Here is a 113,132-nt window from a genome sequence, read left to right as displayed (position 1 = left end):
GACCGATGACGTTGCTGATCTCCCCGATCGCGTCCACCGCACCGGCGGTGTCGGCCTGGATCGCTTCCACCCGGCGGGAGATGTCCTCCGTGGCCCGGGCGGTCTCCTGCGCCAGCTCCTTCACCTCACTGGCCACCACCGCGAAGCCCTTGCCCGCCTCACCGGCACGCGCGGCCTCGATCGTGGCGTTCAGCGCCAGCAGGTTCGTCTGCTCGGCGATCCCGTTGATCAGCTTCACCACCGTGGCGATCTCCTGCGAGGAGTCACCCAGCTTGCCGACCGTCCGCGTGGTGTTCTCCGCGACGTTCACCGCCTGCCCGGCCACCCGCGACGCCTCGCTGGCGTTCTGCGAGATCTCCCGGATCGCGGCCTCCATCTGCTGCGACCCGGTCGACACCGTGTCCACGCTGGAGGCGACCTCACCGGCCGAGGCCACCACGACGTCGGCCTGACCGGCCGCCGTCCGGGCGTTCTGCGCCATCGACTCGGCACCGGCGTTCAGCTGCAGCGACGCCGTGGCCAGCCGCCCGGCCGAGTCGTTGACCAGGCTCAGCACGCCACTGAGCGCGTCCAGCGTCTCGTCCAGCGACTCCGCGACCTGGCCGAGCTCGGCACCGCCGGTGGCGCCGGCGCGCACCCGCAGGTCACCGGCGGTCACCTGGGCGAGCACCTCCCGGATCCGGTCCACCGGCCGGGTGACGCTGCGTGCGACCAGCACGGCCAGCGCGACGGAGATCGCGAAGCCGATCGCCACGCCGAGGAGCGTCAGGGTGCGGGCGGCGGCGTACGCGTCGCGGGCCTCCTGCACGGTGGCCTCGGTGGCGGCGATCTGCGCGTCGCTGGCCGCCGCGAGTGCATCGATGGCGTTGGTCTCGGCCTCGATCAGCGTGGGCAGCACGGACATCGGGTCGCCCCCGGACGCGGCGATCTCGCCCATCTGGGCGCTGGCGTCGTCGTAGAGCGCGATCGCGGTCTGGAAGTCCTGGAACGCGGCCTCGGTGGCGGGCCGGAGGGCCACCTCGTCCAGGCCGGCGCGCAGCCCGTCCAGCGTCTCCCGGATGGCCACCGTCTGCTCCTCCAGGGACTGCACGATCTCCGGGGAGAGGCCCGCACCCGTGGACCGGGAGATGGTCGCCTGGTACTGCCAGTAGGTGGAACGGAGCAGCAGGATGTCGCGGAGCGGGACGGCGCCCTCCTCGTAGACCACCTCCGCCTGGTGGCTGAGCGCGGACATCCGCGAGATGCCGAGGCCGCCGACGACGAGCGTCATCAGCGCGACGGTCAGGAAGGCCGCGAGCAACCTGCCGCGCAGCCCGATCCGGGCCAGCGGGTTGCCTGCACGCTCGTCCGTCGGGTCGGGGACGTGCGTCGCGGAGTCGTGGGTCGTCGGGTCCATGGCGTGCCTCTCGTCGCGCGGGCGCACGAGCGCGCCCCTCGCCCATGGGATCGGCACCATGGGCGACCGACTCGACCGGAGATCCGATAACGAAACGAATCGGTCGCCCGGTGGACGGTCAGGCGCGCAGGGAGGCCAGCAGCGTCGCGACGCCCTCGGCGTCGTTCGAATCGGTCACGTCGGTGGCCGCCGCGAGCACGTCCGGGTGGGCGTGCGCCATCGCCACGGCGCGGCCGCCACCCTCGCGCACCCAGTCGAAGGCGGCCAGGTCGTTGGGCATGTCGCCGAAGTAGACGACGTCGGCCGGCGTCAGCCCCCGTTCGGCGGCGAGCCGGGCCAGACCGGTGGCCTTCGTGATCCCGACGGCGGAGATCTCGGCCATCGCGTCGGACGAGGAGTACGTGACCGTGGCGGTGTCCCCCACGACCTCGGCGACCAGGGCGACGAACTCCTCGCGGCCCATCCGCTCGTGCCGGGCCAGCAGCTTGGCCACCGGCTGGGCGACCATCTCGGCCAGCGTGGCCACCGCGACGCCGGGGGCGTCCCGGTCCCAGCGCGGCCGGTAGATCGGCTCGTGCCGGAACTGGTCGCCGTACTCCACCGCGAACCAGGTGTCCGGCTGGTGCTCGCGCAGCTTCCCGGTGACCTGCTGGAGCACCTCCGGCTGGACCGGGTGCTCCTCCAGCACCCGGAACTCCCCCAGGTCCAGCAGCACCGCGCCGTTGCAGCAGATCGCGGTGCCGCCGCCCAGGCGGTCCCGCACCCCGAGCATCCAGCGGGGCGGGCGGCCGGTGGCCAGCACCAGCGGGACGCCCTCATCGGCCCAGCGGTGCAGCTCGGCCAGGGTGGCGTCGCTGATCGTCTCGTCGCTGCGCAGCAGCGTGCCGTCCAGGTCGCTGACGATGAGCTTCGGCCGCCAGTCAGACATCGGTGCCCTCCAGGGCGAGCAGGGCCTCGAGGTAGCGGGCGACGCCGTCGGCGTCGTGGCCGCTGGTCCGGTCACCGGCGGCGGCCCGGACGGTCAGGTGGGCGTTGGCCATCGCGACCGCCCGGCCCCCGGCAGCGGTGACCGCCTGGAACATCGGGAGGTCGTTGGGCATGTCGCCGAACACCAGCACGTCACCGAAGCCGATGCCCAGCTCGGCCAGGGCGACGGCCAGCCCGGTGGCCTTGGTGACCCCCGGCGGCAGCACCTCGATGAAGCCCAGCCCGGCGTGGGTCAGCTCGGCGTCGGCCGGGTCGACCACCGAGCGGGCCAGCGCGACCAACTGGTCCTCAGCCAGCCGCGGGGAGCGGAGGAACACCTTGAGCACCGCCCCGACCGGCAGCACCTCGTGCCGGGGCAGCAGGTGGGCCGGCTCCGGGTAGGGCCAGTCGAAGCCGTGCTGCACCCGCAGCGGGCGCAGCGCCTCGGCCTGCTCGGCGGCGTCCTCCACGGCCACGATCAGCTCACCGGCGACGTCCTCGATCGCGGCGATGACCTCGGTGGCGACCTCGCGGGTCATCCCGACGGTGCGCAGCACCTCGTCGGCGGCGCCGTCGGAGCCGAACCGGACGACGTAGCCGCCCTGAGCCAGGACGGCGATCCCCTGGCCGCCCAGCGCGGCGCGGACGCTCTCCAGCAGGCGGGGGCCGCGGCCCGTGGCCCCGACGACCGGGATGCCCGCGGCGCGGCAGGCGGCGACCGCGGCGGCGGTGCGCCCGCTGACCTCGCCGTCCGAGTCGAGCAGGGTGCCGTCCATGTCGCTGACCACCAGCCGCGGCCGCCAGCTGCCCAGCCGTGCCCCGAGGTCGCCGAGGTCGACCAGCTCCTGTGCGCGGCCGGCCGCGGCCGGCGCGGTGAGGCCACCACCGCCGGGCTGGTCCCCGGTCATGCGGGGAGGCCCGGTGCGGCGACCGCGGCCAGCGACATGCCGGGGGTGAGGACGGCGTGCCCGCCCAGCCAGGGGCGCAGTGCGGCGGGCACGTGCACCGAACCGTCGGCCTGCTGGTGCACCTCGAGCAGGCAGGCGATGGTGCGGGCGATCGCGCACAGGGTGCCGTTGAGGGTGGCGGCCGGCTGCGGCTTCCCGTCGGCGTCCCGGTGCCGGATCTGCAGCCGGCGGGACTGGAAGGTGGTGCAGTCCGAGGTGCTGGTCAGCTCGCGGTAGGCGCCCTGGCTGGGGAACCATGCCTCGATGTCGAACTTGCGGGCGGCGCTGGTGCCCAGGTCACCGGCGGCGATGTCGACCACCCGGTAGGGCAGCTCGAGGAGCTGGAGGAACTCCTCCTCCCACTGCAGCAGGCGGCGGTGCTCGGCCTCGGCCTCCTCCGGCGCGCAGAAGCTGAACATCTCGACCTTGTCGAACCAGTGCACGCGGATGATGCCGCGGGTGTCCTTGCCGTAGGAGCCGGCCTCGCGGCGGAAGCAGGACGACCAGCCGGCGTAGCGGCGGGGCCCGGCGGAGAGGTCGAGCACCTCCCTGGCGTGCATCCCGGCGAGCGCCACCTCCGAGGTGCCGACCAGGTAGAGGTCGTCGCGCTCGACCCGGTAGATCTCCTCGTCGTGCTCGCCGGTGAAGCCGGTGCCCTCCATCGCCTCGGGCTTGACCAGGGCCGGGGCGATGACGGGGATGAAGCCCGCGGCGACGGCGCGGGTGATCGCCAGCTGGGCGAGGGCGAACTCCAGCAGCGCGCCCGGGCCGGTCAGGAAGTAGAAGCGGGCGCCGGAGACCTTGGCGCCGCGCTCCATGTCGATGGCGCCGAGGGCCTCACCGATCTGCAGGTGGTCGCGCACCTCGAAGTCGTAGACGGGCACCTCGCCCACGGTGCGGATCTCGACCGCGTCGTCCTCACCGCCCGGGGGCACGTCGGGGTGGACGACGTTGGGGATCCGCAGGTGCAGCGCGTGCAGCGCCGCGTCGGCGGTGCGCTCGGCCTCCTCGGCCTCCTTCACCTGGGCGGCCAGCGCCTTCGCCTTCTCCAGGACGGCGGGACGCTCCTCCGGGCTGGCCTTCTTGACCGCCTGGGACGCCGCCTTCTGCTCCCCGCGCAGGTCGTCGGCGGCCTTCACGGCGGCCCGGCGCTCGGCGTCCGCGGCCAGCAGGGCGTCGACCCGGGACTCGTCGGCACCCCGGGCACGCTGACTGGCGCGGACGAGGTCGGGGTTCTCGCGGACGAGGCGCAGGTCGATCACGCCCTGATCGTAGGTGCCGGGGCCCGCGGCGACGGACCACCCGAGGGACACTGGGGGCATGCGGTTCCTCGGTGACACCCGCCCGGCCCACGACCTGACCTACGCCGACGTCTTCATGGTGCCGGCGCACTCGACGGTCGGTTCCCGGCTGGAGGTCGACCTGACCACCCCGGACCGGGTGGGGACGACGATCCCGATCGTCGTCGCCAACATGACCGCGATCTCCGGACGGCGGATGGCCGAGACCGTGGCCCGGCGCGGTGGCCTCGCCGTCCTGCCGCAGGACATCCCGGTCGACGTCGTCGGCGAGGTCGTGTCCTGGGTGAAGCACCGGCACCCGGTCTACGACACCCCGATCACGCTCTCCCCCACCTCCACCGTGGGCGAGGCGCTGTCGCTGCTGACCAAGCGGGCGCACGGCATCGTCGTGGTGGTCGAGGCCGGTGCCCCGGTCGGGATCGTCACCGACGGCCAGTGCCAGGGCGTCGACCGGTTCACCCAGCTGGCCGAGGTGATGACCCGCGACCCGCTGACCATCCCGGCCGGCACCGACCTGCCCAAGGTCTTCGACGTCCTGTCCGGGGAGCGGGTGAGCGCGGCCCCGGTGGTCGAGGGTGACCGGCTGGTCGGCGTCATCACCCGCAAGGGCGCGCTGCGCTCGGCGATCTACACCCCGGCCACCGGGCCCGACGGCCAGCTGCTCACCTCCGCGGCGGTCGGCATCAACGGCGACGTCGCCGGCAAGGCGAGCGCCCTGCTCGCGGCCGGGGCCGACGTCCTCGTGGTCGACACCGCGCACGGGCACCAGGAGAAGGCCATCGAGGCGGTGGCCGCGGTGCGCTCGGTGGCCGGGTCCGTCCCGGTCGTCGCCGGCAACGTGGTGACCGCGCAGGGCACCCGCGACCTGATCGAGGCCGGGGCGGACGTCGTCAAGGTCGGCGTCGGCCCGGGCGCCATGTGCACCACCCGGATGATGACCGGCGTCGGCCGCCCCCAGTTCTCCGCGGTCGAGGAGTGTGCCGCCGCCGCCCGCGAGCTCGGCAAGCACGTCTGGGCCGACGGCGGCGTGCGGCACCCCCGCGACATCGCCCTCGCGCTGGCCGCCGGCGCGGCGAACGTGATGGTCGGCTCCTGGTTCGCCGGCACCTACGAGAGCGCCGGCGACCTGTACGAGGACGGCACCGGCCGCCGGTACAAGGAGAGCTTCGGGATGGCCTCGGCCCGCGCGGTGAGGGCCCGGACGTCGACGCAGAGCGGCTTCGACCGGGCCCGCGCCGGGCTGTTCGAGGAGGGGATCAGCTCCTCGCGGATGTACCTGGACCCGGCCCGGCCCGGCGTCGAGGACCTCATCGACCAGGTCGTGGCCGGCGTCCGTTCGTCGTGCACCTACGCCGGGGCGCGCACGGTCGACGAGCTGCACGAGCGTGCGGTGCTGGGCGTGCAGAGCGCAGCGGGTTACGAGGAGGGCCGCCCGCTGCCGACCAGCTGGTGACCCGGCGCTGATGGACGCGATCCCGCTCCCCCGCTTCGAGGAGCTCGTCGCCGACGCCCTGGACGAGGTGCCCGAGGAGCTGATGGCGCTGCTGGACAACGTCGTCGTGCTGGTGGAGGACCGGAACCCCGAGGAGCCGAGCCTGCTGGGCGTCTACGAGGGGTACGCGCTGACCGAGCGCGGCTGGGACCACTCGGGCGCCCTGCCGGACCGGATCATGATCTACCGCGCGGCGATCTGCGACATCTGCGAGGACGAGGAACAGGTGGCCGAGGAGGTCACGATCACCGTCGTCCACGAGATCGCCCATCACTTCGGCATCGACGAGGAGAAGCTGCACGCCCTCGGCTGGGGCTGATGAAGGACCTCGTTGCCCCCCGTCCCTCGCGAGCTCGGGCCGGGCCCCTGCAACGAGGCCGGCAGGTAGCGTTGGCGAGCGTGCCTGAGGACGACGCGAACGCCGGCGGGTTGCCGATCAAGATGCTGCACGACCGGCTGCTGGTCTCCCTCCGCAAGGAGGACGGCGACCGCCGGTCCAGCGGCGGCATCCTCATCCCGGCCACGGCCCAGGTCGCCAAGCGGCTGGTCTGGGGCGAGGCGAAGGGCATCGGCCCGAACGTGCGGCAGATCAAGGTCGGCGACCGGGTGCTGTTCTCCCCCGAGGACCAGCACGAGGTCGAGGTGCACGGCGAGGACCTGGTCATCCTGCGCGAGCGCGACGTGCACGCCGTCGCCGCCGAGCGGATCGAGGAGTCGACCGGCCTCTACCTCTGAGGGAGGACCGCCTCGCTCCGCACCCCTCGCTCGCTCGGGGCGCGCCCCTGCGACGGGGCCTCGGGCAGCGTCCCGGCCAGCAGCTCGTCGCTCCGCAGCTGGTCGACCAGGTCCTCGGACAGCTCGTCCTCGCAGTCCAGGCCGCGGGCGATCAGGGCGCGGTAGGTCTCGATCTTGGCCTGGACGACCGCCAGGTCGTCCCGCAGCTCGGCCAGCCGCTCCTCGATCGCCGCGCACTGCCGCTCCAGCAGCGCCATCCGCTCCGGGTGGTGGGCCAGCTCGCCGCCGCCGAGCTCGATGAACCGCCGCACCTCGGCCACCGGCATCCCGGTGCGCCGCAGCGCCTGGACGAGCCGGATGAACCGCAGGGCGCCCGGCGGATAGCGCCGTCGTCCGTCGGCGGTGCGCTCCACGAGCGGGAGCAGCCCCTCGCGCTCGTACCAGCGCAGCGTGTCGATGCTCAGCCCGGTCTCCTCGGAGACCTGCCGGATGCCCAGCGCCGGAGCTGTTCCCACGTCCATGACGTCGAGGTTAGGAGCCAGCACCCTCACCTGTCCGCCGTCTGGACGGCGCCCCGCTGGACGACGCCGGCCATGGCGAGCACCGTCCGCCGCCGGGACAGCAGCCGGATCCCGGTGGCCGCCACCGAGTTGAGCCGGCCGACCGCCACGCTGGGCGGCGGGTTGCGCCGGTCGAGCGCCCGCAGAGCGGTGTCGACCACCTGGCCCGGGGCCTGCCGTCCCCGCCCACCGTCGGCCGCGTCGTCGCCCACGACGTCGAAGAACTCCGTGTCGGTGGCGCCGGGCGACAGCGCCAGCACGCGCAGCCCGCTGGCCAGCGACTCCTGCCACAGCGCCTCGGTGAAGCTGAGCACGAACGCCTTGCTCGCCGCGTAGACCGCCATCTCCGGGCTCGGGGCGTAGGCGGCCATGCTCGCCACGTTGACCAGCACGCCGCTGCCCGCCGCCCGGAGGCGGTCGATGAACGCGCGGCTCACGTCCACCAGCGCGGTCACGTCGACGGCGATCATCTCGGCCAGCCGGTCGGCGTCCTCCTGGACGAAGGGGCCGTACGTGCCGAAGCCTGCGCAGTTGACCACGCTGGTGACCGGCAGCCCGCGGCGGTCGACCTCCGCCGCGAGCGCCCGCCCGGCCGCCGGCCGGGCCAGGTCGAGCGGGACGGCGCTCACCGTCACTCCGTGGGTCGCGGTCAGCTCGGCGGCCAGGCTCTCCAGCCGGTCGGCGCGACGGGCGACCAGCACCAGGTGCGAGCCCCGGGCGGCCAGTTGGCGGGCGAACTCGGCGCCGATGCCCGCGCTGGCGCCGGTGACCAGCGTCGTCTGCCCGCGCCAGTCCACCCCGCTCACGAGGCCACCGCCAGCACGAAGCGGTACCGGACGTCGCCCCGGGCCAGCCGCGTGAACGCCGTGTTCACCTCGTCGAACGGCAGCACCTCGACGTCGGCGGTGAGCCCGTGCTCGCCGCAGAAGTCGAGCATCGCCTGGGTCTCGGCGGTACCGCCGGAGCCGGAGACGGAGAGGCTGCGGCCGAGCAGGCTCATCGGCGAGACCGTGTAGCTCTCCGGCAGGCCGAGGACGCACAGCGTGCCGTCGAGGCGGAGCGTGCCGAGGTAGGGGCCGAGGTCGTGGGCGCCGGCGGCGGTGTCCAGCACGAAGTCCAGCCGCCCGGCGACCGCGGCCATCGCCGCGGCGTCGGTGGACAGGACGACGTCGTGCGCGCCGAGCGCCCGGGCGTCGTCCGCCTTGGCCGCCGAGGTGGTGAACACGGTGACCCGGGCGCCGAGCGCGACGGCGAACTTGACCGCCAGGTGGCCCAGCCCGCCGAGGCCGACGACGCCGACCTGCGTGCCCGGCCCGACGCCGGCGCGGCTGAGCGGCGACCAGGTGGTGACCCCGGCGCACATCAGCGGCGCGACCGCGGCGGGGTCGAGCCCGGCGGGAAGCGCGTAGACGAAGGCGTCGCGGACGACGTACTCGGTGGAGTACGCGCCCTGGGTGGGCGTGCCGTCGCGCAGGTCCCGGCCGCCGTAGGTGGTGGCGGGGAACTGCCGGCAGTAGGGCTCCCGGTGGGCCAGGCAGTTGTCGCACTCCCCACAGGAGTCGACGATGTTGCCCACGGCGACCGCGTCGCCGACCCGGAAGCGGGTGACCTCCGCCCCGACCGCGGTCACCTCGCCGGTGAACTCATGGCCGGGCACCAGCGGCGGGTCACCGGCCGACAGCGCCTCGACCGCGTGCAGGTCGCTGTGGCAGACGCCGACGTGGGTGACCCGGACGGCGACGTCGTCGGGCCGCAGGTCGCGGCGGGTGAACTCGATCGGCCGCAGCGGCTCGTGCGGGCCGGAGGCGGCGAACCCGGTGACTGCTCTCATGCCGGGGACGCTAGGAGCTGGAGTGCACTCCAGCGCAAGCCTCGCTCGCCGAATCGATGTGACGGAACGGTCCTCCACCGGGGTGTGCATCTGGTATGGGGAGGAGCACACTGTGTGATCATGGGCAGTGCTGCGGGACGGTCAGACCGCCGTCCCGGCGCGCACCCGGGCCACCCACTCCTCCGCTGCGGCGAAGGCCTGGTCGCCCACCCGTTCCTCCACCGGCTTGCCCGGCTGCTCGTCGGCCCGGGCGTAGGAGCCGAGGAAGCGCACCTCCGCACAGCGCCGGTGCAGCGCGGCCAGCGCGTCGCTCACCCGGCGGTCGGACACGTGCCCCTCGACGTCGATGGAGAACGAGTACACGCCGAGCCGCTCGCGGGTGGGCCGGGACTCGATGCGCGCGAGGCTGATGCCCCGCACCGCGAACTCGGCCAGCAGGTCCAGCAGCGCGCCGGTGCGGTCGTGCACCACGGCGGTGATCGTCGTCTTGTCCGCCCCGGTCGGGGCCGGCAGACCGCCGGGCGGCTCCACCAGCACGAAGCGGGTCACCGCGCCCGGGTGGTCGGCCAGGTCGGTGACGAGGGCGTCGAGGCCGTAGCGGTCGGCGGCGATCGCCGCGCAGACCGCGGCGTCGAACTCCCCCTCGGCGACCCGGCGGGCGGCGTCGGCCGTGGAGGCGGCCGGGACGACGTCGGCCCCCGGCAGGAACTCGGCGATCCGGCCGCGGCACTGGGCCAGCGCGTGCGGGTGGCTGGCCACGGTGCGCACGTCGGCGGCGTCGCTCCCCGGCCGGACGGCGAGCACGAAGGCCACCTCGAGGAAGACCTCGCGGGTGATGACCAGCGGGTCGCCGGTGACCAGCCCGTCCATCGTGGCCGGCACGGAGCCCTCGACGGAGTTCTCCAGCGGCACCAGGGCGGCGGCGCACTCCCCGGTCCGCACGGCCGTCAGCGCGGCCGCCACGCTGGCCTCCGGTCGGGTGCCGACCACTCCCAGCGCCCCGGTGACCGTGCCGAGCGCGGCCTCGGCGAAGGTACCCTCGGGTCCCAGATAGGCGAACTCCGTCGGGGCTGTGCTGCGTGGTGCAGTCGGCATCCGGCGAGGGTAGTGCGGCCGTACCGGACACCGACTCCCGTCGGGTCCCCGGTACGGGGGGAGCTGCTTCGTCACCGGCCGGACACGCGCATCTCGCGTGCCCCGACAGCTGAGTGGAGGGACGCGTGAACCCAGGGCTCCCCGCCGACGAGCGGCTGCAGACCGCCCGCTGGCGGCTGCTGACCGCCAGCGCCGCCGAGGACGCCCGGGTGTTCGCCGACGAGTTCGCCCGGGCCGCGGACGACCTGGCCACCACCGGCGACCCCTGCTGGGACGCGTGGTCGGCCGCCTTCACCGCCCGCGCAGCGCTCTTCGACGCCGACCTGGACGGCGCGGCGGACGCCGTCGGCGCGGCCCGGGCCGCGCTCGCGGAGTGCCTCCCGTCCGCCGAGCACGCCTTGACGCTGGCCTACCTGGCACACCTGGAGGTGGCCGCCGACCGGTTCGACGCGGCGATGCACCTGGCCGTGGACGCCAGCCTGCTCGCCGACCAGCTGGCCGGGGAAGAGCCCAGCCGGCCCCTGCACCAGGCCCACCACTGGCTGTCCCTGGCGCTGACCCGACTGGACCTCGAGGAGCTCGCCGTGGCCCAGTCGCTGCGGGGCGCCCGGGTCGCCGCGGCCCTCCCCGACCTCGGTGACCAGTGGCAGCTGCTCCGGCTGTGCGCCCAGCAGCACGCCGAGCTGGCCCAGACGGTCCACCGGCGCGGCCAGCTCGACCGCTCCCAGCAGCTGGCCCAGGCCGCGCTGGAGTGCGCGACCACCGCTCGCGCGCTGCCCTGGGACCCGAGCGACACCGACGCCGACCTGCTCGACGTCGTCCAGGCCTGGGCCCTGACCCTGGCCGGCCGGCTCGACGACGCGCTCCCACCGCTGCGCCGGGTGCGCCGGCACCTGTCGGCCGGGGAGGGCGGGCTGTGGCTGGCCGGGTACACCGACCTCGTGCTGGGCAGGCTGCTGACCCGGCTGTGCGCCCTGGAGCCCGGCGCGCACGGCGAGGAGGCCATCGACCTGCTGGTCACCGCCTCCGGGGCCTTCGCCGCGGTGAACGACCGCCGGCGGTACCGCCAGTGCCTGCTGGAACTGGGGCAGGCCACCGCGGCGATGGGCTCCACCGCCGAGGCGCTGCACTGGCTGGAGGCCTACCGGGCAGAGACCGGCCGGGCGCACCGGCGCGGGCGCGAGCTCTGGGCGGAGATGTTCGTGCGCCGCAGCCGGTTGCGCGAGGCCGAGCGGCAGAACGCCGTACTGCGCCGGCACGCCCTCGAGGACGCCCTGACCGGCCTGGGCAACCGGCGCAGCGCCGAGCGGCGGCTGACCGCCCTGCGGCTGGACGGCGAGCCGGTGTCGCTGGCCGTCGTGGACGTCGACGGCTTCAAGTCCGTCAACGACCAGAACTCGCACCTGCACGGCGACGCGGTGCTGCGCCGGGTCGCCGAGCTGCTCCGCCAGCACAGCCGCACCGGCGACGAGGTCTTCCGCTGGGCCGGCGACGAGTTCGTGGTCGTGCTGCCGAACACCACCGAGGCGCAGGCCGTGGTCGCGACGGAACGGCTGCGCAGCGCCGTCGCCTGCGCCGAGTGGGCCCACCTGCAGATGCCCGCCCCGGTGACCGTCAGCATCGGCGTCGCCACCACGGGGCCGGCCGGCGCGCCGGGGCCGAGGTCCTGGCGGGAGCTGTTCGACCGGGCCGACCTGAACCTGTTCGGCGCCAAGCGCGGCGGCCGCAACCGGGTGCGGGCCTCCGGCGGGGGGCAGCACGCGCCCGCGCCCGCCGCACGGCCCGGCGGGCTGCCAGCCGACGCCTCGGTCGACGACCTGGTGGCCGAGGTCCTCGGCACGACCCCCCGGCGACCGGGCTGGGCCTTCGACGACGGCACCGAGGTCGCCTCGTGAGGCTGCGCCGCATCCGTGGTCCAGAGGGGCCGATGGGGCAGGAGGGGCCGGCCGACGCGCCGGTGCGTGACACGCCGCCGACGCCGGGGCACAGTGCCCTGGTGCCACCCGGTCTCCTGCACCAGCAGGTGAGCTCAGCTCTGGCGAACTGGCAGCTCGACACGGCCGAGACGCTGCTGGGCGAGATCGACGGCGAGCTGCCCCCCGCCCCGGCCGACGACCGCCCGGCGCCGCCGCTCGCCTCGCTGGCCCGCGCCTGGGCCGACACGCTCCGGGCCGAGCTCCTGGTCCGACGCCTGCGCCGGGCCGGCTACTCCCTGCTGGGCGACCCCCTGGTCGAGGGCGGCCCCGAGCAGGAGGGCCCGCTGGACCTGCACGGCCCGGTCGGCGCCCCGGGCGAGGCCGTGGACCGCGACAGCCGGTCGGAGTCGGCCATGCACGCGGCCCTGGCCATCTCCCTGGTTCGCTCGGCACGCGCGGCCTTCGACGCCCAGGACGACGACCTGCAGCGCGCCGCCGGCCTGGCCCGGCACGCCCGGATCGAGCTGCTGTCCCGCCGGGTCGACGCGGCGATGGACGAGGCGGTCGAGGCAGCCAGCCTGCTGGACCCGGCCCTGCCGCCGAGCCCGCTGCTGGTGCACACGCTGAGCTCCCTGGCCGCCGTGCTGGCCGACCTGGAGCTGATGCCGCTGGCCCTGGACTACCAGCGCCGGGCCGCCGACGTCACCGCCGAGGCGATCGGCGCGGCCGGCACCGACTCCGAGGCGGGCTCCGTCGACGCGCTCGCCGGGGAGGCCGCGACCCGGCTGGCCGCGCTGTGCGCCGAGGTCGGCGAGGGCCTGCTCGACGACGGCGGCGCCGACGCCGCGGCACCGCACTTCGCCGAGGCCCGCGACCTCGCCGTCCGGGCGCTGGGCCAGCTGCCCCCCGGCCTCCCCGGGATGCTGGACGCGCAGGTGGTGCACGGCTGGGCGTTGGTCGGCCTGGGCGAGCACGCCGCCGCCCGGTCCCTGCTGACCCGCGTCGTCAGTGCGGCGGCGAGCGTGGAGGACCGCGCCCTCCTGGCCTCCGCCGAGCTGGGCCTGGGCCGCGCGCTGCGCCGCTCGGGCGACCCCCGGGCCGCCGACGACCACCTGGCCACCGCACTGGCCAACGCGACCGAGCACGGGCTGCCGCGGTTGCGCCGGGCCGCGCTGCGCGAGCTGTGCACGCTGCACGCCGAGCTGGACGACGCCGCCCGGGCCCTGCCCTACCTGCAGGCCTACCTCGCCGACGAGCTGGACCGGGTCGACGAGCGGCGCACCCGCTGGGTCGAGCTGTTCGGCCGGCGCAAGAGCCTGCTGGAGACCGAGCGGGCCGCCGGTCAGCTGCGCCGCCAGGCCTACGAGGACCCGCTCACCCACCTGCCCAACCGCCGGTACGCGGAGGCCCGGCTCGACGGGCTGCTGTCGACCGGGGCGGTGCCCGCACTGGCCGTGGTCGACATCGACCGGTTCAAGGCGATCAACGACGCCGCCGGGCACCCGACCGGCGACGCCGTGCTGCGCGCGGTCGGCCAGCTGCTGGTCGACGGCTGCCGGGACACCGACGAGGTGTGCCGCTGGGCCGGCGACGAGTTCGTCATCCTGCTGCCGGACACGACGTCCGAGCAGGCCGAGCGGGCCATGGAGCGCATCCGCCGGTCGATCGCCGCGCACGACTGGTCGGCCCTCGGGGTGGAGGTGCCGGTGCGGATCAGCGTCGGCATCGCGCAGGCGGCCCGCGGCGACGACCGGCGCACGCTGTTCGCCGCGGCCGACGGAGTGCTCTACGACGCCAAGCGGGCCGGGCGGGACCGGGTCGTCCGGCTGTCCGGGGTCACCCAGACCCGGGCTGCCGACGCGGCCCCGACGACCATCGACGGTCAGGTCGCCGAGGCACCGCCGGCGATAGACCCGTCCCCGGCAGCGGACGACGCGGGCCCGGTCGAGGCCACCGAGCACGTCCCGGCGTCGCCTCCCGTCCGCGACGTCACCGCCTCCCCGCTGCCCGAGGAGCAGGACGAGCAGCCGGAGGACGCCACCGGCGGCTTCGCCCCCCTGCTGGTCGAGCCGGCCGCGGAGGAGCTCGCCGTCCACGAGCCCGCCGTCGAGGGGGCCGACGTCGAGCCGTCGGCCGCCGAGCCGCCGGCCCGGACGGGCAGCCCGCTGGACGAGCTCGTCGGGGGTCCGTCGGCCGGGCGACGGCTGGAGTCCGCCGAGCCCACGGCACCGGTGGTCGGCCCGTCGCCGTCCTCCGCTCCGATGATCGACGTGCCGGCCCTGACGACGGGCCCGGACGTCATCTGGGGCACCGGACGGAGCACCGAACAGGTGCTCGCCCTGGTGCGCGAGGCCCGCCGCGAGCACCCCCAGCACCCGGCGGTGGTGGTGCGGGCCAGCGCCGACACCCTGGTCGCGCTGGCCACCGAGCACGACGCGTACACGACGATGGACGCCGCGGCGATGTCCGCCGCCGTCGGCCCGGTGCCCGAGCCGGTCGGCCGGGTGGGCGTGCTCTGCGCCAGCAGCGGCGACACCCCGATCGCCGCCGAGGCGGCCTTCGTGGCCCGGGTCACCGGCACCGAGGTGGTCCGGGTCGACGACGTCGGCGGCAACCGGATCCGCCCGCTGCTCACCGACCGGTCGCTGCTCACCGACGTCGACTGCCTCGTCGTCGTCGCCGGTCTGGACGCCGCGCTGGCCAGCGTGGTCAGCGGGCTGACCGAGGTGCCGGTGGTCGCCGTCCCGACGTCGGCCGGCCAGGGCGCCAGCTCCTTCGGCGGGTTCAGCGCGCTGCTCACCATGCTCAACTCCGCCGCGCCCGGCGTCGTGGTCAGCAACATCGACAACGGCTGGTCCGCCGGCGTCTTCGCCGCCCGCATCGCCCGCCGGACCGCGTCCCTGCCGACTTGACCATCGGCGGACGGCGGTCCGGCCCGGCGTGTCGGGCGGCCGCCTGCCGATGATCGTCCCGGTCAGGTCATGATCGGCCCGTGACCATCGGGTGGTTGGACCTCTCGGCGGGGGCGTCCGGGGACATGCTGCTCGGCGCGCTGGTCGACGCCGGGGTGCCGCTGACCGTGCTGGCCGGTGCGGTCGCCGCGCTGCCGGTCGAGCCGGTCACCCTGACCGCCGAGCCGACCACCCGGCACGGGCTGGGCGCCACCCGGGTGCACGTCCACGCCCCGGCCAGCGACGTCCACCGCACCTGGGTCGACGTCCGGACGATCCTGGCCGACGCCGCGCTCGCCCCGGCCGTGCGGGACGGCGCCCTGGCCGTCTTCGAGCGGCTCGCGGTGGCCGAGGGCCGGGTGCACCGGGTGCCCGCCGACGAGGTGCACTTCCATGAGGTCGGGGCCCTGGACGCGCTGGCCGACGTCGTCGGGGTGGTCGCCGGGTTCGCCCACCTGGCGCTGGAGCGGCTCACCGCCTCCCCCGTCGCGCTGGGCAGCGGCTCGGCCCGCGGGGCGCACGGCGTCGTCCCGGTGCCCGGCCCCGCCGTCCTGGAGCTGCTGCGCGGTGTGCCCGTGGTCGCCGGCCCGGTGCCGGCGGAGACGTGCACCCCGACCGGTGCCGCGCTGCTCGCCGCGCACGTGCGGGAGTGGACGACGCTGCCGCCGATGCGGGTGGATCGGGTCGGGTCGGGCGCCGGCGGCCGCGACCCCGAGCAGCTGCCCAACCTCGTCCGCCTGGTGCTCGGCGAGCCGGTGGACGAGCCGGCCACCGGACTGCTGCTGGAGACCAACGTCGACGACCTGGACCCCCGGCTGTGGCCCGGTGTGCTCAGCGACCTGCTGGCCGCCGGGGCGTCGGACGCCTGGCTCACCCCGATCCTGATGAAGAAGGGCCGCCCGGCGCACACGCTGTCGGTGCTCTGCCGGCCGGCGGTGCACGCGGCGGTGCAGGACGTCGTCGTGGCCGCGACCTCCACCATCGGGTTGCGCGTGCAGCCGGTGCAGAAGGTCGCGCTGCAGCGGGTCGAGGGCAGCGTGGCCGTGTTCGGCAGCCCGGTGGGCGTCAAGGTCGCGGACATCGACGGCCGGGTGGTGAACGTCAGCGTCGAGTTCGAGGACGTGGCGGCGCTGGCCCGCTCGCTCGGGCTGCCGGCCAAGGAGGTGCTGCGGGCGGCGACCGCGGCGGCGCACCAGGCGTACCCGGGGGCGTCGGCTACGCTCCTGGACCCAGAAGGGGAGTAGCCCCCCGACTGCTGGTCGACATGCTGGCGCGTTCGCGCGCCCGGTCAGCAGGCCCGCGTCGTCGCGGGTGGGCGAGACCTTCCGCCCGCAGTCCACCCATCGGTGCGCTGCCGGACGGAGGCGCCCCGCATGCCCCGGCCGGTCGGCGCGAGCAGAGAGAGAACTCGTGGTCCTGTCCGTCGTCCTGGCCGCCTTCGTGCTGATCCTCCCCGTCGAACTGCCCGACAAGACGCTGTTCGCCACCCTGGTGCTGGCCACCCGGTTCCCGCCGCTGCCGGTGTTCGTCGGCGTGGGCCTGGCCTTCGGCCTGCAGGTGGCGATCGCGGTGACCGCCGGCAGCCTGCTCTCGCTGCTGCCCGAGGCGGTGGTCAGCGCCGTGGTCGCGGTGCTGTTCCTGACCGGCGCCGTGCTGCTGTGGCGGGAGTCCCGCAAGGGCGGCGACGAGGACGAGGCGACCGTCCAGGCCCGGGAGCAGACGTCGTTCGTGCGGGCGGCAGCGATCTCCTTCGGCGTGCTGTTCGCCGCCGAGTGGGGTGACCTCTCCCAGCTGGCCACCGCCGGGCTGGCCGCCCGCTACGAGGAGCCGCTCTCGGTGTTCGTCGGGGCCTGGGCAGCGCTGCTGGTGATCTCCGGGCTGGCCGCGTTCCTGGGCCGCAAGCTCGCCGACCGCCTCCCGGTGACGCTGCTGCACCGGGTCGCGGCCGGGCTCTTCCTGGTCTTCGCCGGCATCGCGGTGGTGGAGACCGTCCGCACCCTGACCGGCTGAGCGCCCCGGTCAGCCGCCGCCGCCACCCCCACCGCCGCCGAGCATCCAGCTGCTCTTGTTGACGGCACCGCGGGCGTCCGGGCCGGCGGGGTCACCGGGACGCGCCGGGTCGTTGCCGTGCAGGCCGGCCGCGTCCCCGCGGCCAGAGGTGCGCCCCGCGCGGACCCCGAGTCCGACGAGCACGAGCAGCGCGAGCCCGATGACCACCAGCAGCAGCACCTCTCCTCCCATGGCGCCAGCGTAGGGCGGCCGGGCCGAGCTGGCCGCCTGCCGGCGACCGCACCCGGAGGGGGCAGGCCGGCGACCGGGGCGCTCAAGCGCCGGCGCGGTCCTGCCGACTCCCCCTGCACGGCCGGCATGCGGCCGGACGGGAGCAGGGAGAGGTCATGCAGACGATCAAGCTCGAGGAGTCGCAGGACGTGCTGGTGCAGACGGCGGCGGTCGTCGCCGCGCAGCGCCAGTTCGCGCAGCGGCTGCGGCAGCGGACCGTGGCCGACCCGCTCACCGGGCTGCCGGTGCGCAGCCTGCTCATCGACCGGCTGGAGCTCGCCCTGGCCGCCGCGGGCCCGGCCACCGGCCGGCTCGCCGTCCTCTCCTGCAACCTCGACGGCATCACCGTCCTGGAGGACACCCGCGGCTCCGCCGTCGCCGACGCCGCCCGCGCCGAGGCGGCCGGCCGGCTGGTCGGCGCCGTGCGACAGGGGGACGTCGTCGCCCGGATCAGCGCCCAGACCTTCGTGCTGCTCTGCCCCGGCATCCAGGTCGCCGAGGACGCGCAGGGCATCGCCCTGCGGATCGCGGCCGCCTTCGACGAGCCGCTGCGACCGCTGCCGGGCGTGGAGCACCGGGTGCGGCTCAGCGTCGGCGTCGCGCTCTCCGGCCGGGCCTCGACGCCGGAGTCGCTGGTGGCGTCGGCCAACGAGGCGATGACCTCCATCCGGCACGACCGCCAGGGCAGCGGCCGGCACGGCTGACCCGCCGGCCCCTCAGCGCAGCGTCGGGATCCACTCCGCCAGCGCGCGGCCGATCTCGTCGGGCGAGTCCTCGGGCACGAAGTGCCCACCCGGCACCGTGACCTCGGTCAGCGCCGGCCACCGCCGGACCCTGTCGCGCTGCCGGCCGACCAGGATCGACCCCGGCTCGACGTTGACGAACAGCTTGGGCACCTCGCTGTGCGCCAGCCACTGGCCGTACCGGTCGACGACGTCGTGCACGCCCGGCGGCACGTGCTCGATCGGGAGCTGCCGTGGCCACTCCAGGGTGGGCCAGCGGTCGGCGCGCTCACCGAACGGCGCCCGGTACCGGTCGTGCGCCTCGGCCGAGAGCCCGCGCCGCACCTCGGCGGGGAGGATCTTCTCGACGAACACGTTCTGGTCGAGCACCTTGCGCTCGCCGTCGGCCCCGCGCATCGCCTGGAAGACCGGTTTGGCCGCGCGCGGCCAGTCCGCCCAGATCATCGGGGTGACGATCGCCTCCATGAAGGCGATGCCGCGCACCGCCTCGGGGTGGGTGGCCGCCCAGTCGAAGCCCAGCCCCGAGCCCCAGTCGTGCAGCACCAGGGTGATCCGCTCCGTGACGCCGACCGTGCTCAGGAACTCGGCGAGGAACTGCGCGTGCCGGTCGAAGGAGTAGCTGCCCGGACCGGGGTCGGCCAGCTTGCTCGACTCGCCCATGCCCACGAGGTCGGGGGCGAGGCAGCGGCCGAGGTGCCGCACGTGCGGGATGACGTTGCGCCACAGGTAGGACGACGTCGGGTTGCCGTGCAGGAAGACGATCGGGTCGCCCTCCCCCACGTCGACGAAGGCCATCTCCTGGTCACCGACCTGCACCCGCGAGCGCGGGAACGGGTCGTCGGCGGGCACGGGCGTGCGGACGTCGTCGGCCATGCCCCCGGTGCTCCCCGGTCGGCCGCCGTCCCAACCACCCCCGACAGAAATGGCCATTTCTGTCGGGGGCTTGACCCTGACCCTGCGTCAGGCTGTTGCGTGGTCTCCGTCAACGAGAGAGAGGAGGGGCGATGAGCTGGACGGTGGGTGAGCTGGCCCGGCTGGCCGGCGTCACGGTGCGCACGCTGCACCACTACGACCGGATCGGGCTGGTGCGGCCCAGCGAGCGCACGTCGGCGGGCTACCGCAGCTACGACGCGCACGACCTGGACCGGCTGCAGCAGGTGCTGCTCTACCGCGAGCTCGGGTTCCCCCTCGACGAGGTCGCGACCCTGCTGGACGACCCCGAGGCCGACCCCGCGGCGCACCTGCGCCGGCAGCACCGGCTGCTGCGGGAACGACTCGAGCGCACCCAGGCGATGGTCGCGGCCGTGGAGAAGGAGATGGAGGCACGGCAGATGGGGATCTCCCTGACCCCGGAGGAACGGTTCGAGGTGTTCGGCGACTGGCTCCCGGAGGAGTACGCCGCCGAGGCCGAGGAGAGGTGGGGCGACTCGGAGGCCTGGGCGCAGTCGCAGCGACGCACCGCGGCGATGACCAAGGAGGACTGGCTGCGGGTCAAGGCCGAGGGCGACGACGTCGAGCGCCGCTTCGCCGCCGCGATGGCCGGCGGGGTGCCCGCCGACTCGACCGCGGCGCAGAACCTGGCCGAGGAGCACCGGCAGCAGATCAGCCGCAACTTCTACGACTGCTCGCCGGAGGTGCACGCCGGGCTGGGCCGGATGTACGTCGAGGACGAGCGGTTCACCGCGTACTACGAGCGGATCGCCCCCGGCCTGGCGCAGTACGTGAGCACCGCCGTCCAGGCCAACGCCGCCCGCCAGAGCTGACCTCCCCGAGGCCCCTCGGGCGAGCGACGACACGTTGCCCCCTGTGCCGTCGTCGGGGCGGCGGGCCGCATCCTGGTGATGAGGAAGAGGCCCGCGGCGCCGGCCTGGCGCATTCGGGCTGGTCGTCACCGCCAGCGTCACCAGCGCCGACCGGCTTCCCGACGCCCGCGCCGCGATCGACAACCTCTCCGCCGCCGCCCGGGTGCTGCTGCGCCCGGTGTACGGGTCGCAGGCCTCCGCGTTCGCCGCCGCACTGCCCATCGGCCTGGTGCTGCCCCGTCACCTGCGGGTGCCGGCCGAGATCCGGGAGTCCCTGTGATCGGCCGCAGCAAGACGACGTCGACCAGCACATCGACCACCGCTCCGAGTTCGCGGCTGGGCCCTCGACCAGGGCCACGCGGCTGGGTTGGCCGCGGCCGCGGACCGGCCGGCTACCTGCAGGCACCTGATGAGTGGCGCGGCACCACCGTGCAGGTGTGCGGGCTGTGGCCCTTCGCCGCCGGCACCGGCTCCCCGATGGTCGGGGTCCCGGTCGGGCGCAACATGCTGTCGGGGTCGACGCTGTGCTGTGACCCGGTGTGGTGGTTCCAGCGCGGGAACCTGATCTCCCAGCCCTCGATGTTCGTCCTCGGCCGGCCCGGGCTGGGCAAGTCGACCATCGTCCGCCGGATGGCCCTGGGGCTGGCCGGCTACGCGTGCAGCCGATGGTGCTCGGGGACCTGCGCCCGGACTACGTCGACCTCATCGAAGCCCTCGGCGGGCAGGTCCTGCGTCTGGGCCTGGGCCGGGGTCGCTCAACGTCCTGGACTCCGTCGAAGCCAAGGCCGCCGCTGATCGGCTCACCGGCGATGCCCGCGGGGAGCTGCTGTCCGACGCGCACAACCGGCGCACCGCGATGGTGTCCTCCCTGATCACCATCCTGCGCAAGGCCCCGCCCAGTGACCGGGAGGAGTCGATCCTCGATCGGGCGCTGCACGTCCTCGACGAGCGCCACAGCGCCCGAGGACTGGGCACCCCAGTGCTTTCCGACCTGCTGCAGGTGATCCGCGAGGCCCCCGCCGACGTCCGTCGCAGCGAGGTGGGCTTTTACCTGAGTCTAGGAGTCAAACGAAACGAGGTTGGGTTGATCCGCGGGCTTGAGGGACTATTCTTGGTTGGCCTGGCGGCGAGCCTTGTCGTGTCCATCTTTGTAGCGGTCTCGCTACTGAGGGATAGCTACCCGTTATTCGCTTGGAGTATTGCGATTCCACAAGCCATTACAGTATTGACTGGTGCGGGAGCTGTAAATTGCGTCGCATCGCTGCTTTCTGCCCGTTTAGGGAATGCGGCATCGATGGTAAAAAACAGGTAAACTTGGCCCCCTAGGAGCGACCAACGCCGGCGGGCCACCTCGCCCCGAGCGTCGGCTCCGCCGGGCACGCAGCACCGTCGCCCAGGCCCGAGGATCCTCAACGCAGTACTCCGAGGAGGCGCAACTGCGGCGCACGGTCGAAGAGCTGGGCGCCCGGGTTCCACGCTTCGCCGCACTGCGGGACGAGCGCCCCGTCGATTACCGGGACAGCGACTTCAAGAGCTACGACGTGTCCAGCGTCGGGCGCCTCACGCTGGACTGCGAGAGTCTCGCCGTTCCCCACGACGACCAGGCCCTCACCGTCTACTCCGCCGCGCCAGACACCCCCGACGCAGACAAGTTCGACCTGCTCCGGGTGATCGCGCGGCCATGACGGTGGCCCGACGCAACCAGCTTCAGGACAGCTGCGCCAGCTGAACCACCTTCACCGGCAAGCCAGCTCTGACCGAAACCGCCCGTTAACGGACTGACTGATACCCGACCGTTTTCGAGCCGGGAAGCGCCTATGCCACTGGGCGCGCTTCGCGATCAGTCCACCCGGTGTGTCCCGAGAGCCACTGCCTGAGGGCGCTCATACGGAGCGATCTAACCCCGAGACCGTCGGCTTCAGCCAGATGAAGGAGCGAATACACCGAAGCGGCGAGATCAATCGACGGCTCGGAGAGAGGACACAGCTTTGCTGCCAAGGTGGTGCCCCGGTCAGGTGGAGAACCAGCTCCCGACAGGCGACGTCGACCTCGCCGGCGGTGCCCAGGGCCACGCCTCGATGACCTGGCTGGTCGCTTCGGAGAACGTCGTGGCATCGATGGTCGTCCGTGTCTCCGAAATCCCAAGGAAGCCACAGCGGATGATGAACGCCATTGGTCCCGATGGCGGAACGGGATGAAGCCACAGCTCGTTGTCCATGGACCGGTAACCCCCCTGCCCACCGCAGAAGCGCAGGAGCGGACCGCTTGCCACGGGACGGGAACCTAGCTCTGCCCGCCGGCCGTCCTGGAACTCCACGCCGAGATGAAGGCCCTCAGGTCCCTCGTCCCAGTGCGGATTGTCCGTGAAGGGACTTCCTTCCGACAACCGGACGGCCAGGAGAAAGGAGATCCCTGAGCTGTACACCTCAAAACTGATGGCCGAAATCAGCACTCGATCCGACCTGAAGAGCGTCGTATTCCAGGCACCAGCCACGGGTTGCTCATTGTCCGGTGCGCGATCGATCGGCCGCACATTCTCCAGGTCATCACTGGAGTCGCTAGTCATCAGTACATCCTGTCGTCCAGCCGGGTCGTTGGGCTACCCGCTGGACGCTTGTTTCTCCGCCGAGGAGAGCAAGTGAGCAGCAACGGCTGACGTCTTGGTCGACGCGGCCCGCCGGAAGGCCCCGGTTGCCCGTTAGCGGACTCTCTGACACCGGAGCGGTCTGGGGCTGCGGAGCGCTCGGTGGCCCGACAGCCGCGAGATGGTGAACACGATGCTCGAAGCCCGATGGGACGCTGCCACGCCCGTGCGCGCGGGCGAGTCACTCGACACGCCGGAGGACACCCCCGCCTGACCCTCTCGATGCGGTGACGCGCCCCGGGAGCCGACCATTGGTCGGTCTCCCGGACGCGGTCCCCATTGACGTTGGACGGGGGGCTAGCGCTGAAATCAGCACCTCGCCATCCATCGCTCCCCGCCCCCCCGATGTCGTGGGTCGGGACGACGTCGACGGCCTGCCCGGCCAGACCCACTGCGATCTCACTGGGCAACCGGCGTCGACCAGCGCAACAGCCAGCGACCCCGTCATCCGCAGCTGCATCGCCACCACCCGGAGCGCAAGGGGCAGGAAGCCAGCGGGGGCCCACGACCCTTAGATAGAGGACGTTATGTTGTATCCGCCGTCGTCCCGCTGACGGCCTGCCCGAAGGTGGCCGCGCGGCCGCCGAGCTCGGGCACGATGGATAGCGGGTGCAAGTGAGCGGCCCTCACCGGCAGTGCGTGCGGTGTCCGCGGACAGCCGAGCCGTACCGGGTCCGACTTCGAGCCATGCCCGACCTGGGGCAAGGTCGCGACTTTGGCCCCTGGGGTGCGGGACGGCCCCTCGGGCGAGCGACGTCACGTCCCCCCAGCGCTGCCAGATGGGCGGTGGGCCGCATCCTGGTCGTGTGGGTTGGGTGATCGGGCGACTACAGCAGCCCTGGGTGCAGCGGATGGTCCGGGCGGCGCTGGCGGCCGGGCTGTCCTGGCAGGTGGCGTTGCTGCTGCCGCCGATGCTGTCGGACTACGCCTACTACGCGCCGCTGGGTGCGGTCATCGCGGTCAGCCCGACGATCGCCGACTCCGCCTCGGCGGCATGGCGCAGCAGCGCCGCCATCCTGGTCGGGTTCGCGCTGGCCGTCGTCGTCTACGAGGTCACCCGGGCGGTGCCGAACGCGCTGACCATCGCGCTGATCGTCGCCCTGGCGATCGTGGTCGAGCAGTGGCGGTCGCTGTTCCGCGAGCAGGCCAGCTGGGTCAGCTTCGCCGCCGTCCTCATGCTGACGGTCGGGACGTCGGACCCGGCCGAGTACGCCGTCCGCTACGCCGGGCTCACCCTGCTGGGCGCCGCGATCGGCGTGCTGGTGACGACGGCGCTGTTCCCACCCCTGCAGCTGACCACCGCCGTCGAACGGATCGCCCGCACCCGGGAGACCCTGGCCGCCCACCTGGAGTCGATGGCCGCCGCGCTGCGCAGTGGGCAGCTCCCGGCGCCGCACGAGTGGGAGGACCGGGGCGAGGCGCTGGACGTCGCCCTGGAGCAGATGCGCCGAGCGGAGACGCAGGTCGAGCGGGCCCGGCGGGCCAACCCGCGCGCCCACCGCTGGCAGGGCACGGCCGGCAGCATCCGGGACCAGTCGCGCGCCCTCGATCGCGTGGCCGTGCTGGTCGACGACCTCACCACCCTGGTCGTGGAGTTCCAGCCGCACCGGCGTGGGCTGGACCGGGTGGACGACGGCACCGGCTGGGTCCTCGCCGATGCGCTGGACGGCCTGGCCGGCGTGGTGCGGCTGCCCTTCCACGACGCCGAGGACCAGCCCGACGACCGGGACGCCGCGATCGCGACCGCGGTGGCCGCGTCGAACCGGCTGACCACACTGCTGCGCACCTCCGAGATCGCCGACGACGAGGGCTTCTTCGCCCTCGGGGCGGTCACCGTCGGGATGCACCGGTCGCTGCAGACGCTGGAGGCGCACGTCCGCTTCCCCGCCCCCGCCTGACGCCGGCCCGACCGGGGCGGTGCCGGTTGCACGTGGAACGTCCGCCGTCAGCGGAATGAGGACGACGCCGTCCCTGAGCACGGCTAAGGTCTCCTCCTCGTGAGCCGCATCGGTGAGGTCCTGGTCCCGGCGCGGCTCGGCACCGGGTTCCGCTGGCTGCTGGCCTCGTCCTGGACGACGAACCTCGGGGACGGGATCGCGCTGGCCGCCGGGCCGCTGCTGGTCGCCTCGCTCACCCGGGACGCGTTCCTGGTCGCCCTCGCCGCGACGGTGCAGTGGCTGCCGCCGCTGCTGTTCGGCCTGGTCGCCGGTGCGCTGACCGACCGGCTGGACCGGCGGTTGATCGTGCTGACCGTCGACCTCGCCCGCGCTGCCGTCCTGATCGTGCTCACCCTGGCGGTGGCCACCGACCGGGTGTCCATCGTCGCGGTGCTCGGTGCGCTGTTCCTGCTGGCCACCGCGGAGGTGTTCGCCGACAACAGCTCGCAGACGCTGGTGCCGGTGCTGGTCGCCCGCGATGACCTGGCGGTGGCCAACGGGCGGCTGCAGACCGGGTTCATCACGGTGAACCAGCTCGCCGGGCCGCCGCTGGGTGCGGCGCTGTTCACCGTCGGCGCGGCGTGGGCGCTGGGCGTCCAGGCGGTGCTCGTGGCCCTCGGGGCGGTGCTGATCACCCGGGTGGTCCTGCCCGCCCGGGCGCGCGTCGAGGGACGGCGGACCGCGATGCGGCACGACATCGCCGAGGGGCTGCGCTGGGTGCGGCACCACGCCGCCGTCCGCACGCTGGTGCTGACCATCACGATCTTCAACGTCACCTTCGGCGCCGCCTGGTCGGTGCTGGTGCTCTACGCCACCGAGCGGATCGGGCTGGGCGAGATCGGGTTCGGGCTGGTGACCACCGTCGGCGCCGTCGGGGGCATCGTCGGCGGCCTGACCTACGGCTGGATCACCCGCCGGGTGAGCCTGGGCGACCTGATGCGGATCGGTCTGGTCGTCGAGACGCTGACCCATCTGGCGCTGGCCCTCACCTCCAGCCCGTGGGTGGCGCTGCCGGTCTTCTTCGTCTTCGGGGCACACGCCTTCATCTGGGGGACGACGTCGGTCGCCGTCCGGCAGCGGGCGGTGCCGGCGGCGCTGCAGGGGCGGGTGGGCAGCGTCAACGTGGTGGGCGTCTACGGCGGTCTGGTGGTCGGCTCGGGCATCGGCGGGGTGCTCGCCCAGCACTACGGGGTGACCGCGCCGTTCTGGTTCGCCTTCGCCGGGTCGGCCGTCTTCGTGGTGCTCATCTGGCGCTCGCTGCGGCACATCGCCCACGCCGACGAACAACTGGCGCCGGCCCCCGCCTGACACGCGCCCGCCGGCGGCCCGGGTCGACCCGCACTGCCGACTGTTGAGCCGCCGCACGCCGCGGCTCAACAGTCGGTGAGGTGGCTCGACCCGGGCGTTCTAGACGCGGATGAGCAGCTCGCCGTGCAGCATGCCCAGCCAGCCGTCGTCGGCCTCGGCCCACTCCAGCCACGCGTCGGCGATCGCCTGCAGCTCCTCCTGGGTGGCCAGCCCGGACGTGCGGGCCTGCTCGGCGAACGCCGACGCGGTCGCCCGCCCGGCCCAGGAGCGCCCCCACCAGGAACGCTCGTCGGGGGTCGCGAAGCACCAGGCCGACGTCGTGGCCACCGTGTCCCGCAGCCCGGCGGCGTGCGCCCACGACCGCAGCCGCCGGCCGGCGTCCGGCTCGGCCCCGTTGGCCCGGGCCACCCGCTGGTAGAGGTCCAGCCAGCGGTCCAGCCCGGCCGACGCCGGGAACCAGGTGGTGGCGGCGTAGTCGACGTCGCGGACGGCGATCAGCCCGCCGGGCCGGCAGACCCGGGCCATCTCGCGCAGCGCGGCGACCGGGTCGGTCAGGTGCTGGAGCACCTGGTGGGCGTGCACGACGTCGAAGGAGTCGTCGGCGGCGGCCAGCGCGTAGCCGTCCCCCACCCCGAACTCCACCGCCACCCCGGCCTGCTCGGCCAGCGCACGGGCCTCCGCGAGTGGCGCGGGCGACACGTCGAGCCCGACCACCCGCCCCGGCGCCACCCGGGCGGCGAGGTCGACCGTGATCGTGCCCGGCCCACAGCCCACGTCGAGGAGCTCCAGCCCCGGGCGCAGGTGCGGCACCAGGTGGGCGGCGGAGTTCTCCGCGGTGCGCCAGCGGTGGGACTGCAGGACCGGTTCGGCGTGCCCGTGCGTGTAGGTGTCCACGGCGTCACCCTGCACCGTCAGCCCACTCAGTGGAACAGTCTTCTCGCACAATGAGACGGGTCAGCTCTCGGCGGCCAGCACCGCCGCGGCCAGTGGCGCGGCCCGTTCCCGGTCGGTGGGCACCAGGCCGATCCGGGTGCGCCGGTCCAGCAGGTCGTCGACCGTCCGCGCCCCCTCGGCCCGGACGGCGAACCGCAGCTCCCCCACCGTCTCCGGGCGGCCGTCGACCACCTGTTCCTCCCCCAGCCCGGCGACCACCGCGGCCTCGGTGCCGTACCGGCGCACCAGCCGGGCGGCGGCGTCCACCCGGGCCAGCGCCCGCCCGGGCGCGGCACCGACCAGTGGCAGCCGGGCCGTCGGCGACCGGGCAGCGCCGCGGCCGAGCCGGGTCACGACGGCGTCGACCGCCTGGGCGGCCGTCGACCGGTAGGTGGTCAGCTTCCCGCCGACCACGGTGAGCACCGGACCGTCCCAGGCCAGCAGGGGCCGGCGGGACAGGTCGGCCGGGGCGCCCCCCGGCCCGTCCCCGGCGGAGACCGGCTGCGCCAGCGGACGCAGCCCGGCGTAGGCACCCACCACGTCGGAACGGTCCAGCGGTCGGGCCAGCACCCGGTTCACGGTGTCCAGCAGCTGCGCCACCTCGGCGTCGCTGGGCACCGGGTCGTCCTCGGGCACCGGCCCGGCCACCGGCTCGTCGGTGATCCCCAGGTGCACCAGCCCGCCGGGCTGGGGCAGGGCGACGACGAACCGGGTCCGCGACCCCGGCAGCGGCACGGTCAGCGCGGCCGTCGGCGAGCCGAGCCGGGCCGCCGGGACGACGAGGTGCGATCCGCGGGAGAGCACCAGCCGGACGCCGGGCGCCAGCCGCTGCGCCCACGCCCCGGTGGCGTTGACCACCACCCCGGCCCGCACCGTCGTCGACCCGCCGTCGACGGTCAGCGCGACCGCCCCGCCGTCCACGCCGATGACCGTGACCCCGGTGAGCACACCGGCCCCGAAGGCGGCGGCGGTGCGGGCCAGCGAGACGACCAGCCGCGCGTCGTCGACCAGCTGCCCGTCCCAGAAGACGACGCCGCCGCGCCCCGGGCGGACACCGGGCACCAGCCGGGAGACGCCCTCCGGCCCGATCCGGCCGGTGCCGGGCAGGGAGCGGCGCCCGCCGGGCACGGAGAGCCGGACCGCATCGCCCAGCCGCCCGCCGAGCCCGGCCAGCGCGCTGACGTCCCGGCCGGCCACGTCGGGCACCAGGAACGGCAGCCGCCCGACCAGGTGGGGCGCGGTCACGCCCATCAGCACGGCCCGCTCCCGGGCGCTGTGTCGGGCCAGTCCGATCTCCCGCTGCGCCAGGTACCGCAACCCGCCGTGCACCAGCTTGGACGACCAGCGACTGGTGCCCGCTGCCAGGTCCACGCGCTCGCACAGCGCGACGCTCAGCCCACGGGCGGCGGCGTCCAACGCGACCCCGGCGCCGGTGACCCCACCGCCCACGACCAGGACGTCGACCCCCTCGGTGACGAGCCGGTCGAGGTCGCGGGCCCGGCGGCGCGCGTCGAGCACTGCGGGCCGGGCGACGTCCCTCAGGTCCGGCTCGGGCACCGGCAGACTGTAGCGGTGCCCGACCGCCCGGGACGGTCGATCCCGGGCGAGGCGCATCGCGCCGCGGGTGATCGCGTTTCGGCAGCTCCGCACGGGTACCGGTGCTCTGTGTCCAGCGGCCCCGATCCTCTCGCCGGCGAGGTGGTCCGGGCCGAGGACGGGGCCGGCCCGCTGCTCCGGTTCTCCGGACACATCGACCGGGAGGCCGTGCGCCGCTTCCGCGTGCTGGTGACCCCAGCGGACTGGCCGGACCGGGCCGACCTCTCCGCGGTCACCGCGATCGACGCCGCGGGCCTGCAGCTGCTGGTGCACCTCAGCCGCAAGCCGCTGCGCCGCGGGCACCACCTGAGGCTGCTGGCCGTGCCCGCCGCGCTGCACCCGGCGCTGGTGCGGGCCGGGCTGTCCCGGTTGCTCACCGGGGACGGTGCCGCGCCGTCCGGAGCCGCAGCGGACCCGGATCGCACCGCGCCCGGGTGACCCTCCCGGGGGCGACTGGCGCAGGGCGCATCGATCAGGTTAGCCTCGCCTCACTCGATGCGAGGTGGGTGGGATGGGTCTGCGACTGCCGGTCGGCGGTGTCACGGTGCTGCTGGGTCCTGCGGGCGCGCGGGCGGACACCATGGCCGCCCTGGACCCGGGCAGCGCCCGGTGCGCCGGAGGGCACGCCTCCCTCTCCGTGCTGCGGCTGACCGCGGCACCCGGCGACGACGTGCAGCAGCGGCTCGCCGCCGTCGCGCAGGCGGGCACCGGGACGGCGTCCGTCGTCCTGGTCGACCGCCTGACCAACGGCCTGCCCGCGCACGACCGACGCACGGTGCTCGCCGCGCTTCGGCCGGTCGCGACCGCGGGCCGCGCCGTCCTCGTCGACGACAGCGACCCGATCGCGGCACTGTCGGTGGCCGACACCGTGCTGCGCACCCCGGCGCTGGCCCTGGAGCAGGTGGCCGACGCCGACGAGCTGGAGCAGCTGGTCGGCTGAGCCGGCAGCCCCACCGGGCCGCCGACGGGGGTCAGCGGGCGGTGTAGGTGAGGCAGTCCGCCGCGTCGGCGGCCGAGCCGACCTGCACGGCGGACGCGCGGCACTCCAGCGCCTCGTTGTGCACACAGTCCGAGCGGTGGCAGGCGCCGACGACGCCGGTGCGCTCGAGCCCGGCGCGGAACGAGATCTCCACGAAGGTCCCGCAGTGGGCGTGGTCGCCGCTGACGGTGATGGCGCCGGCGTGGCAGGCATGGTCGGCGTTGTACGAACAGCTGTCGACCGAGCAGTCCTGCACCTGGGGCATGTCCAGCATCTGGGTCATGACCCGAGGCTGACAGCTCCGCGGGGCGCTCGCCAGCCAGGAGAGGCTGCCCTGGCCAGTGCATGGGACGGCGCGAACTCACCCCTTCCGGGCTGGCTGACCCGAGCAAGATCCAGCAGGCTCAGGGGATGCGTGCCGCGAACTCCACGACCCCCGGCGTGACCAGTGAGGTCGGTCGGCTCCGCACCGTCCTCCTGCACCGCCCCGGCGCCGAGCTGCGCCGGCTCACCCCGCGCAACAACGACGAGCTGCTCTTCGACGGCGTCCCCTGGGTGGCCCGCGCGCAGGAGGAGCACGACGCGTTCGCCGCCGCCCTCACCGACCGCGGGGTCGAGGTGCTGCACCTGGACCGGTTGCTGGCCGAGGTGATGGCGGTGCCGGCCGCCCGCGCGGAGGTGATCGCCGCCGCGGTCGACGACCCCCGGCTCGGCGCCACCCTGCAGCACGCCACCACCGCCCACCTCGACGGTCTCGCACCCGAGGACCTGGCCACCGCCCTGATCACCGGGGTGGCGCACGACGAGCTGCGCGGCGGCCGCGGGCTGGCCTACGAGCTGATGGGGCGCGGGGACTTCGTCGTCCCGCCGCTGCCCAACCTGATGTTCACCCGCGACTCCTCGGTGTGGGTCGGCGGGCAGGTCGCCGTCACCTCGCTCGCCATGCCGGCCCGGGACCGGGAGAGCGCGCTGACCGCGGCGCTGTACACCCACCACCCCCGGTTCGCCGGTGTCGAGCAGCTCTACGGCCCACACCTGGAGCACCTCGAGGGCGGCGACGTGCTGCTGCTGGCCCCGGGCGTCGTCGCCGTCGGCGTGGGCGAGCGGACCACGCCCGGGGGCGCGGAGCGACTGGCCCGGCGGGTGCTCGACCGGGGGCTGGCGCACACGGTGCTCGTCGTCCCGATCGCCCAGCAGCGGGCGACCATGCACCTGGACACCGTCGCCACCATGGTCGACGTCGACGCGATGGTCATGTACCCGGCGATCGCCGACCACCTGCAGGCCTGGACCGTGACGGCCGGGGACGCGTCCCCCGACACGGCCGAGCTGTCGGTGCGGGGCCCGCAGCCCTTCCTGATCGCCGCGGCGCAGGCCATGGGGATCGACCGGCTGCGGGTGATCGACACCGGGCTCGATCCGGTGACCGCCGAGCGGGAGCAGTGGGACGACGGCAACAACACCCTCGCGCTGGCCCCGCGGCTCACCGTCGCCTACGAGCGGAACACCGTCACCAACGCCGCGCTGGAGGCCGCCGGGATCGAGGTCGTCGCGATCGCCGGCTCGGAGCTGGGCAGCGGCCGGGGTGGCCCACGCTGCATGAGCTGCCCGGTGCTGCGCGACGCCGTCCCCGCGTAGTCGGTCAGGGGGCGGGGTCGAACGCTTCCACGGCCGGGTCGAAGACCTGCTCCCGGTGGACGTCCATGCGCTCCGGGCTCGAGGTCAGCTGCACCACGGCCAGGCCCGCCGGGGTGTCGGCCAGGGCCAGGTCGACCCGCTGGCCGAGGTCGTCGAGCCGGTACAGGTCCCAGGTGGCCGACCCCGTCTCGCGCTGACCCACCGGCTCGAGGGGCTCGCCGGTGCCCAGCTGCGCGGCCAGCTGCGGGAGCAGCTGGTCGGCCGTCGCACCGGGCACCACCTGCTGCACCAGCGAGACCAGCGGCGACTCCTGGAACGCACCGGGGACCACCTCCGACCAGCCCTCCGGCCGGACCCCGGCGACGCCCAGCTCCTCGCTCTCCCAGGCCGTCATCTCCACCTGCACCCCCTCCACGGTGAAGGCCGGGATCTCGACGTCGTCGACGCAGGAGGCGTCCGGCTCGCTGTCCGGGTCGGCGAGGAAGTCGCGGGTCAGCTGCACCGCGCACTCGTGCGTCGCCACCGAGCCGTGCCCGGTGGCGGGGAACTCGACGTAGACGCTGTTCCCCAGCTGCTCGGCCAGCTGCGCACCCCACCGGGGCGGGGTGATCGGGTCGAGCTCACCGGCCAGCACCAGGGTGGGCAGGTCGCTGGTCAGCGCGTCGTCCTCCCCCGCACCGGGCTCACCGGCGTCCCAGTCGGCGCAGACGTCGAAGACGCCCGGCCCCATCGTGGGGGTGCTGTCGAAGAAGCTCTCGACCAGCGGGTGCTCGGCGGTCGCGTCCGCCACGGCCTCCGGGTCGCTGAAGCTGATCTCCTCCTCGCACTGCACGGCCAGCTGCTGGCCGACGCTGACCAGGTCCAGCTGCTGGGAGAAGGCACTGAGCAGCAGGCCGATCGAGCCGAACTCGTCGTTCGCCGCGGCCTCGACGATCTCCGGGAGGAACGGGATCAGCTCGGTCGAGTACATGCTCTGGAAGAGGAACCCGACGAGGCCGGCGCCGTCCAGCGGGCTCTCCACCCGCTCGCCGGTCGTCGGGTCGCGGACCGTGACCGAGGCGGGCGCGGCGTCCAGCTCCGCGACCAGGTCGGTGACCGTCTGCTCCAGGTCGGGGTACCGCTCGGCGCACCGGGCGTCGGCGGCGCAGGTGGCGAACAGCGCCTCCAGCGCCCGGGCAGCGTTGCCCGGTGTCTCCTCGTAGAGGTCGGCGTCGATCGGGTACGCGGCGTCGAGCACCACCGACCGGATGCCCTCGGGGTGGTCGCGCATGGCGGTCTGCGCCAGCCGCGTGCCGTAGGAGATCCCGTAGAGGTTCCACTCCTCGTGGCCCAGCGCCCGGCGCAGGTCCTCGAGGTCGGCCGCCGAGGCCGCGCTGTCGTAGTCGGCGAAGTCGACGCCCTCGTCGACCAGCCGCTGCCGGCACTCCTCCAGCGAGGCCGCGGCCTGGGCCGCCAGCTCCTCGACCGGCTCCTCCGACCCCAGCGACTCCCGCACCCAGGAGCTGTACTCCTCGCACGCAAGCGACGGCTCGGTCAGCCCGGTGCCGCGCTGGTCGAGGAGGACCAGGTCCCGGTCCTGGGCGAGCGGCTCGTACAGCTCCCCGAACGCGAGTGGCACGAACTCCAGCGCACCCTGGCCCGGGCCGCCGGAGAGGTAGACGAGCGGGTCCTCGGCCGGGTCCTCGGCCGCCGCGGCGACGACGCCGAAGGCCAGGCTGACCGTGCCGGCACCCGGGTCGTCGCGGTCGGCCGGCACCTCCAGCGTGCCGCACTCGATGTCGACCCCGGCCGGGACGTCGAAGTCGCAGGCGCCCCACTCGGCCTCACGGGCCGCCGCGGTCGACGCCGTCCCCGCCGCGTCCGCGCCGTCGTCCTCGCCGTCCCCGGTACAACCGGCCAGGAGCAGGACGGCGAGCGGCACCAGAGCCAGGCGACGGTCCATGGGGTTCCTCCGTGTTCGCTGCCGGTCACACCGGCTGGTCAGCGCGGGCAGTCAACCAGGGGCACGCGGTCAGGCGGCCGCGCGCTCGCCCCCGCCTTCGACCCCGACCGCGGCACGCGCGGCCGGGCCGGCGGCCCGCCAGCCGGGCGCCGCAGGACGCTCGGCCCACCGCCCGGGCTCCGCTCCCCGGGCGACGGCCCACCTCGTCACCGGCCGGGCGACCCGCTCTCCGGTCGGACCGGTGCGGGCACCCCGGTTCCGCAGCGCGAGCCAGCTGACCAGCACGGCCCCGCCGAGCAGCAGCAGGTGCCCGACCGCCCGGCCGGGGTGCACGTGGCCGGTCCCCAGGTCGCCGACGGTGACCCAGGCGAGCACGGCGGTGAAGGGCAGCAGGAAGGGCAGGGCGCCGGCCGCCAGCCGCGGCAGCACGGCGACGCCGAGGAAGCAGGCAGCCAGCCCCAGGTTCCAGGCACCCGTCTCGTGCGCCAGGTGCACCGGGGCGGCCGCCGCACCGCCGGCCCCCAGCAGCGCCGGCAGGCTGACCGCCAGCTGACCGGCGCCCACGGCCAGCAGGGCGAGCCGGAGGGCGCCGTCCAGCCACGCCCGGGAGCGGGCCGCCGGCTGTACCGCCGGCAGCCGGCCCAGGACCGCGGCGGTCACGTCGGGCACCGCCGCGACCGGGGTCAGCCGGGCCCGGCGGGTCACCTCCGCCGCGGCCTCGGCCCACCCGCGGCAGGCCGGGCACCGACCCAGGTGCTCGTCGACCCAGGTCTGCGGCGCGCCCGGGGACTCGCCGTCCAGGTCGGCGGAGACCGCCTCACGACAGGCTGCACAGCTCACGGTGGCATAGTCGCCGCCGACGACCGCAGAGTTCCCGGAGGGTCCACGTGGGGCAGCTGGAACGTCTCGCTGCCCGTGCAGCCGAGGGCGACAGCCTGGCTCAGGCCGCGCTGATCCGGGAGACGCAGACCGACGTGTGGCGGCTGTGTGCGCACCTGGCCGACCGCCAGGCCGCCGAGGACCTCACCCAGGAGACCTACCTGCGGGCCCTGCCGGCGTTGCGGGGCTTCGAGGGCCGGTCGTCGCTGCGCACCTGGCTGCTGTCCATCGCCCGCCGGGTCTGCGCCGACCACCTGCGGGCCCGGAAGCGGCGCGGCCTGGTGCTGGTCTCCGACGACACCGACCTGGCCGACCTGGTCCGCGACGTGCCGGACGACGAGGTGGGCGGGTCGGTCGCCGCGCAGGACGTGCTGGACCGGCTGGAGCCCGAGCGCCGGGAGGCCTTCGTGCTCACCCAGCTGATCGGGCTGCCCTACGCCGAGGCCGCCGAGGTGGTGGGCTGCCCGATCGGCACGATCCGCTCCCGCGTGGCCCGGGCCCGCGCCGACCTGGTCGAGGCGCTGGTCGCCGCCGACCACCCCCGCACCCGCCGCCCCTCCTAGGGCCAAGAGCGCGATCTTGGCCCCTGACGGTCAGGGCGAGGTGAGCTGCTCCGCGCGGCGGCGGGTGAACGCACGGTGCACGTGCCAGCCGACGGCGTAGACCACCAGTGCCACGATGAACGCGGTACCGCCCTCGACCAGGAACGTCCGCAGCTCCGCCTCGGCCACACCGACCCGGTCGACGACCCCGTCCACCCGGTAGGCCTCGCGGATCTCCGTCAGCCGCCGCACCGCGGCGACCGCTCCCGTCCCCACCGCCACCGCGGCGAGCAGCGCGGCGATGCCGGTACGCAGGCGACGGGGCAACAGGACGCCGGCCGCCACCGGCTGCGGGGGCGTGGCCCGCCACCAGCGGACCAGCCACCCCAGCAGAGCGACCGCTCCCAGCACGCTGAAGGCGACCTCCAGCCGCACCGCCCACGGGGGGCCCGGGGAGCGGGTCAGCTCGTCCCACGCCAGATGGGTCGCCGCGCCGACGACCAGCGAGACGGCGATGAGAGCCAGCGCCGCCGAGCTGCGCCAGCGGAAGCCCAGGGCCGCGGGCGCCGCGCGCCCGCCGGCCGACGGCGGCAACAGCGCGAGCAGCGGGCCCTTGAGCAGGAGCTGGAACGTGGCCAGCAGCACCGACCCGATGATCGGGTCCAACCAGAGCACGGACGACCACGCGTGCGTCAGCGTGAGGTTGTAGTCACCGCCGATCCACTGCAGCGAGACGTAGTAGGGCAGGTCCGGGGCCATCGCGCCGGCCACCAGCGCGGAGGGCACCAGGGGAGTGCGCAGCAGCGGCAGCACCACCGCTGGGTGGACGAGGGTGAACGGCACGCGGGGAGGGTAGGGCGCGCCGACCCGGCCGACGGGGACCCGACCGCGCGCGTCCGGTCAGCCCACGGTCAGGGGTGCTGGGCGGCCAGGCGGCGGAGTCGCTCGTTGTAGGCGGTCAGCTCGGGGTCCTCGCCGCTCTCGCCGCGGGCGATCGCCCGGTCGCGCGCCCGGTCGGCAGACCGGTTGGCCCGGTCCTCCGACCGCGTCCACTGGAAGAAGACCACCGCCAGCACCAGCACGGTGGGGAACTCCCCGAACGACCAGGCGATGCCGCCGGCCGCCCCCTGGTCGTACAGCGGGTCGATGCCCCAGGACTCCGGCGGGGTGGTGTAGCTGGTGAGCAGCAGCGTGTTGCTCATCATCACGATCACGCCGAAGAACGCGTGGAAGGGCGCCGGCAGCAGCAGTTCCAGCATCCGCGCGCCGTGCCCGGACCGCCGGGGCCAGGGGTCGATGGCCATGATCGGGCCGAAGAACAGCAGCCCGGTGACCAGGAAGTGCAGCAGCATGAACGTGTGCCCGGGCACCGTCGACATCAGCTCGTCGAACAGCGGGGTGAAGTAGACGCCGTAGAGGCTGGCGATGAACAGCGGGATGGTGAACAGCGGGGAGGAGACCAGCTGGCCCAGCCGGCTGTGCAGGGCCCCGAGCAGCGCCCGCCGCGGCATCCCGGCGGGCCCCTGGGCCGCGGGGAGTGCGCGCAGCATCAGGGTGACCGGTGCGCCGAGCAGCAACAGCAGCGGCGTGATCATGCTCAGCACCATGTGCTGCACCATGTGCAGGCTGAACAGCGCCATCCCGTAGCTCTGCAGGCCACTGGCGGTGACGTGGAACAGGGTGGCGCAGCCGAGCAGCCACGCGACCGTCCGGGACGGCGCCCAGCGGACGCCCCGGCGGTGCAGCCGCCACAGCCCGACCAGGTAGCCGGCGGCCATCAGCACGGCGAGCCAGGCCACCGGCGACGCGGCGGCCAGGTCCAGCCCCAGCACCCGACCGAGGGTCGGCGGCAGCTCCGGGACGTGCATCGCACCCATGCCGCCGTGCTCGTGGCCCACGTTCGTCCTCTCTCAGCTCTGCTGTGCGGCCCCCACGGTAGGCCTGGCCCGGCCCTCTCGCCGCAGTCGCCGAGGGGGCCGGGTCCGCCGGCTCAGCGGAGCGTGACCTGCCGGGACAGCAGCCCCGCGCGGGCCCGTCGCTCGTCCGCGTCCAGCGGCTCGGTGACCGCCAGCGCAGCGTCCAGCCGGGAGTGCAGCTCGGCCGAGGGGCCGGCCCACTCGGCACCGGGCACGGCGCCGGGCACGTCCCACACCGGGACGACGAGCCCGAGGGCGCGGAAGGCGCCGGCGTAGCGGGTGCCCTCCCCCAGGCTCAGCTGCTCGGCCGCGCCGAGCCGGGCCAGGGCGTCCAGCAGCGCCTCCTCCGGCTCGGGGCGCACCCAGCGCACGTGGCCGCGCTCGGTGGTGGGCCGGCACCAGTAGGCGGCCTCCAGCCCGTCCAGCCGCACCGTGGGCATCACCATCTCGTTGGCCTGCTGCAGGCTCGCGCGGGCGGTCGCGTCGACGTCGGCGCCCTCCAGCCAGAACTCGAAGTCGTCGTGCACGGTGACCTCGAACGGAGCCGAGAGGTCCAGCAGCTCCTGCAGCCGCGGCCCGGCCGAGCCGGCGGCACCGATGGGGCCCGGGTCGACGGGGGCGCCGGCCGGCGCCTCGAGCGCGGCGGCGAGCGCGGTGCCGAGGTCGCGGCTGACGTCGTCGGAGGAGGTCTGCAGCTGGACGCCGAGCAGGATCTCGCCGTTGGCCCGCACCAGGGCAGGGGTGCCGCCGGGGAGCACGCTGGCCAGCGTGACCGACCGGCCCTCCGTGGTGGTCAGCTTGGCGGTGGCGGCCGGCACGAGCTCGCGCAGCGCCACCCAGTCGACCTCGCCGGGCAGGCCCTCGAACGGGCGGAGCACCGGCTGGCCGTAGCCGGAGCCGTGGCAGTGCTTGTAGCGGCGACCGGAGCCACAGGGGCAGGGCGCCTTCGGGTTGGTCTCACCGTCGGTCGCGGCAGGGGCGGCGGGGCGGCGGCGGGTCGTGGAGCGGGCCATGCCTGCGAGCGTAGGAGGCGCCGTCGGCGACCGGGGGACGGCGTCCCGTCCGGCTGCCGCCCGTAGGCTCTTCCGGTGACACCGGCTCCCGTCCCGTTCGACCTGACCGACCCCGCGCTGGTCGCCGATCCCTATCCCGCGTTCGCCGTGGCCCGCGCCGCAGCGCCGGTGCAGTGGGACGAGCGGCAGGGCCTGTGGCTGGCCTTCGGCCACGCCGAGGCCAACGCCGTCCTCCGGGATCGACGGCTGGGCCGGATCTGGTCGGACCGGACCCCCACCGAGCGGTTCGAGAGCTTCAACCTGATCCACCGCAACGCCATCCTGGAGATGGAGCCGCCCACGCACACCCGGCTGCGCCGGCTGAGCAGCGCGGCGTTCGCCCGCGGCCACGTCGAGCGGCTGCGACCGTGGGTCCAGGACCTGGCCGACTCGCTCGTCGACTCCCTCGTCGAGCGCTCCGCCGGCGCGACCGGCGTCGACGTGCTGTCCGGCATGGCCGAGGAGCTGCCGGTCGCAGTCATCGCCGAGCTGCTCGGGGTGCCGGCGGTCGACCGGCCGCTGCTGCGCCCGTGGTCGAACGCGATCGTGAAGATGTACGAGTACGGCCGGACGTCGGAGATCGAGGCCGACGCCGAGCGGGCCGCCGCCGAGTTCGTCGCCTACCTGCGCGAGCTGGCCGCCGAGCGGCGGACCGCACCGGGCGAGGACCTGCTCACCCACCTGGTCACGGTGCGCGACGCCGAGGGCGACCGGCTCACCGAGGACGAGCTGGTGACCACCTGCATCCTGCTGCTCAACGCCGGCCACGAGGCGACGGTCAACGTCAGCGGCAACGGCCTGCTGGCGCTGCTGGAGCACCCCGACCAGCTCGCCCGGCTGCGCGCGGACCCGGCCCTGCTGCCGACGGCGATCGAGGAGCTGATGCGCTACGACTCACCGCTGCAGCTGTTCGAGCGCACCGCCACCGAGGACGTCGAGATCGGCGGGGTCACCGTCGCTCGGGGACAGAAGATCGCCGCCCTGCTGGGCAGCGCCAACCGCGACCCGGCCGTCTTCGTCGACCCGGACACTCTCGACGTCGGACGCGCGGACAACCCGCACATCTCCTTCGGGGCCGGGGTGCACTTCTGCATCGGTGCCCCGCTGGCCCGGGTGGAGCTGCAGGCCTCCTTCGGTGCACTGCTGAGCCGGACGTCCCGGCTGGAGCTGGCCCGCCCGGCCCGGCGCCGCCCGGAGTTCGTCATCCGCGGGCTGCAGGACCTGCCGGTCGTGCTCACCGGCCGCTGAGCCGTTGCGCCGGGAGACGACCTCGGGGCACCGGCGCACGCCGCGTCCATGATCCGTCACAGCTCGTGCTGACCGCGTCGGGGAGCCCGGGAAAGCTCGTCGCCGACCGGCTCCCCCGGCCGACGGCCTGCCTACCGTTGTCTCCGTCCGCCGCACGGCGGGCTCCGGACGACGGCACCGCCGAACCTGCCCACCGTCGCCCGGACGTCACGAGACCACGGGCAGGCGCGGGGGACCCACCTCGCAGGACCAGGCCTCCGGGCCTTGGGGTGAAGCCGCAGCACGCGGCCGGGCAGCTCTCGCCCGAACCCGACAGCTAACTCCGCAGGCGGCGAGAGGCACACACACCCATGCTCAATCGCTTCACGGCACGGCGCGACCGCTCCACCGAGCGCTCCGCCTTCGCTTCGGCGGCACGCCCCGCCATGGTCGTCGCGGCAGCCGCGGCGATGTCCTTCGGGGTCATCGCACCGGCCGCGGCCCACACCGGCAGCCACACCGTCAGCCCCGGTGACACGCTCAACGAGCTGGCCGCCAGCCACGGCACCACCTGGCAGGACATCCACGCCGCCAACCGCGACACCATCGGCAGCAACCCGAACGTGCTGCGCGTCGGCCAGGTGCTGACCATCGGCGGAGGGGCGGCCCCGGCGGCTGCACCGGCAGCCGCACCCGCGGCGGCGACCGGCACCTACGTGGTGCGCTCCGGCGACACCCTCGGCAAGATCGCCGCCCAGCACGGCACCACCTGGCAGGCCCTCTACGCCGCCAACCGCGGCACCATCGGCGGCGACCCGAACGTGCTCCGCGTCGGCCAGACCCTCACCCTCGGCGGCGGGGCGGCCGCACCTGCGGCCCCGGCACCCAGCCGCCCGGTCGAGCAGCCCGCCAGCCGCAGCGCCGACCGGACCGCCAGCGGTGACCCCCGGTCCATCGCCCGGACCATGGTCGCCGAGCGCGGCTGGGGCCCCGGCGAGTTCGACTGCCTGGACGCCCTGTGGGAGAAGGAGAGCAACTGGGAGACCACGGCCGACAACCCGAACTCCAGCGCCTACGGCATCCCGCAGGCGCTGCCCGGTTCGAAGATGGCCTCGGCCGGCCCGGACTGGCGCACCAACCCGGCGACCCAGATCACCTGGGGCCTGGGCTACATCAGCGACCGCTACGGCACCCCGTGTGGCGCGTGGGCGCACTTCCAGGCCAACAACTGGTACTGATCGACCAGCGCGACGGGTCGGTCGGCGCGGTTCCGCGCTGACCGACCCGCACCGGTGGTCCGGGCGACCGGACCACCGGCACGACGACGCCCCGGCCGGGCAACCGGCCGGGGCGTCGTCCGTCCTCAGAGGCGCTGGTTGAGCCGGTGGTAGGCCGCGCTCCAGCGCAGCTCCTTGGCCAGGCTGCGCCGGGTGGTGTCGGCGTCGATGAGCACCAGCTCGGTGTCGAACACCTCCGCCAGGTCGGTCAGCTCGTCGGCCCCCAGCTGGGTGGACAGCACCGTGTGGTGCGGCCCGCCGGCGGTCAGCCAGCCCTCGGTCGCCGTCTCGAAGTCCGGCCGGGGCTCCCAGACCGCCCGGGCGACCGGGAGGTTCGGCAGCGGCTCGGACGGCTCGACGACGTCGATCTCGTTGGCCACCCAGCGGAACCGGTCGCCCAGGTCGCACCAGCCCACCATGATGCCGGCGGCGGGGGCAGCGGTGAACACCAGCCGGGCCGGGTCCTCGCGGCCGCCGATGCCCAGCGGGTGCACCTCCAGCCGCGGCTTGTCCCCGGCGATCGTCGGGCACACCTCGAGCATGTGGGCACCGAGGATCTTCGGGGTCTCCGAGGCGAGGTCGTAGGTGTAGTCCTCCATGAAGGACGTGCCGCCGGGCAGCCCCTGGGCGGCGACCTTGAGCACCCGCAGCAGGGCAGAGGTCTTCCAGTCGCCCTCGCCGCCGAAGCCGTAGCCGTCGGCCATCAGCCGCTGCACGGCCAGGCCGGGGAGCTGGCGCAGGCCGCCGAGGTCCTCGAAGTTCGTGGTGAACGCACCGAAGCCGCCCTCGGTGAGGAACTGGCGCAGGGCCACCTCGATCCGGGCCTGGTAGCGGACATGAGAGTGCCGCTCGCCACCCGGGCGCAGGTCGGCGTCCATCTCGTAGAGGTCGCCGTACTCGGCGACGACCGCGTCCACGGCGGAGTCGGCGACCGCGTCGACCACCTCGACCAGGTCGTTGACGCCCCAGGTGTTCACCGACATGCCGAAGCGGATCTCCGCCTCGACCTTGTCGCCCTCGGTGACCGCGACGTTCCGCATGTTGTCACCGAACCGGGCCAGCTTGAGGCCGCGGGCGGCGGCCGCACCGGCGGCGGCGCGGGCCCAGGAACCGACCCGGGCCTGCACCCGCGGGCTGCCCGCGTGGCCGGAGACGGTGGTGCGCGGCGTGCGCAGCCGGGTGAGCATGAACCCGTACTCGCGGTCGCCGTGGGCGGCCTGGTTCAGGTTCATGAAGTCCATGTCGATCGTCGCCCACGGGAGGGCGGCGTCGGCCTGGGTGTGCAGGTGCAGCAGCGGCTTGCGCAGCGCGTCCAGCCCGGAGATCCACATCTTCGCCGGCGAGAAGGTGTGCATCCAGGTGATGACGCCGAGGCAGTTCGGGTCCTCGTTCGCCTCGCCCATCATCTTCCGGATCGCACCGGCGTCGGTGAGCACCGGCTTCCAGACCACCCGGACCGGGACGGCGTCGGCGCCGTCCAGCGTCGCGGCGACCCGCTGCGACTGCTCGGCGACCTGCTGGAGGGTCTCCTCGCCGTACAGCCCCTGACTGCCGGTGAGGAACCAGATCTCCGAACCCTCGAATGCCACCTGCTGCTCCTTCGTGCTCATCGTTGTCCGTAGACGTTCTGGTAGCGCGCGTACAGCGAGTCGATGTCCGCCTGCGCGATCGGGACGGGCTCACCCAGCTGGCGGGAGAGGTGCACGGTGCGGGCGACGTCCTCGGTCATGACGGCGGCCTTGACCGCGGCCTTCGCCGAGGGCCCGATGGTGAAGACGCCGTGGTTCTTCATCAGCACCGCCGGCGAGCGGTGCCCCTGCAGCGTCTCCACGATGCCCTGGCCGATGGAGTCGTCACCGATCAGCGCGAACGGCCCCACGGGGATGGGCCCGCCGAACTCGTCGGCCATCGCCGTGAGCACGCAGGGGATCTCCTCGTGCCGGGCCGCCCAGGCCGCGGCGTAGGTGCTGTGCGTGTGCACTTGGCCGTTCACCTCGGGCATGTTCCGGTAGACGTAGGCGTGCGCCGCCGTGTCGCTGGAGGGGGCCCGGACGCCGTCGACGGCGTTGCCGTCGAGGTCGCAGACGGTGATGCCCTCCCAGGTCAGCTGGTCGTACTCGACGCCGCTGCCCTTGATGACGAACAGGTCCTCGCCGGGCACCCGCTCGGACACGTTGCCCGAGGTCCAGGTGACCAGCTCGTAGCGGGTCAGGTAGGTGTGCAGGTGGGCGACGTGCTCGCGCTGGGCGCGCAGCGTCCCCTGCTCGGTGCGGGTCGGGGTGGAGGTCATGCCGGCTGCTCCTCGGTGGTGGCGGTCGGGGTCTCGTCGGTGTGCGGCTCGGCCGGCCGGTCGCCGATGGCGACGTGCTCCACGGCGGCCCGCTCGACCGGCAGCCCGGCGACGTACCGCTGCATGAAGGCGTCGAAGCCCGCGACGTCGGCGGGGTCGGGCTCCGCGGTGGTCAGGCTCGCGTCACCGAACACCGCGGTGTCCAGGTACTCGGCGAGGCTCTGCCCCGCGGGGCGGCCGGCGGCGAAGGCAGCCAGGACGGCGATCCCCCAGGCGCCGCCTTCGGCGGCGACGTCGCCGACGGCGACCGGGGTGTCGATCGCGGCCGCCAGGAACCGCTGCGCCACGCCCTCGGTCTTGAACAGGCCGCCGTGCGCGAACATCCGGTCCAGGCGCACCCCCTCGGTCTTCTGCAGCACGTCCATGCCGATCCGCAGCGTGGCCAGGGCGGAGAACAGGTGCGTCCGGACGAAGGTGCCCAGGTCCAGCGGGCTGTCCGGGGAGCGCAGGAAGAGCGGCCGCCCCTCCTCGAAGTCGGTGATCGGCTCACCGGAGAGGTAGTTGTACGCGAGCATCCCGCCGCCGTCGCTCGTACCGCCCAGGGCCGCGGTGAAGAGGGTCTGGAAGACCTCCGACGTGCCGGCCGGCGACCCCAGCGCCCGGGCGAACTCGGTGAACAACCCGGCCCAGGCGTCCAGCTCACTGGCCCCGTTGTTGCAGTGCACCATCGCCACCGGGTCACCGGCCGGCGTGGTCACCAGGTCCAGCTCGCGGTGCGCCCGGGAGAGCGCGCCCTCGAGCACGACCATGGCGAAGATCGACGTCCCGGCGGAGACGTTCCCGGTGCGCGGAGCGACCGAGTTGGTCGCCACCATGCCCGTGCCCGCGTCGCCCTCCGGCGGGCACAGCGGGACGCCGGCGCGCAGCCGCCCGGACGGGTCGAGGAGCCTCGCACCCGCCTCGGTGAGCGTGCCGGCGGGCTCGCCGGCGCGGGCGACGGCGGGGAGCAGCCCGGCGAGGGTCAGCTCCACCCCGGCCTCGGCCGCCAGCTCGTCGAACCGGGCCAGCATCGTGGCGTCGTACCCGCCACCGGCGTCGACCGGGAACATGCCGCTGGCGTCCCCGATGCCCAGGACCTTCTCGCCGGTCAGCTGCCAGTGCACGTAGCCGGCCAGGGTCGTCAGGTGGTCCAGCCGGGCCAGGTGCTCCTCCCCGTCCAGGATCGCCTGGTAGAGGTGCGCGACGCTCCAGCGGTGCGGGATGTTGACCCCGAACTCCGCGCTGAGCCGCTCGGTCGCCTGCCCCGTGTTGGTGTTCCGCCAGGTGCGGAACGGCGTGAGCAGCTCACCCTCGGCGTCGAACGCGAGGTAGCCGTGCATCATCGCGGAGACGCCGAGCGCGCCGACCCCGGACAGCTCGACCCCGTGGCGCCGCTGCACGTCCTCGGCCAGGGCTGCGACGCTGCGCTGCACACCCGACCAGACGTCCTCCAGTGCGTACGTCCACCGCCGGTCGACCAACTGGTTCTCCCAGTCGTGGCTGCCGACGGCCAGGGGGGTGTGGTCCGGCCCGATCAGCACCGCCTTGATCCGGGTCGATCCGAACTCGATCCCCAAGGCCGTGCGACCCGAGGTGATCGCCGTTCCGGCGTCCATCGTCATGTCAGGAGCCCCTTCCGCCCACCGTGACGGGCCTGGTCCCAGCGAACCGGTTCGCCGCAGGCCGCGGCACCGGATGGATTGTTAGCGTTAACAACGAGCTCCGTCAAACCGTCTGCCGGGCTGGTCCGGTGGACCGCCGCACGACCAGCTGGGGCAGGACCGGCTGGGACTCCAGCGGCTCCCCCCGCAGTCGGGCGAGCACGAGTTCGACCCCGCGGCGGCCCAGCTCGGCGAAGTCCTGCCGCACCGTGGTGAGCGGCGGGGTGAAGTACGCGCACTCGGGGACGTCGTCGAAGCCGACGACGCTGACGTCGCCCGGTACCGACAGCCCCTCGTCGGCCAGGGCGCTGAGCAGGCCGAGCGCCATCTGGTCGTTGGCGACGAAGACGGCGGTGACGTCGTCCTGTCCGGCGCGCACGCGGGCGGCCAGCTCACGGCCGGCCGCGTGCCCCGAGCTGGGCCACCAGTCACCGTGCAGCGGCTCGGGGACCGGTGCGCCGGCGTCCTGCAGTGCGCGGCGCCAGCCGACCATCCGCCCGCGGGCCTCCAGCGAGTCCGGCGGCCCCGTGACGTGGTGCACGGTGCGGTGCCCGAGCTCGAGCAGGTGGCGGGTGGCCAGCTCCGCCCCGACCTCCTGGGCGACCCACACGGTGGGCCGGGACTCGTCCCGGCCCACCTGCACCGCGATCAGCGGCACCGGCGCCTCGAACCGCCGCAGCGCCTCGACCGCTTGGCCGTAGGTGGACAGCGCGACGACCGCGTCGACGGACTGGGCCACGAAGCGGTCGACCGCCTCGCGCATCGCCGCCTCGCTGTCGTCGTCGAGGATGGCGACCCCGAGGGAGTAGCCGGCCGCGCGGGCGGCCTTCTCCAGCCCGAGCAGCGTCTGCGCCGGCCCGTACTGGTTGATGTGCGAGGTCACCAGCCCGAACGAGCGGGTGGACCCGGTGACCAGGGCGCGGGCCGCCGCGTTCGGCCGGTAGCCGAGCTCGGTGATCGCCCGCTGCACGCGCTCCCTGGTCGCCGGCGCCACGTTCGGGTGCCCGTTGACGACCCGGGACACCGTCTGGTGCGAGACGCCGGCGTGCACGGCGACGTCGGAGAGTGCCAACGCGCGCGGCGCTCCATCGGGCAGCACGGTTCCCCCCTTCAGCAGAGGGCGGCGCCGATGCCGTCCTCGAGGTGAGGACGGCGCCGGTGCCGCCCTCGACTTGGTGGCTCCGCGACCTACGTCAGCGGGAGGCTCCGGCGCGCCGCTTGTTGTAGACGTCGAAGGCGACGGCCAGCAGCAGCACGAGGCCCTTGACCACCGACTGGATCGACTGGTCGACGCCCAGGAGCGACATGCCGTTGCTCATGACCGCCATGATCAGACCACCGACCATGGCCCCGACCACGGTGCCGACACCGCCGGTGACCGCCGCACCACCGATGAAGGCAGCGGCGATGGCGTCCAGCTCGAACATCTCACCGGCGGCCGGCTGGGCCCCGTTGGACCGGGAGGAGTAGATGATCCCGGCCACCGCGGACAGGAAGCCCATGTTGACGAAGATCCAGAAGTTGACGGCCCGCACCTTGACGCCGGACAGCGTCGCCGCCGAGAGGTTGCCGCCGATCGCGTAGACCTGACGCCCGAACACGGTGTTCTTGGTGATCAGGCCGTAGGCGATCGCCAGCACACCCAGGATGATCAGCACGATGGGCAGGCCGCGGGCGTTGGCCAGCTGCCAGGCGAAGGCCATGACGACCACGCCGACGGCGACGACCTTGGCGATGAACAGCGCCAACGACTCGACCGGCTGCCCGTAGCGGGCCCGGGCAGCGCGGGAGCGCCAGCCACTGACCGCGTAGCCCGCCACCGCGACCGCGCCGATCAGCAGGGTGAAGGTGTCGTAGCCGTAGCCACCGAGCAGGCCGTTGAGGAACCCGCTGGCCACGTCGCGGTACTCCGCCGGGAACGGGGACAGCGAGACGTTGTCCAGCACCTGGAGCGTCAGCCCGCGGAACAGCAGCATGCCGGCGAGGGTGACGATGAACGCCGGGATGCCGACGTAGGCGACCCAGAACCCGTGCCAGGCGCCGACGGCCAGGCCGACGGCGATCGCGGCCAGGGCACCGCCCCACCACGGCCATCCCTGCTGGATGACCAGCACGGCGGAGACCGCGCCGGTGAGCGCGACCACCGACCCCACGGAGAGGTCGATGTGCCCGGCGATGATCACGATGACCATGCCGATGGCCAGCACCAGGATGTAGGAGTACTGCAGGACCAGGTTGGTGATGTTGCCGGCGCTGAGCAGGGTGCCGTCGGTCAGGAACGCGAAGAGGGCGACGATCGCCACGAAGGCGACGTAGATGCCACTGGTCCGCAGGTTGCTGCGGAGGAGGTCGCGCATGTTGCCCGAACCGCTCTGCCCGCCCGGGGTGGGCTTGAAGTCGGCGTTCGGTGGGGTCTGGCCCGCCTCTGGGGGAACGGTCCTGGTCATGCTGCGAGCTCCCTCTCCTTGGTCATGAGCGCCATCAGGCTCTCCTGGGTGGCCTCACGCACCGGCACCTCACCGGTGATCTGGCCGGCGGACAGCGTGTACACGCGGTCGCAGGTGCCGAGCAGCTCGGGCAGCTCGGACGAGATGACCACGACGGCCTTCCCGGCCGCCACGAGGTCGTTGATGATCGTGTAGATCTCGTACTTGGCGCCCACGTCGATGCCGCGGGTGGGCTCGTCGAGGATGAGCACGTCCGGGTCCGTGTAGAGCCACTTGGACAGGACGACCTTCTGCTGGTTGCCGCCGGAGAGCTTGCCCACGATCGACGAGACGCTGGGCGCCTTGATGTTCATGCTCTTCCGGCTGGCCTCGGCGACCTTGGTCTCCTCGTTGCTGTTCACCCAGCCACGGCGGGAGAGCTTCCCGAGCCCGGCGGCGGAGATGTTGCGCCGGATGTCCTCGATCAGGTTGAGGCCGTACTTCTTGCGGTCCTCGGTCGCGTAGGCGATGCCGTTGTCGATCGCCTCGGTGACCGAGCGCGTCTTCACCTCCTTGCCGTGCATGAAGACCGTGCCGGAGACCAGCCGGCCGTAGGAGCGGCCGAAGATGCTCATCGCGAGCTCGGTGCGCCCGGCGCCCATCAGCCCGGCGATCCCGACGACCTCACCGGCGCGCACCGAGAAGTTGGCGTGGTCGACCACCAGACGCTCCTGGGTCGGGTGCTTGACCGTCCAGTCCTCGACGCGGAGGACCTCCTCGCCCGGGTGCGACTCGCGCTCGGGGTAGTAGGACTCCAGGTCGCGGCCGACCATGCCGCGGATGATCCGGTCCTGGGTGACCTCGCCCGCGTGCAGGCTCAGCGTCTCGACGGTCTTCCCGTCCCGGATGATCGTCACGTTGTCGGCGATCGCGGTGATCTCGTTCAGCTTGTGCGAGATGATGATCGAGGTGATCCCGCGCTCCTGGAGCTTGCGGATCAGACCGAGCAGGTGCGCGGAGTCGGTGTCGTTGAGCGCCGCGGTGGGCTCGTCCAGGATCAGCAGCTTCACGTCCTTGGACAGCGCCTTGGCGATCTCGACGAGCTGCTGCTTGCCGACGCCGAGCTGCCCGACGGGGGTGATCGCGTTCTCGTGCAGGCCCACGGACTCGAGCAGCTCGCTTGCCTCGGCGTTGACCTTGTGCCAGTTGATCAGGCCACCGCGGCCGCGGCGCTCGTTGCCCAGGAAGATGTTCTCGGCGATCGAGAGGTAGGGCACCAGCGCGAGCTCCTGGTGGATGATCGCGATCCCCACGTGCTCGCTGTCGCGGATGCCGGAGAACTTGCAGACGTCACCGTCGAAGACGATCTCGCCGTCGTAGCTGCCGGCCGGGTAGACGCCGGAGAGCACCTTCATCAGCGTGGACTTGCCGGCGCCGTTCTCACCGCAGATCGCGTGGACCTCGCCGCGTCGCACGGTCAGCGACACGTCCTCCAGCGCCTTGACGCCGGGGAAGGTCTTGGTGATGGAGCGCATCTCCAGGATGTTGTCGTCCATGGACTCCGTCGTCCTCGTCGTTCACAAGGGATGGGTGGGCCGAGTGTCGACCACTCGGGGTGTGTGCGCCTGCGGACACCCCATCCGGCCGGCGTCCGGCCGGGACTGGGGGACGGAGGTCAGTCCGTCTGACCGGCGGCGACCTCTTCGGCCGTGTAGTAGCCGGAGTCGATCAGGACGGACTGGATGTCGTCCTGGTAGACCGTCTCGATCGGGAGCAGGTAGGACGGGACGACCTTGACACCGTTGTCGTAGGTCTCGGTGTCGTTGGCCTCCGGCTCCTCGCCCTCGAGGTAGGCGGTGGCGGCGGCGACGGCCTGCTCGGCCAGCAGCCGGGTGTCCTTGAAGACCGTGGAGTCCTGGACGTTGTCGGCGATCAGCTTGACCGAGGCGATCTCGGCGTCCTGACCGGTGATCACCGGCATCGGCTTGGGCTGCGCGTCCTGCGTCGGGCCGTACCCGGCGTTCTGCAGCGCGGTGATGATGCCGCGGGAGATGCCGTCGTAGGGCGACAGGACGCCGTTGACGACCGAGCCGTCGTTGTAGCTGGAGGTGAGCAGGTCCTCCATGCGCCGCTGGGCGGTCTCCTGCGACCAGCGCAGCGTGGCGGCCTGCTCGATGCTGGTCTGGCCGGACTTGACGACGAGCGTGCCGTTGTCGATGTAGGGCTGCAGGACCGACATGGCGCCGTCGAAGAAGAAGCCAGCGTTGTTGTCGTCCAGCGAGCCGGCGAACAGCTCGATGTTGAACGGCCCGGTGGCCCCGGTCGGGTTGCCCTCTTCGTCGGTGATGCCCAGGCCGGTCAGCAGGGCGGTGCCCTGCGCGACGCCGACCTTGAAGTTGTCGAAGCTGACGTAGAAGTCGACGTTCTCGGTCTCCCGGATCAGCCGGTCGTAGCTGATCACCGGGATGTCCTGGTCGGCCGCGTTCTGCAGCTGCGCGCTGAGCGCGGTGCCGTCGATCGCCGCGACGATCAGTGCGTCGACGCCCTGGGCGATCATCTGGTCGATCTGCTGCGACTGGGTCGGGATGTCGTCACCGGCGTACAGGAGCTCGACGTCGTACCCAGCCGACTCGAGCTGGTCCTCGACGTTGGCGCCGTCGGCGATCCAGCGCTCGGAGGTCTCGGTCGGCATCGAGACGCCGATGGTGAGGTCCGACGGGTCGGCGTCCGCGGTGTTGTTGTTGCTGCCGGCACCCTCGCCGCCACATGCGCTGAGGGTGAGCGCCAGCGAGGCGCCCAGGGCGGTCAGTCCGAGCTTCTTGTTCACTGCCACATCTCTCCTTCGAGACATCTGCCCCCTGATGGCGCAGGCCCGCCGCTGCGGGCTGAGACAGTGTGAGCGCTAACAACCCCGGTCCGTCAAGCCCGTCACCCGAACTGGATCGTCACGGTCGCGTAACGGGCCGTTCACCCCGCATCCGCCCCGAGCCGAGGCGATGGCCCACTCCCCCGTCCGGGGGGTGGACCGGGGTGTCGTCGGCGGGCGGCGTCCACGGGTAGAACGTGAGCTCGGTCACTGGCACCATGCGGCCATGCGTGGGCTGATGCAGGACGTCCCCCTGACCATCGACACGATCTTCCGGCACGCCGAGCAGCACCACGGCGACGTCCCGATCGTCACGAACAACCCCAGCGGCAAGGTGCGCACCACCTACGCCGAGTGGGCCGACCGCACCCGGCGGCTGGGCGGGGTCCTGGACACCCTGGGCATCAGCGCCGACGGCCGGGTCGGCACGTTCGCCTGGAACTCGGCCCGCCACCTGGAGCTGTACTTCGCCGCCCCCTGCACCGGGCGGGTGCTGCACACGCTCAACGTGCGCCTGTTCCCCGAGCAGCTGACCTACATCGCCAACCACGCCGAGGACGAGGTCGTCTTCGTCGACCGCACCGTGCTGCCCCTGCTGTGGCCGCTGATCGACACGATGACCACCGTCCGGCACGTGGTGGTGATGGACGACGGCGGCGACAACGAGGTGCCCGACGACCCGCGGGTGCTCGACTACGAGACGCTCCTGGCCGACGCGCAGCCGGTCGAGTTCACCACCACGGACGAGAGCGCAGCCGCCTCCATGTGCTACACCAGCGGCACGACGGGAAACCCGAAGGGCGTCGTCTACAGCCACCGGTCGACGGTGCTGCACACGATGGCCGTGGTCTCCCCCAACGGCTTCGGCATCGGCGTCGAGGACGTCGCGATGCCGATCGTGCCGATGTTCCACGCCAACGCCTGGGGCATCGCGCACGCCGCCCCCGCGTCCGGTGCGGCGATGGTCTTCCCCGGCGCGATGATGCAGCCGCAGGCACTGGCCGACCTGATCATCGACGAGGGCGTCACCTTCACCGCAGGGGTGCCGACGATCTTCCAGGGCGCGCTGCCGCACCTGGCCGGCCGCACCCACCGGCTGCGGAAGATCGGCTGCGGCGGCTCGGCCGTGCCGAAGGCGCTGTCGGAGGCCTACCGCGAGCAGGTCGGCCTCCCGCTGTACCAGGCGTGGGGCATGACCGAGACGCACCCGGTCGCCTCCGGCGGCACGCTGTCGGCTCGCTGGGCCGACGCCGACGAGGGCGCCAAGGCGGAGCGGCGGGCCCGGGCCGGCCTGCCGCTGTTCGGCGTGCAGGCCCGGATCGTCGACGCGGACACCCTGGCGGAGCAGCCCTGGGACGACAAGGCCACCGGCGAGCTCCAGGTCCGCGGCCCGTGGTGCGCGAAGGACTACTACCGGCCCGACGCTGGGGTGGAGCTGGCCACCCCGGACGGCTGGATGAAGACCGGCGACGTCGCGGCGATGGACGAGAACGGCAACATCCGGATCGCCGACCGCACGAAGGACCTGATCAAGTCCGGGGGCGAGTGGATCTCCTCGGTCGACCTGGAGAACGCGATCATGAGCCACCCGGCGGTGAAGGAGGCCGCCGTCGTCGGCATCCCGCACCCGAAGTGGGACGAGCGGCCGCTCGCCTGCGTCGTCCTCAGGGAGGGCGAGACCGTGACCGGCCAGGAGATCATCGACCACATCACCCCGCTGGTGGCCAAGTGGTGGCTGCCCGAGGCGGTCGAGTTCATCGACGAGGTGCCCAAGACCAGCGTCGGCAAGTTCTCCAAGAAGGACCTGCGCTCCCGCTTCGCCGACTACCCGACCAGCAGCTGACACCCGAGCGACGCGGGCGGCCGGCAGGCCGCCCGCGTCGCGCCGGGTGTCAGCCCAGGGCGACGGCGGCCACCGGCAACCCGACGAACACACCACCGGCATAGACCGGCATGGCCCACGGCTGCTTGGCCACGAAGGCACCGAGCGCCTCCGCCATCCGGACCGGGATGTACCGGATCTTCGGCACCGGGTAGATGAGGACGACGGCGAAGACGTTGAACAGCACGTGGACCAGCGCGATGACCAGCCCCTCCGGCTGGCCGGTGGCCAGCGCCGCGAGCAGTGCGGTGGCCGTGGTGCCCAGGTTGGCCCCGATGGTGATCGGATAGGCGTTGCGCACGGTCAGCACCCCGGCGGCCACGAGCGGCAGCAGGGTGACGGTGACGATCGAGGAGCTCACCACCAGGATCGCCGCGACCGTGCCGACGCCGATGCCCACCAGCCCACCGGCCTTGCTCACCGAGCGGTTCGCCTTCTCCTGCAGCGGGCCGGTGACCACCGCCCGCATGTTCTTGCTGATGTAGCGGATCGTCACGTACAGCGCCGCGATCCCGACCACGAGCATGACCGTGCCCAGGAAGGCCCCGGCCGGGACCACCGCACCCAGCACCGACGCCACCGCCGCGTTGGCCGGGTCGGTCGCCAGCGCCAACGGGCTCTGCAACTCCGCTCCGCCGACGCCGGCACCGGCGACGAGGCCGGCGAGCCAGCGGGCCGCCGAGGACAGGAAGCCGGTGAGCAGCTCGAGGGGCAGCAGGATCGCGACCGCGAAGAAGTTGAACAGGTCGTGCATGGTGGCCGCCGCGACGACCTGCTGGAACTCGTCCCGGCGCCGCATGCTCACCATCGTCACCAGCGTGTTGGTCACCGTGGTGCCGATGTTGGCGCCCATGACCATCGGCACGGCGAGCTCCACCGGGATGACGCCGGCCGCCACCATGCCCACGATCGCGGACGTGGACACCGAGGAGGACTGCACCAGGATGGTCGCCAGCACACCGGCGAAGAGCCCGGTCAGCGGGTTGCTCACCCCCGCGAGCACCGCGTCGTTGAACCCCTCGCCCATCTGGGCGATGCCGTCCTCCACCACCCCGACACCCACGAGGAAGAGGTAGAGCAGCGCGAGCGCCAGGACGGCCCGTCCGGCCACCTGCCCTCGGCTCATGCCCTCGGCCGAGTCCGCCTCCGTCGCCGAGTCGTTCGCCTGGTCCGTCATGAGGTCCCCCGCCCACGTGGCTGTCCGTGGGCCCCAGGGTCACCACCCGAGGAGAACACCGGGTGGCCCGCGGCGGAACGGTGACGGGCGGAAGTCGGCGTGCGCCCGGGGAGACCCTCCCGGCTACACGACGTAGGGCGGGCGGCCGGTCTCGCTCACCATGGGCCGGCCGGCCGCGTCCCACTCGCCCATCCCGCCGCCGACGTTCACCGCGTCGTAGCCGTTCTGGTTGAGCCAGGCGGTCACCCGCGCCGAGCGCCCGCCGCTGCGGCAGGTGACGTACAGCGGGTCGCCCTCGGGCACCTCGCCGAGCCGGGCCGGGACGTCGCCCATCGGGATGTGCGTCGCGCCCTGGACGTGCCCGGCGGACCACTCGTCGTCCTCGCGCACGTCCAGCACGACGGCGTCGTCGGGCACCTCGGCGGCAGGGACGGTCGGCACCTGCTGGGGCATCATCACGCGATCCATCGTGGCACGCAGTGCGCCACCCCACCGGCGGTGCACCCCTCGACCGGCCGGGCACTGCGAGGATGGTCCCGATGTCCGCTCCCCCGCCGGCGCCCGTCCGGGAACCCGCCTGGTCGCTGTCCCGCTCCGCGATCGGCCTCTGGGTGACGCAGGCGGTCCTCGGCACGGTCGTGTACGCGGTGATCGTGGCGACCGCGATCGTCCTCGTGCCCGTGGACGCCGGCTGGTGGGTGCCGCTGCTGCGCTGGGGAGGCCCCGCCTTCGTTTTGCTCTACGGCATCGTGACGATCGGGGTGCGCCCGCGGCTGCGCTACCGGGTGCACCGGTGGGAGGTCACCGCCGAGGCGGTCTACACGCTCACCGGCTGGCTGACCCGCACCTGGACCCTGGTGCCGATCTCCCGGATCCAGACCGTCGACGTCAACCGCGGGGTCTTCCAGCAGCTGTTCGGCCTGGCCACCGTCGCGGTGCTGACGGCGTCCTCCCAGGGCACGGTCCGGGTGCCGCACCTGGAGGTGGACGTCGCCCGGCGGGTCGCCGACGACCTGGCGCGGCGGGCGGACCTGGTCCGCGACGAGGCAACGTGACCGGCCCGGAGGTCCTCGGGCGGCGGACGTCGCCGTGGGTGCTGGTGCTGCACACCGTGACCTTCCGCCAGGCACGGGCCCTGGTGCCGGCGGTGCTGGCCCTCGGGGTCACCCGCGGCCTGGGCGACGGCCCGGGCACGATCATCGCGCTGGTCGCGGGGATCACCCTGCTGTCGCTGCTGGGCGCGGCGATCACCTGGTGGCGGTTCAGCTACATCGACGGGGACGCCGCCGTCGTGGTCACCCGCGGGCTGCTCACCCGCTCGGCGCGCACCGTGCCCAACGACCGGATCCGCGGGGTCGAGGTCGAGGCGCCGGCGCTGCACCGGGTGCTGGGCCTCGTCCGGGTGCGGATCGACGCGGCGGCCGGCTCGGTGACCAGCGAGGAGGAGCTGGTGATCGACGGCGTCACCCGCGCCGAGGGCGACCGACTGCGCAACCGGCTGCTCACCCATGCCGCGTCCGCGCAGGACCTGATCGCGGGCCGGCACGCCGCGGCCGAACCGGAGGAGGAACTGCTCCGCTTCGACTACCGGTGGCTGGTCTACGCCCCGCTGGTCGGCAGCTACCTGGCGGTCCCACTGGCCGCCGGGGGCGCGTTGCTCCGGGCCGCCGAGGAGCTGCCCGAGCAGTTCCTGCCGGAGTTCTGGTCGGAGTTCTGGTCGCCGGACGTCTCGGACACCCGGATCGTCGTCCGGCTCGTGGTGAGCGCGCTGCTGCTGCTGATCCTCGGCTCGATCATCGGCAGCGCCCTGGTGAACTGGCGGTTCCGGCTGCTCCGGCGCGGTGGGGCGCTCGTCGCCGTCCGTGGCCTGGTCACCCGCCGGCACACCGAGCTGGACATCGACCGGATCCGGGGCTGCACGATCAGCGAGGGGCTGGGCATGCGGCTGGTCGGCGCGGCCCGGGTCAGCGCCCTGGTCACCGGCCTCGGTGACGCCACGCGACGGGGGCAGGTGCTGCCGCTCGGGCCGGTGGAGCTCGCCCGCGCGCTCTCCACCGAGCTCGTCGACCACCCGGGTCCGCTGCGGCGGCACCCCCCGGCCGCCCGTCGGCGCAGCATCGCGCGGGGCACCACGCCCGGGCTGCTGGTGGCGGCCGCCGGTGGGGTGGTGCTCGCGCTGACGGGCTGGTGGCCGGTGCTGGCCGCCGGGGCCGCCCTCGTGCTGCTCGGCGTGCCCCTCGGCCTGGCCCGCTACAACGCGCTGGGGCACGTCGCCGGCCCCCGGTCGTTCGCGCTGCGCTCGGGGTGGCTGGTGCGCAGCCACACCGTGCTGCAGGACCGCGCCGTCGTGGGGTGGGAGGTCCGGCAGTCGGTGGTCCAGCGCCGGGCCGGGCTGGCGACCGTGCTGGCCTGCGTCGGCGCCGGCAGCGGCGGCTACACCGCGCGGGACATGGCCGCCGACGAGGTGGCCGAGTTCACCCGGGCCGCCTCCGGGGGGTGGGCGGCCACCCTCACGCCGTACGACTGACCCTCCCCCGCACCCTGCCGCGCCGCCAGGATGGTGCCGTGCCGATCGACGCGACCGACCTCGAGGCCCTGCTCCCACCGCTGGCGGACGCACCCGGACCGGAGCTGGCCGGCGCGGGCACGGCCGACGGCCTGAGGTTCGCCGGCCCGGAGCTGACCGGCGACGCGACCGACGCCTCGTTCCTCGAGTGCGTGCTGACCGGGTGCGACCTCGCCGGCGTGCCCTTCGATCGCGCCCGGCTGTCCAGCTGCCTGCTCACCGACCTGCGCGCGGCCGGCTGGTCGCTGGTCGACGCGACGCTGCTGGACGTCGTGGTCGTCGGCGGGCGGTTCGGCGCGGTCACCGCGCACGGCGCCGGGCTCACCCGGGTGGCCCTGCAGGACGTGAAGGTCGACTTCCTCGACCTGCGGGGCGCCACCTTGGTCGACGTCACGCTCACCGGGTGCACCGTCGGCGAGCTGGACCTCGGCGGCGCCGACCTGCGCGACCTGCGGCTGGTCGACTGCACCGTGGAGTCGCTGGTGCTCAGCGGTGCCCGCAGCCGCTCGGTCGACCTGCGCGGCGCGGAGGTGACCCGGCTCGACGGCGTGGCCGACCTGCGCGGCTGCACGATCAGCACCGCCCAGCTCACCGGCTGGGCCGCCGGGATGGCGGCCGAGCTCGGCATCCGGGTCGGCTGAGGCGACTCCCGGTCAGTCCGCCAGCAGGCCGGTGAGCAGCCCGGCCGCGGCGGCGGGTGCGTCCCCGGCGAGCAGCCCGGCCGCGGCCAGCACGTACCGGTCGTCGACGACCACCCGCGCGCCGGCCAGCACACTCCCCGCCCCGCCCCGGTCGGCCGCCACCCGCTGCACCACCGCGGCCGTCGCCGCCGGCGCCGCGTGCCGGAAGACCCCACCGGAGAGCACCACCAGCCCCGCGCCGCGCGCGCTCGCCCCGCCCGGACCGTAGGCGGCCTCGGCCCGCAGGTGCCGGCGCAGCGCCACCACCGCCGCGGCCTCGCCGAGGTCCAGCGGGTCGTTCCCGGGCGTGCGGAGCCCCTCGTCCGCGGCCGCCTCCCGCAGCGCGTCGGCGCTGGCGTGCACCCCGAGGTCGCCCTCCACGGTGCGCCGGCGGGCCGGCACCCCGACCGCCGCACGGTGCAGCGACGCCTGCTCGGCGTCGACGGCGGGCACGCAGTACACGTCGGTCGTGGCCCCGCCGACGTCCAGCACCAGCACGCCCGGGGCGTCGGTGCCGGCCCGCAGCTCGGCCAGCACCGCCACGCCGTCCAGCACCGCGTCCGGCGTCACCGCCCGCACCCACCGGCGCAGCCGCGGGTCCGCCGACAGCCGGGCGCCGCCGATGACGTGGGTCAGGAAGACGTCCCGGATCGCGGCGCGCGCGGACTCCGGGGCCAGCTGCCCGATGTCGGGGAGCACGTTGTCGGCGGCGGTGACCGGGGTGCCGGCCGCGGCGAGGACGGCGCAGACCTCCGCCCGGACGTCGACGTTCCCGGCCACCACGACCGGGACGGACCAGTCCGTACCAGCGAGCGCGGCGGCGTTGTGCCGCAGCACGGTGGCGTCCCCGCCGTCCGTCCCGCCCACCAGCAGGACGACGTCCGGGGCGGAGTCGGCCAGCTGCCCGAGCGCGGCGGCGTCCAGCCGGCCCGCGGCCACGTGCACCACCCGGGCGCCCGCCGACAGGGCCGCCCGGTGCCCGGCCTCGGCACTGATCAGCTCCTCGTAGCCGACGACCGCCAGCCGGAGCCCGCCACCGGCGCTGGAGCACGCGCGCACCGGCGCACCCCAGCCCTCCGTCGCGGCCAGCACCCCGGCCACCACGTCCGCCGGGGTCGTGGGCGCCTGCCGCGTCTCGACCAGCCGCCCGGTGTCCAGCTCGACCAGCGCCGCCTTCGTCCAGGTCGAGCCGACGTCGACGCAGGCGAGCAGGGTCACGCCGGCCGCAGTCCGGCGGTGGCCGCCCCCGCGGTGAGCTCGTCGAGCCCGAAGGCCTGCACCGGCCCCAGCGCTCCGGCGCCGGTGACCCCGCCCTCCGCGGCCCGGACCGCCCCCCAGGCCAGCAGGTCCGCGGTCAGCTCGTAGGGGTCCGGGCCGAGCAGCCGGACCCGGGCGACCCGCGCCCCGGACCGGTCGCGCACCTCGGCCACGACGTGCGTGCGGGCCTCCCCCTGGGTCGTCGGCGCCTCGGCGAACCGGCGGCCGACCAGGTCGGCGAGCTGCTCCACCCGCGCCGTGGCCCCGGGCAGCCGGCCGATCCACGGGGCGAGCGGGGCGAGCCGGTGCGCGACCGGCGTCGCCGGGCCGAACCAGTCCAGGTACACGCCGACCTCGCGCAGGGACGGCGACAGCCCGGGCAGCGTCAGGTGCTCCGAGCCGCCCACCGAGAGCCCGCGGCGGGTGCGGCCGGCGACGTCGAACCGCCAGTCCCGCGCCCCGGCCGGCTCCTCGACCAGGCGGCCGTCGCGCCAGGCGTGCCCCTGCTCCAGCAGCACCCCGAAGAGGGAGACCAACGTGCCGCGGGAGAAGCCCTGTCCCCGGACGCCGTCCAGGCTGTAGCCGACGTCGAGCCGGTGTGCCCGGTCGCCCGCCTCGGCCAGCGCCAGCGCGCCGGCCAGGACGCCGGGCACGTAGTCGTGGCCGAAGGCGGTCAGCAGCCGCGCGCCCGACTGCTGCGCCTGCGGCCCGAACTCCTCGAACACCCGGCGGAGGAACGGGGGCTCGCCCGTCGAGTCCAGGTAGACCGCGCCGGCGTCGGTGGCCGCGGCGACAGCGGCCTCCCCCAGCCGCTGGAACGGCCCGACCGTGGTGACCAGGACGTCACCGGCGCCGAGCAGGGCGCGCACCGAGCCCGGATCGGTGACGTCGGCGGCCGCGGTCTCCAGTGGTCCGGCGGGCCCGCCGAGCCGGTCGGCCAGGGGGACGAGCCGGGCCGGGTCGCGCCCGGCGAGCACCGGCCGGGCGCCGCGGGCGGTCAGGGCGGCCGCCGTCCGGCCGCCGGTGTGGCCGGTGGCACCGAGCAGGACGATCCGTGCAGGCATGGTCGGACCCTAGCCACGACGCGCCGGAGCAAACCGGAACTGCTTGGTCCGCGGGTGCGCCGCTCCGCGTCGGGTAGCCGGGGCGTGATGCCCGCCCTGTTGTCCCACTCAGTGCGCTGCGACCGCCCGGGTCTACTCCAGCCCGACCCGGCCGGCGAGGGCGGCCGCCTCCACCCTGGTGGAGACCCGCAGCTGGCGGAGCAGGTTGGCCACGAGCCGCTTCACGGTGCGCTCGGAGACGTGCAGCGTCGTGGCGATGTCGACCGTGCTGGTGCCCGCGGCCACCAGCCGCCAGAGCCGCCGGTCGTCGGCGGACAGCTGAGCCGCGATGCCCTGGTCCGCGGTGGGCGCCGCGTCGTGCAGCAGCTGGCGCAGCAGCGACTCGGGGATCACCGACCAGCCGTCGAGGACGGCGAGCAGCGGGCGCACCAGCGCCTCCGGGCTGGTGGTCTTGGGCAGGAAGGCGCTCGCCCCGGCCCGCAGCGCCTCCAGGGCCGCGTCGGCCTCGGCCAGCCCGGACAGCGCCACGATCCGGGTCATCGGCTCGGTGCGCCGGATGGCCGCGATGGCGCGGGTGCCGCCGGGCGGCGGCATGTGCAGGTCGACCACCGCCACGTCGGCGTTGTGCCTGCGCACCAGCGCGGCACCCGCCGAGGCGTCATCCGTCGTTCCCACGACACGCACCCGCCCGTTGCTCTCCGGGGGCAGCAACAGCTCCAGGCCCCGGCTGAACAACGGGTGGTCGTCGATCACCACCACGTCCACGGGGGGACGGTGCTCAGCAGCGGCACCGACGTCGAGTCCCTCCACGTCACTCCCACAGATCGGCTGCGCCCGGCGTGGCTGACCGACCGCTTCCCCGGAGGTGCCCGTGACCCTCGCTGCCGACACACACCCTGCGACGCTGCCCGGACTGTTCACCGATCTGCTGCGTGTGGTGCGCAGTCACCTCCCCCGTCCCGCCGCTGACCCGGTGAGCACCGGCGACGCACTGGTGCGGGCGCTGTGCCACGACATGCGCAGCCCGCTGGCCGCGTTGGAGTCGGTGCTGGCCCGGCTCGAGGACGACGACAGCCGACCGGAACTGCTCGACCTCGCCCGCGCCCAAGCGCAGCACCTGGCCTCGATGCTGCGCACCGCGAACGCCACCGGTGGGGCTGCGGAGCGGGCGGGCACCCGCGAGCTCGCCGACGTCGTCCGCGCCTCCGTCGCCGCCTCCGGCCTGCCCGACCACCAGCTCCGGGTCGAGTTCGGCGACGAGGCGGCCGACGTGACCGTCGCCGACGCCCGCGTCCAGCGGATCCTGACCAATCTGCTGGAGAACGCCCACCGGCACGGCCGGGGCCGGCCGGTCCGGCTGCGGGTGGAGCGACGGGAGGGGTGGGTCGACCTCGCCGTGACCCAGCCGGGCGTGCCGGCCGATCGGGTCCTGGGGCACCTCAGCCGGCCGACCCCGCCGGTGGACCTCAGCGGCCTGGGCCTGTGGTCGGTGCAGCGCCAGACCCGGGAGCTCGGCGGCCGGCTGGCCTGGTCCGAGGGCCCCGACGGCGCCTTCACGCTGTGGGTTCGCCTCCCGGACCGCTGACCCGCCCGATCCCGACGTCAGGCGGCCCTGACGTCGGGAAGAGCAGGTCCGCTGGATGCCGCCGTCCTCAGGCCTCGGGGGCGAGGCGTCGCGCTCCCGGACCGACGGCACCCAGCGCGTCGTCCGGGTTCATCAGGGCGCACGAGCGCATCGACAGGCACCCGCAGCCGATGCAACCGGTCAGCTCTCGCTCCAGCCGTTCGATGGCGCGGCGGCGTTCCGCCAGAGTCGCCTTCCACACCTGCGCCGCCCGCTGCCAGTCGGCCTGCGACGGAGTCCGGTCCAGCGGCACCGTCGCAAGCGCCTCCTGTACGTCCGCGAGCGGCACCCCCAGCCGCTTCGCGACGGTGACCAGCGACACGCGGCGGAGCATGTGCCGCGGATAGCGCCGCTGGTTCCCGCTCGTACGTTCCGCGGCGATCAGCCCCAGCGTCTCGTAGTACCGCAGGGCCGACACCGCCACGCCGCTGCGCCGACCGAGCTCCCCGATCGTCAGTCGATCACTCAGCGAGTGCCACTGCGCCATGCCGACCTCCCTGGCTCTTGACCTCAACGTTACTTGAGGTTCTAGCTTCGTGGTGAGTCACGGCGCGGCCGACCGACCTCGAGGGGACGACGGCAGCACCACTGGAGCTCGACCCCCCGGGGCGGCGACGACGACGCACGCCGGCCCGGACCACTCATCGGAGGACGACCATGACAACAGCAGGAGACCACCCCCTGGACACGCCGATCGAAGGGCTGCTCGCCACCCCGACGTCACGGCTCCCCTACCAGCACAACGTGCTGCTGCGCTCGTACGTGCTCGAGCGCCCTCAGGGCAACCTGGTCGTCTACAACTCCCCCGGAGTGAGCGAGTCGGCGGCGGCGATCCTCGCGCTCGGCGCACCGGCCCGCCTGCTGGTCAACCACGGCCACGAGTCGATGTACGGGCAGCCCGACCTCGACGTGCCCATCTGGGTCCACCGGGACGACCGCTCGGAGCTCGCGACGTCGCTCGACGTGACGGGCACCTTCGATGGGCCGGGGATGATCGACGACGACCTCGAGGTGATCCCCACCCCCGGCCACACCGCGGGGACGACCTCCTACCTCTGGGACAACGGCACCCACCGCTTCCTCTTCACCGGCGACTTCATCTGGATCGAGGACGGCGAGTGGAAGGCCGTCGTGCTGAGCTCTGGACTCCGCCGCGACTACCTGGACAGCCTCGCGCTCGTCCGCGAGCTGGACTTCGACGTGCTCGTCCCCTGGGGCACCACCGAGGGAGACCCGCCCTACGGACTCGTGCCGGACCCGGCACAGCGACACGACCGCATCGACGCGATCATCGACCGGGTCGAGGCCGGCGGTGACCGCTGACCTCGGCGGTCATCCGCCCGCTCCTCCCCGTCCCACGGTTCCCGTCCGCTCCCCGTCGACACCGCACGCCCCTGCGGTCGGCCCGGTCGTGCACGGAGAGCAGGTGCGGAGCTCCCGGCGCCGGGCCGGCGGAAAGGTCGGCCCCTGGGGGCCAGCGGACGGCACGGGGGTGACACCGGGAGGGGGCATCTGTCTGTTGTCACCGCGAGGGCGGCGACAGCGACGACGCAGAGGGAGAACGCCCGTGTTCACGCACACCCACGCACTCCAGTTCGAGGCCAAGCCCGACGGCCCCGACGCCGACTTCGCCCGCAAGATGCAGGAGGTGCTGGGCGGTCAGTGGGGCGAGATGACCGTCGCCACCCAGTACCTGCTGCAGGGCTGGAACTGCCGCCTGCCCGGCAAGTACAAGGACATGCTCCTGGCCATCGGGACCGAGGAGCTGGCCCACGTCGAGATGATCGTCACGATGATCGACCGGCTGCTGGACCACATGCCCCTCAAGCCGGACGCCGCGGACCGCACCAAGGAGGCCGCCGCCGGCTACGGCCAGCTCAACCCGCAGCACGCCATCGCCAACGGCGGCGGCGCGTCCTACATGGACAGCATGGGCAACCCCTGGACCGGCGCCTACGTCACCGCCAGCGGCAACCTCTACGCGGACTTCTCCTACAACGCCACCGCCGAGATGCAGGGCCGGCTCCAGGTCGCCCGGCTGTGGAACATGACCGACGACCCGGGCGTCAAGGACCTGCTCCGCTTCCTGATCACCCGGGACCACATGCACCAGCAGCAGTGGCTGGCGGCCATGGAGGAGCTCAAGGCCGACGGCCTGGACGGCATCCCGGTGCCGGAGGCGTTCCCGCTGGACGAGGAGCTGCCGGAGTTCGCCTACGCGTTCCTCGACGCCTCCGACGGGCCGGACGCCGCCAACGGCCGCTGGGCCAACGGGCCGGCGCTGGACGGCACCGACAACCAGCTGACCGCCCGGCCGATCGCGGCGAACGCCGACGCCCCGATCCTGCCCCCGGGCGACCCGCGGCTGTACGGCACGCCGCCGGTGCCGATGCAGGGCCTGCTCCAGAAGGCCAAGGACGCCCTGAAGTGAGGCGCCGCCTCCTGTGATCTGCCACGGGAGGCACGCCCGATGCGCCGTCGCCGTGCCGGCGCCCCGGCTCCGCTCCCCAGCGGACCTGGGACGCCGGCCCGGCGGGCGCCCGAGCTCTCGCTGGAGGTACGCCGTGCACCTGCCCGTCCCCACCCCCCACCTCGCCCTCCCCCACCTGCCAGCCCTGCACCTGACCGGCCGGCTCCCCGCCGCCACGGTGCTGCTGTCGGTGGTCTACGTCGCGGCGATCGCCGTCGCCCTCACCGCCCCCGGGCAGCACGTGCTCGCCGGTCTCGTGGTGCTGGCCGGGCTGGTCAGCCGCTCCGTCGTCCGCCGGCGCCGCACCGCCGCCGGCGCGGTCAGCGTCGCGACCGTCGCCGTCGACGCCGTCCTGCCGAAGCCCGGCACGGCCCGGGACGAACCGGCCACCGCCCCGGCTGCCGCCTGAGGCACCCGGAGACGACGCGAGGCGCGCCCCCACCGGGGACGCGCCTCGCGCGCTAACGCAACGTGCTGGAACGGCCCTCCTGCAGGGGCCCGCCGCGAGCGTGCGAGCGGTGGGGGGCAGGAGGGTCCTTGCTCAGTGCGCGACCGCCTTCTCCGCACCGATGCCGGTCAGCGACCGGACCTCTAGCTCGGCGTACTTGTCGATGTCCGGCTTCTCCTTGGAGACCTTCGTGCCCAGCCAGCCGAGGAAGAACGACAGCGGGATGGAGACCAGGCCCGGGTTGCGCAGCGGGAACCACGCGATGTCGAAGTTGGAGAACATCGCCGTCTCCGACCCCGAGACCACCGGCGAGAAGATGATCAGACCGATGCAGACGATCAGCCCGCCGTAGATCGACCACAGCGCGCCCTGGGTGGTGAAGTTCTTCCAGAAGAGCGTGTAGAGGATCGTCGGCAGGTTGGCCGAGGCCGCCACCGCGAAGGCCAGGGCCACCAGGAAGGCGATGTTGATCCCGGCCTGGAGGGCCAGGATGCCCAGGCCGATGGAGACCGCGCCGATGACGACGGCGGTGATCCGGGCGACCCGGACCTCCGCGTTCGGGTCCACCTGCCCCTTCTTGAGCACCGACGCGTAGACGTCGTGGGCGAAGGACGCCGAGGCGGTGATGGTCAAGCCGGCCACGACCGCGAGGATCGTGGCGAAGGCGACGCCGGCGATGATGCCCAGCAGCACGGTGCCACCGAGCTCGAACGCCAGCAGCGGGGCCGCCGCGTTGACCCCGCCGGGTGCGGCGAGGATCGTCTCCGAGCCCACCAGGGCACCGGCGCCGTAGCCGATGACCAGGCTGAACAGGTAGAAGGCGCCGATCAGCCAGATGGCCCAGACGACGGACTTCCGCGCGTCCTTGGCGGTCGGCACGGTGTAGAAGCGCATCAGCACGTGCGGCAGGCCGGCGGTGCCGAGCACCAGGGCCAGCGCGAGGCTGATGAAGTCGAGCCGGGTGGCGTTCGACACCCCGTACTGGGCGCCGGGCTCCAGGACCTGCCCGCCCTCCGACGCGACCGCGCCGCCGAGCAGCGCCGAGAGGCTGAAGCCGTACTCGGCGAGCACCCAGACGGTCATGACCAGTGCACCGGCGATCAGCAGCGTCGCCTTGATCATCTGCACGTAGGTCGTGCCGCGCATGCCGCCGACCAACACGTAGAAGATCATCAGCGCGCCGACGACGACCACGACGATCGCCTCGGCCGCGGCGCCGCTGACGCCCAGCAGCAGGGCGACCAGGCCGCCGGCACCGGCCATCTGGGCGAGCAGGTAGAACAGCGAGACGAACAGCGTGGAGATGGCCGCCGCGGTGCGCACCGGCCCCTGCCGCATCCGGAAGGCCAGCACGTCGGCCATGGTGAACCGGGCCGTGTTGCGCATCAGCTCCGCGACCAGCAGCAGCGCGACCAGCCAGGCCACGAGGAAGCCGATGGAGTACAGGAAGCCGTCGTAGCCGTAGATGGCGATCGCGCCGGCGATGCCGAGGAACGAGGCCGCCGACAGGTAGTCGCCGGCGATCGCCAGGCCGTTCTGCGTCCCGGTGATGTTGCGGCCGGCGGCGTAGTAGTCCGCGGCGCTCTTGTTGTTCCGGCTGGCGCGGAAGGTGATGATCAGCGTCACCACCACGAAGGCGCCGAAGATCGAGATGTTGATCGCCGGCTCGCCGATGGTCGCGCTCTCGGCGGCGAACACGTCAGCCACGGGGGGTCTCCTCGTTCCGGGGGGAGGCGAACTCGTGGGCCTCGAGGCGGGTGCGCATCTCGTCCGAGATGGGGTCGGTGTTCTTGCTCGCGTGCCGCACGTAGAGCTGGGTGATCAGGAACGTGCTCACGAACTGACCCAGCCCCAGCAGGATCCCGAGGTTGACGTTGCCGAAGACCTCGGTGGACATGAAGTCACCGGCGTACGTGGAGAGCAGGACGAACAGCGCATACCAGACCAGGAAGGCGACGGTCATCGGCACGGCGAAGCTGCGGAACCGGCGACGCAGCTCGGTGAACTCCGGGGAGTCCTGCGCTTGGCGGTACTCCTCCGGGGTCAGCAGCTTGCGTTCATTCGGGGGTGTCACATGGCACCTCACTGTGTGTCGCCTGTCGGGTGATCGCGGTCACCCTAGGGTGTCCGCACTCACAATGGCAGCCAGGGTGTCCCGATAGTTATCGAAACGGTCTCGGAGGACGCCTGGAGTCCACGCAGGGGCAACGCCGGGGAAACGGCCGGCTGGTGCCATGGGTGCATGGCCTCCTCCTGGACCACGAGCTCCCGGACCGGTACACCGCGGACCGGCGGGCGGCCCGCGACCCCCACCGGCTGGTACCCCGTCGCCCGCTCCGACGAGGTGGGGACGACTCCGCGGCAGGTGGGCGCGGGCGGGCAGGCCTACGTCGTCCTCCGCACCCGGCCCGGGGCCGAGGTGACCGCCCTGTCAGCGCGCTGCCCGCACCGGTTGGTGCCGCTGACCACGGCGACCGTCGTCGATGGCCGGGTGCGCTGCCCGTACCACGGCTGGGAGTTCAACGCGGAGGGCCGCTGCGTGGAGATCCCGTCACTCGGGCCGGTCGGCACCCCACCCCCGCGGGCCGACCTGTCCGCACCCTGGGCGGTCGAGGAACGGGACGGCTGGGTGTGGCTGGCCCCCGACCCCACGCCGACCGCCCGGCCACCGCGCACCGGCGGGACGACGCCGTCGCCGGAACCGGTGCCCGATCTGCCACCGCCGGACGGCCCGGTGCTGGACAACCTGCACGCTGCCCTCGAGCACGCCTGGCACCCGGTCGCCCTGTCCACCGACCTCCGCGCGGGCGGCTACCTGCAGACCCGGCTGCTGGGGCGCACCTGGACCGTGCACCGCCGGGCCGACGGCGTGCTGGACGCCGATCCCCCTGCGTGGGGCGTCGTCGAGCACCTGGGTGCCGTCTGGATCGCCCCGGCCGAGCCGTGGGCCGAACTGCTCGCCGTCCCGGAGACCACCGACCCGCTGGCCGCGTCCGGCTGGCTCCCCCCGGCCCGCAGTCCCGCCTCGGCCGGTGCGCTGGCCGACGCCTTCCTCGACACCTCGCGTCGCCCCCGGCACCCGACGCCGGAGCTGACCGTCCCGGAGCTGACGTACGAGTGCGGCGGCTTCTCCGGCGTGCAGGAGGAGCAGCAGGGCGGTCGGCGGGTCACCGCCGTCCACCGGGCCCCGTTCCAGCTGGTGCGACGGGAAGAGGACCTGCGGACGGGCGTGGTCACCACGGTCGTGCGGCTGCTGCAGCCCGAGGACGCCGACTCGACCCGGGTGCACACCCGCGTGCTGGTGCAGCGGACCAACGGGGCGGTCTCCCCCGGCGCCCTGACGGCGGCGATGGCGTCCGCGGCCGCCGTGCTCGACCAGGACCTCGCGTTGCTGGCGCGCTGGGGCAGCGCCGGGCTGCCGCTGCTCCCCCGGGACGAGCTGCACCTGCGGGCCGACCGGCTGGGGGTGGCGCTCCGCCGGACGCTGGCCGACTTCGTCGCCGACCGTACGGCCGCCGGGCAGACCGAGGAGCTGCAGCGGCGCGCCACCGCATGATCGCGCGACGCTCCGGTCGCGCAGGATGGGCCGATGACCGCGGCGGGGCAGTTCGAGCGGGGCACCGACGGCCCGCGGGTGATCCTGGTCGGGGTGGACGGCTCCCCCACGTCGCTGCGTGCGGCGGCCTACGCGGCCGGGCTGGCCCGCCGTCAGCACTCCCGGCTGGTCGCGGTCTACGTCGGGGAGCCGCCGTCGATGATCGGCTGGGTGCCCGAGGCCCAGGCGATCGCCCAGGAGGCCGCCGCCCAGGTGGGCGAGGAGCTGCGCCGTGAGCTGCAGTCGGCGGCCGAGCACCTGGGCATCGCGGTGGAGCTGCGCACCGCACAGGGCGATCCGGTGACCGAGCTGTCCCGGATCGCCGACGAGCTGCCGGCGGACGCGGTGCTGGTGGGCGCGTCCGAGCAGGCCGGCCACCGGGTGATCGGGTCGGTGGCGGTCCGGCTGGTGCGGGTCGGCCGCTGGCCGGTGACCGTCGTGCCCTGACCGTCCCGGCCCACTCAGGGCGCAGCCGGCTCCTCGTCCGCGGCGAAGGCGTTGGCCACCAGGTCCCGGTGGGCGGCGAGCAGCCACCAGAGTGCCCCGGCGAGCAGCAGCTGGATGGCGCCGGACACCGCGAACACGGTGGGCACGCTCGTCGCGTCGGCCAGCAGCCCACCGGCCAGCGCGCCCAGCGGGATCCCGCCCCAGACCAGCGTCCGGTAGCCGCCCTGGACCCGGCCGAACAGCGCCTCGGGGATGAGCGCCTGGCGCAGCGACATGGTGAGCACGTTCCAGAACAGCACCCCCGCCGTCCCGATCCCGTACAGCGCCCCGGCCACGACACCGTTCTCGGTGAACGCCATGGCGCCCAGGGTCAGCGCGGCCAGCACCGACCCGGCCACCAGCGTGGCGGTGCGGCCGATCCGGGCGGCCAGCGGCGCGGCGGTCAGCCCGCCGGCCACCGCGCCCACCCCGGCGGCGGTGAGCAGCAGCCCGTACCCGGCCGCACCGATCTCCAGCGTGTCAAGGGCGTACAGCACGAAGACGCCGGTGGTCATCGACGAGGTGAGCGCGGTGCTCGCCGAGACGAGGGTGAGGCCGCGGAGGAAGCGGTGCCGCCACAGCCAGCCCACGCCCTCGGCGACGTCCCGGCGGATCGTCGTGGGCGGGCCCCCGCCGCGGACCGGCCGGTGCGTGCCGGCGATGCCGACCACCAGGACGGCGGCGAGCAGGAAACCCCCGGCGGTGGTGAGCAGCGGCGCGGCGGCCGCGAGGACGAACAGCACCGAGCCCAGCGGCGCGCCGATGAACCCCTGGCTGGCCTCCTCGGCGGTGGTGAGCAGCCCGTTCCCGCGGTCGAGCTGGTCGCGGCGGACCACCTGCGGCAGCATCGCCCGGGCCGCGCTGTCGTACACGGTCTCGGCGACCCCCACCGCGAACGCGACGGTGTAGAGCACGACGAGCGACGTCGTCCCGGTGAGCACCGTGGCCGCCAGTGCCGCCAGCGCACCTGCCCGGACGACGTTGGCGGCGGCCATCGCGCGCTTGCGGTCGGTCCGGTCGACGAAGGCACCGGCCGGCAGGGCGAACAGCAGCCAGGGCAGGAAGGCCAGCGACGTCAGGGCGGCGACCGCGACCGGGTCGCGGGTGAGCGTCGCGGCCAGCAGCGGCAGCGCGACCCGGTTCACCCCGTCGGCGAGGTTGGACGCGGCGCTGGCCGAGTAGAGCCGCCAGAACGCCGGACCGAGGGGCGAGGACACGACCGGCACCCTGCCAGTGCCGTCCGACAGCTCATCCCGCAGGCGGACACGCGGTTCACCCCGCGGGACGACGACGGGCGGCGCGACCCTGCCTAGGGTCGTCAGCATGGTCCGGTCGCTGCTCGAACGTGCGGCGACACGTCTCCGACGGCACCCCTTCGGCGTGGACGTCGCCCTCGCCTGCCTGGTCGCGCTGGTCACGGTCCCGGTGCCCGGGCTGTCCGGCTACAGCCAGTCGAGCCCGGAGGTCTCCGTCCTGCTGGGCCTGGCGCTGTGCGCGCCGCTGGCCTGGCGGCGCCGCAACCCGGTCCCCGCGGCCGCTGTCGTGGTGCTGGTCTGTCTGGTCCAGCTCGTCGTGCTCTCCGACGAGCTGCTGCTCGCCGACGTCGCCGCCCCGATGATGGTCTACGCGCTGGCGGCCCACGGTCCCGCCTGGGCCGGCCGGGCCGGGCTGGGCGCCGGCCTGCTCGGCGCGGTGCTCGCCGCCGTCTCGTTCAACCGGGGTCAGTCGATCAGCCTCGTCGTCAGCACGGCGACCCTGATCGGTGCGCTGGTCGTCGGCGCCTGGGCGTTGGGCGCGCTGCGCCGCACCCGCGGGCAGGACGCGCGGCCGGGCCGGGTCCCCGCCGCTTCGGACCAGCCGCTGCTGGAGCGCGCCGCCGGGTGGCTGCGGGACCACCCGTTCGGCGTCGACGCCGTCCTCGCCGGCGTCGCGGTGCTCGTCCTGGTCACCGCCTCCACGGACATCGCCTACCCCGGGCCCGGCCTCGCCGCGATCCCGCTGTCGCTGGCGCTGCTGGTCCCGCTGGCCTGGCGCCGCCGCCGACCGGTCCGTGCCGCGGCGGTCGTCACCGTCGCCAGCCTGCTCGAGCTGGTGCTCGTGCCGGGCTACTTCCTCCCGGCCAACATCGCCGCGCCGGTGATGGTCTACGCGCTGGCCGCCTACGCCCCCCGCTGGGCCAGCCGGGCCGGCCTGGTCGTCGGGCTGGTCGGTGCCGTGCTCGCCTCGGCCGTCTACTTCGGCGCGGGCACGTGGTTCGGCTTCGTCTTCGCCGCCGGCGTCATCGGCGTGCTGGTGGTGGCGTGCTGGGCGCTGGGCGACCTGCGCCGCGCCCGGCTGCAGCAGGTGGCCGGCCTGGAGGAGCGCGCCCGGCTGCTGGAGCTGGAACGGGAGCAGGAGATGCGGCTGGCGGCGTCCACCGAACGGGCCCGGATCGCCCGGGAGATGCACGACGTCGTCGCCCACTCGCTGTCGGTCGTCATCGCCCAGGCCGACGGTGGCCGGTACGCCGGGCAGACCGACCCGGCGGCCGCGACCGGGGCCCTGGACGCGATCTCGGCCACCGGCCGGCAGGCGCTGACCGACATGCGCAAGCTGCTCGGGGTGCTGCGGGAGGGCGACGGCGAGGAATACGCCCCGCAGCCCGACGTCGCCGCGATCGACCAGCTCGTGGCCGACGTCCGGGCCAGCGGCCTGGCCGTCGACCTGATCGTCGAGGGCGACCCGCGGCCGCTGCCGGCCGGCGCGCAGCTGGCCGCCTACCGGATCGTGCAGGAGTCGCTGACCAACGTGCTCAAGCACGCCGGCCCGGCCGGCCGGGCGTGGGTGCGGCTGCACTGGCGGCCCGATGCGCTGGAGCTGGCCGTGCTGGACGACGGCCGGGGCGCATCGGCGGCGATCGTGGAGTCCGACGGGCAGGGACAGGGCCTGCTGGGCATGCGCGAGCGGGCGGCGCTGCACGGCGGGCGGCTGACCGCCGGGCCGCGGACCGGCGGCGGGTTCGGCGTGCACGCGTCCCTGCCCTACGGTCCACCACGATGAACAACAGCCAGATCCGCGTCGTCCTCGTCGATGACCAGCAGCTGGTCCGGGCCGGGTTCCGGATGGTGATCGACTCCCAGCCCGACCTCACCGTGGTCGGGGAGGCCGGAGACGGCGCCGCGGCGGTCGAGCTGCTGCGCCGGACGCCGGCCGACGTCGTCCTGATGGACGTCCGGATGCCCGGCACCGACGGCATCGCCGCGACCGAGCTGGTGACGGCGCTCCCCGAGCCGCCCCGGGTCGTCGTGCTCACCACCTTCGACCTCGACGAGTACGTGGTCGCGGCGATCGGCGCCGGGGCCAGCGGCTTCCTGCTCAAGGACGCCCCGCCGGAGGAGATGCTCGCCGCGGTGCGCACCGTGCACGCCGGCGACTCGGTGATCGCGGCCAGCTCCACCCGCCGGCTGCTGCAGCACGTCGCGCCGATCCTGCGCGGGGCCGGCAACGGGGGCGGGACCGGCCAGGTCGACCCTGATGCGCTGGCCGAGCTCACCCCGCGGGAGCGGGAGGTGCTGGTGCAGATGGCCTACGGCGCCTCGAACACCGAGATCGCCGCGCAGCTGTTCGTCAGCGAGGCGACGGTGAAGACCCACGTCGGCCGGGTGCTGTTCAAGACCGGCTCCCGGGACCGGGTGCAGGCCGTCGTCCTGGCCTACCGCACCGGCCTCGTCGCCCCCGCCGACCTCCTCCGCGACGCCCCCGCCTGACGAAGGAGACCCCCTCCTCCCCACCCCTCGCAAGCCCGCGGCGGGCCCCTGAAGGGGGCCGGTCCGGCGAGTGCGGGGCTGTCGACGCCTGCCGGCCCGGCGAGGCGTCGACGAGGCAGCACTCGGCGCCGACCGGGGTGGGGCATGCACCTGGGGGATGACCCCGGGTCAGCCCACAGGTGCACCACAGCCTCCGTGGAGACCAGCCCCTGCGGCGACGCGGCCGGGGGGCGCTCCGGGAGAACGTGATCTCAGTCGAAGACCACGTTCCTGGAGGCCGAAGTGTCCGTCCCCGTCATGACCGTCCCGGGTGAGCCCGCGGCGACCCAGTCCGCCGCCGTCCACGCCACCGACCTGCGCAAGACCTACGGCTCGGGTGAGACCGCGGTGCACGCACTCGCCGGCGTCGACGTCGCGTTCGACCGGGGGGCGTTCACCGCGATCATGGGCCCCTCGGGCTCGGGCAAGTCGACCCTGATGCACTGCCTGGCCGGCCTGGACGCCGCGACCAGCGGCAAGGTGTGGCTCGGCGAGACCGAGCTGACCAGCCTGCGCGACGACCAGCTGACCAGGCTGCGCCGTGAGCGGATCGGCTTCGTCTTCCAGTCGTTCAACCTGCTGCCGGTGCTCAACGCCCAGGACAACATGCTGCTGCCGATGCAGCTGGCCGGGCAGCGCCCGGACCGGGCGTGGATGGACTCCGTCATCGGCCGGCTCGGCCTCCGCGACCGGCTCCAGCACCGCCCGCACGAGCTCTCCGGCGGCCAGCAGCAGCGGGTCGCCGTGGCCCGGGCGCTGCTCCCCCGCCCCGACGTCGTCTTCGCCGACGAGCCCACCGGCAACCTGGACAGCCACGCCGGCGCCGAGGTGCTGGACCTGCTGCGCTCCAGCGTCCGGGAGACCGGCCAGACCGTCGTGATGGTCACCCACGACCCGGTGGCCGCCGCCTACGCCGACCGGGTCGTGCTGCTGGCCGACGGCCAGCTGGCCGGCGAGGTCCACCAGCCCACCACCGACTCGATCATCAACGCGCTGCGCGGACTGGGGGGCTGACCGTCATGCGAGCAGTCACGCTGGCGAGCATCCGGGCGCACCTGCCCCGGCTGATCGCCTCCACCCTGGCGATCGTCATCGCCGTGGGCTACGTGGTCGCCACCCTCGTGCTCAACGCGACCACCAAGGCCACCGTCCTGGAGGCGGTCGGCGCCCAGTACGTCGACGCCGACGCGGTGGTCACCTCCGACACCGGCGAGGGGCTGGTCGAGCACGTCGACACCCTCACCGCGCTGGACGGCGTGCAGGCCGTCGACCCGACCTGGCAGACCTACGGGCAGACCGGCGCCCAGTACCTGGAGATCGAGTCGGTCGCCGGGGACCCGCAGCTGCGCTGGCAGCAGCTGACCTCCGGGGCGCTGCCGGTGCGCCCGGGCGAGATCGCGGTCAGCGAGCGCGTCGACGCCGCCGTCGGCGACGTCGTCGCGATCACCGTCTACGACGACGAGGGCACCGAGACCACCACCGACGCGACCGTGACCGGCGTGGTCGACCTGGGCGGCGACCCGACCGCAGCGACCACCGGCAGGGCCTACGCCACCGCCGACCAGACCCGCGCCTGGGGCGCGCAGGAGCCGGTCGACCTGCGCATCGCCGGCACCACCGGCACCGATCCCGACGCACTGGTCGGCGCGGTGAGCTCCGCGCTGTCCGGTGCGGACGTCACCGTCCGCACCGGCACCGAGCAGGCCGAGGCGTCCGTCGCGACGATCACCGGTGACGCCGGCCTCCTCACCGCCTTCCTGCTGGTGTTCGCCACCATCGCCGTGCTCGTCGCCGGGCTGGTCATCGCCAACACCTTCGCCGTGCTGCTCGCCCAGCGGACCCGTGACCTGGCGCTGCTGCGCTGCGTCGGCGCCACCGCCCGCCAGGTGCGGCGCAGCGTGCTCGGCGAGGCCGTGCTCACCGGGCTGGCCGCCTCGGTGCTCGGCGTCCTGGCCGGGATCGGGCTCGCCGCGGCCATCTCGGCAGTGGTCTCCGGCATGGACTCGCCCATCCCGCTGTCCGGGCTCTCGGTGCCGCCGTCCACCGTGCTCATCGGTCTCGCCGTCGGCACGGTCACCACGCTGATCGCCGCGCTGGCCCCGGCCCGGGCCGCCACCCGGGTCGCCCCGCTGGCCGCGCTGCGTCCGACCGACCCGGCCCCGCTCCGCTCACGCGGCGGCGTGGCCCGGCTGGTGACCGGTCTGCTGCTCGCCGTCGCCGGCATCGCGCTCATGGTCCTGGGTGTCACGGAGGCGCAGGTGCTGGTCGCGCTGGGCGGGATCGTGCTCAGCTCGCTGGGGCTGCTGCTGCTCGCCCAGCGGGCCGTGCCGCCGATCGTCGCCGCGGCGGGCCGGTTGCTCGGCCGGCTCGGCGGCCTCCCGGCCCGGCTGGCCACCGGGAACGCCACCCGCAACCCCCGCCGGACGGCGGCCACGGCGACGGCCCTGCTCATCGGCGTCACCCTGACCACCGCGATGGTGGTCGGCGCCAGCTCCACCCGGGCCACTGCCCAGGAGGGCCTGGCCGCGCAGTACCCGACCGACGTGACCATCAACACCTGGGGCGATGCGGTGCCCAGCTCGCTGCAGCAGCAGCTGGCGTCCGTGGACGGTGTGGTGGCCACCACCTCGCTGGCCACCGGTGTCGTCACCGACCCGGAGGGCTACGACCTGCGGATCACCGGGGTGGACCCGGCGGCGGCGCGGCCGGTGCTGCGTTCCACCTCCACCACCCTGCCCGAGGTGGGCCAGATCGTCGTGCCCGAGTACTACCCCGAGAACTCACCCGAGGTGTGGGGTGGCCCCGTGACGCTGACCAGCGAGGACCGCTCGCTGACGCTGACGCCGGTGGTCGGCGGGACCAACGACTGGCTGGTCAACGACGCCGATCTCCAGGCCCTGGTGCCCGAGGCCGCGGTGGACACGATGTGGCTGCGGCTGGCCGACGACGCCGACCAGACCGCGGTGATCGACGAGATCGCCGAGGTGACCGGGAACGGGCTGCCCTCCGCGTTCGTCACCGGGCTGGCCAGCGAGCGGGCCATGCTCGACCAGATCGTGGACGCCCTGCTGCTCATCGTGACCGGGCTGCTCGGTGTGGCAGTGCTCATCGCGCTGATCGGGGTCGGCAACACCCTGGCCCTCTCGGTGGTCGAGCGGCGCCAGGAGAGCGGCCTGCTGCGCGCGCTGGGGCTGACCCGCGGCCAGCTGCGCGCGCTGCTGGCCTGGGAGGCCGTGCTCGTCGCCGGGGTCGCCGCGGTGCTCGGCGTCCTGGTCGGGAGTGCGTACGGGCTGGTCGGGACCGCCGCGATGTTGAGCGGGTTCGGTGAGGTGGTGATCGCCGTCCCGTGGCTGCAGGTCGGCGCGATCGTGCTGGTCGCCACGGTGGCCGGGCTGCTGGCCTCGGTGCTGCCGGCCCGGCGTGCGGCGAAGACCCCGCCGGTGGCCGCCATCGCCGGCTGAGGAAGGCCCCCTTCCCGACCCGCGCAGCAGGGGGCCCACGCACAGTTGAGCTCTGCTCCAGATCTGGAGCAGAGCTCAACTGCGTCAGGGACCTCGGTGACCGATCCGGCGCTCAGATCTCCAGGCTGAGCAGGTGGTAGCTCAGCGCCTTGCCGTGGCCGTCGAGCACCGGCGACCCGGTCACGCCGCCACCGAGAGCACCCGGCAGGGTGAAGACGAGGCCCGGCAGGTGCGGCTGAACGACCCGGCCGACCTCGCCCTGCACGAGCGGGGCGTAGTGCGCCGCCACCCGCTCGGCGGTCAGCTCCCGTTCCAGCAGTGCGGCGGCCTCGGCACTCCGCGGTAGCACCGCCAGGATCAGGGTGTCGCCCTTGTCACCGGTCCGGACGTCGGCCAGCTCGTCGATAGTCCGGCTCATCGGGCCACCTCCTGCAGGTGCACCTCGGGGTGCACTGCCGTCCGCGGCAGCGAGCAGGACCGGATGGCGATCACCTCGGTCTCCGACCGTCGCGCGCCCCCGCCCCCGGCCGGACCGTTCGTGTACAGCGCCTCCACCTCCCAGCCCACCACGGCGGCCAGCTCGCGGTCCGGCACCCGGGCGGCCACCCGCAGTCGCACCTCGAACGGGTCCCCGGGGTCGGTGAGCCCGCGGAACGCCGCCCCGGCCCCGATCAGCTCCACCAGGACGGCGTCCTCCGGGATCCCGTGCAGGTCCCGCAGACGGGTGCGCACCACGTCGGCCGCCAGCTGCGCCCGCGCCAGCGCGCGCGGACCGGCGTAGCTGAGCTGCCCCTCCCCGAGCCAGCCGCCGCGGAAGCCGAGGGTCACCTTGAGCTCGTCCGGGCGGGTGGTGCCGGTCGCGCCCTGCACCGCCACCCGATCGGGTCCCAGCTGGGTGAACCGGACGGCGCCGAAGTCGGCCACCACGTCCGGGGTGACGTACGCGCCCGGGTCACCCACCTCGTAGAGCAGCTGCTCGGCACAGGTCCGGGTGTCCAGCACGCCGCCGGTGCCGGGCAGCTTGCCGAACACGGCGCGGCCGTCCGCGGTGACGTCGGCGTACGGGAAGCCGAGCCAGGCCAGGTCCGGCACCGGCTTGGTGACCGGGTCGGCGAAGTAGCCGCCGGTCAGCTGGCCGGCGCACTCGAGCAGGTGCCCGACGACGGTGCCCGCCCCGAGCAGCTCGGGGTCGTCCCAGGACCAGCCGAAGGCGTGCACCAGCGGCGCGACGTACAGCGACGGGTCGGCCAGCCGGCCGGTGACCACGACGTCGGCGTCCTGCTGCAGGGCCGGCACGACGGCATCGGCACCCAGGTACGCGTTGGCCGAGACCAGCTCCTCCGGATGGCGCGACAGCGGCTGCCCGGTCTCCCAGACCGTCGGGTCGGCGGCGCGGACGGCTGCCAGCACGTCGTCCCCGGTGACCGCCGCGACCCGGAGCCCGGCCAGGCCCAGCTCGGCGCCGACCCGGGCGACCACGTCGGCCGCGGCCAGCGGGTTGGCCGCCCCGGAGTTGGTCACGATCTTGGTGCCCGCAGCCGCGGTGGCGCCCAGCACGGCGCGCATCCGGGCGGCGAGGAGCGGGTCGTAGCCGGAGGTGGGGTCGGCCAGCCGGCGCGACTGACCGGTGGCCACGGTGCGCTCCCCCAGGCACTCGAAGACCAGGTAGTCCAGCGCCCCGCGGCGGGCGAGGTCCGCCGCGGGGTCGATGCGGTCACCGGCGAAGCCGGCCCCGGCGCCGAGCCGCAGCGTGGCCGGCGCGGTCATGAGGCCCACAGGGGGATCGCACCGGTGATCACCGCGACGACCAGCATGCCGACGCTCACCGCCGTCGCCCAGCCGATGAGGTTCCGGATGTGCGCCCCGATGTTGACCCCGCCCAGCCCGACGAGGAGGTAGAACGCGCCGGTGAGCGGGCTGATCGGGAAGCCCAGCGTCTCCTCGCCCAGCACCGAGGCGCGGGCCAGGTCCATCCCGCTGACCCCGAACTGCTCACCGATCTCGATCAGCACGGGGAGCACACCGAAGTAGTAGGCGTCCGGACCGAACAGCAGGCTCAGCGGGACGCCCAGCACCCCGACGATCAGCGGCAGCGCGGGGACGACGCCCGCGGGCACCACCTCGGCTGCCGACTCCGCCATCGCCGTGATCATCCCCGTGCCGTTGAGCACGCCGAGGAAGGCGCCGGCCGCCAGCAGCGTGCTGGCCATCAGCATCGCGCCGGTGGCGTGCGCCTGGATCCGGCTGGTCTGCGCGGCCATGCCCGGGTAGTTGAGCAACAGCGCGATGATCGCGCCGACGATGAAGATCATCTCCGGTGAGGCGACCTGGGCGACGAGCAGGCCGATCACCGCCACGGTGAGCACCGCGTTGACCCACAGCAGCCGGGGACGGCGCAGGTCGGCCGCCGCCGGGTCCCCGGCTGCGCCGCTCTCCTCGGCGTCGGTCCCGGTGCCGGCGGGCGCGCTCGGGGCGGGCCGGTCGGCCGACGAGCTCCCCGATCCACCGGTGGCGACCGCGGTGCGGGAGCCGGCGGTGGCCGGGGTGCCTGCGCCGCTGGCGGCCAGCCGTCGCGCCTCCCGCTTGCCGAGGAACCAGGCGACCCCCAGGGCCATGAGCCCGCCGGCGATCTGGGCGGGGATGAGCGGCACCCAGATCTCGTTGGCGTCCACCCCGAGCGTCGTCGCCGCCCGGGCGGTCGGACCGCCCCACGGCACGACGTTCATCACACCGGCGCCCAGGCCCACGCAGGCCGTCAGGGTCAGCCGGCTCATGCCCAGCCGGTCGTAGAGCGGGAGCATCGCCGGGACGGCGATCAGGAAGGTGACCGCGCCGGCGCCGTCGAGGTGGGCGACCAGCGCCAGGGCGGTGGTCGCGACGGCGACGGTGGGCGGCGCGTCCCCGGCCCAGCGGACGATCCGGCGGATCACCGGATCGAACAGGCCGGCATCGCGCATGAGCCCGAAGAACAGGATCGCGAAGACGAACATGGCCGTGATGCCGACGATCCCGGACAGCCCCTCGGCGATGAACCCGCCGACCTCGGTGGGGGTGAAGCCGGCGAGCAGGCCGGTGATGATCGGGACGCCGGCGAGCGCGACGACCGCGCTGATCCGCTGACTGAGCAGCAGGGCCAGGATCGCGGCGATGGTCAGGTACCCGAGCAGGGCTGTCACGTCGACCTCCTTTGGTCGACGGCGAGTGTGGTGGACGCCACTTCACTCAGTCCAACATCAATTGGCGATAGATTGATGCGCTGTGGTCATCGACATCCCGCCGTCCCACCTCCGTGCGCTGGTCGCCGTCGCCGATGCCGGCGGCTTCACCGCGGCCGCCGCGCAGCTGGGCACCGCGCAGTCCTCGCTGAGCCGGGCGGTCGCCGACGTCGAACGCCGGCTGCGGGTCCGCGTCTTCGAGCGGACCACCCGCAGCCTCCGGCTGACCAGCCAGGGACGGGAGATCATCGCCCTCAGCCGCCAGGTCCTCGCCGACCTCGACGCCGGGATGCGGCACCTGGAGGGGTACCTCGCCGGCCAGCGCGGCCGGGTCACCATCGCGTGCCTGCCCTCGGTGGCCGCCACCCTGCTCCCGCCGGTCGTCGTCGCCTTCCGCGCCCGGTTCCCCGATGTCCAGGTGCAGGTGCGCGACGGCCTGGCCGCCGACGTGCTCGACGCCGTCCACAGTGGCTCGGTCGACCTGGCCGTCACCGCCGCCCCCGCCCCGCTGGCCAGGCTGACCGTCGAACAGCTGCGGCTGGACCCCTTCTCCTGTGCCTTCGCCCCGGGACACCGTTTCGCCGGGCGCGCCGAGGTCGACTGGGCAGAGCTGACCGACGAGCCGTTCATCACCTTCGGCGCCGACAGCAGCATCCGAGGCCCCGTCGACCTGGCCCTGAGGGCCGCCGGTGCGACGCCCGGCCCGGTTCTCGAAGCCCGCAACGTCGGGGCCGTGGCCGGCCTCACGGCAGCCGCCCTCGGGGTCACCGCCGTCCCGCAGCTCGTCCTCCCCATGATGGCCTTCGCCGGCGTGCAACACGCCCCGCTGCGGCCGACGGTGGAGCGCCGGATCAGCCTGGTGCGCGCCCCGGAACGGCCACTGACGCCCAGCGCCGAGGCATTCGCCCGCGAGCTGCACAGCATGAGCGAGAGCTGAGGTCAGCGCCCGCCCGGCGCGGACACCGCGCGACGGGGGATGCTGGGGACGTGCCGCTCCTCCGTCGTGTCGCCACCGCCACCGCTGCCACCGCCCTGTTGGGCGGCGTGAGCTGGGTCGCCCGCGCCGCCTGGGGCCTGCCCGTCGCCCTCGGCGCCAGCCAGCGCCGGCTCCGCCCGACCGTCACCGCCTCCTCCCAGTTCTCCGAGGGGAAGTTCCACAACAACCTGCCCACCCCCGCACTCGCCCCCGCCAACGCGCGCGACGGACTGCTGCGGCAGTGGCACGAGGACCGGCACAAGGGGCTCCCCGGCGGCCCCATCCCGCTGACCACCCCGGACGTGCCCGAGCGGGCCGCCGAGCTGGCGGTCACCTGGTTCGGGCACTCCAGCGCCCTGCTCGAGATCGACGGCCGGCGGGTGCTGGTCGACCCGGTGTGGAGCGAGCGGGTGTCGCCGTCCCCGCTGCTGGGCCCCACCCGCCTGCACGAGCCCCCGGCACCGGTGGAGAGCCTGCCCCCGGTCGACGCGGTGCTGATCAGCCACGACCACTACGACCACCTCGACCTGCCCACCGTGCGGGCGCTGCTGCGCGAGCAGTCGGCCCCGTTCGTCGTCCCGCTGGGCATCGGCGCGCACCTGCGCCGGTGGGGCGTGCCCGACGAGCGGATCGTCGAGCTGGACTGGGACGGCGCCACGACCATCGCCGGGCTGACGCTGACCTGCACCGAGGCCCGGCACTTCTCCGGCCGGTTCTTCGCCCGGGACACCACGCTGTGGTCGTCCTGGGTCGTCGCCGGCCCCCGGCACCGGGTGTTCTTCGGCGGCGACACCGGCTACACCCCGGCCTTCGCCGGGATCGGCGCCCGCCTCGGGCCCTTCGACCTGACGCTGCAGCCGATCGGCGCCTACAACGACGCCTGGCACGCCATCCACATGGACCCGGAGGAGGCCGTGCGCGCGCACGGTGACCTGGGTGGCCGGGTGCTGGTGCCGATCCACTGGGCGACGTTCAACCTGGCCTTCCACCGGTGGGCCGAGCCGGTGCAGCGGCTCCTCGCCGCCGCCGAGGCCCGGGACGTGCAGGTCGTCGTCCCGCAGCCCGGTGAGCGGGTCGACGTGCTGGCCCCGCCGCCGCTGCGCGACTGGTGGACGGCGGTCGGTTCCGTCGACGACCTGCCCCCCAGCGGCGCGGCGGCCGCCAACGCCCGCGTCCGGCGGCTGACCGCCCGGCGGGCCGGCTCCCGGGGCTGACGGCGGCGCTCAGCCGACCAGCAGTGCGCTCCGGTCCGCCCGGGTCAGCGCCCGGCCGGCCAGCGCCACCAGGACGACGCCGGCCGCGCAGACCGCCGCCACGGCGACCTGCCGCGGGCCCTCCGCGGCAGCGATGCCCAGCAGTCCCCAGATGACGGCCACGGCGAACGGACCGGCGGCGACGTAGGAGCCGAGCAGCACCGCGGCCGCGATCCCGGCGACCGTGACCAGCGCGGCCACCGCCCACGCCTGCGCGGCCAGGGTGTCCGGGGAGATGCCGAGCGCGACCCCGGTGCTGCCCACGTTCGCCACCGGCGCCACGGTGAGCCAACCCAGCAGGAGCCCGGCGGTGGCCCGCGGCAGCACCCGGGCCAGCCCGTCGGCCGGCACCGTCTGCAGCCGGACGTAGGCGACGGCGGCCGCGGCGGTGATGCCGAAGATCAGCACCTGAGCGACGTACTGCCACACGCCGCCCTGCGGGTAGACCACCTCCCAGACGGCGTTCCCGGCGAACGCGACGGCCAGCGGCCAGCCGGTCCGGCGGTGCACCTCGCGCCCGCGCTGCGACGGCAGCGCCTGGTAGACCGCCCAGGCCAGCGACCCGGCGAAGATCACCCCCCAGATGCTGAAGGCCCAGCCGGCCGGGGTGACCAGGGAGCGGTCGGCGTCGCTGACGTCGCCGACGCTGCGGCCGGCGAGCGCCGCGCCCAGGGGGCTGCCGACGATCTGGGCGACCGCCGCGACGACCACCGCGACGACCCGGGGGGTGTCCCGCATCGGTTCCTCCTCGTCCGCGCGCGGCCACCGGGTCGGCCACGTCCTCGGCGAGGGCTACCCGGCGAGGGCGGCGAGCACCCGGGGGAGCTCGAGGAGATCGGTGACCTCGTGCTGCGGCTGCGGCCCGTCCGGGTCGACCCGGTGCCCGGGCCGGTGCACCCGGACGACGGTGAGGCCGGCCTCGAGCGCGCCCCGGGTGTCCCGCGCCGACGCGGGGACGTGCACCGCGGCCCCGGCGTCGGCCGCCCGCCGGTAGATCTCCGGGTGCGGCTTGTAGGCGTGCAGCCGCTCGCTGGTCAGGACGGCGTCCGGGTGCACCAGGCCGGCCGCGCGGGTGCGCGCGAACAGGTCGTCGTCCACGTTGGACAGCACGCCGACCCGGTGCTGCTCGGCGACCAGCGGCAGCGCCCGGCCGACATCGGGCCACAGCGGCCAGTCCGGCAGGGACGCCAGCAGCGCGAGGGTGTCCGCGGTGGCGTCGGCGTCCAGGCCCCGGGCCGCGTAGGTGTCGGTGAGCGCGCGCCGGCAGTGCTCGGCGAAGGGCACCCAGTCGGTGAGGTCCTTCTGCGAGGCCTTGTTCCGGGCGTCCCAGTCGTCGTAGAGCTCGGTGCCGGCGATCTCCCAGCCGTGCCCCTGGGCGAGGGAGTCGAACGTCGCCGAGCCACCCGTCCGGGAGTCGATCAGCGCGCTGAACAGGTCGAAGGTCACCAAGGCCATGGGCCCATCGTGGCCCGGCCGGCTCAGCGCAGCAGCTTGGACATGCGGCGGTCGGCCAGCGGCTTGCCGCCGGTCTGGCAGGTCGGGCAGTACTGCAGCGAGGTGTCGGCGAAGGACACCTCGCGCACGGTGTCCCCGCAGACCGGGCAGGGCAGCCCGGTGCGGGCGTGGACCTGCAGACCGGCCCGCTTCTCCCCCTTGAGCGTCGCCGCCTTCTGCCCCAGCTGACGGTCCAGCGCGCCGGTCAGCGTCTCCCGCATCGCGGCGTGCAGTCGGAGCAGCTCGTCGTCGGTGACCTTGTCGGCCATCTTGAACGGGGAGAGCCGGGCGGCGTGCAGGATCTCGTCGGAGTAGGCGTTCCCGATGCCGGAGAGCACGGTCTGGTCGGTGAGGGTGCCCTTGAGCTGGGTGTGCCGGCCGGCGAGCAGCGCCCCGAGGGTCTCGGCGTCCAGCTCCAGCGCGTCCGGGCCCAGCCGGGCGATGCCCGGCACCTCGGTCGGCGAGCGGACCACGTAGACGGCCAGCCCCTTCCGGGTGCCCTGCTCGGTCAGGTCGAAGCCCTCGGGCAGCTCACCCTCGCGCGGCTCCAGGTGCACCCGCAGCGCCAGCGGGCCCTTCCCCGGCTTCGGCGGGGCGGTGGGCAGGTTCTGCCGCCAGTGCAGCCATCCCGCCCGGGCCAGGTGGACGACCAGGTGCAGCCCGGAGACGTCCAGGTCGAGGAACTTGCCGTGCCGGGAGGCCCCGGTGAGCTCCAGCCCGGCCAGCGCGGACAGCGGCGGGTCGAAGGTCTTGATCGCCTGGACGCCCGCCAGGTCGACGCGCGTGATCACTCGGCCGACGGCGTTCTCCCGCAGGAACGCCACCAGCGCCTCCACCTCGGGCAACTCGGGCACCCGCACATGATCCACGCCGGACGCCGTCCCCGTCGTCCTCCGTCACCCCGCTGACCACCGAAATGGCCATTTTGGTGGTCAGCTGAGGGCGGCGGCCATGCGCTCGACGATGGTGCGGAGCACCGGGCGGGGGGTGGCCAGGTTCAGCCGCACGTGCCCGGCCCCGGGGGCGCCGCACTCCGGGCCGTCGACCAGGGCCACCCCGGCCTCGCGGAGGAAGAACTCCCCCAGCGGCTCCTCGATGCCCAGCTCCCGGCCGTCCAGCCAGGCCAGGTAGGTGCCCTCCGGCGGGGTGTACCGCACCCGCGGCAGGTGCTCGGCGAGCAGCTCGGCCAGCAGCCGGCGGTTGCCGTCCAGGTACGCCAGGACGTCGTCCAGCCACTCCTCCCCCTCGTCGTACGCGGCGGTGCTGGCCAGCACCCCGGGGGTCGAGGCGCCGTGGCCGGCTAGCTCGCCGACCTCGGCCCAGTGCGCGGCGTCGGCGGGGTTGGACAGCAGCAGCTGCGCGGCCTTGAGCCCGGGCACGTTGAACGCCTTGGACGCCGAGGTCGCGGTCACCGTGTGCTCGGCGGTGACCGGCGACAGCGAGGCGTAGGGCCGGTGCACCGCGCCCGGGTACACCAGCGGTGCGTGGATCTCGTCGGCGAACACCCGGGCCCCGTTCCGGGCGACCACGTCGGCCAGCGCGAGCTGCTCGGCGGCGGTGAACACCCGGCCCACCGGGTTGTGCGGGTTGACGTGCACCAGCAGGGCCCCGGGGGTCAGCGCCCGGTCCAGCGCCGCGAGGTCGTGGGTGAGCCGGCCGTCGTCCACGACCATCGGCACCTCGACGAGCTCGCGGCCCATCAGCCGCGGCACCTTCAGGAACGGCATGTACGCCGGGGTGGGCAGCACCACCGGGGCACCGGGCGGGGTGAAGTGCTCGATCGCCGCCTGCAGCCCCGCGACGACGTCGGCCAGCGGGGTGATCCACTCAGCCGGCAGCTCCCAGCCGTACCGGCGGCGCTGCCAGCCGGCGCACGCCTGCGCCATCGCGGTGGCGATCGGGATGGGCAGGTAGCCCAGCGCCCCGGCGTCGACCGCGTCGTGCAGCGCGCGGGTCACCACCGGCGCCGTCCCGAAGTCCATCTCGGCGACGAAGGCGCCCAGCGCGTCGCCGTACCTCGTCCACTTGAGGCTGCCGGCCGACCGCAGCGCGTCCTCGGTCAGTGCGTCGAAGGAGGTGCCCACCCGGTCAGTCTGCGTCGCCGGGCACGTCGGCGGTGGCCCCGGGCTCGGCGCGGGCCGACTCCTCCACCGCGGCCGCGACCGCCTGCGCGACGGCCGGGTCGAAGACGCTGGGGATGATGTAGTTGGCGTTGAGCTGGTCGTCGCCCACCACCGCGGCCAGCGCGTCGGCGGCGGCCAGCAGCATGCCGGGGCGGATCTCCTTGGCCCGGGCGTCGAGCAGCCCGCGGAAGACCCCGGGGAACGCCAGCACGTTGTTGATCTGGTTGGGCAGGTCCGAACGGCCGGAGGCGACGACGGCGGCGTACTGCCGGGCCCGCACCGGGTCGACGTCCGGCGTGGGGTTGGCCATCGGGAAGACCACCGCCTGGTCGGCCATGCCGGCCAGCACCTCGGCCTGGATGACGTTGGCCGCGCTGACCCCGATGAACACGTCCGCGCCGACCAGGGCGTCGGCCAGCTCGCCCCGCCGGCACGCGGGGTTGGTGCGCCGGGCCAGGTCCAGCTTGGCCGGGGAGAGCCGCTCGTCGTCCGGCGAGAGGACGCCCTCCCGGTCCCAGACCAGCACGTTCGTGGCCCCGGCCTCCAGCAGCAGGGTGACGATCGCCGTCCCGGCCGCCCCGCCGCCGGCGACGACGACGGCGACGTCCTCGAGCTGCTTGTCCACGACCCGCAGCGCGTTGCGCAGCGCGGCGAGCACGCAGATCGCCGTGCCGTGCTGGTCGTCGTGGAAGACCGGGATGTCCAGCTTCTCCCGCAGCCGGGCCTCGATCTCGAAGCAGCGCGGCGCGGAGATGTCCTCCAGGTTGATGCCGCCGAAGCCGGGGGCGATGAGCTCGACGGTGCGCACGATCTCGTCGACGTCCTGGGTGTCCAGCGCGATCGGCCAGGCGTCGATGTCGCCGAACCGCTTGAACAGCGCCGCCTTGCCCTCCATGACCGGCATCGAGGCGCCCGGCCCGATGTCGCCCAGCCCGAGCACCGCCGAACCGTCGGTCACCACGGCGACGGTGTTGCCCTTGATGGTGAGCCGGCGGACGTCCTCCGGGTGCTCGGCCAGCGCGAGGCAGACCCGGGCGACGCCGGGGGTGTAGGCCATCGACAGGTCGTCGCGGGTCTTCAACGGCACCTTGGAGGCGACCTCCAGCTTGCCGCCCAGGTGCAGCAGGAACGTGCGGTCGCTGACCTTGCGCACGTGCACCTGGTCGACGGCGTCGAGTGCGGCGACGACCTCCTCGGAGTGCTCGGCGTCGGCAGCCGAGCAGGTGACGTCGACGGTGAGGCCGTCGGGGCGGGACTCCACGACGTCGATCGCGGTGACCGCACCCCCGGCGTTGCCCACCGCGGTGGCGATCCGGCCGACGCTGGCCGGGTCGCCGTCGGCGGTGAGCCGCACGGTGATCGAGTAGGAGGCCGACGTCACCAGACCGCGGTGGACGACGGGTGCGGGCGCCGAGTCAGGAGTGAGGGACGTCACCTTCCCATCGTGGCATCCCGACCGCGACATTTCCACCTGCCGGGTCACTCTTCCCACCATGCGGAATCAGGTCGCGCGGGGAGGGCCATGCGGAGTCAGGCGGAGAACTCCGCCGCCCGCTGCTCGGCCCGGGCCTTGAGCCCCACCGCGAACTGGCGAAAGGCCGGGTTCAGGTCCGGCACCGTGCGCATCATCAGCGGCGCCAGCGGGCCGCGGTACTGCTCGCGCACGGTGAACTCCGTGCTGCCGTCGCCCTGTGGGTCGAGCCGGAAGGTGCGCTCGGCGACGAACAGGTCCAGCGGCAGGCCGCTGTGCCAGCGCATCGACTCCGCCGGCCGGATCTCGGTGACCGTGACCCGCAACGGCCGGCGCCGGGTGCCGGTGGCCACCAGGAGGAGCGGCGCGCCCAGCCGGACGACCCCCTCCACCCGGTCGATCCCGGAGTGCCAGTCGCGCCAGCCGCCGACGTCGACGAGCACCGACCACACCTGTTCGGCCCCGGCGTCGATGCGGGTGGCCGCCTCGTAGCTCCTCATCGGGACCGAGTGTGCTCCCCGTCACTCTCCGGTGGAAGAGCCAGCCGCGGCGGGGCCGGGTCCGGCGGCACCCCGGCCTCGGCATCCGCCCCGAGCCGGGTGCCCCAGGCGACCAGCCCGGCGAGGTCCACCCCGTGCCGGGCGGCGGCCGGGCCGGCGGTGCCGAGTGACCGGGCGCCCCGGGTCAGCAGGGTGGCCGCACCCGGCAGGTTGCCGCGCAGGGCGTGGGTGAGGCCGACGGCGAGCTGGGCCAGGCCGCGCCACAGGTCCCGTTCGTCGTCCGGGCCGGTCTTCCACGCGTCCTCGAGCACCTCGTGGGCGTGGAACGGCCGGCCGGCGTCCAGCAGCTCCTGGGCCTCCACCAGCGTCTGGTCCGGCGTGCGGACCAGTCCCTCGGGCGCCCGCGGCTCCCCCGGCGAGCCGTACGGGAGTGGCCGGCCCAGCGCGTCGCGCGGCCGGGCACTGCGGGCCCGGCCGGCGTCGTCCCGGTCGCGGGGGGCGCCGGGCACGTCAGCGCAGGACGGTGGTGAGCCGGACCTGCACGCCCTCGCCGGCCACGGTGATGTCGACGTGGTCGCACAGCTGGCGGGCCAGCCACAGCCCCATGCCGCCCAGCGACAGGTCGTCACCGTGTGCCGGCCCGTAGCCGATGAACGGGTCCTGCAGCCCGGCGCCGTGGTCGGTCACCGTGCAGACCAGCCGGTCGCCGCCGGCCCACAGCCGCAGGTCGACCGGCGGCCGGCCGTGACGCAGGGCGTTGGTGGTCATCTCGTCGACGGCGAGGAGGAAGTCCTCGAGCGCCGGCTGCGAGCCGGACGGCAACCGGGCCTCGGCGGCGCGCGCGGCCAGGTCACGGCGCAGTCCGCGCAGGTCACGCACCGAGTCGGCGTGCACCAGCGGCTCGGTCGACTCCAGCGGCTCGAGCGGGACCGGCAGCGAGGCCAGGTACTCCTCGGGGTCGACGTGGTCGGGGTTCACCTGCTCGTGGCCGTCGACCTGGAGCATCGGGTGGGTGGCCCGCACGGCGTCCACCAACGGGGTCGGCACCCGGCGGGTGTCGCACAGGCAGAGCACCAGCAGCCGGTCGTCCCCGGCGCGGTCCGCCTCGCCGAGCTGGTGGTCCAGGACGGCCTCGTAGCGTTGCCACTCCCGCCAGGTCTCCGGTTCGGACCCGGGCAGGGGCTCGAGGACGACGCGGACCACCGGGCTGGCCGCCACCCGGTGGCGCACGCCGAGACGGCGGACGGCGGTGATCGCCGCTGCCGGCCCGTTGCCGTACACGTCGGACCACGCGGTCCAGACCACCTGCGGACGGTCGGGGAGCGCCTGCTGCAGGAGCTGGGTGGTCTCGTCGCTGCAGACGACCACCACCGGCTCCCCGGCGTCCAGCCCGGCGCAGACGAACGCGACGGTGCCGTCGACCAACTCGCTGTCCGACGCGCCGATCAACGCCCGGTGTCTGCCGGACCCGGCTGCCCCGTCCATGCGTGCTGGTCCCCGTCCTGCCCTAATGCGGAGCCGCCGTCCTGGCAGCCGTGTCCACGGGCTCCCTACCCGCTCCCCGGCGACCTAGGCGTACGGCCGGCCGTGAGCTGACCGGACGACCGGGAGGTGGGGGTTGCCGGGTTGGCGCAAGCGTGGAAGATGGTCAGCGAGGACGGCCGCCACCCGGCACGCCGCCCCCGCACCGACCCGCGGTCGACTCGACCGGTCCGGACCTGGAGGGGGCAGCATGACCACGTCCACAGCACTGGCCGACCATCCCGCCGACGACGTCCTGCCCGACCTGGACGCCGCCCGGGAGCACGTCGGCCTACGCGCGCTGCACCCGGCGGCGACCGGGCCGATCGGGCTGGAGCTCGAGGCCCACCTGGTCGACCTGGCCTCACCCGGCACCCGGGTGCCCTGGCACCGGGTCACCGCCGCCGTCGCGGCGCTGCCCCCGCTGGACGGCGGCAGCCGGGTCACCCTCGAGCCCGGCGGCCAGGTCGAGCTGTCCGGCCCACCGGCCCCCGACGTCACGGCCGCGGTCACCGGCCTGCGGTCCGACCTCGCGGCCGTCCGGGGCCTGCTGGGCACGGCGGGCCTGGGGCTGGCGCCGCTGGGCGCGGACCCGTGTCGCCCCGCGCAGCGGGTGAACCCGGGCTCCCGCTACGTGGCGATGGAGGAGCACTTCCAGGCACTGGGCCACCGGGCGGCCGGCGTCACGATGATGACCAGCACCGCGGCGCTGCAGGTCAACGTGGAGGCCGGACCCCGGTCCGGATGGGCCGCACGGGTGCGGCTGGCCCAGGCGCTCGGTCCGGTGCTGGTGGCGGTCTCCGCCTGCTCCCCGCTGCTGGCCGGCAGCGAGACCGGCTGGCGCTCCGGCCGGCAGCGGATCTGGGCCGAGCTGGACGCCGCTCGCTGTGCGCCCCTGCCCGGTGGGTCCGACCCGGCCGACGAGTGGGCCGCGTTCGCCCTGGCGGCGCCGGTGATGCTGGTGCGCGAACCGACGGGCGACGCCGTCCCGGTGCGCGGCCGGACGTCGTTCGCCGACTGGGTCCGCGGGGCCGGGCCGACCGACCGGCGGCCGACCGTGGCCGACCTGGAGTACCACCTGACCACGCTCTTCCCGCCGGTCCGGCTGCGCGGCTACCTGGAGCTGCGGTACCTCGACGCCGCGCCCGAGCCGTGGTGGCCGGCGCTGTCGGCGGTGGCCGGCACCCTGCTCGACGACCCGGTGGCCGCAGACACCGCCGCTGCCGCGACCGAGCCGGTCGCCGGCCGCTGGGAGTCGGCCACCCGGCTCGGACTCGCCGACCCGGAGTTGCACGCGGCCGCAGCCGCCTGCCTCGAGGTCGCCGTGCGCCGGGCACCGGCGGGCCTGCGGGCACAGGTCACCGCCCTGGCCGAGCTGGTCGAGCGCCGGGCCAGCCCCGGCGACGCACTGCTGCACACCGCCCGGATCCACGGTCCGGCAGCCGCCCTGCTGGCCGCGACCCACGACGCCGAGGAGGAGACGTGACCGACCTGAGAGAGACCCTCGCCCAGGAGCTCACCCGCGCCCGGGAGCGCACCCTGCTGCTCACCGAGCACGACGAGCCCGAGCTGCTGCGCCAGCACTCGCCGCTGATGAGCCCGCTGGTCTGGGACCTGGCCCACGTCGGCCAGCAGGAGGACCTGTGGCTGCTGCGCGGCGGCGACGCCCGGTGCACCGGGGTGCTCCCGCCGGACGTCGAGTCGCTGTACGACGCCTTCACCCACCCCCGGGCCGCACGGGTCCGGCTGCCGCTGCTGCCGCCGGTGGAGGCCCGGGCGTTCTGCGCCGAGGTGCGCGGCCGGGTGCTGGACCGGCTCGACCGGTCCGGGCCGGACGACGACCCCTTCGACGTGGCGATGGTCGTCAGCCACGAGCAGCAGCACGACGAGACGATGCTGCAGACCCTGCAGCTGCGCGCCGGCCCACCACTGCTCGGCACCGGCTCCCCGCTCCCGGCCGGCCGGCCGGGGCTGGCCGGCACCACCGTGCTGGTCCCCGGCGGGCCCTTCCGCCTCGGGGTCGACGGCACCGAGGAGCCGTTCTCCCTGGACAACGAGCGGCCGGCGCACGTCGTCGACGTCCCGGCGTTCCGGATCGGGCGGGTGCCGGTCACCAACGCCGAGTACGCCGCCTTCGTCGCCGACGGCGGCTACACCGACCCGCGCTGGTGGTCCGCGCGCGGCTGGCAGCACCACTGCGACGCCGGCCTCACCGCACCGGCGTTCTGGGGGGCCGAGGGCACCCGGACCCGGTTCGGCGTGGTCGAGGAGCTGCCGGCGGACGAACCGGTCCAGCACGTGACCTTCTTCGAGGCCGAGGCGTACGCCGCCTGGGCCGGTGGGCGGCTGCCGACCGAGGAGGAGTGGGAGAAGGCGGCCGTCTGGGACCCGGCCACCGGGGGCCGGCGGCGGTTCCCGTGGGGCTCGGCCGACCCGACCCCGGAGCTGGCCAACCTGGGCGGCTCGGCGCTGCGCCCCGCCCCGGTGGGCGCCTACCCCGCCGGCGCCTCGGCCTGCGGCGTGGAGCAGCTGATGGGCGACGTGTGGGAGTGGACCTCCTCGGACTTCCGCCCGTGGCCCGGCTTCACCCCGATGCTCTACGCGGACTACTCCGCGCCCTTCTTCGGCGGCGACTACAAGGTGCTGCGCGGGAGCTCCTGGGCGGTGGGCGCCTCGGTGTCGCGGCCGAGCTTCCGCAACTGGGACCACCCGGTGCGCCGGCAGGTCTTCAGCGGCATCCGGCTCGCGTTCGACGCATGACGGGAGACGCCTGATGTGCCGGCACCTGGCCTGGCTCGGGCAGCCGCGCACGCTGGCCGCGCTGGTGCTCGACCCGCCGTCGTCCCTGCTGGTGCAGGCGCACGCCCCCCGCCGGCAGCGGTACGGCACGGTGAACGCCGACGGCTGGGGCGTGGGCTTCTGGGCCGAGGGCCGCCCGGAGCCGGCTCGCTGGCGGTCGGCGCAGCCGTTGTGGGGGTCGGCGTCCTTCGCCTCGGTCGCGCCCGCCGTCTCGGCCCGCTGCGTGCTGGCCGCGGTGCGCTCGGCGACCGTGGGGATGCCGATCGAGGAGGCGGCGGCCGCCCCGTTCACCGACGGCCGCTGGCTGCTCTCGCACAACGGCCGGGTCGACCGGGCGGTGCTGCCCCCGGCCCGGGACGCCGAGTCGGTGGTGGACAGCGCGCTGCTGGCCGCGCTGGTCTTCTCCCGGGGCATGGCGGCGCTCGGCGAGACCGTCCGCGAGGTGGGGGCCGCCGACCCGGCCGCCCGGCTCAACCTGCTCGCCGCCGACGGCACCCGGCTGCTGGCCACCACCTGGGGCGACACCCTGTCGGTGCTGGCCACCGACGAGGGGACGGCGCTGGCCAGCGAACCGTGGGACGACGACCCGCGCTGGTCCGACGTCCCCGACCGGACGCTCGTCGAGGTCACCCCCGACGGCCTGACCCTGACCCCCCTCGATGCATCGGAGCCCGCATGACGTTCACGCTCACCGACCACCTGGGCCCGGTCGACGCCGGCGCTGCGCTCGCCGCCGACGTGCGCGCCGGCCTGACGGCGAGCCCGAAGACGCTGCCGCCCCGCTGGTTCTACGACGAGCGCGGCAGCGAGCTGTTCGACGAGATCACCCGGCTGCCGGAGTACTACCCGACCCGCGCGGAACGGGCCCTGCTGGCCGAGCGCGCTGCGGACGTCGCCGCGGCCACCGGCGCCGACACGCTGGTCGAGCTGGGCAGCGGCACCTCGGAGAAGACCCGGCTGCTGCTCACCGCGCTGGCCGAGGCCGGCACCCTGCGCCGCTTCGTGCCGGTCGACGTCGACCCCTCGGTGCTGCGGTCCGCCGGTGCCCAGATCACCGCGGCCTACCCGGGGACGGCGGTCGACGCGGTGGTCGCCGACTTCACCGTGCACCTGGGCGACCTGCCGCAGGAGGGCCGCCGGCTGGTCGCCTTCCTGGGCTCCACGATCGGCAACCTGGAGCCCGGGCCGCGGGCGTCCTTCCTCTCCTCCCTCGCGGCGACCCTGCGGCCGGGGGACTCCTTCCTGCTCGGCACCGACCTGGTGAAGGACCCCGACCGGCTGGTCCGCGCCTACGACGACGCCGCCGGGGTGACCGCGGCGTTCAACCGGAACGTGCTCGCGGTGCTGAACCGGGAGCTGTCGGGCGACGCCGACCCGGCCGCGTTCGAGCACGTCGCGGTGTGGGACGCCGAGCAGGAGCGGGTCGAGATGCGGCTGCGGTCGACCCGGGACCAGGTCGTGGACCTGGCCGCGATCGAGTTGACGGTGCCCTTCACTGCCGGGGAGGAGATGCGCACCGAGGTGTCGACCAAGTTCCGCCGGGCCCGGGTCGAACAGGAGCTGGCCGCCGCCGGCCTGCGGATGACCCACTGGTGGACCGATCCGGCCGGGGACGTCGCGGTCTCCCTGTCGGTGCCCGGTCCGCTGGCCTCCGGGCGGTGAGCAGCCTCCCGCACGACGACCTCGGCGACGCCTGGCGCGCCGCCCGTGTGCGACCGGCCGGCGTACACCTGGACCACGCCGCCTGCAGCCGGCAGAGCACCGAGGTGCTGGACGCCGTCGCCCGGCACGCCCGGCACGAGGCGGAGCTGGGCGGCTACGTCGCCGAGCAGGCCGCCGAGGGGCTGCTGCAGCAGGGCCGCTCGGTGCTGGCCGGGCTGGTCGGGATGGCCGCCGCCGACGTGGCCTTCACCGAGAGCGCCACCACCGCGGTGCAGACGCTGTTCTCCCGGTGGCGGTTGCCGGCCGGCAGCCGGATCGGCGTGCTCCCCGGCGAGTACTTCCTGAACGAGGCGGCCATCCGTGCCGCGGGGTTCGTCCCGACGACACTGCCCGCCGATCCCATGGGCCGGGCCGACGTCGCCGGCATCGAACGGATGCTGCGGGAGGACCCGCCGGCCGTCGTCCACCTGACCGTGGTCGCCAGCCACCGGGGTCTCGTCCAGCCGGCTGCGGAGGTGTCGGCGCTGTGCCGGGCAGCCGGGGTCCCGCTCGTGCTCGACGTCGCGCAGGCGCTGGGTCAGGTGGACTGCGACGTGGCGGCCGACGCGGCCTACGGCACCTCCCGCAAGTGGCTGGCCGGGCCGCGCGGGGTCGGTTTCCTGGTCCTGCGCCCGACCCTGTCCGCGCAGCTGGCGCCGGTGGTCGGTCCCGAGCTGTTCGATGCCGCCGGCGACACCCGGCACACCTACTGGTACGAGTCGCACGAGGCGCACGTGGCCGGCCGGGTCGGCCTGGTGGTCGCCGTCGGCGAGCACCTGGCCGCCGGCCCGCAGCGGGTCCGCGCGCGGCTCGCGGCGCTGGGCCGCGCCACCCGCGAACGGCTCGACGGCCGCGGCGGGTGGCAGGTCGCGGAGCCGCTGGACGAGCCGACGGCGATCACCACGCTGCGCGCCCCGGACGGCGTCGACGTCCGGGAGGTCGTCGCCCGGCTCCGCACCGAGCACGGCCTGCTGACGACGGCGGCCGGCCGGGAGCGGGCACCCCGGGAGCTCGCCGGCCCGGTGCTCCGCGTCTCCCCGCACCTGGACTCCACCGTCGAGCAGCTCGACCTGCTGGCCACTGCCCTGGCCCACTGATCGTGGCCGGCTGCATCCAGGCGCGGAGGTGGGCTGGAAGAACGGGGTGACAGTCCACCCCAACGGAAGGAACGTCACCGTGAACAAGACCCGCCCGATCGCCCTGACCGCCGGCGCCGCTGGCGCGTTCGCCCTGCTCTTCGGGGCCACGCCCGCGCTGGCCGACTCGCACACCAACGCGACCCTCTCGGTCCTGCACGCCGTCCCGGAGCTCCCGGTCGACGTGTACGCCAACGGCGAGCGGCTGATCGACGACTTCCAGCCGGGCACCCTCACCGACCCGCTGTCGCTCCCCGCCGGCTCGTACGACCTGGCGCTGTTCCCGGCCGATGCCGCGGACGGCTCCGGCGAGCCGCTGCTGTCGGCGATGGGCGTGGAGCTGCCGGCCGGCGCCGACGCCACGGTGGCCGCCCACCTCACCGAGGCCGGCGAGCCCGCTCTCACCCCGTTCGTGAACGACACCTCTGAGGTCGCCGCGGGCGAGGGCCGGCTGACGGTGCGCCACGTGGCCGCGGCGCCCGCCGTCGACGTCCGGGCCGGTGGCGAGGTCATCATCGACGGCCTGGTCAACCCGAACGAGGAGTCGCTGACCGTCCCGGCCGGCGACGTGAGCGCCGACGTGGTGCTCGCCGGCACCGACACCGTGGCGATCGGCCCGGCGGACCTGACCGTGGCCGAGGGCGCCAACACGGTCGTCTACGCGTGGGGTTCTGGTGACGCCGGCTACGAGCTCGCCACCCAGACGGTCCAGGCCGGGGCCTCCGCCCCGACCGGCGTCCCCGGTGGCTCGGCCGGCCTGGCCGCTGACGAGGGCATGCCGGCGCCGCTGGTCGGCCTGACCGTGGCCGGCCTCGCCGCTGCTGCCTTCGCCGGCCGCAAGTACGCCACCAGCCGGGTCTGACCCGACCGGTAACAGCACCACCGTGCGCGGCTCCGTCGTCGTGTTGGTCCTGGGCCATGCCCTGGCGATCGGGACACCGGTCACCTGGGCACTGACCCAGCCCAACACGACGGCGGGCACCACGGTCTGGTCGCCGCGCTGATCGGATCGATCGCAGATCCGGAACAGGTGCATCCGCAGCTGCGGATGGGCAGGAAGTACGAGATGACAGTCCACCCCAACGGAAGGAACGTCACCGTGAACAAGACCCGCCCGATCGCCCTGACCGCCGGCGCCACCGGCGCGTTCGCCCTGCTCTTCGCGGCCACCCCCGCGCTGGCCGACTCGCACACCGCGACCGTCTCGGTCCTGCACGCCATCCCGGAGACCCCGGTCGACGTCTACGCCAACGGCGAGGAGCTCATCGCCGACTTCGAGCCGGGCACCCTCGCCGGCCCGCTCACGCTGCCCGGCGGCGAGTACGACCTGACGGTGTACCCGGCCGGTGCCGACCCGGAGACCGCCGAGGTCGCGGTCAGCCTGGAGGACGTGGAGATCCCGGCCGGCGCCGACGCAACCGTGGTCGCCCACCTCACCGAGGCCGGCGCCCCGCAGCTCACCCCGTTCGTGAACGACACCTCCGCCGTCCCCGCGGGCGAGGGCCGACTCACCGTGCGCCACGTGGCCGCGGCGCCCGCCGTCGACGTCCGGGCCGGTGGCGAGGTCATCATCGACGGCCTGGTCAACCCGAACGAGGAGTCGCTGACCGTCCCGGCCGGCGACGTGAGCGCCGACGTGGTGCTCGCCGGCACCGACACCGTGGCGATCGGCCCGGCCGACCTGACCGTGGCCGAGGGCGCCAACACGGTCGTCTACGCGTGGGGTTCCGGTGACGCCGGCTACGAGCTCGCCACCCAGACGGTCCAGGCCGGGGCCTCCGCCCCGACCGGCGTCCCCGGTGGCTCGGCCGGCCTGGCTGCTGACGAGGGCATGCCGGCGCCGCTGGTCGGCCTGACCGTGGCCGGCCTCGCCGCTGCTGCGTTCGCCGGCCGCAAGTACGCCACCAGCCGGGTCTGACCCGACCGGGAACAGAGGCACCACCGTGCGCAGCTCCGTCGTCGTCCTGGTCCTGGGCCTCGTCCTGGCGATCGGGACACCGGTCACCTGGGCGCTGACCCGGCCCGACACGACGGCGGGCACCACGGTGGAGCAGGCGATCGACACGCCGTCGTCCTCGACGACGGCGCCGTCACCGTCGGCGGCACCGCCCTCCGGGGCGGTGCCGCCGTCGGCGCCCGCACTCGACCTCCCGCCGGTGACCACCCGGGACGCGGCTCCCACCGTGGCCGCACCGGTCCCGGCTCCGGTCCGGCTGAGCCTGCCGGCCCGGGGCGTGGACGCCCCGCTGGACCCGGTGGGGGTCTCCCCGGACGGCCAGATGGAGCTGCCGGAGGACGTGGACCGGGTCGGCTGGTACCGCTTCGGTCCCGCGCCCGGGGACGACGGCTCGGCGGTGCTCGCCGGGCACGTCGACGACCGGGAGCAGGGGCTGGGCGCCCTGGCTCCGCTGCGCAGCGCCGAGGTCGGCGACGTCGTCGTGGTCACCGGCGCGAACGGCGAGGAGACCCGCTGGCAGGTGGTCTCCCGCGAGCTGATCACCAAGCAGGTCCTGCCACTGGACACGATCTTCGGCCGGGACGGTCCGCCCCGGCTGGTGCTGGTCACCTGTGGTGGTCCGTTCATGCCCGAGATCCGCAGCTATCGCGACAACGTGGTCGTCGTTGCCGAACCGCTCCCATGAGCCTCCTGGCCGTCCGTCGGCCACCACTGGGTACGGTCGCTGACGTGCCCACCACCGAGGGCTCGGTGCAGCAGAGCGCCGAGCCGGACGACGTCGAGGTCGCCCGGCGCTTCGTCGACGGCGACGAGCAGGCCCTCGCGTGGGCCTACGAGCGATGGGCGGCGCAGGTGCACGGCATGGCGGTGCGGGCCTTCGGGCCCGGCCCCGATGCCGAGGACGTCACCCAGCAGACCTTCATCTCGGCCTGGACCGGGCGCGCTCGGTACCGACCCGACCAAGGGGCACTGCCGGCCTGGCTGGTGGGGGTGTGCCGGCACAAGATCGCCGACACCTGGGCCAAGCGGGAACGGCAGCGTCGGTCGACCGAGGCGGCCGCGAGCGAGGCCCGCTCGGCCCCGACCGCCGGCCCCGGCAGCGAGCTGGCCACCGAGGTGGCCGACCGGGTGCTCCTGCTGGGCGAGTTGAACCGGATCGGCCAGCCGCAACGAAGCATCATCGAGCTCGCGTTCTTCGAAGACCTGACCCATGCACAGATCGCGGCACGCACCGGCATCCCGCTGGGCACCGTGAAGAGCCACATCAGACGCACCTTGGAGCGCCTGCGAGACCGGTTGGAGGTGGACGGTGCAGCACTGCGATCCTGACGAGCTGGCGCTGGCCGCCCTCGGCGAGCAGCCGTCGCCCGAGTGCGCCGCGCACCTGACCGACTGTGCCGAGTGCGAGCAGGAGGTCGCCTCGCTCCGGCGGAGCGTCGACGTCCTCGCCGTCCCTGCGCTGGCCGCGCCCAGCCAGGCGATGGCCCCACCCCCGCAGGTCTGGGCCGCCATCGCCGCCGCGACCGGGGTCGCTGCCTCCCCCCGCCCGGCCGAGATCGAGGCCGGACTGTCGCGCGAGGTCCCCATGCCCGGGCCGACCGAGGTCGAAACGGACGTTCCCGGATCGACTGACTCCCCTCCGGCAGGGGCGACCGTCATGCCCTTCCGGTCGCGGTCCGCTCGCCGGCCGGCGACCCGGTGGCTGCCGCTGGCCGCCGCCGTGCTCGTGGGTGGCCTGATCGGCGCCGGGGCGGTCGCGGTCACCCAGGACGGCCCCGGCGGCGCCGTGGTGGCCCAGGCCGGCCTCGATCCGCTGCCGGAGCAGATCGCGTCGGGGAACGCGGAGGTCCGGGAGCGCGGCGGGATCCGCGAGCTGCAGGTCGACCTCGACGTGCCCGCACTGCAGGACGCCTACTACGAGGTGTGGCTGCTGCAGGCCGACGCCCAGCGGATGGTGCCGGTCGGCATCGTCCGGCAGGGCGCGACCGTGCTGCGGCTGCCCGACGGCATCGACCTCGCCGCCTACCCGCTGGTCGACGTCTCGGTCGAGCCGCTCGACGGCAACCCGACGCACTCCGGCGTCTCGGTGGTCCGCGGCGAGCTCTCCACCTGACCCCGGCGCCCGCTCAGCCGAGCGGAGCCTGCATCCGCTGCGCCACCCGCCGGTGGACGGCGAGCTGCTCCTCGAGCCCGGGGTGCACGACGGCGCCGTCGGAGACCACGAAACGCCCCGCCACGACGGTGTGCCGTGCGGACACCGGACCGCAGCGCAGCCAGGCCTCCACCGGGTCCGACAGCGCACCGGCGAACCGCACGCCCTCCAGTGACCAGATCGCGAGGTCACCGCAGGCGCCGATGGACAGCTCGCCGATCTCGCCGGACCGGCCCAGGCAGGCGGCGCCCCCGCGGGTGGCGATCTCCAGCGCGTCCCGGGCCGACATCGCCGCGGCGCCGTGCCGGAGCTTGCCCTGCAGCATCGCGGTGCGGGCCTCCAGCCACAGCGACGCGGAGTCCGCCGACGCCGAGCCGTCGACGCCCAGCCCGACCGGCGCGCCGGCCGCCCGCAGCTCGGCCACCGGGGCGAGACCGCTGCCCAGGATCATGTTCGACGAGGGGCAGTGCGCTGCCCCGACCCCGGCCGCGCCGAGCCGGGTGACCTCCTTGGCGTCCGGCCAGACCACGTGCGCGAGCCACGTCTGGTCGGTCATCCAGCCGACGTCGGTCAGGTGGTCGACCGGTCGCCGGCCGAAGGTCGCCAGGCAGAAGGCGTCCTCGTCCTGGGTCTCGGCGAGGTGGGTGTGCAACCGGACGTCGAGGGACTCGGCCAGCTCCGCCGTCCGGCGCATCAGGTCGGGGGTGACGCTGAACGGGGAGCAGGGCGCCAGCGCGATCCGGGTCATCGCGGTGGGTGCGGGGTCGTGGTGGGCCTGCACCAGCCGCTGCGAGTCGGCCAGGATCTCGTCGTCGTCCTGCACCACCGAGTCCGGCGGCAAGCCGCCGTCCTTGACGGAGAGCGACATCGACCCGCGGGTGGGTGAGAACCGGACGCCGAGCTCCCGTGCCGCGGCCACCTCCGCGGAGATCAGGTCGCCGGCGCCGCGCGGGTGCACGTAGAGGTGGTCGGTCGACGTGGTGCAGCCGGACAGCGCCAGCTCGGCCAGCCCGACGTACGCGCTGACGTACGCCGCCTCCTCGTCGAGCCGGGCCCACAGCGGGTACAGCGTGACCAGCCAGTCGAACAGCCCACCGGTGAGCGCGGGGGCGTAGGCGCGGGTCAGGTTCTGGTACAGGTGGTGGTGGGTGTTCACCAGCCCGGGCGTGACCAGGCAGCCACGGGCGTCGACCCGCCGGACGGCGGCCGGCTGCGGGTCGCCCGGGCCACCGAGGCCGCTGACCACGCCGTCGGTGATCGCGACCCAGCCTCCGGGCAGCTCGCGGCGGGCGTCGTCGACGGTGGCGATCAGCTCGGCGTCGTGCACGAGCAGGTCAGCGGTCTGCACCCAGCGCATCCTGCCCCGTGGACGTGTCCGGCGTGTGTACGAGCCTCCCCCGCCAACTCCAAGCTATAGCGCACCCGGGGGCTTGCGGCAAGACCCGGGGGGTGCCGGAAGATCGTCGACCGCGGCCCTGACCTGCAGGTATGCCGCAGCCGTCAGGACGGAGCCGACTGCATGCCCCCGTTCAGCACCAGTGCCTTCGACCTCCCCGACCACCTCACCGCCAAGGCCGACCCGGCGCTGATCGCCACCGACGAGCGGCACCTCGCCGCCATCGCCACCAGCCTCGAGGAGTCGATCGCCGACCTGGCCGACCGCCTCGCCGCCGAGCGGCGCGCGCCCGGCGGCACGGGTGAGGCGGCGCTGAACCGGGACCTGGAGGTGCACCGGCTCTCCGCCCGGCTGCGCACCCTGCGTCGCTTCGGCCTGGACCTCTGCCTGGGGCGCGTCGTCCGCGCCGCCGACCCCGAGCCGGTCTACGTCGGGCGGCTGGGCCTCACCGACGGCGCCGGTCGCCGGCTGCTCGTCGACTGGCGCTCGCCCGCCGCCGAGCCGTTCTTCGGCGCCACCCACGCCGACCCGATGGGGCTGGTCAGCCGCCGCCGGTACCGCTGGACCCGCGGCCGGGTCAGCGACTACTGGGACGAGGTGTTCACCGCCGAGGCGCTGGAGGGGCACGCGGCCCTCGACGACCAGTCCGCCTTCCTCGCCAGCCTGGGCGGCACGCGGTCGGCCCGGATGCGCGACGTGCTCGGCACCATCCAGGCCGACCAGGACGCGATCATCCGCGCGGGGTCCGCCGGCACGCTGGTCGTCGACGGCGGGCCCGGGACGGGCAAGACCGTCGTCGCCCTGCACCGGGCGGCCTACCTGCTCTGGTCCGACCCGAACGTCGGCTCCCGCCGCGGCGGGGTGCTGGTGGTCGGCCCGCACCAGCCCTACCTGTCCTACGTCGCCGACGTCCTGCCCAGCCTGGGCGAGGAGGGGGTGCGCACCTGCACCCTCCGGGACCTCGTGCCCGAGGGGGCGACGGCGGCGGTGGAGACCGACCCGGAAGTCACCCGCCTGAAGTCGACCGCGGACCTGGTGACGGCGATCGAGGCCGCCGTCGGTTTCTACGAGGAGCCGCCCCGACGCGGGCTCACGGTCCAGACGCCCTGGGCGGAGGTCGAGCTCGGCCCCGCCGACTGGGCCGAGGCGTTCGCCGCGCCCGAGCCCGGCGCGCCGCACAACGAGGCGCGCGGCGAGGTGTGGGCGGAGCTGCTCCGGGTCCTGGTGGACGCGCACGACGACGACGTGCCGGCCGACCTGCTCCGCAGGTCACTGGAGCAGGACCGGGAGCTGCGCAGGGCCTTCGACCGGGCGTGGCCGGCGCTCGACGCGGCCGACGTCGTCGGCGACCTGTGGTCGGTGCCCGCCTACCTGCGCCGGTGCGCCCCCTGGCTCGGCCCGGACGAGGTCCGGGCCCTGCAGCGCGCCGACGCCCGCGCCTGGACGACGGCCGACCTGCCGCTGCTCGACGCCGCCCGGCAGCGGCTGGGCGACCCGGAGGCGTTCGACCGGACGCGTCGGCACGTGGCCGCCGTCGCCGCGGAACGGGAACGCATGGCGACCGTCATCGACGACCTGATCGCCGCCGACGACTCCGAGCTCCTGCTGATGACGACCCTGCGCCACCAGGACCTGCAGGACGCCCTGGTCGACGACGCCGCCTTGCCCGCCGCCACGCCGGACGTGCTCGCCGGCCCGTTCGCGCACGTCGTGGTGGACGAGGCCCAGGAGCTCACCGACGCCGAGTGGCAGATGCTGCTGCTCCGCTGCCCGTCGCGGAGCTTCACCGTCGTCGGGGACCGGGCCCAGGCCAGGCACGGGTTCACCGAGTCGTGGCCGGAGCGGCTGGAGCGGGTCGGGCTCGGCCGGGTCGGCGTCGCGCCCCTGACCCTCAACTACCGGACCCCGGAGGAGGTCATGGCCGCCGCCGAGCCGGTCATCCGGGCCGTCCTGCCGGACGCCAACGTGCCGACGTCGGTCCGCCGCACCGGCGTCCCGGTCCGGTATGGGTCCCTCGCCGAGCTGGGGACGATCGTCGACGACTGGCTCGCCGGACATGAGGAGGGGACGGCGTGCGTCATCGGGGCCCCGTCGTTCCGTGCCGGACCCCGCGTCCGGTCGCTGACCCCGGCGCTGGTGAAGGGCCTGGAGTTCGACCTGGTCGTCCTCGTCGACCAGGCGGGGTCCGGCGCGGGCATCGGCGGCGCGGTCGACCGCTACGTGGCGATGACCCGGGCGACGCAGCAGCTCGTCGTCCTCACCCGTCCTGACCCGCCCTGGCGCCCGGCCGTCATCGCCCCGTGACACTGCGGGGCTACCGTGACCGTCCCCCACCGATGAGGAGCCCCATGGACTTCCTGCAACCGGTCACCTGGACGGAGGCGCTGGAGGCGAAGGCCGCCCATCCCGACGCCGTGCCGATCGCCGGGGGCACCGACGTGATGGTGGGCCTCAACTTCGGCCACCTCCGCCCGGCGCTGCTCCTCGACCTCACCCGGGTCGCCGACCTGCGCGACTGGGCGATCACGGACGGCGCGGTCCGACTGGGGGCGGGGGTCAGCTACGCGCGGGTGATCAGCGAGCTCGGCGACCGGCTGCCGGGCCTGGCCATGGCCTCCCGCACCATCGGGTCCCCGCAGATCCGCAACCGGGGCACGGTCGCCGGCAACCTCGCCACCGCGTCACCGGCCGGCGACGCCCACCCCGCGCTGCTGGCCGCGGGGGCCGAGGTCGAGGTGGCCTCGGTCCGGGGCACCCGCCGGATCCCGATCGACGACTTCTACACCGGGGTAAAGCGGAACGCGATGGACGGCGACGAGCTCATCACCGCCGTCCACGTCGTCCCGCCAAGCGGCCCGCAGCAGTACAGCAAGATCGGCACCCGCAACGCGATGGTCATCTCCGTCGCGGCGTTCGGCCTGGCCCTGCACCCGGACCGCCGCGCGGTCGGCACCGGCATCGGCTCGGCCGCGCCGACCCCGCGCCGCGCCCCCGCCGCCGAGGAGTTCCTGGCCGGCGAGCTCGACAGCAGCGGCCTGTGGGAGTCCCGGGCCGAGCTGCCGGAGGCGACCATCGCCCGCTTCGGGGAGCTGGTCGCCGCCGCGGCCGCCCCGATCGACGACGTCCGCGGCAGCGCCCGCTACCGCGTCCACGCGCTGTCCGTGATGGCCCGCCGCGCCCTGACCTGGGCCTGGGCCGACCACCGCTCCGCGAACCAGGAGGCCTGACGTGCGTCTGACCTGCACCGTGAACGGCACCGAGCAGCACGTGGACGACGTCTGGGAGGGCGAGAGCCTGCTCTACGTCCTGCGGGAGCGGATGGGCCTCCCCGGGTCGAAGAACGCCTGCGAACAGGGCGAGTGCGGCTCCTGCACCGTCTACCTCGACGGCCTGCCGGTCTGCGCCTGCCTGGTCGCCGCCGGCCAGGCCGAGGGCCGGCAGGTCGGCACCGTCGAGGGGCTGGCCGACCCCGAGGCGCTGCACCCGGTGCAGCAGGCCTTCCTGGACGCCGGCGCCGTCCAGTGCGGCTTCTGCACGCCCGGGCTGCTGGTGGCCACGCACGACCTGATCGCCCGGCACGGCCGGCCCAGTGACGCCGAGACCCGCGAGGCGCTGGCCGGCAACCTCTGCCGGTGCACCGGCTACGAGAAGATCCTGGACGCCGTCCGGCTCGCCGCGGACCGGATGGCCGAGCCCACGGCAGGGGGAGACCGATGAGCACGCCGACCCGCACGCCGACCGGGGCACCGGAGCACCTGACCGGGCCGGGCAGCGGCGGGGTCGGCGACGACGCCCAGCGGCCCGACGGCGTCCTCAAGGTCCGCGGCGAGTTCGCCTACGGCAGCGACCTCTGGATGGAGGACATGCTCTGGGGGGTCACCCTCCGCAGCCCGCACCCCTACGCCCGGATCCGCTCCATCGACACCAGCGCGGCGCTGGCCACCCCCGGCGTCTCCGCCGTGCTCACCTCCGACGACGTGCCCGGCGAGAAGGTCTACGGGCTCGAACTGGCCGACCAGCCGGTGCTGGCCGTCGACGTCGTCCGCTACCAGGGCGAACCGGTGGCGCTGGTCGCCGCCGACCACCCGGAGACCGCCCGGCTGGCCGCCGCCCGCATCCACGTCGACTACGACGTGCTGGAGCCGGTCACCGACGCGCGCACCGCGCTGGGGCACCCGACCTGGAACCAGGTGCACGACACCACCGCCGAGGTCACCGAGCTGAGCCGGGAGAGCGCCCACCTGCACCCGGAGGGGAACCTGGTGCGGCACCTGAAGGTCCGCACCGGTGACCCGGCCCCGACCGCGGACGTCGTCGTGGTGGGCGAGTACGAGGTGGGGATGCAGGACCAGGCCTTCCTCGGTCCGGAGGCCGGCCTCGCCGTGCCGGCCGAGGACGGCGGCGTGGAGCTGCACGTCGCCACCCAGTGGCTGCACGTGGACCAGAAGCAGATCTGCTCCGCCCTCGCCCTGCCGCCCGAGCAGGTACGGCTGACGCTGGCGGGCGTGGGCGGCGCCTTCGGCGGCCGTGAGGACCTGTCGATGCACGTGCACGCCTGCCTGCTGGCGCTGCGCACCGGGCGCCCGGTGAAGATGTCCTACAACCGGGAGGAGTCCTTCTTCGGCCACGTGCACCGCCACCCGGCGACCATGCGCTACGAGCACGGCGCCACCCGGGACGGCGAGCTGGTCTACGTCAAGGCGGCGATCTACTTCGACGGTGGCGCCTACGCCTCCAGCACCCCGGCCGTGGTGGGCAACGGCGGGACGATGGGGATCGGCCCCTACGTCGTCCCCAACGTGCACGTCGACTGCTACGGCGCGTACACGAACAACCCGCCGTGCGGGGCGATGCGCGGCTTCGGGTCGGTGCAGACCGCCTTCGCCTACGAGTCGCAGATGGACGCCCTCGCCGCCGAGCTGGGCATGGACGCGGTGGAGCTGCGCTGCCGCAACGCGATGGAGGAGGGGTCGGCCACCCCCACCGGCCAGGTGATCGACAGCCCGGCCCCGGTCGCGGAGCTGCTGCGCCGGCTGGAGGCCATGCCGCTGCCGGCCGCGTCCGGCGACGGCGAGGTCGACCTGCGCGACATGCCCGGCGGGGTCTCCAACACCACCCACGGGGAGGGCGTCCGGCGCGGGGTCGGCTACGCCGTGGCGTACAAGAACGTCGCCTTCTCCGAGGGCTACGACGACCACTCGACGGCCCGGGTGCGCCTGGAGGTGGTCGGTGGCGAGCCGACCGCCACCGTGCACACCGCCGCGGCCGAGGTCGGTCAGGGGCTGGTCACCGTCGAGCAGCAGATCGCCCGCACCGAGCTCGGGGTCGAGCGCGTCGTCGTGCACCCCAAGGACACCAGCGTGGGGTCGGCCGGCTCGACCTCGGCCTCCCGGCAGACCTACGTCACCGGCGGCGCGGTCAAGGCCGCGTGCGAGAAGGTGCGTGAGCAGGTGCTCGCCCGGGCCGAGCGACTGGTGGGACGGACCGTTCCCGACCTGCGGCTGGCCGGCGGTTCCGTGGTGTCCGACAGCGAGGACATCACCGTCCCGCTGGCCGACCTGCTGGGGGACGACGTCCTCGAGGAGACCCTCGAGTGGCGGCACCGCCCCACCGAGGCGATCGACCCGGAGACCGGCCAGGGCTTCGCGCACGTGCAGTACGCCTTCTCCGCGCACCGGGCCGTGGTGGACGTCGACACCGAGCTCGGGCTGGTCAAGGTGGTCGAGATGGCCTGCACCCAGGACGTCGGCAAGGCGATCAACCCGCAGGCGGTGGTCGGCCAGATCCAGGGCGGCACCGCGCAGGGCCTCGGGCTGGCGGTGATGGAGGAGATCCTGATCAAGGACGGCAAGGTGCGGAACCCGTCGTTCACCGACTACCTGATCCCGACCATCCTGGACATGCCGCCGATGCGCATCGAGGTCCTGGAGTACGCCGACCCGCACGCCCCCTACGGCCTGCGCGGGGTCGGCGAGGCACCCAACATCTCCTCCGGCCCCGCGGTGCTCGCCGCCATCCGCGCCGCGACCGGCCTCCCGCTGAACCGGGTGCCGGTGCGGCCGGAGCACATCACGGGGACCTGACCAGCCCCGTCAGCCGGCCCGACCGTCGAGCAGGGAGCGGACGGCGGGCGGGAGTTCGCCGGTCAGCGGGCGGTGCCCGACCAGCCGGCCAGCTTCACTCGGGTCGACGCCGAGCGAGCCCAGCACCTCCAGGGCCGGGACGTCGGGCAGCGCGTCGAACCAGCGGCGTCCCAGTGCGGCGCGGCCGGCGGCGGTGGGCCGCCCCCACAGCCGCAGCCGGGCCATCCCGCCGTCGGGGAAGACGTCCAGCCGCACGCTGCTCACTCCCGTCTCCCCGTCGAGCACAAACCGGTGCCGGGTGTCCGGCTGGAGCCGGGTGCGGGGCAGCAGCACGACCTCCGCGCCGTCGGCGGTGCGCCCGGTGAGCGACGCGGTGCCCGGGGCGTTGCCGAGGAAGTACGAGGTGTCCAGCTCGGCGAGGGTGACCACGCCCTCGCAGGCCAGGTCGACGTCGACCCAGTCGTTGCCCGTGCCGCGGCGGCGGGCGTTCTCCCAGCCCTCGCCCATCGACCGGGCCGAGCCGTGGCCGATCAGCTGGTGCGGGCTGCCGTAGTGGGCGTTGCTCACGCCGGTGACCCGTCCGCCGTTCTCCAGGGCGGCCAGGTCGAACGGCCCGGCGTCCACCAGTCGCGGGTCCGGGACGACGCTGCCGTGCACCCGCAGCCGGGCCACCCCGCCGTCGGGGTGGATGGACAGCCGCACGTGCGTGTACCGGCGGTCGGACTCCACCGGGAAGGCGTTGGCGGTGTCGCCGGCCAGGTCGACGAGCGGCAGCAGCGGCTGCCAGTCCGCGCGCGCGAGCTCCTCGACCGACGGGTGCCCCTCGACCGCGGCGCCGTCCAGCGAGGCCTGCGGCGGGTAGTTGCCGGTGAAGAACGCGGTGTCGACGACGACGCCGGCCACGATCCCCGGCGCCCCGAGCCGCACGATCGCCCAGTCGTGCCCGGGGCTGCGCCGGCGGCGCGTCTCCCAGCCGTCGTACTCCTTGCCCTTGTGCCCGAACTCGGTGCGCGGCACGGCCGGGTGCGGCAGCACGAGGTTCTCCCGGGCAGCGAAGAACTCGTCGTTCGCAGCGACGACGGCGCCGCCGAGGTCACGACGGGCCAGGTCGGGGAGGGCGAGGAAGGCGGGGTCGGTCATCGGGCTCCAGACGGATCGGGACGGACGCGGGTCACTGTGACACGGCGCGGGCCCGTCACCCCTCCGATCGCTCGAGCAACCGGCCGAGGGGAGCCGCCCCGTCGACCAGCGGCTGCCCGCGCAGCCAGGTCCGGCGGACCACCCCGGTCAGCTCCCGCCCCGCGTACGGCGTGACCGGGCTGCGGTGGTGCAGCTGCGCCACCCGCCACGGCTCGTCGGGCGCGAACGCCACCAGGTCGGCGTCCTTGCCCACGGCGATCGCGCCCTTGCCGGTCAGCCCGGTCAGCCGCGCCGGCGCGGCCGCCATCCACCGCACGACGTCGGCGAGGGAGAACCCCCGCGCCCGGGCCCCGCTCCACACCACCGGCAGGGTCACCTGCAGCCCGGCAATGCCACCCCAGGCGAGCGCGAAGTCGCCGACGTCCAGCCGCTTGAGCTCCGGCGTGCACGGCGAGTGGTCGCTGACCACCAGGTCGACGTCCCCGTCGGCCAGCGCGCGCCACAGCGCCTCCCGGTGCTCGGCCTCCCGGATCGGCGGGCAGCACTTGAACGACGTGTCGCCGTCGGGGACCTCCTCGGCGCTGAACGTCAGGTAGTGCGGGCAGGTCTCGACGGTGATCCGCACCCCCTCCGCCCGGGCGGCCCGCAGCATCGGCAGCGCACCGGCGTCGGCGAGGTGGACGACGTGCACCCGGGCGCCGGTGTCCCGGGCGGCGGCGATGAGCCGGCCGATCGCGGTCTCCTCCGCCGCACCCGGCCGCGAGGCGAGGAAGTCGGCGTAGCTCCGCCCACCCGGCTGCGGGGCGGCGGTGATCACGTCGTCGTCCTCGCAGTGCGCGATGAGCAGCCCGTCGACGGCGGCCAGCTCGGTGAGCGCGGCCCGCAGGCCGGCGTCGTCCAGCGGCGGGAACTCCGGTACGCCGGAGTCCAGCAGGAAGCACTTCACGCCCACCGCCCCGGCGGCGAGCAGTCGTGGGAGCTGGCCGGCGTTGCCGGGCACGGCGCCGCCCCAGAAGGCGACGTCCACGCTGACCTGCCCCTCGGCCACCGCGCGTTTCACGTGCAACGCCTCGACGTCGACCGTGGGCGGGACCGAGTTCAGCGGCATGTCGACGATCGTGGTGATGCCCCCGGCCGCCGCCGCGCGGGTCGCCGAGGCGAAGCCCTCCCACTCGGTGCGCCCGGGCTCGTTGACGTGCACGTGGCTGTCGACCAGCCCGGGGAGCAGCACCTCGTCCTCGGGGAGGGTGACCACCTGGCCGTCGACCTCGCCGAAGCCGGTGACGGCGACGATGACGCCGTCCTGCACGTGCACCGCGGCCGACCGCTCCCCGTCGGGCAGCACCACCCGCCGGGCCCGGACGACGAACGACCCGCTCACCGCGCCACCTCCGCCAGCTCGTCGACCGGTCGCGACGACACCGACGCCAACCGGGTCACCGCGTCGTGCAGCTCGTCGCCCCACGCCGTCCCCACCCAACCGCCGGGCAACGGCAGCCGCACGGCGTCGCCCCCGGTCGCCACCTCGGGCCGCGCGTCGCCGATCGACACCGTGGAGACGTAGGCCCGGGGGGCGACCGGCGGCAGCCAGGCCGGCGCCCCGGGCCCCAGGCCGATCGCGGTGTGCACCAGCGGGCGGCCGTCCCGCTCGACCCGGGTCGTGCCGGTCCAGCGCCCCGGCTCCTCGCCCACCCGGCCGAGCAGCACCTGCTCGGTGGCGGTCAGCTCGCCGCCGTCAGCCAGCTGCGCGTGCAGCTCGGCCCGGTGATCGGCGCGCGCGGTGACCACGGTCGGCTCCGGCGCCAGCTGCAGCACGCCGGAGACCTCGGCTCGCACCACCTGCCGCGACGGCGGGGACTCCCCCCGGGCGGGCAGCACGACGGCCGCGGCCACCGAGTGGACGCTGAGCCGGGCGCCTGCCTCCACGACGAGCCGGATCTCCACGTCGTCCCCGCCCAGCGGGCCGAACGCCGTGGCGACCAGGTGCACGGAGGCGGCGCCGGTGCGCCGCACCGCCAACTGCCCGCTGGCGCGCACGATCGGCAGGGTCGTGCGCCCCCGCGCGTCGCACCGAGCGACCACCTCCACCCGCGTCCTCACGGCGCCGTCTGCAACGCCCTCGCGCGCACCTGCTCCCGCACCCACTCGGCGACCTCGGTCGCCGCAGGGTCCTCCCGCAGCGAGATCAGCAGCGTCGGCTTGTCCCCGCGGACGGCGTCGGAGTCGCGGCGCATCACCCCGAGGTCGGCACCGACCAGCGGCGCGAGGTCGGTCTTGTTGACCACCAGCAGGTCCGAGGCGGTCACCCCGGGCCCGCCCTTCCGCGGCACCTTGTCCCCGCCGGCGACGTCGACCACGAAGACCTGGACGTCGACCAGCCCGTAGCTGAACGAGGCGGTCAGGTTGTCACCGCCGGACTCGACGAAGACCAGCTCCAGCCCGGGGTGCCGGGACTCCAGCAGCTCCACGGCGTCGAGGTTGGCGGTGATGTCGTCGCGGATCGCGGTGTGCGGGCAGCAGCCGGTCTGCACCGCCTCGATCCGGTCGTCGGGCAGCACGGCGTTGCGGCGCAGGAAGTCGGCGTCCTCGGTCGTGTAGATGTCGTTGGTGACGACGGCGAGGTCGTACTCGGCGCCCAGCGTGCGGCACAGCGCGGCGGCCAGGGCGGTCTTGCCCGAGCCGACCGGGCCACCGAGACCGACCCGCAGGGGGCCGCCGTGCCGGTGCTCGGGGGTGTACGGGTCGACGTAGTCGTCGATCCGGTGGTCAGGCGGCATGGGCACTCCTGGTCATGAGGCGAAGAACCGGTCCTTGCGTGCGGCGTGCAGTTCGGCGAGCAGGTCGAGGAGGGGGTCGGTGGCCGCCGGCAGGTCCTCGGCGGATGCCTCGGCGACCTCGTCCACCTCGGGGGCCAGCCGGGCGGTCACCGCGGCCACGGTGATCGGGTCCATGGCCAGCAACCGCTGCGCGGCAGTGGCCGGGCCGCTGATCGCGAGATAGGCGGCGGCGTGCGCGGCGTCCCGCGGCGTCAGCCCACCGGTCGCCGCGGCGACGCCCAGGGCCAGCGGGTGGTGCGGCTGGGCCCGCAGCGCGGCCCACGCCGGGTGCGGCCAGGCCCGGCTGCCGACCCGGACCAGCCCCCGGCCCTGCTGCCGGGAGGTGGCCCGCAGTGCCGGGGAGGGCGTACGGGCATCCGCCTCCGCGTCCAGCGCGTCGAGCGCGGCCACCGGATCGGCGTCGTCCACCGCCCGGCACGCGGCCGCGGCCAGCCCGGCGGCCACCGCTCCCGAGGTGGCCAACCGCCGGCGCAGGAAGACCGCCAGCGAGCCCGGGTCGGCGAGCACCCCGGCCGCGATCGCCTGTTCCACGCCGCCGGAGTGGGTGTGTCCCCCAGCGGGCAGCCGGGAGTCGGCGAGGGTGAGCAGCGCAGCCGTCATCAGAAAAGGAAGTAGCGCTGGGCCATCGGCAGCTCGGCGACCGGCTCGGGCTCCCAGACCTCGCCGCCGACCGACACGGTGAACGTGTCCGGGTCGACCCGGATCTCCGGCAGCGCGGTGTTCTCCGGCATGTCCGCCTTCCCCAGCCGGGTGGTGTCGGCGACCGCGACCAGCCGCCGGTCGACCGCCAGCCGGTCGGCCAGCCCGCCCTCGATCGCGGCCGGGGCGACGAAGTGCACCGAGGTCTGCGCCGGCACCCGGCCGTACGCGCCGAACATCGGCCGCGGCAGCACCGGCTGCGGGGTCGGGATGGAGGCGTTCGCGTCGCCCATCTGCCCCCAGGCGATCATCCCGCCCTTGAGCACCACGTGCGGCCGGACGCCGAAGGTCCCCGGGTCCCAGAGCACCAGGTCCGCGAGCTTCCCCGGCTCCACCGAGCCGACCTCGCCGTCGATCCCGTGCGCCACGGCCGGGCAGATCGTGTACTTGGCGACGTACCGGCGGGCCCGCAGGTTGTCGGCGGCCCCGTCGCCGGCCAGCGACCCGCGGCGGCGCTTCATCACGTGCGCGGTCTGCCAGGTGCGCATCACGACCTCGCCGACCCGGCCCATCGCCTGGGCATCGGAACCGATCATCGAGATCGCGCCCAGGTCGTGCAGCAGGTCCTCGGCGGCGATGGTCGTGGGCCGGATCCGGCTCTCGGCGAAGGCGAGGTCCTCGGGCACGGAGCTGTCCAGGTGGTGGCAGACCATGAGCATGTCGAGGTGCTCGTCGAGGGTGTTCACCGTGTGCGGCCGGGTCGGGTTCGTGCTGCTGGGCAGCACGTTCGGGTGCCCGGCGACGGTGATGATGTCCGGCGCGTGCCCGCCCCCGGCGCCCTCGGTGTGGTACGCGTGGATGCTCCGGCCGGCGATCGCGGCCAGGGTGTCCTCGACGAAGCCGGCCTCGTTCAGGGTGTCGGAGTGCAGGGCCACCGGGACGCCGTTGCGCCCGGCCACGGTGAGCGCGGCGTCGATCGCGGCCGGCGTGGAGCCCCAGTCCTCGTGCAGCTTGAACCCGCTGGCGCCGGCCCGGAGCTGCTCCTCCAGCGAGTCGACCGAGACGGTGTTGCCCTTGCCCAGCAGCGCGACGTTGACCGGCATCCCGTCCATCGCCTCGAGCATCCGGGCCAGGTACCAGTCGCCCGGGGTGATGGTGGTGGCCTTGGAGCCCTCGGCCGGACCGGTGCCCCCGCCGATCATCGTGGTGATGCCCGAGCCGATCGCCGTCGGCACGATCTGCGGGCAGATGAAGTGCACGTGGCAGTCGATGCCGCCGGCGGTGAGGATCTTGCCGTTGCCGGCCAGCACCTCGGTGCCCGGACCGATGACCAGGTCGGGGTGGACGCCGTCCATCGTGTCCGGGTTGCCGGCCTTGCCCAGCGCGACGACCCGCCCGTCGCGGACGCCGACGTCGGCCTTGACGACCCCCCAGTGGTCGAGCACGACCGCGCCGGTGATCACCAGGTCCGGAGCGCCCTCGGCGCGGGTCGCCCGGCCCTGCCCCATCGACTCGCGGATCACCTTGCCGCCGCCGAACACCGCCTCCTCACCGGCCAGGCCCGGACCACCGCAGCGGTCCTCGGTGACCTCGATGAGCAGGTCGGTGTCGGCCAGCCGGATCCGGTCACCGACCGTCGGGCCGTAGAGCTGGGCGTAGCGCTCCCGGGACAGCTGCACCATCAGGCCAGCCCACCTTCCGCAGTGAGCCCGGGGACGACGCGGGCGCCGGCCAGCGGGACGAGGGTGACGGTGCGCTGGATGCCGGGCTCGAACCGGACGGCCGTGCCGGCGGCGATGTCGAGCCGGTGACCGTGCGCCGCAGCCCGGTCGAACGCCAGTGCCCGGTTGGCCTGGGCGAAGTGGAAGTGGGAGCCGACCTGGACCGGCCGGTCGCCGGTGTTGTGCACCGCCAGCTCGACCCGCGGCACGCCGGGCAGCGTCTCGATGACGCCCTCGGCGGTGATGACCTCGCCGGGGATCACGAGATCGGGTGGTGGACGGTCACCAGCTTCGTCCCGTCCGGGAAGGTCGCCTCCACCTGCACCTCCTCCAGCAGCTCGGGGACGCCGTCCATGACGTCGTCCCGGGTCAGGACGGTGCGGCCGGACTGCATCAGGTCGGTGACCAGCTCGCCGTCCCGGGCGCCCTCGAGCACGTGGTCGGTGACGATCGCGGTCGCCTCGGGGAGGTTGAGCTTCAGGCCCCGGGCCTGACGGCGGCGGGCGAGCTCGGCGGCGTAGCTGAGCATCAGCCGTTCCTGCTCGTGCGGGGACAGCAACACGGGCGTCGTCCTCCTGACGTCGGCGAGCCGGCGGAGTCAGGAACGTAGCTGGCCCGTGTGACGGTCCCGTTGCGGGGACTTGTGCACTGCGATTCCTCGGCTCTATGGTTCATTACATGAGTAACGAACCAGCGAGCCTGCTGGGTCGTGTGCCTCGGTGAACGAGGACGCCGGCCCGATCTTCCGGCAGGTCGCCACCCAGCTCGAGGACGCGATCGTCGACGGCTCCCTCGCCGAGGAGAGCCAGGCCCCCTCGTCCAACGAGCTGGCCGCCTTCCACCGCATCAACCCCGCCACCGCCGCCAAGGGCCTGAACCAGCTGGTGGCCGACGGGGTCCTCTACAAGAGACGAGGAGTTGGGATGTTCGTCGCCACCGGCGCACGGGAGCAGCTGCTCAAGCGGCGCCGCAGCGAGTTCGCCGAGCAGTACCTCACCCCCCTGCTGGCCGAGGCCGACAAGGTCGGCATCAGCATCGCCGAGATCGTCCAGCTGCTGCGCGAGCGGGGAGGCCGGTCGTGACCGCCGCCGCCACGCTCGAGGGCGTCACCATGCGCTTCCGGGGACACACCGCACTGACCGACGTCTCCACCACGCTGCAGGCGGAGACGATCACCGGCCTGCTCGGCCGGAACGGTGCCGGCAAGACCACGCTCATGCAACTGCTCACCGGTCACCGCTTGCCCACCGCAGGCCAGGTGACCGTGCTCGGTGCAGCGCCGTACGAGAACGACGGTGTGCTGAGCCGCATGTGCTTCATCAAGGAGGGCCAGCGGTACCCGGACCACTTCCGGGTATGTGACGCCGTCTCCGCGGCCGCCCACCTCTACCCGCACTGGGACCAGCCACTGGCCGACCAGCTGCTCACCGACTTCGACCTGCCCGGCAAGCGGCCGATCAAGAAGCTGTCCCGGGGGATGAACTCGGCCGTCGGCATCATCCTGGGCCTGGCCTCGCGGGCACCGGTCACGCTGTTCGACGAGCCGTACCTGGGCCTGGACGCCGTCGCGCGCCAGCTCTTCTACGACCGCCTGCTGGCCGACTACGCCGAGCACCCCCGCACGATCCTGCTCTCCACACACCTCATCGAGGAGATCAGCGACCTGCTCGAGCACGTCCTGCTCATCGACCGCGGCCGGGTGCTGCTGGATGCGGACGCGGAGACGTTGCGGTCCACGGCGCTGACCGTCACCGGCCCGGCGGCCCAGGTGGCCACCTTCGGCGCCGGCCACGCCGTCCTGCACGAGGAGTCGATGGCCGGCCAGACGCGAGCGATCGTCCGGACGGCGACGGCGACGGCCCGACAGGAGGCCAAGGCCCTCGGCCTGGCCGTCGAACAGACGTCGATCCAGCGGCTGGTGGTCGCCATGAGCCTCGCCGCGGCGCAGCCCGCCACACCCTCGACTCTCGACCGCGCCACCCTGCAGGGAGCTCACCGATGAACCGTGTCCTCGGCGCCGCCCGCCTCCAGCTCATCAACCCACTCCTGTCCGTCGGGATCGGCTGGGCGATCGTCGCGCTCGCCTTCGTCGTGAACCTGGCGATCTGGGGCGTCGGTGACCTGGACACCAGCGCAAGCGACTCCAACACCGGCGGTCTGGCCGCGCTGTACATCACGGTGCTGGTGACCTACATCCAGGCGGTGACCATGGTGTTCCCCTTGGCGATGGGGCTCAGCCTCAGCCGTCGGGTCTTCTACCTGGGGACGGCGCTGGTCGCCGTCGTGCAGGCGGTCGTCTTCGGCATCGCCCTGGCCGCGCTGACCGCAGTCGAGAACGCCACGAACGGCTGGGGCGCCGGACTGGAGTTCTGGGCCCCCGGAGCCGTGGACGTCGGGAACCCGGCCCTGCAGGTCGTCGTCTTCGCCGTCCCGATGATGGCCTTCGCCTTCATGGGGATCGGCTTGGGTGTGCTCTACAAGCGCTGGGGGGCGACGGGCATCTACGCGCTGACGGCCGCGCTGATCGTGGGCACCGGCGCCCTCGTCGTGCTGCTCACGTGGCGCCGGGCCTGGGACGACCTGGGAGCCTGGCTGACCGATCGTTCGGTGGAGTCCTTCGCCATCGGCTTGCCCGCGGTGGCCGCACTCGCGCTCGCCGCGCTGGCATACCTGGGGCTGCGACGCGCGGTCCCCTGACCACGCAGGCACATCCGACGGCCGGCCCGCTCCTGGCGCGCCGGCCGTCGGCGTCCTGCGCGGCCGATAAGTGGCCTGACGAATCAGACCGACACCACCGGGCATCGCACCCTGCAGCGACGGCCTCGAGTTCGGCTACGTCCCCAAGGGCGAGGTCCCGGAGCTCGCTCGGGACGACAGCCGGCGTTCGGCCGCGGTCGACACGTCGGTGCAGTGGAATCGTCGGGAGCCGACGTGTTCCCGCTACGGAGAGCACCGGCCAGGGTGCCCACGTCAGCCTCTGCCGGAAATGCAGGAACGGGGCCACAGCCGTAGCTGTGACCCCGTCCTGGGAGTTATGTCCGGCGGCGTCCTACTCTCCCACCCGGTCCCCCGGGCAGTACCATCGGCGCTGAAAGGCTTAGCTTCCGGGTTCGGAATGAGACCGGGCGTTTCCCTTTCGCCATGACCGCCGTAACACTGTGAAGATGTACCCCACCCCGACACGCATCCCGGCTACCCGGGACGGTGTCTGAGGAGGAGCGGAACACAAGGGTTCCGTACCTTCAGAGCTGCACAGTGGACGCGACATTGTCTTGCAAAATGGGCTGGATGAGTATGTGGTCAAGCCCTCGGCCTATTAGTACCGGTCAGCTCCACGACTTGCGCCGCTTCCACTT

The 113,132-nt window shown here is 74.3% G+C and carries 106 protein-coding genes, 1 rRNA gene, 1 pseudogene and 1 riboswitch (1 of these 109 running past the window's edge); of the genes and pseudogenes, 52 read left to right on the top strand and 56 right to left on the bottom strand.

The annotated features are described in order from the left end of the window. The 4 genes from O2W15_RS17845 to serS all read right to left on the bottom strand — a co-directional run. A protein-coding gene (locus tag O2W15_RS17845; protein WP_269180347.1) for a methyl-accepting chemotaxis protein crosses the window boundary here: on the bottom strand, positions 1-1,396 show its 5' portion. Its footprint begins 245 nt before the window's first position; the window shows 1,396 of its 1,641 coding nt (coding positions 1-1,396); its start codon is at positions 1,394-1,396; its stop codon lies off the left edge, out of view. Between the two features lie 118 nt (positions 1,397-1,514). Beyond that, on the bottom strand, positions 1,515-2,324 hold the full coding sequence (locus tag O2W15_RS17840) for an HAD family hydrolase (RefSeq protein WP_269161089.1): 810 nt from the start codon (positions 2,322-2,324) through the stop codon (positions 1,515-1,517). After that, a complete protein-coding gene (locus tag O2W15_RS17835) occupies positions 2,317-3,270 on the bottom strand; it encodes an HAD family hydrolase (protein WP_269161088.1) in 954 nt (317 codons plus the stop codon). The genes O2W15_RS17840 and O2W15_RS17835 overlap by 8 nt, the downstream gene beginning before the upstream one ends. Further along, positions 3,267-4,571, bottom strand: coding sequence for a serine--tRNA ligase (gene serS, locus O2W15_RS17830; protein ID WP_269180346.1), 1,305 nt, complete (start codon positions 4,569-4,571; stop codon positions 3,267-3,269). The genes O2W15_RS17835 and serS overlap by 4 nt, the downstream gene beginning before the upstream one ends. A 58-nt stretch (positions 4,572-4,629) precedes the next feature. Between serS and O2W15_RS17825 the strand changes: the two genes are divergently transcribed. The 3 genes from O2W15_RS17825 to O2W15_RS17815 all read left to right on the top strand — a co-directional run bounded on the left by O2W15_RS17825 (position 4,630) and on the right by O2W15_RS17815 (position 6,837). After that, positions 4,630-6,063, top strand: a complete 1,434-nt coding sequence (locus tag O2W15_RS17825) for a GuaB1 family IMP dehydrogenase-related protein (RefSeq protein ID WP_269180345.1) — start codon at positions 4,630-4,632, stop codon at positions 6,061-6,063. 10 nt (positions 6,064-6,073) lie between these two features. Next, positions 6,074-6,421 (top strand): metallopeptidase family protein, encoded by a 348-nt coding sequence (locus tag O2W15_RS17820; protein ID WP_269161085.1) that lies wholly within the window; start codon positions 6,074-6,076, stop codon positions 6,419-6,421. Between the two features lie 80 nt (positions 6,422-6,501). After that, positions 6,502-6,837 carry a GroES family chaperonin gene (locus O2W15_RS17815; protein ID WP_036339379.1) on the top strand — a complete coding sequence of 112 codons (336 nt, stop codon included), beginning with the start codon at positions 6,502-6,504 and terminating at the stop codon, positions 6,835-6,837. On the opposite strand, the gene O2W15_RS17810 is transcribed toward O2W15_RS17815, so the two are convergent. The 4 genes from O2W15_RS17810 to pheA all read right to left on the bottom strand — a co-directional run bounded on the left by O2W15_RS17810 (position 6,828) and on the right by pheA (position 10,323). Then, positions 6,828-7,358, bottom strand: coding sequence for a MerR family transcriptional regulator (locus O2W15_RS17810; RefSeq protein WP_269180344.1), 531 nt, complete (start codon positions 7,356-7,358; stop codon positions 6,828-6,830). The genes O2W15_RS17815 and O2W15_RS17810 overlap by 10 nt on opposite strands. Before the next feature lie 26 nt (positions 7,359-7,384). After that, positions 7,385-8,203 carry an SDR family NAD(P)-dependent oxidoreductase gene (locus O2W15_RS17805; RefSeq protein WP_269180343.1) on the bottom strand — a complete coding sequence of 273 codons (819 nt, stop codon included), beginning with the start codon at positions 8,201-8,203 and terminating at the stop codon, positions 7,385-7,387. Beyond that, positions 8,200-9,228, bottom strand: a complete 1,029-nt coding sequence (locus O2W15_RS17800; protein WP_269180342.1) for an NAD(P)-dependent alcohol dehydrogenase — start codon at positions 9,226-9,228, stop codon at positions 8,200-8,202. Before O2W15_RS17800 ends, O2W15_RS17805 begins: the two co-directional genes overlap by 4 nt. A 141-nt stretch (positions 9,229-9,369) precedes the next feature. After that, positions 9,370-10,323, bottom strand: a complete 954-nt coding sequence (pheA, locus tag O2W15_RS17795) for a prephenate dehydratase (RefSeq protein WP_269180341.1) — start codon at positions 10,321-10,323, stop codon at positions 9,370-9,372. 125 nt (positions 10,324-10,448) lie between these two features. Here pheA and O2W15_RS17790 point away from each other — a divergent pair, with 125 nt between their 5' ends. The 4 genes from O2W15_RS17790 to O2W15_RS17775 all read left to right on the top strand — a co-directional run bounded on the left by O2W15_RS17790 (position 10,449) and on the right by O2W15_RS17775 (position 17,200). Further along, positions 10,449-12,218, top strand: coding sequence for a GGDEF domain-containing protein (locus O2W15_RS17790; RefSeq protein WP_269180340.1), 1,770 nt, complete (start codon positions 10,449-10,451; stop codon positions 12,216-12,218). A gap of 101 nt (positions 12,219-12,319) precedes the next feature. Next, positions 12,320-15,151, top strand: a complete 2,832-nt coding sequence (locus O2W15_RS17785; protein ID WP_269180339.1) for a diguanylate cyclase domain-containing protein — start codon at positions 12,320-12,322, stop codon at positions 15,149-15,151. A gap of 80 nt (positions 15,152-15,231) precedes the next feature. Beyond that, positions 15,232-16,434 carry a nickel pincer cofactor biosynthesis protein LarC gene (gene larC, locus O2W15_RS17780; protein WP_269180338.1) on the top strand — a complete coding sequence of 401 codons (1,203 nt, stop codon included), beginning with the start codon at positions 15,232-15,234 and terminating at the stop codon, positions 16,432-16,434. A 166-nt stretch (positions 16,435-16,600) separates the two neighbouring features. Then, positions 16,601-17,200, top strand: coding sequence for a TMEM165/GDT1 family protein (locus O2W15_RS17775; RefSeq protein ID WP_269180337.1), 600 nt, complete (start codon positions 16,601-16,603; stop codon positions 17,198-17,200). A gap of 9 nt (positions 17,201-17,209) precedes the next feature. On the opposite strand, the gene O2W15_RS17770 is transcribed toward O2W15_RS17775, so the two are convergent. Next, positions 17,210-17,431 carry a hypothetical protein gene (locus O2W15_RS17770; RefSeq protein ID WP_269161074.1) on the bottom strand — a complete coding sequence of 74 codons (222 nt, stop codon included), beginning with the start codon at positions 17,429-17,431 and terminating at the stop codon, positions 17,210-17,212. Positions 17,432-17,586: 155 nt separating this feature from the next. Between O2W15_RS17770 and O2W15_RS17765 the strand changes: the two genes are divergently transcribed. Then, positions 17,587-18,174 carry a GGDEF domain-containing protein gene (locus O2W15_RS17765; RefSeq protein WP_269161073.1) on the top strand — a complete coding sequence of 196 codons (588 nt, stop codon included), beginning with the start codon at positions 17,587-17,589 and terminating at the stop codon, positions 18,172-18,174. A 12-nt stretch (positions 18,175-18,186) separates the two neighbouring features. Here O2W15_RS17765 and O2W15_RS17760 read toward each other — a convergent pair whose 3' ends face one another. Continuing rightward, positions 18,187-19,086, bottom strand: coding sequence for a haloalkane dehalogenase (locus tag O2W15_RS17760; protein WP_269180336.1), 900 nt, complete (start codon positions 19,084-19,086; stop codon positions 18,187-18,189). A 131-nt stretch (positions 19,087-19,217) separates the two neighbouring features. On the opposite strand from O2W15_RS17760, the gene O2W15_RS17755 reads away from it, so the two are divergent. The 3 genes and pseudogenes from O2W15_RS17755 to O2W15_RS17745 form a co-directional block, all read left to right on the top strand. Further along, the gene (locus O2W15_RS17755; RefSeq protein ID WP_269180335.1) at positions 19,218-19,976 is read left to right on the top strand and encodes a MerR family transcriptional regulator; all 759 of its coding nucleotides are present in this window, start codon (positions 19,218-19,220) and stop codon (positions 19,974-19,976) included. A gap of 898 nt (positions 19,977-20,874) precedes the next feature. Continuing rightward, a complete protein-coding gene (locus O2W15_RS17750; protein WP_269180334.1) occupies positions 20,875-21,327 on the top strand; it encodes a hypothetical protein in 453 nt (150 codons plus the stop codon). Between the two features lie 49 nt (positions 21,328-21,376). Continuing rightward, positions 21,377-21,700 (top strand): annotated as a pseudogene (locus O2W15_RS17745) (MmyB family transcriptional regulator); the annotation flags it as partial. A 326-nt stretch (positions 21,701-22,026) separates the two neighbouring features. Here O2W15_RS17745 and O2W15_RS17740 read toward each other — a convergent pair. Continuing rightward, positions 22,027-22,581 carry a hypothetical protein gene (locus O2W15_RS17740; RefSeq protein ID WP_269180333.1) on the bottom strand — a complete coding sequence of 185 codons (555 nt, stop codon included), beginning with the start codon at positions 22,579-22,581 and terminating at the stop codon, positions 22,027-22,029. Between the two features lie 884 nt (positions 22,582-23,465). On the opposite strand from O2W15_RS17740, the gene O2W15_RS17735 reads away from it, so the two are divergent. Both O2W15_RS17735 and O2W15_RS17730 read left to right on the top strand, forming a co-directional pair. After that, positions 23,466-24,557, top strand: coding sequence for an FUSC family protein (locus O2W15_RS17735; protein WP_269180332.1), 1,092 nt, complete (start codon positions 23,466-23,468; stop codon positions 24,555-24,557). A gap of 99 nt (positions 24,558-24,656) precedes the next feature. Then, a complete protein-coding gene (locus O2W15_RS17730; RefSeq protein WP_269180331.1) occupies positions 24,657-25,904 on the top strand; it encodes an MFS transporter in 1,248 nt (415 codons plus the stop codon). A gap of 99 nt (positions 25,905-26,003) precedes the next feature. Here O2W15_RS17730 and O2W15_RS17725 read toward each other — a convergent pair whose 3' ends face one another. Together O2W15_RS17725 and O2W15_RS17720 are read right to left on the bottom strand one after the other, a co-directional pair. Continuing rightward, the gene (locus tag O2W15_RS17725; RefSeq protein ID WP_269180330.1) at positions 26,004-26,798 is read right to left on the bottom strand and encodes a methyltransferase domain-containing protein; all 795 of its coding nucleotides are present in this window, start codon (positions 26,796-26,798) and stop codon (positions 26,004-26,006) included. Between the two features lie 60 nt (positions 26,799-26,858). Further along, the gene (locus tag O2W15_RS17720; protein WP_269180329.1) at positions 26,859-28,394 is read right to left on the bottom strand and encodes a glycerol-3-phosphate dehydrogenase/oxidase; all 1,536 of its coding nucleotides are present in this window, start codon (positions 28,392-28,394) and stop codon (positions 26,859-26,861) included. A gap of 108 nt (positions 28,395-28,502) precedes the next feature. On the opposite strand from O2W15_RS17720, the gene O2W15_RS17715 reads away from it, so the two are divergent. Next, the gene (locus O2W15_RS17715; RefSeq protein ID WP_269180328.1) at positions 28,503-28,871 is read left to right on the top strand and encodes an STAS domain-containing protein; all 369 of its coding nucleotides are present in this window, start codon (positions 28,503-28,505) and stop codon (positions 28,869-28,871) included. A gap of 73 nt (positions 28,872-28,944) precedes the next feature. Further along, the gene (locus O2W15_RS17710; RefSeq protein ID WP_269180327.1) at positions 28,945-29,373 is read left to right on the top strand and encodes a hypothetical protein; all 429 of its coding nucleotides are present in this window, start codon (positions 28,945-28,947) and stop codon (positions 29,371-29,373) included. 31 nt (positions 29,374-29,404) lie between these two features. Here O2W15_RS17710 and O2W15_RS17705 read toward each other — a convergent pair whose 3' ends face one another. Further along, entirely contained in the window at positions 29,405-29,695 is a 291-nt protein-coding gene (locus O2W15_RS17705; RefSeq protein ID WP_269161063.1) for a DUF1540 domain-containing protein, read from the bottom strand. Between the two features lie 128 nt (positions 29,696-29,823). On the opposite strand from O2W15_RS17705, the gene O2W15_RS17700 reads away from it, so the two are divergent. Then, a complete protein-coding gene (locus O2W15_RS17700; protein ID WP_269180326.1) occupies positions 29,824-31,050 on the top strand; it encodes an arginine deiminase in 1,227 nt (408 codons plus the stop codon). Between the two features lie 4 nt (positions 31,051-31,054). Here the strand turns inward: O2W15_RS17700 and O2W15_RS17695 are convergent, their stop codons facing one another. Continuing rightward, complete coding sequence (locus O2W15_RS17695) at positions 31,055-32,992, bottom strand: alpha/beta hydrolase (protein WP_269180325.1); 1,938 nt, start codon at positions 32,990-32,992, stop codon at positions 31,055-31,057. A gap of 69 nt (positions 32,993-33,061) precedes the next feature. Next, positions 33,062-33,832: a zf-HC2 domain-containing protein gene (locus tag O2W15_RS17690; RefSeq protein ID WP_269180324.1), complete on the bottom strand. Its 771-nt coding sequence runs from the start codon at positions 33,830-33,832 to the stop codon at positions 33,062-33,064. 47 nt (positions 33,833-33,879) lie between these two features. On the opposite strand from O2W15_RS17690, the gene O2W15_RS17685 reads away from it, so the two are divergent. After that, positions 33,880-34,434, top strand: coding sequence for a sigma-70 family RNA polymerase sigma factor (locus O2W15_RS17685; protein WP_269161059.1), 555 nt, complete (start codon positions 33,880-33,882; stop codon positions 34,432-34,434). Between the two features lie 30 nt (positions 34,435-34,464). Here the strand turns inward: O2W15_RS17685 and O2W15_RS17680 are convergent, their stop codons facing one another. From O2W15_RS17680 to O2W15_RS17670, 3 genes are all read right to left on the bottom strand, one after another. Continuing rightward, positions 34,465-35,256 carry a DUF4184 family protein gene (locus O2W15_RS17680; RefSeq protein WP_269180323.1) on the bottom strand — a complete coding sequence of 264 codons (792 nt, stop codon included), beginning with the start codon at positions 35,254-35,256 and terminating at the stop codon, positions 34,465-34,467. Positions 35,257-35,324: 68 nt separating this feature from the next. Then, positions 35,325-36,311, bottom strand: coding sequence for a cytochrome c oxidase assembly protein (locus O2W15_RS17675; protein WP_269161057.1), 987 nt, complete (start codon positions 36,309-36,311; stop codon positions 35,325-35,327). A 92-nt stretch (positions 36,312-36,403) separates the two neighbouring features. Next, positions 36,404-37,342, bottom strand: coding sequence for a DUF5926 family protein (locus O2W15_RS17670; protein WP_269161056.1), 939 nt, complete (start codon positions 37,340-37,342; stop codon positions 36,404-36,406). Positions 37,343-37,417: 75 nt separating this feature from the next. Here O2W15_RS17670 and O2W15_RS17665 point away from each other — a divergent pair, with 75 nt between their 5' ends. After that, positions 37,418-38,629, top strand: a complete 1,212-nt coding sequence (locus O2W15_RS17665; protein WP_269180322.1) for a cytochrome P450 — start codon at positions 37,418-37,420, stop codon at positions 38,627-38,629. 227 nt (positions 38,630-38,856) lie between these two features. Next, positions 38,857-38,955: riboswitch (cyclic di-AMP (ydaO/yuaA leader) on the top strand. 24 nt (positions 38,956-38,979) lie between these two features. Next, entirely contained in the window at positions 38,980-39,846 is an 867-nt protein-coding gene (locus O2W15_RS17660; RefSeq protein ID WP_269180321.1) for a LysM peptidoglycan-binding domain-containing protein, read from the top strand. Between the two features lie 125 nt (positions 39,847-39,971). Here the strand turns inward: O2W15_RS17660 and araA are convergent, their stop codons facing one another. The 7 genes from araA to chvE form a co-directional block, all read right to left on the bottom strand. After that, positions 39,972-41,495, bottom strand: coding sequence for an L-arabinose isomerase (araA, locus tag O2W15_RS17655; protein ID WP_269180320.1), 1,524 nt, complete (start codon positions 41,493-41,495; stop codon positions 39,972-39,974). Continuing rightward, positions 41,492-42,175, bottom strand: a complete 684-nt coding sequence (locus tag O2W15_RS17650; protein WP_269180319.1) for an L-ribulose-5-phosphate 4-epimerase — start codon at positions 42,173-42,175, stop codon at positions 41,492-41,494. Before O2W15_RS17650 ends, araA begins: the two co-directional genes overlap by 4 nt. After that, complete coding sequence (locus O2W15_RS17645) at positions 42,172-43,836, bottom strand: xylulokinase (RefSeq protein WP_269180318.1); 1,665 nt, start codon at positions 43,834-43,836, stop codon at positions 42,172-42,174. Before O2W15_RS17645 ends, O2W15_RS17650 begins: the two co-directional genes overlap by 4 nt. Before the next feature lie 103 nt (positions 43,837-43,939). Beyond that, the gene (locus O2W15_RS17640) at positions 43,940-44,947 is read right to left on the bottom strand and encodes a LacI family DNA-binding transcriptional regulator (RefSeq protein WP_269161050.1); all 1,008 of its coding nucleotides are present in this window, start codon (positions 44,945-44,947) and stop codon (positions 43,940-43,942) included. Positions 44,948-45,068: 121 nt separating this feature from the next. Then, a complete protein-coding gene (gene mmsB, locus O2W15_RS17635; RefSeq protein WP_269161049.1) occupies positions 45,069-46,322 on the bottom strand; it encodes a multiple monosaccharide ABC transporter permease in 1,254 nt (417 codons plus the stop codon). Continuing rightward, positions 46,319-47,857, bottom strand: a complete 1,539-nt coding sequence (gene mmsA / locus O2W15_RS17630; RefSeq protein ID WP_269161048.1) for a multiple monosaccharide ABC transporter ATP-binding protein — start codon at positions 47,855-47,857, stop codon at positions 46,319-46,321. Before mmsA ends, mmsB begins: the two co-directional genes overlap by 4 nt. 119 nt (positions 47,858-47,976) lie before the next feature. Continuing rightward, positions 47,977-49,128, bottom strand: coding sequence for a multiple monosaccharide ABC transporter substrate-binding protein (gene chvE, locus O2W15_RS17625; RefSeq protein ID WP_269161047.1), 1,152 nt, complete (start codon positions 49,126-49,128; stop codon positions 47,977-47,979). 265 nt (positions 49,129-49,393) lie between these two features. On the opposite strand from chvE, the gene O2W15_RS17620 reads away from it, so the two are divergent. Beyond that, positions 49,394-51,010, top strand: coding sequence for a long-chain fatty acid--CoA ligase (locus O2W15_RS17620; protein WP_269180317.1), 1,617 nt, complete (start codon positions 49,394-49,396; stop codon positions 51,008-51,010). 49 nt (positions 51,011-51,059) lie between these two features. Here the strand turns inward: O2W15_RS17620 and O2W15_RS17615 are convergent, their stop codons facing one another. Next, positions 51,060-52,226 carry a Na/Pi symporter gene (locus tag O2W15_RS17615; protein ID WP_269161045.1) on the bottom strand — a complete coding sequence of 389 codons (1,167 nt, stop codon included), beginning with the start codon at positions 52,224-52,226 and terminating at the stop codon, positions 51,060-51,062. A 123-nt stretch (positions 52,227-52,349) separates the two neighbouring features. Continuing rightward, positions 52,350-52,682, bottom strand: coding sequence for a rhodanese-like domain-containing protein (locus tag O2W15_RS17610; RefSeq protein WP_166756047.1), 333 nt, complete (start codon positions 52,680-52,682; stop codon positions 52,350-52,352). An 83-nt stretch (positions 52,683-52,765) separates the two neighbouring features. On the opposite strand from O2W15_RS17610, the gene O2W15_RS17605 reads away from it, so the two are divergent. Genes O2W15_RS17605 through O2W15_RS17595 form a run of 3 tightly spaced genes read left to right on the top strand, consistent with a single transcriptional unit; the run spans position 52,766 to position 55,433 of the window. Next, positions 52,766-53,281 (top strand): PH domain-containing protein, encoded by a 516-nt coding sequence (locus O2W15_RS17605; protein WP_269180316.1) that lies wholly within the window; start codon positions 52,766-52,768, stop codon positions 53,279-53,281. Beyond that, on the top strand, positions 53,278-54,753 hold the full coding sequence (locus O2W15_RS17600) for a PH domain-containing protein (protein ID WP_269180315.1): 1,476 nt from the start codon (positions 53,278-53,280) through the stop codon (positions 54,751-54,753). The genes O2W15_RS17605 and O2W15_RS17600 overlap by 4 nt, the downstream gene beginning before the upstream one ends. Before the next feature lie 38 nt (positions 54,754-54,791). Further along, positions 54,792-55,433: a pentapeptide repeat-containing protein gene (locus tag O2W15_RS17595; RefSeq protein ID WP_269180314.1), complete on the top strand. Its 642-nt coding sequence runs from the start codon at positions 54,792-54,794 to the stop codon at positions 55,431-55,433. A gap of 12 nt (positions 55,434-55,445) precedes the next feature. Here O2W15_RS17595 and O2W15_RS17590 read toward each other — a convergent pair whose 3' ends face one another. The 3 genes from O2W15_RS17590 to O2W15_RS17580 all read right to left on the bottom strand — a co-directional run bounded on the left by O2W15_RS17590 (position 55,446) and on the right by O2W15_RS17580 (position 58,558). Next, positions 55,446-56,690, bottom strand: coding sequence for a glutamate mutase L (locus tag O2W15_RS17590; protein ID WP_269180313.1), 1,245 nt, complete (start codon positions 56,688-56,690; stop codon positions 55,446-55,448). Next, a complete protein-coding gene (locus O2W15_RS17585) occupies positions 56,687-57,793 on the bottom strand; it encodes a saccharopine dehydrogenase family protein (RefSeq protein ID WP_269180312.1) in 1,107 nt (368 codons plus the stop codon). Before O2W15_RS17585 ends, O2W15_RS17590 begins: the two co-directional genes overlap by 4 nt. A 132-nt stretch (positions 57,794-57,925) precedes the next feature. Beyond that, positions 57,926-58,558 (bottom strand): response regulator, encoded by a 633-nt coding sequence (locus tag O2W15_RS17580; protein WP_269161039.1) that lies wholly within the window; start codon positions 58,556-58,558, stop codon positions 57,926-57,928. Between the two features lie 106 nt (positions 58,559-58,664). Between O2W15_RS17580 and O2W15_RS17575 the strand changes: the two genes are divergently transcribed. Continuing rightward, positions 58,665-59,378 carry a sensor histidine kinase gene (locus tag O2W15_RS17575; protein ID WP_269161038.1) on the top strand — a complete coding sequence of 238 codons (714 nt, stop codon included), beginning with the start codon at positions 58,665-58,667 and terminating at the stop codon, positions 59,376-59,378. Positions 59,379-59,445: 67 nt separating this feature from the next. Here the strand turns inward: O2W15_RS17575 and soxR are convergent, their stop codons facing one another. Beyond that, positions 59,446-59,904 (bottom strand): redox-sensitive transcriptional activator SoxR, encoded by a 459-nt coding sequence (gene soxR / locus O2W15_RS17570; protein WP_269161037.1) that lies wholly within the window; start codon positions 59,902-59,904, stop codon positions 59,446-59,448. 170 nt (positions 59,905-60,074) lie between these two features. On the opposite strand from soxR, the gene O2W15_RS17565 reads away from it, so the two are divergent. From O2W15_RS17565 to O2W15_RS17555, 3 genes are all read left to right on the top strand, one after another. After that, a complete protein-coding gene (locus O2W15_RS17565; protein WP_269180311.1) occupies positions 60,075-60,740 on the top strand; it encodes an MBL fold metallo-hydrolase in 666 nt (221 codons plus the stop codon). Positions 60,741-60,984: 244 nt separating this feature from the next. Beyond that, the gene (locus tag O2W15_RS17560; RefSeq protein ID WP_269161035.1) at positions 60,985-61,848 is read left to right on the top strand and encodes a manganese catalase family protein; all 864 of its coding nucleotides are present in this window, start codon (positions 60,985-60,987) and stop codon (positions 61,846-61,848) included. A 133-nt stretch (positions 61,849-61,981) separates the two neighbouring features. Beyond that, the gene (locus tag O2W15_RS17555) at positions 61,982-62,296 is read left to right on the top strand and encodes a hypothetical protein (protein ID WP_269180310.1); all 315 of its coding nucleotides are present in this window, start codon (positions 61,982-61,984) and stop codon (positions 62,294-62,296) included. 132 nt (positions 62,297-62,428) lie between these two features. On the opposite strand, the gene O2W15_RS17550 is transcribed toward O2W15_RS17555, so the two are convergent. Next, positions 62,429-64,042 (bottom strand): solute symporter family protein, encoded by a 1,614-nt coding sequence (locus O2W15_RS17550; protein ID WP_269161033.1) that lies wholly within the window; start codon positions 64,040-64,042, stop codon positions 62,429-62,431. Continuing rightward, complete coding sequence (locus O2W15_RS17545; protein WP_269161032.1) at positions 64,035-64,409, bottom strand: DUF485 domain-containing protein; 375 nt, start codon at positions 64,407-64,409, stop codon at positions 64,035-64,037. The genes O2W15_RS17550 and O2W15_RS17545 overlap by 8 nt, the downstream gene beginning before the upstream one ends. A 168-nt stretch (positions 64,410-64,577) precedes the next feature. Between O2W15_RS17545 and O2W15_RS17540 the strand changes: the two genes are divergently transcribed. Continuing rightward, positions 64,578-65,891: a Rieske 2Fe-2S domain-containing protein gene (locus tag O2W15_RS17540; protein ID WP_269180309.1), complete on the top strand. Its 1,314-nt coding sequence runs from the start codon at positions 64,578-64,580 to the stop codon at positions 65,889-65,891. A gap of 33 nt (positions 65,892-65,924) precedes the next feature. Then, positions 65,925-66,377 carry a universal stress protein gene (locus tag O2W15_RS17535; RefSeq protein ID WP_269180308.1) on the top strand — a complete coding sequence of 151 codons (453 nt, stop codon included), beginning with the start codon at positions 65,925-65,927 and terminating at the stop codon, positions 66,375-66,377. Between the two features lie 14 nt (positions 66,378-66,391). Here O2W15_RS17535 and O2W15_RS17530 read toward each other — a convergent pair whose 3' ends face one another. Then, a complete protein-coding gene (locus O2W15_RS17530; RefSeq protein ID WP_269180307.1) occupies positions 66,392-67,633 on the bottom strand; it encodes an MFS transporter in 1,242 nt (413 codons plus the stop codon). Between the two features lie 106 nt (positions 67,634-67,739). Here O2W15_RS17530 and O2W15_RS17525 point away from each other — a divergent pair, with 106 nt between their 5' ends. The 4 genes from O2W15_RS17525 to O2W15_RS17510 all read left to right on the top strand — a co-directional run bounded on the left by O2W15_RS17525 (position 67,740) and on the right by O2W15_RS17510 (position 73,662). Continuing rightward, positions 67,740-69,455, top strand: a complete 1,716-nt coding sequence (locus tag O2W15_RS17525) for a sensor histidine kinase (RefSeq protein ID WP_269180306.1) — start codon at positions 67,740-67,742, stop codon at positions 69,453-69,455. Continuing rightward, positions 69,452-70,162 (top strand): response regulator transcription factor, encoded by a 711-nt coding sequence (locus O2W15_RS17520; RefSeq protein WP_269161027.1) that lies wholly within the window; start codon positions 69,452-69,454, stop codon positions 70,160-70,162. The genes O2W15_RS17525 and O2W15_RS17520 overlap by 4 nt, the downstream gene beginning before the upstream one ends. Positions 70,163-70,444: 282 nt before the next feature. Then, a complete protein-coding gene (locus O2W15_RS17515; RefSeq protein WP_269161026.1) occupies positions 70,445-71,215 on the top strand; it encodes an ABC transporter ATP-binding protein in 771 nt (256 codons plus the stop codon). A gap of 5 nt (positions 71,216-71,220) precedes the next feature. Then, positions 71,221-73,662 (top strand): ABC transporter permease, encoded by a 2,442-nt coding sequence (locus tag O2W15_RS17510; RefSeq protein ID WP_269180305.1) that lies wholly within the window; start codon positions 71,221-71,223, stop codon positions 73,660-73,662. A gap of 112 nt (positions 73,663-73,774) precedes the next feature. On the opposite strand, the gene O2W15_RS17505 is transcribed toward O2W15_RS17510, so the two are convergent. From O2W15_RS17505 to O2W15_RS17495, 3 genes are read right to left on the bottom strand one after another with little or no spacing between them, the layout of a single operon-like run. Next, positions 73,775-74,080 carry an AtuA-related protein gene (locus tag O2W15_RS17505; RefSeq protein ID WP_269180304.1) on the bottom strand — a complete coding sequence of 102 codons (306 nt, stop codon included), beginning with the start codon at positions 74,078-74,080 and terminating at the stop codon, positions 73,775-73,777. Continuing rightward, positions 74,077-75,429 carry an acyclic terpene utilization AtuA family protein gene (locus O2W15_RS17500; RefSeq protein WP_269161023.1) on the bottom strand — a complete coding sequence of 451 codons (1,353 nt, stop codon included), beginning with the start codon at positions 75,427-75,429 and terminating at the stop codon, positions 74,077-74,079. Before O2W15_RS17500 ends, O2W15_RS17505 begins: the two co-directional genes overlap by 4 nt. Continuing rightward, complete coding sequence (locus O2W15_RS17495) at positions 75,426-76,838, bottom strand: CitMHS family transporter (RefSeq protein WP_269161022.1); 1,413 nt, start codon at positions 76,836-76,838, stop codon at positions 75,426-75,428. Before O2W15_RS17495 ends, O2W15_RS17500 begins: the two co-directional genes overlap by 4 nt. A gap of 82 nt (positions 76,839-76,920) precedes the next feature. Here O2W15_RS17495 and O2W15_RS17490 point away from each other — a divergent pair, with 82 nt between their 5' ends. Both O2W15_RS17490 and O2W15_RS17485 read left to right on the top strand, forming a co-directional pair. Next, complete coding sequence (locus O2W15_RS17490) at positions 76,921-77,814, top strand: LysR family transcriptional regulator (RefSeq protein ID WP_269180303.1); 894 nt, start codon at positions 76,921-76,923, stop codon at positions 77,812-77,814. A 50-nt stretch (positions 77,815-77,864) separates the two neighbouring features. After that, positions 77,865-79,067 carry an MBL fold metallo-hydrolase gene (locus tag O2W15_RS17485; RefSeq protein WP_269180302.1) on the top strand — a complete coding sequence of 401 codons (1,203 nt, stop codon included), beginning with the start codon at positions 77,865-77,867 and terminating at the stop codon, positions 79,065-79,067. Between the two features lie 9 nt (positions 79,068-79,076). Here O2W15_RS17485 and O2W15_RS17480 read toward each other — a convergent pair whose 3' ends face one another. From O2W15_RS17480 to O2W15_RS17445, 8 genes are all read right to left on the bottom strand, one after another. After that, on the bottom strand, positions 79,077-79,844 hold the full coding sequence (locus tag O2W15_RS17480; protein WP_269180301.1) for a hypothetical protein: 768 nt from the start codon (positions 79,842-79,844) through the stop codon (positions 79,077-79,079). A gap of 54 nt (positions 79,845-79,898) precedes the next feature. Continuing rightward, a complete protein-coding gene (locus O2W15_RS17475) occupies positions 79,899-80,561 on the bottom strand; it encodes an HAD family hydrolase (RefSeq protein ID WP_269180300.1) in 663 nt (220 codons plus the stop codon). Between the two features lie 23 nt (positions 80,562-80,584). Beyond that, positions 80,585-81,454: an Fpg/Nei family DNA glycosylase gene (locus O2W15_RS17470; RefSeq protein ID WP_269161017.1), complete on the bottom strand. Its 870-nt coding sequence runs from the start codon at positions 81,452-81,454 to the stop codon at positions 80,585-80,587. Positions 81,455-81,532: 78 nt separating this feature from the next. Continuing rightward, positions 81,533-82,684, bottom strand: a complete 1,152-nt coding sequence (locus tag O2W15_RS17465) for a MalY/PatB family protein (protein ID WP_269180299.1) — start codon at positions 82,682-82,684, stop codon at positions 81,533-81,535. A 4-nt stretch (positions 82,685-82,688) separates the two neighbouring features. After that, positions 82,689-84,158 carry an NAD-dependent malic enzyme gene (locus tag O2W15_RS17460; RefSeq protein ID WP_269161015.1) on the bottom strand — a complete coding sequence of 490 codons (1,470 nt, stop codon included), beginning with the start codon at positions 84,156-84,158 and terminating at the stop codon, positions 82,689-82,691. A 95-nt stretch (positions 84,159-84,253) separates the two neighbouring features. Next, positions 84,254-84,694, bottom strand: a complete 441-nt coding sequence (locus O2W15_RS17455; protein WP_269161014.1) for an SRPBCC domain-containing protein — start codon at positions 84,692-84,694, stop codon at positions 84,254-84,256. Then, positions 84,691-85,203 (bottom strand): DUF309 domain-containing protein, encoded by a 513-nt coding sequence (locus O2W15_RS17450; protein ID WP_269180298.1) that lies wholly within the window; start codon positions 85,201-85,203, stop codon positions 84,691-84,693. The genes O2W15_RS17455 and O2W15_RS17450 overlap by 4 nt, the downstream gene beginning before the upstream one ends. A gap of 1 nt (position 85,204) precedes the next feature. After that, positions 85,205-86,179: an anti-sigma factor RsbA family regulatory protein gene (locus O2W15_RS17445; RefSeq protein ID WP_269180297.1), complete on the bottom strand. Its 975-nt coding sequence runs from the start codon at positions 86,177-86,179 to the stop codon at positions 85,205-85,207. A gap of 247 nt (positions 86,180-86,426) precedes the next feature. Here O2W15_RS17445 and egtA point away from each other — a divergent pair, with 247 nt between their 5' ends. From egtA to O2W15_RS17395, 10 genes are all read left to right on the top strand, one after another. Then, positions 86,427-87,701: an ergothioneine biosynthesis glutamate--cysteine ligase EgtA gene (gene egtA / locus O2W15_RS17440; protein WP_269180296.1), complete on the top strand. Its 1,275-nt coding sequence runs from the start codon at positions 86,427-86,429 to the stop codon at positions 87,699-87,701. Next, positions 87,698-88,975 (top strand): ergothioneine biosynthesis protein EgtB, encoded by a 1,278-nt coding sequence (gene egtB / locus O2W15_RS17435; protein ID WP_269180295.1) that lies wholly within the window; start codon positions 87,698-87,700, stop codon positions 88,973-88,975. Before egtA ends, egtB begins: the two co-directional genes overlap by 4 nt. A gap of 13 nt (positions 88,976-88,988) precedes the next feature. Further along, positions 88,989-89,693 (top strand): ergothioneine biosynthesis protein EgtC, encoded by a 705-nt coding sequence (gene egtC, locus O2W15_RS17430; RefSeq protein ID WP_269161009.1) that lies wholly within the window; start codon positions 88,989-88,991, stop codon positions 89,691-89,693. Next, on the top strand, positions 89,690-90,676 hold the full coding sequence (gene egtD, locus O2W15_RS17425) for an L-histidine N(alpha)-methyltransferase (protein WP_269180294.1): 987 nt from the start codon (positions 89,690-89,692) through the stop codon (positions 90,674-90,676). The genes egtC and egtD overlap by 4 nt, the downstream gene beginning before the upstream one ends. Next, the gene (egtE, locus tag O2W15_RS17420) at positions 90,673-91,812 is read left to right on the top strand and encodes an ergothioneine biosynthesis PLP-dependent enzyme EgtE (RefSeq protein WP_269180293.1); all 1,140 of its coding nucleotides are present in this window, start codon (positions 90,673-90,675) and stop codon (positions 91,810-91,812) included. Before egtD ends, egtE begins: the two co-directional genes overlap by 4 nt. A 79-nt stretch (positions 91,813-91,891) precedes the next feature. After that, positions 91,892-92,713, top strand: a complete 822-nt coding sequence (locus O2W15_RS17415; RefSeq protein WP_269180292.1) for a DUF4397 domain-containing protein — start codon at positions 91,892-91,894, stop codon at positions 92,711-92,713. A gap of 237 nt (positions 92,714-92,950) precedes the next feature. After that, positions 92,951-93,769, top strand: coding sequence for a DUF4397 domain-containing protein (locus tag O2W15_RS17410; RefSeq protein ID WP_269180291.1), 819 nt, complete (start codon positions 92,951-92,953; stop codon positions 93,767-93,769). A 25-nt stretch (positions 93,770-93,794) separates the two neighbouring features. Then, positions 93,795-94,493: a class F sortase gene (locus tag O2W15_RS17405; RefSeq protein WP_269180290.1), complete on the top strand. Its 699-nt coding sequence runs from the start codon at positions 93,795-93,797 to the stop codon at positions 94,491-94,493. A gap of 44 nt (positions 94,494-94,537) precedes the next feature. Continuing rightward, on the top strand, positions 94,538-95,137 hold the full coding sequence (locus tag O2W15_RS17400) for an RNA polymerase sigma factor (RefSeq protein ID WP_269161004.1): 600 nt from the start codon (positions 94,538-94,540) through the stop codon (positions 95,135-95,137). Next, a complete protein-coding gene (locus O2W15_RS17395) occupies positions 95,118-95,921 on the top strand; it encodes an anti-sigma factor (RefSeq protein WP_269180289.1) in 804 nt (267 codons plus the stop codon). The genes O2W15_RS17400 and O2W15_RS17395 overlap by 20 nt, the downstream gene beginning before the upstream one ends. Before the next feature lie 13 nt (positions 95,922-95,934). On the opposite strand, the gene O2W15_RS17390 is transcribed toward O2W15_RS17395, so the two are convergent. Further along, positions 95,935-97,308: an 8-oxoguanine deaminase gene (locus O2W15_RS17390; protein WP_269180288.1), complete on the bottom strand. Its 1,374-nt coding sequence runs from the start codon at positions 97,306-97,308 to the stop codon at positions 95,935-95,937. Positions 97,309-97,479: 171 nt separating this feature from the next. On the opposite strand from O2W15_RS17390, the gene helR reads away from it, so the two are divergent. The 4 genes from helR to pucD are packed head-to-tail and all read left to right on the top strand — an operon-like array spanning position 97,480 to position 103,439. Beyond that, entirely contained in the window at positions 97,480-99,660 is a 2,181-nt protein-coding gene (gene helR, locus O2W15_RS17385) for an RNA polymerase recycling motor ATPase HelR (protein ID WP_269180287.1), read from the top strand. Between the two features lie 44 nt (positions 99,661-99,704). Next, positions 99,705-100,583, top strand: coding sequence for an FAD binding domain-containing protein (locus tag O2W15_RS17380; protein ID WP_269180286.1), 879 nt, complete (start codon positions 99,705-99,707; stop codon positions 100,581-100,583). A 1-nt stretch (position 100,584) separates the two neighbouring features. Continuing rightward, a complete protein-coding gene (locus tag O2W15_RS17375) occupies positions 100,585-101,073 on the top strand; it encodes a (2Fe-2S)-binding protein (protein ID WP_269160998.1) in 489 nt (162 codons plus the stop codon). After that, a complete protein-coding gene (gene pucD, locus O2W15_RS17370; RefSeq protein ID WP_269180285.1) occupies positions 101,070-103,439 on the top strand; it encodes a xanthine dehydrogenase subunit D in 2,370 nt (789 codons plus the stop codon). The genes O2W15_RS17375 and pucD overlap by 4 nt, the downstream gene beginning before the upstream one ends. A 9-nt stretch (positions 103,440-103,448) precedes the next feature. Here the strand turns inward: pucD and alc are convergent, their stop codons facing one another. From alc to O2W15_RS17330, 8 genes are read right to left on the bottom strand one after another with little or no spacing between them, the layout of a single operon-like run. Beyond that, entirely contained in the window at positions 103,449-104,579 is a 1,131-nt protein-coding gene (gene alc / locus O2W15_RS17365; RefSeq protein ID WP_269180284.1) for an allantoicase, read from the bottom strand. A 55-nt stretch (positions 104,580-104,634) separates the two neighbouring features. Continuing rightward, entirely contained in the window at positions 104,635-105,960 is a 1,326-nt protein-coding gene (allB, locus tag O2W15_RS17360) for an allantoinase AllB (protein WP_269180283.1), read from the bottom strand. Further along, positions 105,957-106,616, bottom strand: coding sequence for an urease accessory protein UreD (locus tag O2W15_RS17355; protein WP_269180282.1), 660 nt, complete (start codon positions 106,614-106,616; stop codon positions 105,957-105,959). Before O2W15_RS17355 ends, allB begins: the two co-directional genes overlap by 4 nt. Before the next feature lie 59 nt (positions 106,617-106,675). After that, the gene (gene ureG / locus O2W15_RS17350; protein WP_269160993.1) at positions 106,676-107,356 is read right to left on the bottom strand and encodes an urease accessory protein UreG; all 681 of its coding nucleotides are present in this window, start codon (positions 107,354-107,356) and stop codon (positions 106,676-106,678) included. A gap of 12 nt (positions 107,357-107,368) precedes the next feature. Then, a complete protein-coding gene (locus O2W15_RS17345; protein ID WP_269180281.1) occupies positions 107,369-108,016 on the bottom strand; it encodes an urease accessory protein UreF in 648 nt (215 codons plus the stop codon). Beyond that, the gene (locus O2W15_RS17340) at positions 108,016-109,737 is read right to left on the bottom strand and encodes an urease subunit alpha (protein WP_269180280.1); all 1,722 of its coding nucleotides are present in this window, start codon (positions 109,735-109,737) and stop codon (positions 108,016-108,018) included. Before O2W15_RS17340 ends, O2W15_RS17345 begins: the two co-directional genes overlap by 1 nt. Beyond that, entirely contained in the window at positions 109,737-110,039 is a 303-nt protein-coding gene (locus tag O2W15_RS17335; RefSeq protein WP_269160990.1) for an urease subunit beta, read from the bottom strand. Before O2W15_RS17335 ends, O2W15_RS17340 begins: the two co-directional genes overlap by 1 nt. Beyond that, positions 110,036-110,338, bottom strand: coding sequence for an urease subunit gamma (locus tag O2W15_RS17330; RefSeq protein ID WP_269159297.1), 303 nt, complete (start codon positions 110,336-110,338; stop codon positions 110,036-110,038). The genes O2W15_RS17335 and O2W15_RS17330 overlap by 4 nt, the downstream gene beginning before the upstream one ends. A 157-nt stretch (positions 110,339-110,495) precedes the next feature. Here O2W15_RS17330 and O2W15_RS17325 point away from each other — a divergent pair, with 157 nt between their 5' ends. From O2W15_RS17325 to O2W15_RS17315, 3 genes are read left to right on the top strand one after another with little or no spacing between them, the layout of a single operon-like run. Beyond that, positions 110,496-110,858: a GntR family transcriptional regulator gene (locus O2W15_RS17325; protein WP_036339582.1), complete on the top strand. Its 363-nt coding sequence runs from the start codon at positions 110,496-110,498 to the stop codon at positions 110,856-110,858. Further along, the gene (locus tag O2W15_RS17320) at positions 110,855-111,778 is read left to right on the top strand and encodes an ABC transporter ATP-binding protein (RefSeq protein WP_269180279.1); all 924 of its coding nucleotides are present in this window, start codon (positions 110,855-110,857) and stop codon (positions 111,776-111,778) included. Before O2W15_RS17325 ends, O2W15_RS17320 begins: the two co-directional genes overlap by 4 nt. Further along, complete coding sequence (locus tag O2W15_RS17315) at positions 111,775-112,473, top strand: hypothetical protein (protein ID WP_269180278.1); 699 nt, start codon at positions 111,775-111,777, stop codon at positions 112,471-112,473. The genes O2W15_RS17320 and O2W15_RS17315 overlap by 4 nt, the downstream gene beginning before the upstream one ends. A gap of 339 nt (positions 112,474-112,812) precedes the next feature. Here O2W15_RS17315 and rrf read toward each other — a convergent pair. After that, positions 112,813-112,929 (bottom strand): 5S ribosomal RNA (gene rrf / locus O2W15_RS17310). Between the last annotated feature and the right edge of the window lie 203 nt (positions 112,930-113,132).

The organism is Modestobacter sp. VKM Ac-2979 (assembly GCF_026967995.1).
Classification (GTDB): Bacteria; Actinomycetota; Actinomycetes; order Mycobacteriales; family Geodermatophilaceae; genus Modestobacter.
Note: the sequence above shows the minus strand (reverse complement) of the source record. Positions and strands in the feature narration are given on the sequence as shown.

Bases quoted from the DNA above. Each gene is read 5' to 3' on its own strand.
- O2W15_RS17840 (WP_269161089.1), bottom strand. From the start codon at position 2,324: ATGTCTGACTGGCGGCCGAAGCTCATCGTCAGCGACCTGGACGGCACG.
- O2W15_RS17835 (WP_269161088.1), bottom strand. From the start codon at position 3,270: ATGACCGGGGACCAGCCCGGCGGTGGTGGCCTCACCGCGCCGGCCGCG.
- O2W15_RS17825 (WP_269180345.1), top strand. From the start codon at position 4,630: ATGCGGTTCCTCGGTGACACCCGCCCGGCCCACGACCTGACCTACGCC.
- O2W15_RS17820 (WP_269161085.1), top strand. From the start codon at position 6,074: ATGGACGCGATCCCGCTCCCCCGCTTCGAGGAGCTCGTCGCCGACGCC.
- O2W15_RS17810 (WP_269180344.1), bottom strand. From the start codon at position 7,358: ATGGACGTGGGAACAGCTCCGGCGCTGGGCATCCGGCAGGTCTCCGAG.
- O2W15_RS17800 (WP_269180342.1), bottom strand. From the start codon at position 9,228: ATGAGAGCAGTCACCGGGTTCGCCGCCTCCGGCCCGCACGAGCCGCTG.
- pheA (WP_269180341.1), bottom strand. From the start codon at position 10,323: ATGCCGACTGCACCACGCAGCACAGCCCCGACGGAGTTCGCCTATCTG.
- O2W15_RS17770 (WP_269161074.1), bottom strand. From the start codon at position 17,431: ATGGGAGGAGAGGTGCTGCTGCTGGTGGTCATCGGGCTCGCGCTGCTC.
- O2W15_RS17765 (WP_269161073.1), top strand. From the start codon at position 17,587: ATGCAGACGATCAAGCTCGAGGAGTCGCAGGACGTGCTGGTGCAGACG.
- O2W15_RS17760 (WP_269180336.1), bottom strand. From the start codon at position 19,086: ATGGCCGACGACGTCCGCACGCCCGTGCCCGCCGACGACCCGTTCCCG.
- O2W15_RS17755 (WP_269180335.1), top strand. From the start codon at position 19,218: ATGAGCTGGACGGTGGGTGAGCTGGCCCGGCTGGCCGGCGTCACGGTG.
- O2W15_RS17740 (WP_269180333.1), bottom strand. From the start codon at position 22,581: ATGACTAGCGACTCCAGTGATGACCTGGAGAATGTGCGGCCGATCGAT.
- O2W15_RS17710 (WP_269180327.1), top strand. From the start codon at position 28,945: ATGGGTCTGCGACTGCCGGTCGGCGGTGTCACGGTGCTGCTGGGTCCT.
- O2W15_RS17705 (WP_269161063.1), bottom strand. From the start codon at position 29,695: ATGACCCAGATGCTGGACATGCCCCAGGTGCAGGACTGCTCGGTCGAC.
- O2W15_RS17700 (WP_269180326.1), top strand. From the start codon at position 29,824: ATGCGTGCCGCGAACTCCACGACCCCCGGCGTGACCAGTGAGGTCGGT.
- O2W15_RS17695 (WP_269180325.1), bottom strand. From the start codon at position 32,992: ATGGACCGTCGCCTGGCTCTGGTGCCGCTCGCCGTCCTGCTCCTGGCC.
- O2W15_RS17670 (WP_269161056.1), bottom strand. From the start codon at position 37,342: ATGGCCCGCTCCACGACCCGCCGCCGCCCCGCCGCCCCTGCCGCGACC.
- O2W15_RS17660 (WP_269180321.1), top strand. From the start codon at position 38,980: ATGCTCAATCGCTTCACGGCACGGCGCGACCGCTCCACCGAGCGCTCC.
- araA (WP_269180320.1), bottom strand. From the start codon at position 41,495: ATGAGCACGAAGGAGCAGCAGGTGGCATTCGAGGGTTCGGAGATCTGG.
- O2W15_RS17650 (WP_269180319.1), bottom strand. From the start codon at position 42,175: ATGACCTCCACCCCGACCCGCACCGAGCAGGGGACGCTGCGCGCCCAG.
- O2W15_RS17645 (WP_269180318.1), bottom strand. From the start codon at position 43,836: ATGACGATGGACGCCGGAACGGCGATCACCTCGGGTCGCACGGCCTTG.
- mmsB (WP_269161049.1), bottom strand. From the start codon at position 46,322: ATGACCAGGACCGTTCCCCCAGAGGCGGGCCAGACCCCACCGAACGCC.
- mmsA (WP_269161048.1), bottom strand. From the start codon at position 47,857: ATGGACGACAACATCCTGGAGATGCGCTCCATCACCAAGACCTTCCCC.
- O2W15_RS17620 (WP_269180317.1), top strand. From the start codon at position 49,394: ATGCGTGGGCTGATGCAGGACGTCCCCCTGACCATCGACACGATCTTC.
- O2W15_RS17615 (WP_269161045.1), bottom strand. From the start codon at position 52,226: ATGACGGACCAGGCGAACGACTCGGCGACGGAGGCGGACTCGGCCGAG.
- O2W15_RS17610 (WP_166756047.1), bottom strand. From the start codon at position 52,682: ATGATGCCCCAGCAGGTGCCGACCGTCCCTGCCGCCGAGGTGCCCGAC.
- O2W15_RS17605 (WP_269180316.1), top strand. From the start codon at position 52,766: ATGTCCGCTCCCCCGCCGGCGCCCGTCCGGGAACCCGCCTGGTCGCTG.
- O2W15_RS17585 (WP_269180312.1), bottom strand. From the start codon at position 57,793: ATGCCTGCACGGATCGTCCTGCTCGGTGCCACCGGCCACACCGGCGGC.
- soxR (WP_269161037.1), bottom strand. From the start codon at position 59,904: ATGGCGCAGTGGCACTCGCTGAGTGATCGACTGACGATCGGGGAGCTC.
- O2W15_RS17565 (WP_269180311.1), top strand. From the start codon at position 60,075: ATGACAACAGCAGGAGACCACCCCCTGGACACGCCGATCGAAGGGCTG.
- O2W15_RS17540 (WP_269180309.1), top strand. From the start codon at position 64,578: ATGGCCTCCTCCTGGACCACGAGCTCCCGGACCGGTACACCGCGGACC.
- O2W15_RS17535 (WP_269180308.1), top strand. From the start codon at position 65,925: ATGACCGCGGCGGGGCAGTTCGAGCGGGGCACCGACGGCCCGCGGGTG.
- O2W15_RS17525 (WP_269180306.1), top strand. From the start codon at position 67,740: ATGGTCCGGTCGCTGCTCGAACGTGCGGCGACACGTCTCCGACGGCAC.
- O2W15_RS17520 (WP_269161027.1), top strand. From the start codon at position 69,452: ATGAACAACAGCCAGATCCGCGTCGTCCTCGTCGATGACCAGCAGCTG.
- O2W15_RS17510 (WP_269180305.1), top strand. From the start codon at position 71,221: ATGCGAGCAGTCACGCTGGCGAGCATCCGGGCGCACCTGCCCCGGCTG.
- O2W15_RS17505 (WP_269180304.1), bottom strand. From the start codon at position 74,080: ATGAGCCGGACTATCGACGAGCTGGCCGACGTCCGGACCGGTGACAAG.
- O2W15_RS17500 (WP_269161023.1), bottom strand. From the start codon at position 75,429: ATGACCGCGCCGGCCACGCTGCGGCTCGGCGCCGGGGCCGGCTTCGCC.
- O2W15_RS17480 (WP_269180301.1), bottom strand. From the start codon at position 79,844: ATGCGGGACACCCCCCGGGTCGTCGCGGTGGTCGTCGCGGCGGTCGCC.
- O2W15_RS17475 (WP_269180300.1), bottom strand. From the start codon at position 80,561: ATGGCCTTGGTGACCTTCGACCTGTTCAGCGCGCTGATCGACTCCCGG.
- O2W15_RS17455 (WP_269161014.1), bottom strand. From the start codon at position 84,694: ATGAGGAGCTACGAGGCGGCCACCCGCATCGACGCCGGGGCCGAACAG.
- O2W15_RS17445 (WP_269180297.1), bottom strand. From the start codon at position 86,179: ATGGACGGGGCAGCCGGGTCCGGCAGACACCGGGCGTTGATCGGCGCG.
- egtA (WP_269180296.1), top strand. From the start codon at position 86,427: ATGACCACGTCCACAGCACTGGCCGACCATCCCGCCGACGACGTCCTG.
- egtC (WP_269161009.1), top strand. From the start codon at position 88,989: ATGTGCCGGCACCTGGCCTGGCTCGGGCAGCCGCGCACGCTGGCCGCG.
- egtD (WP_269180294.1), top strand. From the start codon at position 89,690: ATGACGTTCACGCTCACCGACCACCTGGGCCCGGTCGACGCCGGCGCT.
- helR (WP_269180287.1), top strand. From the start codon at position 97,480: ATGCCCCCGTTCAGCACCAGTGCCTTCGACCTCCCCGACCACCTCACC.
- O2W15_RS17380 (WP_269180286.1), top strand. From the start codon at position 99,705: ATGGACTTCCTGCAACCGGTCACCTGGACGGAGGCGCTGGAGGCGAAG.
- pucD (WP_269180285.1), top strand. From the start codon at position 101,070: ATGAGCACGCCGACCCGCACGCCGACCGGGGCACCGGAGCACCTGACC.
- alc (WP_269180284.1), bottom strand. From the start codon at position 104,579: ATGACCGACCCCGCCTTCCTCGCCCTCCCCGACCTGGCCCGTCGTGAC.
- ureG (WP_269160993.1), bottom strand. From the start codon at position 107,356: ATGCCGCCTGACCACCGGATCGACGACTACGTCGACCCGTACACCCCC.
- O2W15_RS17345 (WP_269180281.1), bottom strand. From the start codon at position 108,016: ATGACGGCTGCGCTGCTCACCCTCGCCGACTCCCGGCTGCCCGCTGGG.
- O2W15_RS17340 (WP_269180280.1), bottom strand. From the start codon at position 109,737: ATGGTGCAGCTGTCCCGGGAGCGCTACGCCCAGCTCTACGGCCCGACG.
- O2W15_RS17315 (WP_269180278.1), top strand. From the start codon at position 111,775: ATGAACCGTGTCCTCGGCGCCGCCCGCCTCCAGCTCATCAACCCACTC.